This window comes from Georgenia sp. X1117 (assembly GCF_057784635.1).
On record NZ_CM173492.1, the window covers coordinates 1,883,839 to 1,995,668 of the forward strand.

Here is a 111,830-nt window from a genome sequence, read left to right on the forward strand (position 1 = left end):
CCGCAGTCGGTGGTGCGGGCCGCCCATCACGACCTGCCGCTCATGCTGGCGATCATCGGTGGGCCGGTGGCCCGGTTCGCGCCCTTCGCCGACCTCTACCGTCGCGCCCAGGACCAGTTCGAGAACGAGGAGCGCCGCGTCGGCTACCACTCCTACGGCCACGTGGCCGAGACCGACGAGCAGGCGGCCGAGGAGATCTACCCGCACTACATCGAGCAGGTCGAGCGCATCGGCCGCGAGCGCGGCTGGACCCGGCCCTCGCGCGCGGCCTTCGAGCACGAGATCGAGCACGGCTCGATGGCGGTCGGCTCGCCGGAGACGGTGGCCCGCAAGATCGCCGACGGGATCCGCTCGCTCGGCGCGAGCCGCTTCGACCTCAAGGTCAGCACGGGCCGCCTCGCCCACGAGAAGATCCTGCGCAGCATCGAGCTCTACGGCGAGAAGGTCGCCCCGCTGGTGCGGGACATGCTGGCCTGAGGGTTACTGGACGGCGTCCCCGGTCGAGGCCGGCTCGCGCGGGTCGGCGCAGTACGACAGGGCCCCGTCACCGGCGCCGTGGAAGTGGTACTCCTCGCCGTCGAGCTCGAGGACGAGTCGCGTGCCCTCGACGAGCGCCTGGGTGTAGGCCTGCCCGGGCTGCGGGCAGCCGATCGAGCCGTCGGACCAGGTGACCTCCTCGAGGGTGATCACCGAGATGTCCGCGGGGTCCGCCCCCTCGCGCTCGGCCAGGTCCGCCACTGCTGCGTCGACCGCGGCGTCCGGGTCACCGCCGCCCGGGTCCGCGCCGTCGCTGGGAGCCTCGCCGCTGCCGCTCTCCACGCCACCCTGGTCGTCGTCGCTCGGGGCCTCGTCCTCGGAGGGCGCCTCGTCGGTGGGGACCTCGATGCCGGGCCCCTCCCCGTCCGGGTCCTCGGTCGCGGGCCCCGTGGGGTCGTCCTCGCCGCACCCGGCCACGGCCACGAGCGCGACGGCGATCGTGGCGAGCATCCGCCTGGTCGTCCGTCTCATCGTCCACCTCCGTCGGCACCACGGTAGGCCCGGCCGGCCGCCGACGCACCGGTGAGGACTACCCGGGCCGCGGTCAGTCGGCGGCGGGCCGGTCGCGGGCGACGGTGAGCAGCAGCGCCGAGTCCTCGTCGGCCTCGACCGAGTGCCGCTCCGGCGGGATCTCGGCGAGCTCGCCGGCCACGAGGGTGAGCGAGCGCGACCCGGCGATGAGGCGCACCCGCCCGACGAGCACGTGCAGGGTGGCCTCCCCCGGGCTCTCGTGCTCGTCCAGCGCGGTGCCGGCCGCGAGCGCCATGAGGTGCAGGCGCAGCCGCGAGTCCCGGTCCCCGACAAGCGCGGTGGACGCGCGGCGCGACCGAGCGCCGCGGGCGAGCTCGAGCTGCTTCTCGGCCGATGCCATGAGACCGATCGATTCCATCGCTCCTCCTTGCCGGTCGTACGTCCGACGCCGGTCGCCGGACCGCGTGGTCCTTCTCGCCGGGTCTACCGTCCCCGTCTGCCCGCCCGCGGCGGCGTCGCGGCCACGAGCGCGGTGTCGGCGCCGATCCGGCCGAGGGTGTACGCGCCGCCGGGCGAGCCGACGGGCTCGTCCCGGCCGGGCAGGGTGTCGTCGAAGAAGGCGGCGTTCTCGCCCAGGAAGGGGCGCAGGTCCGCGGGCAGGTCGTCCTCGTAGTAGATCGCCAGCACCGGGCACACCGGCTCGCAGGCCCCGCAGTCGATGCACTCCTCGGGGTGGATGTAGAGCATCCGGTCGCCCTCGTAGATGCAGTCCACCGGGCACTCGTCGATGCACGACCGGTCGAGCACGTCGATGCACGGCTCCGCGATCACGTACGTCATGACGGGAGTTTAGCGGGGTGGATCCCGATAAACTCGGCTCATGTCCGACGACGGCGCCTCTCGGCCACGCGTGCTGGTCTCGACCGGTGACCTCGAGCCGCCGGTGGGCGAGCCGGGCGTGACCGGCGCGGTCTGGCGGCTCGCCGACGAGGACCGCGGGCTCGACGCCAACGTCGTCCAGCTCCCGCCCGGCGCGACGATCGAGCCCCACGAGGGACCCGCGCTCGACGTGCTGTGGCACGTCGTCGCCGGGTCGGGGGTGCTCAGCACCGACGACGGGACCGCACCGCTGACGCCGGGCGACGTCGTGCACCTGCTCCGCGGCACGGTGCGCGGGGTGCGCGCCGGCGACGAGGGGATCCGCTACCTCACGGTGCACGCCCGCAAGCCGGGCCTCGGCCTCGGCTCGACGCGGGGCTGAGCCGCCGAAGGTGACACCGCCCCTCGGTCAGGCCGGCGGGGTCCCGGGGACGTTGAACGCCCACATCACGCCGAAGCGGTCGAACATCTGGCCGTAGTGGTCGCCCCACGGCGCCGGCTCGAACGGCATCTGCACGCTGCCGCCGCCCTCCAGCATGGCGGCGCCCACGCGCTGCGCCTCCTCGACCGTGTCGAACGTCAGCAGGAACGAGTAGGCGGAGTCCCGCAGCGGGTAGTCCTTGTCGTCGACGACGTCGGCGCCCGCGATCGTGCCGCCCACGTACGCCACCCTCCGGACGCGATCGCTGCCGGCACCGACCTGGCCGCCGACCTCCCGCCCGGCCGCCGACGTCGCTAGCCTGGACGTGACGGGGGACACCGCCCGCGAGGACCCCTCGGCACGAAGGAGGGCACGAGCATGGACGTCCGATCGAACGTCGCGGCGGTCCGCGGTCCCGAGGACCGGTTCACCGGGGACGTCTGGCTGACCCCCATCACCACGGGGACGACACCCACCCACGTGCACTCCGCCGTCGTGCGGTTCGCGCCAGGCGCCCGCACCGGGTGGCACATGCACCCGGTCGGCCAGACGATCTACATCACCGAGGGCCTGTGCCTGGTGCAGGTGGCGCAGGGCCGGGTACAGGTCTTCCGCGAGGGCGACGTCATCCGGTTCCACGCCGGGCTGTGGCACTGGCACGGCGCCGGCCGCGACACCTTCATGAGCCACATCGCGATCACCGACGGCCAGGACGACGGCCCCGAGACCGTGTGGGGCGCCCTGGTCTCGGACCAGGAGTACAACCAGCACTGATCGCCGGCGGAGGGCGCGTCGGGGAGAGCCGGCCGGTCAGTCGCGGCGGACCAGCGCCCGCAGCGCGACCAGGAGCCCGACGACGCACCACGCGCCCAGCACGAGCAGGTCCCGCGCGCTCGCGTCGTAGCTGTCGGCGAGGAGGCCGGCGCGGACGAGGTCGCCGGCCGGCTGGATCGGCAGCACCTCGTGCACCCGCTGGAACCAGTCCGGCAGCCGGTCGGCGGGGAAGGTGATCGGCGAGAAGAGCAGGACGAGGAAGACGAGCACCTGGCTGATCACCTGCGCGAGCATCGGCGGCAGGACGACGGCGATCGCGTATCCCACGGCGGTCGCCGTCAGGGCCGTCAGCAGCGAGGCACCGACGAGCAACGGCCAGTCGATCGTGAACGTGAGGTCGAAGCGCAGCCCCGCCACGAGCACCGCCACCACCACGCTCGGCAGCGAGACGACGAGCCACACCAGCAGGTCCGCGACGAGCACGAGCACCCGCGGCACGGGCAGCGCCCGCTGGTAGGTGAAGGTGCCGTTGGCCCGGGCCTGCGCGACCCCCTGCGGGACGACGACCAGGCCCACCATGAGCAGCAGCACGGTGGGGGCTCCGGTGGACAGGAAGGCCGCCGCGTCACCGTCGACGTCGGGGATGAGCAGCCCGAAGCCGACGATGACCCCCGCGGCGAGCATCGCCTGGACCACCACCACGAGCGGGAGCATCGGCCCGGTCTGGGCCAGCGTCCAGCGCAGCAGGGTGACAAGGACCGTCCAGGTGCCCGCCGGCGGAGGGACCGTCGGAGCCGCGTGGGTCGGCGCGGTCCCGGTGGCGGGTGCAGCGCCGGTGGCGGGCGCGGTGCCTGTGGCCGCCTCGGTGGGGCGGGTGGCTGCGGACTCAGACATGGTGGACCTCCGTGGCGGCCTCGTCGGTGGTGGTGTCGTCGTCGGCGGGGGCTGCTTCGCCGCCGCCGGTCAGGGCGAGGTAGGCGTCCTCGAGGGTGACCGGCGCCAGGGTGTAGCCATCGATCTCGTCGCGGGCGCGCAGGGCGGTGGCCCAGGCGACGGCGCGCTCGGCGTCGGCGGCCTTGATCGTCAGCAGGACCCGGCGCCCGACGCCGACCCGGCGCTCGACGGGGACCGGGATCTCGCCCAGAGAGGGGTCCGGCCCGCCGGGGACCAGGGCGAGCTCGAGGCGCAGCCCGTCGGCGCGGGACCCGCGGATCGCGGCCGGGGTGCCGGCGGCGACCACCCGGCCGGCGTCGAGCACGACGAGCTCGTCGACCACACGCTCGGCCTCCGCGACGTTGTGGGTGACCAGCAGGACGCCCGCCCCCTCGTCGCCGAGCCGGCGCACGGTGTCCCACAGCCGGCGCCGGCGCACGGCGTCGACGTCGTTGGTGGGCTCGTCGAGGACGACCAGCGGGACCGGCGCGACGGCGGCCATGGCGAAGGCGGTCAGCCGCCGGACCCCGCCCGACAGGCCGGTGCCCTGCGTGGAGACGCGGCGGGTGTACCACTCGTGCAGGTCGAGCTCGTCGGCCAGCGCGTCGGCGGCGACGCGGGCCTGCCGTCCGCTCATCCCCCGCAGCCGGCCGGCGATCTCGATCGCCGAGCGCGGGCTGAGCCCGTCGAGCGGGGCCTGCGCCTGTCCCTGGAGCGCCACCGCCCGCCGTGCCGTCGCCGGCTGCGCGACGGCGTCGACACCGGCGACGCGGATGCTGCCCGAGTCGGGCCGCAGGAGCCCGACGACCTGCGAGACGATCGTCGTCTTGCCGGCCCCGTTGTGCCCGAGGAGCCCGACCACCTCGCCGGGACGCACGCGCAGATGGACCCCGTCGTTCGCCACCACCGCGCCGAAGCGTCGGGTGAGGGCGTCGACCTCGAGCACCGCGTCAGTCATGAGTTCCTCCGTCGTCCGCGCCGTCGCATTCAGATACCTTGAGTATGGTGATACTGAAGGTATCGGCAGACTCTCGGTACGTCAACTAGGTTGGGCGGATGACCGGACCCGACAGTCCTCGCCCGCGCGCACGGCGTTCTCGGGCCGAGCAGCAGGAGGAGACCCGGCACCACCTCGTGCTCTCGGCACTCGCCCACTTCACGCTGCACGGGTACCACGGGGCGCGGCTCGACACGATCGCCGCGGACGCCGGCTACTCCAAGGGCGCGGTCTACTCCAACTTCGCCGACAAGGCCGAGCTGTTCCTGGCGGTCCTCGACCACAACCTCACCTACGCCGACCCCGAGACCTGGGACCCGCTCACCCACGCCGGGACCCACGGCGTCGACGGCGCGCCCTCCCCCGCCGCCCCGTTCGATCCCGACGAGCCGACGACCGAGGAGGCCACCCGGGGCTTCGGGCTCGCGACCCTGGAGTTCATCGGCTCCGTCGGCCGGGACGCCGACGGGCGGGCGGCGATCGCCCAGCGGCTCGAGATCGTCGTCGACGTCTTCGCCCGGTTCGCCGCCGACCGACGCGCGGCGCAGGAGACCCTCTCCGCACGGGACGTCGGGGCGCTGCTGGCCGCGCTGGACCAGGGGGCGGCCGCGCTCGCGGTCGGCGGGATCGAGATCTCCCCCGAGGTCCTCGCGTCCGGCCTGGGCCGGATCCTCGACCCGGGCGGGGCCGCGGCGTCCGAGGAGTCCGGGGCTCCCGGTGGGCCTGCAGTCTCGCTGCACTCCCCCGAGCGGATCGAGGACCTCATCGACGAGGTCCGCCAGGTCGACGAGCGGCGCCGGCGCGGCGGCGAGGACTGAACCGGAGCCGATATCCGGGCGAGGACGACCGACGGACGCCGGTAGCGTGCGTGCCGTGACCGCACGCATGAGCGCGACGCAGGCGCGCCGGGCCCGGCTCGACGCCCACCTGCTCCGCGGCTCCGACCTCACCCCCACCCAGGTGGTCGCCCGCGCGGGCGCGATGCAGGGGCAGGACCTGGCGGGAGTCCTGCGCGCCGTCGCCGTCCGCTCCCGGAAGGGCACCACCCTCGACGACGTGCGCGCGGCCTTCGACGCCGGCGAGCTCGTGCGCTCCTGGCCGATGCGCGGCACCCTGTTCGTCACCACCCCCGCCCACCTGGCCGCGACCCTTCACGCGACCGCGGAGCGGCTCGAGCGGGCCGACGCCAGGCGCCGCGAGGCGCTCGGGCTGAGCGAGGCGGTGGTGAGCCGCGCCCGGGCGATTCTCCTGGACGCGCTCGGGGAGCGGCCCCGCACGCGCGCCGAGGTCCTCGCGGCGTGGGAGGAGGCCGGGATCGAGGCGGCTGGGGGCCGCGGGTACCACCTCATCGCCCAGCTCGCCGTCGCCGGCCTGGCCCACTGGGGCGCCTTCACCGCGGACGGCGCCGAGCAGCTGTTCACCCGCACGACGCCGCCCACCGGCTCCGACCCCGAGCGGGGTCTCGTCGAGCTCGTGCGTTCCTACGTGCGGGCCCGCGGGCCGGTGACCCTGGCGGACCTGGCGTGGTGGACCAAGCTCCCGCGCTCGGTGCTCACCCCCGCCGTCGAGCAGGTGACCGAGCTGATCGAGGTCGAGGCTGACGGCGTGCCCTCCTGGGTGCTCGACGAGCCGGTGGAGCGGCCCGCCGCCGGGGTGACCCTCGCGCCGGCGTTCGACGAGTGGATCCTCGGCTACCAGGACCGCTCGCTCGTGGCCGGGCCGCGGATGCTCGAGGCGCTGGTGCCCGGGCGCAACGGGGTGTTCCGGCCGGCGATCCTCGTCGACGGTCGCGTGGTGGGGACCTGGCGGTTCCCCCGGGGGACGCGGTCGACCGAGCCGGTCGTGGAGATGGTCGAGCCCGTCTCCGCCGCCCGGGAGAAGGCCATCGGGCGGGCGCTGGCGGCCTGGCCGTATCCGTAGGCCGCGCGCGTCGCCGGCTCAGCCCCCCGGCACGATGCGCCGCAGTGCACCGGCGACCTGCGCGGCGCTGGGCATCGGTCCGTCGTCGACCAACCACTGCAGGACCAGCCCGTTGACGATCGCGAGAGCGAGCGAGCCGAGCGGGAGCTGCTCGTCCGTCACGTCGTCGGCGTCCACCCCGAGCAGGATGCCCGCCAGGCTCCGACGCCCCTCCGCGTAGCTCTCGCCGATCTGCCGGCGCACCTCCGGGACGAACTCCGCCTCGGCGAGAGCCTGGATGCTGGCCGCGATCGTCGCGTGGTTCGACTTCGTCCCGGCCAGGAGACCCTCGAGGAAGCGCTCGAGGCGGTCGATCGGGTCCCCGTCCGTCAACCCGGTCGCCGCCTCCTCGATCGCATCGCCCCACGCGTCGAAGGACTCGAGGACCGCCGCGTTGAGCAGGGCCTCCTTCGAGCCGAAGTGGTAGCCGATCGCGGCGAGGTTGGCACCCGAGGCGGCCGTGATGTCCCGCGCCGTGGTGCGCGAGTAGCCCTTCTCCTCGATGCACCGCCGCGCCCCGGCGAGCAGGTCCTGGCGCTGTCCCATGGGTCGATCATACGAGAGAATCAGACAAACGTCTTGTACATCTGTATTAGACGTGCGTATCGTCGCGGCATGACACCACGACCCGCACCCACCGCACGGGCGACCACGCGCGACTGGCTCGCCATGGCCGTCCTCGTCCTGCCCGCCCTGCTCACCTCGATGGACCTCTCCGTCCTCTTCATGGCCTCCCCCTGGATCAGCGCCGACCTCGCCCCGACCGCCGGGCAGCACCTGTGGATCATGGACATCTACGGGTTCGTCATGGCGGGACTGCTGGTGACGATGGGCAGCATCGGGGATCGCATCGGCCGCCGCCGGCTCCTCCTCATCGGGGCGACCGCGTTCGGCGCGGCCTCGGTGCTCGCCGCGTACGCCGGCAGCGCCGAGATGCTCATCGTCGCCCGCGCCCTCCTCGGCGTCGGCGGGGCCACGCTCGCCCCCTCCACCCTCTCCCTCGTCCGCGGGATCTTCCGCGACGAGGACCAGCGACGCACCGCCGTGGGGATCTGGACCGCGGCGTTCACCGGCGGCGTCGCCGTCGGGCCGATCGTCGGAGGTTTCCTGCTCGAGCACTTCGCGTGGGGAGCCGTCTTCCTCATCAACGTCCCCGTGATGGTGCTGCTGCTCGTCGTCGTGCCGTTCGTCATCCCCGAGTCCCGCGATCCCGAGCCCGGCCGCTTCGACCTGCTGGGATCCGTGCTCTCGCTGGCGACGATCCTGCCCGTCGTCCACGGCATCAAGAAGCTCGCCGAGGACGGTGCGAGCGCCGAGCCACTGGTCACCATCCTCGTGGGGGTCATCATGGGGGCGCTCTTCGTCTCGCACCTCCGCCGTGCGCCGCACCCGATGTTCGACGTCCGGCTCTTCGCCCGGCCGGCGTTCGGGGGCGCCATCGTCGCGAACGCCGTGGTCGTGCTGGCGACCGCGGGGACCGGCCTGCTGGCCGTCACCTTCATGCAGACCGTCCTCGGGTACGGGCCGGTGTCCGCCGCGGTCTGGATGCTGCCCACCGTCGCCGGCAGCGTCGTCGGCGTCACGCTCGCCTCCTGGCTCGGCCGCTCGCTCCGGCCCGCGGTCCTGGTCCCGGCCGGGCTGCTCGTCGCCGCCGGCGGGTTCGTCGGCATCGCCCTGGTCACGCCCGACTCGCACATCGCCATGCTCATCGCCGCCTACACCGTGCTCACGCTCGGGGTCGGGCTCACAGCCACGATCGTCACCTCGCTCGTCCTGACGACGGCGCCGCCCGAGAAGGCGGGCAGCGCGTCCGCCCTGTCGGAGACGAGCAGCGAGCTCGGCGGCGCCCTCGGGATCGCCCTGCTCGGCTCCCTCGCCGGTTCGGTCTACCGCTCGTCGATGGAGGACGGCGGTGGCGTCGCCGGTGCCGGCGAGGCGGCGACGGAGACCGTGGGCGGCGCCGTCGCAGTCGCGGCGGAGCTGCCTCCGGAGGCGGCGGAACCGCTCCTGCGGCAGGCCTTCGACGCCTACGCCACGGGCCTGACGACGGCCGCCGGCGTCGGTGCCGGCGTGCTCGTGCTCGCCGCGATCGGCATCGGGATCGCGCTGCGGGGCACGCCCGCCGCACAGTCCGCGGCCGGGGACCCCGCGGCGTCCGGGCCGTCCGGGGACACGGCCGCGACGACGCACGCGTCCTGAGAGGACCGGGCCGGCACCCGGACGCGGGTGGCGGGTGGCTCGACGTCGCCCATCACCCGATCCGTCGTGCCTCTGCTGATCCGGTTCAGCGACGGCCACAGTCGTCGGGGCCCGGCCCGAGCTCGTCGAGCAGGGCGGCGAGCGGGGGCGGGACGGCGTCGAGCGGGACGGCCTCGGCGAGGAGTCGGGCGTAGCGGCGCTTGTTGCCGCTGCGTCCGGCGAGGAACCGCGTGAGGTGCTGCTCCGGCGCCCGGTCCACCTGGAAGGGCTGGCGCTGGAGCCGCCGGAAGGACGCGAGCTCACCCTGCGACTCGATGACCGCCACGACGCCGTCCGTCCCGATCGCGCGGATGAACTCACGCTCGAGGTCGGGGTCGCACACGAGCACGGTGCCCAGGACCCGTTCGACGTGTCGCCGCTCGGCCGCGTCCACGAGGCCGACCATCCTCCGTCCGGGATGCTGCTGCGCGACGCGACGGAACCCGCTGGAGCCACCGACCGGGATGACGTCCGGGAGGGACACGCCGCGACGTCGGGCGAGGACCTCCACCGCGGCGGCGTCGCTCTCCCCCTCGACCAGGACGAGTGTCACCGGCCCAGACAACCACGGACCCCGACGTCGGGCGCAGCGGATACCCGTGCGGTGGAGCCACGGGGACTCGAACCCCGAACCCCCTGCTTGCAAAGCAGGTGCGCTACCAGTTGCGCCATGGCCCCGCGCGATCGCCCGGTGCGGGCGCCGCGGCGTCGGCTCGCGCCGACGGCGAGTCAATATACGCCACCAGGGTGACGGCGAGGAGGGTCGACCGTGGTGACCTGCCGCTCAGCCGGCGCCTGCACGCCGCCGACCGGGCGCCGGGGTCAGGGCTGGACGACGGGCGCGTCGGCGGGGCTGACCTCGTCGGTCACCTCGGCCCAGATCGCGCGCTCCTCGCGGTCCTGCTGCACCTTGATCCACACCACGTAGCCGACGACGGCGGCTGCGGCGACGAGCAGGAACTTCTTCATGTGGATCCTCCGTGGTGACGTCCTCTCGGGCCATCTGCCCGGCCTCCACAGTATCGAAGCGGCTGGTCCGGGGCCTGTCGGGCCCTCGACGACAGAAGCCCGGACCCACCGTGGTGGATCCGGGCTGCGCGCTGTCTCGACAACATCGCGTGGGCCTGAATGGACTCGAACCATCGACCTCTTCCTTATCAGGGAAGCGCTCTAACCGACTGAGCTACAGGCCCGTGCCCGCCGGAGCGGGCGTGACGCGAACGACGCGCCGACGTGCGAGTTTAGCCCACCGTGCCACGGGCTCCCAATCTGCCGGAGCCTGCGGGGCCGTGAGTTCGGGCACTGCCCGCCCTCACCGCCGCCGCGCCGCGCGCGCGGGGGCGGAGGTCAGTCGTCGGTGAACGTGACGGTCAGACCGCCGACCAGGGCGGCGGCCAGGTTGTAGAGGAAGGCCCACACGGCGCCGAGCACCGTCAGCAGCAGGACGTCGAGCACCGCGACGATCGCGGCCAGCGACATCACGCGGTCGAACTCGAGGAGCTGCATGAGCTCGAGGAAGCTGGCCGAGCCGATCGTCGCCAGGAGCTCCTCGAGCTCGGCGAACACGTACATCTGGTCGAGCACGAACCACACCGTGGCCACCGCGACGACCAGCATGATGCCGGCGGCGATGGACAGCAGGAACGACAGCCGCATCGCCGACCACGGGTCGATCCGGGCCAGCGTGAGCCGCGCCGTGCGGGCGCCGGCGAAGCGACCCGACGGGCGGCTCGTCGACCGCTCGTCGGTGCGCGCGGCGCGCTGGTCGGTGCGGCCCTCGCGCGCGCGGTCGGGCGGGGGCGGCGGCGCGGTGCGCGTCCGGCCCTCGTCCCGGGTCGATGCCTCGCTCACGCGTTACCTCCGTCGTCCTCGGCGTCGGTCCCCGACACCTGCTCGCCAGACGCTACCTGCTCGTCGCCCCCCTGCGGCGCAGGGGTCGGCAGGTCGTCCTCCCCCTCGTCGGCCGCAGCAGGATAGGCGGCCTCGGCATCCGTGGAGCGGGCAGCCTCGGTACCTGCGGAGCCGGCGGCCTCGCCCTCGATCCGCTCGACCTCCTCCTCCACCTTCCGCTCGGCGTTCTTGGCGATCGCGATGATGCGGTCGCCCTCGGCCACGTTGGCGAAGCCGACGCCCTGGGTGTTGCGCCCGGTCAGCCGCACCTCGTCGACCCGGGAGCGGACGATCTTGCCGCCGGCCATGATGACGAGGACCTCGTCGTCGTCGGTGACGGTCAGGGTGCCGACGAGGTCGCCGCGCGCCTCGACGAGGTTGGCCACCTTGATGCCCAGCCCCCCGCGGCCCTGCGTCCGGTACTCCTCGACCTGGGTGCGCTTGGCGTAGCCGCCCTCGGTGACGACGAAGACCTGCTCACCGCGGTGGACGACCTCCATCGACAGCAGGTGGTCGCCCTCGCGGAACTTCATGCCTGTCACGCCCGACGTCGCGCGTCCGGTCGCACGCAGCGTCTCGTCGGTGGCGGTGAACCGCAGCGACTGGCCCTTCTTGGAGACGAGGAGGATGTCGTCGCCCTCGTTCACCAGCCGCGCGGCGATCACCCGGTCGGGCTCGCCGTCGCCGTTCTCGCGCAGGTTGATGGCGATGAGCCCGCCCTGGCGGGCGGACTCGTAGTCCGCGAGGCGGGTCTTCTTCACCAGGCCGCGCTCGGTGGCCAGGACGAGGTAGTCCGCCGCCTCGTAGTCGGCGATGTCGACCACCGAGGCGATGGTCTCCCCTGGCTGGAAGGCCAGCAGGTTGGCCACGTGCTGGCCCTTGGAGTCGCGCCCGCCCTCGGGCAGCTCGTAGCCCTTGGCCCGGTAGACCCGCCCCAGGGTCGTGAAGAACAGCTGCCAGTTGTGCGTGGAGGTCACCCCGAAGTGGGAGACGACGTCGTCCTCGCGGAGCTGGGCCCCCCGGATGCCCTTGCCGCCCCGGCGCTGGGCCCGGTAGCTGTCGGTGCGGGTGCGCTTGACGTAGCCGCCGCGGGTGATCGTCACGACGACGTCCTCGCGCGGGATGAGGTCCTCGACGGTCATCTCACCGTCGAAGGGCAGGATCGTCGTGCGCCGCTCGTCGCCGTAGCGCTCGACGATCGCGCCGAGCTCGTCGGAGACGATGGTCCGCTGCCGCTCCGGGCGGGCGATGATGTCCTCGAGGTCCTCGATCTTCGCCGCGAGGGCGGCGTGCTCGTCGAGGATCTTCTGCCGCTCGAGCGCGGCGAGGCGCCGGAGCTGCAGGGCGAGGATGGCGTCGGCCTGGTCCCCGTCGATGACGAGCAGCTCCATGAGGCCGGTGCGGGCGTCGTCGGCCGTGGGCGAGCGGCGGATGAGGGCGATGACCTCGTCCAGCGCGTCGAGCGCCCTGAGGTAGCCGGTGAGGATGTGCATCCTCTTCTGCGCCTCGCCGAGGTCGTACTCGGCCCGACGGCGCACCACCTCGAGCTGGTGGGCCACCCAGTGGCGCACGAACCCGTCGAGGGACAGGGTGCGGGGCACGCCGTCGACCAGGGCGAGCATGTTCGCCGGGAAGTTCACCTGGAGCTGGGTGTGCTTGTAGAGCGTGTTGAGCACGACCTTGGCCACGGCGTCGCGCTTGAGCACGATGACCAGGCGGGTGCCGGTGCGCGAGGAGGTCTCGTCGCGCACGTCGGCGATGCCGGCGGCCCGTCCGTCGCCGACGGCCTCGGCGATCTTCTCCAGCAGGCGGTCGGGGTTGACCTGGTACGGCAGCTCGGTGGCGACCAGGCAGGTGCGGCCGTCGAGCTCTTCGACGTTGACGACGGCGCGCTGCACGATCGAGCCGCGCCCGGTCCGGTAGGCCTCCTCGATGCCGCGGGTGCCCAGGATCGTCGCGCCCGTGGGGAAGTCGGGCCCCTTGATGCGCTGCATGAGCTCGCCGAGCAGCTGGTCCCGGGAGGCCTCGGGGTTCTCCAGGTACCACTGCACGCCCGCGGCGACCTCGCGCATGTTGTGCGGGGGGATGCGGGTGGCCATGCCGACGGCGATGCCCTCGGAACCGTTGACCAGCAGGTTGGGGTAGCGCGCCGGCAGGACGACGGGTTCGGAGTCGCGGCCGTCGTAGTTCGGCTGGAAGTCGACGGTGCCGGAGGTGATGTCGCGGACCATCTCCATGGCCAGCGGGGCCATACGGACCTCGGTGTACCGGTGGGCGGCCGCGCCCTGGTCGCCCGGCGAGCCGAAGTTGCCCTGGCCGGCGGCGAGCGGGTAGCGCATCGTCCAGTGCTGGACCAGGCGCACGAGGGTGTCATAGATGGCGCTGTCGCCGTGCGGGTGGAAGGTACCCATGACGTCGCCGACCACGCGCGTGGACTTGCTGAACGCCGACTCCGGCCGGTAGCCGCCGTTGTACATCGCGTAGATGACGCGGCGGTGGACCGGCTTGAGGCCGTCGCGCACGTCGGGCAGCGCGCGCCCCACGATGACGCTCATCGCGTAGTCGAGGTACGAGCGCTGCATCTCGTCGTGCAGGTCGACCTGCGTCACGCCGGACTGCTCGGGGGTCTCGCTCACTGGTGTCCTTCGGTCGGCTGTACTGCCTGTGTCTGGTGGGGCCGGCCCCGACGGCGGGGCCCGGCCAGGTGGGCCCCTCGCCGTGTGCCGGCCCGGGCCCGGTGGTCAGATGTCGAGGAAACGCACGTCGTGGGCGTTGCGCTGGATGAAGCCGCGCCGCTGCTCGACGTCCTCGCCCATGAGCACCGCGAAGATCTCGTCGGCGGCGGCCGCCTCGCCCAGGGTGATCTGCTTGAGCGTGCGGGTGTCGGGGTTCATCGTCGTGTCCCACAGCTCGGAGTCGTTCATCTCGCCCAGACCCTTGTAGCGCTGGATCGGGCCGTCCTTCTCCTTGGGCAGGCGCTTGCCGTTCGCCAGGCCGTCGGCCACCACGGCGTCGCGCTCCTTGTCGGAGTAGACGTACTCGTGGGGGGCGTTGGTCCACTTGATGCGGAACAGCGGCGGCTGGGCGAGGTAGATGTGGCCGCCCTCGAGCAGCGGTCGCATGTAGCGGAACACGAGGGTGAGCAGCAGCGTGGCGATGTGCTGGCCGTCGACGTCGGCGTCGGCCATGAGCACGATCTTGTGGTACCGCAGCTTGTCCAGGTCGAACTCCTCGCCGACCCCCACGCCGAAGGCGGTGATGAGGTTGCGGATGGTCTCCGAGCCCAGGGCCCGGTCCAGCCGCGCCTTCTCGACGTTGAGGATCTTGCCGCGGATCGGCATGATCGCCTGGATCCGCGGGTCGCGGCCGCCGACGGCGGAACCGCCGGCGGAGTCACCCTCGACGATGAAGATCTCGCACTCGCGCGGGTCCTTGCTCGAGCAGTCCTTGAGCTTGCCGGGCATCGAGGCCGACTCCAGGACGGTCTTGCGGCGCGTGGCTTCGCGGGCCTTGCGCGCGGCCACGCGGGCCGCGGCCGCCGACTGCGCCTTGCGCACGACGTCACGACCCTCGTTCGGGTGCTGGTCGAGCCAGTCGGTGACCTGGGCGTAGACCTGCTGCTGGACGAAGGTACGGGCCTCGGTGTTGCCGAGCTTGGTCTTGGTCTGGCCCTCGAACTGGGGCTCGCCGAGCTTGACGGAGATGACGGCGGTCAGGCCCTCGCGCACGTCGTCGCCGGTGAGGTTGTCGTCCTTGTCCTTGATGAGGCCGCGGTCTCGCGCGTACTTGTTGACCACGGAGGTCATCGCCGCGCGGAAACCCTCCTCGTGGGTGCCGCCCTCGGTGGTGTTGATCGTGTTGGCGTAGGTGTGCACCGACTCGCTGTAGCCCACCGTCCACTGCATGGCGAGCTCGAGGGAGATCTTCCGGTCGGTGTCCTCGGACTCGAAGGCGATGACGTCGGGGTGGACGACCTCGACCCGCTTGGCGGAGTTGAGGTGGTGGACGTAGTCGATGAGGCCGTCGTCGTACCGGTAGGTGACGGTGCGGAAGCCGGGGACCGGGTCGTCCGCGGTGCCCTCGTCGTCGCCCGTGACCTCGTCGCCGGAGTCGACCGCCTCGGGCCGCTCGTCGGTCAGGGTCAGCGTCAGCCCCTTGTTGAGGAAGGCGTACTGCTGCAGGCGCGAGCGCAGGGTCTCGTAGTCGTGCTCGACGGTCTCGAAGATGTCCGCGTTGGGCCAGTAGCGCACCGTGGTGCCGGTGATGTCGGTGGCCTCGCCCTTGACCAGGGGACCGGTCGGGACGCCGTCGACGAAGGACATCCGCCACACGTGGCCCTCACGCCGGACCTCGACCTCGAGCCGGTGCGAGAGGGCGTTGACGACGGAGACGCCGACGCCGTGCAGGCCGCCGGAGACCGCGTACCCGCCGCCGCCGAACTTGCCGCCGGCGTGCAGGACGGTGAGCACGACCTCGACGGCGGGCTTGCCCTCGGTGGGGTGCAGGTCGATGGGGATGCCGCGACCGTCGTCGACGACGGTGACCGACCCGTCCGCCCCGAGGGTGACCGTGATGTCCGAGGCGTGCCCGGCGAGGGCCTCGTCCACGGAGTTGTCCACGACCTCGTAGACCAGGTGGTGCAGGCCGCGCGGGCCGGTCGAGCCGATGTACATGCCCGGCCGCTTGCGCACGGCCTCGAGACCCTCGAGGACCTGGATGTTCTCCGCCCCGTAGGAGCCTTGCCGGGCCTGGCCCGACTGCTGCGGGTCCGTCGCAGGGGCGTCCGGTGCAGCGGCTCCCGTCCCGGTCGAGGGGTCCTCGGGGGTGGTTGCGCTGCTCTCTGCTGCCACGGTCGACGGTTCTCCTCGGCTCTCGTGCACCGCGCGCAGGATGTGCCTCCGCCCGGCGCCTGACGTCCGGCCCCTGGGCGTGCGCCCTGGGTGAGGCCGGACAGGTTGTCTGATTCTACCGTGCTCCCGCCGTCCGACCCAGTGATCCACAGGCTGTGTCCACAGCCTGTCCATGAGATCACCCACGTCCGTGCGGGGGGCCGCGCTCAGCCGTAGGTGTCCCGGGGTCCGCGGCCGCCGCGCACGGCGAACCGGCCGTGCTTCCAGCTCGGGCCGCCCGGTCCGAGCACGGTGATGGAGCTGACCGTTCCCTCGCCGGCCTCCTCCTCGATCCGCCGCTCGAGCTGCGGCATGAGCAGCCGCACCTGGGTGGCCCAGGCCGTCGAGGAGGCGCGGAGCACGAGCTCGCCCTCGGAGAAGGTCTCCACCGCGCAGTGGTCGGCGACCTGGTCCCCGACGATCTCGCGCCAGCGTGCGACGACGGTGGCCAGGGAGAGCTCGCGTCCCCAGCCCCGACGCCGGACGAGCTGGCGGCCGATGCGGCCGATCGGCTGCGGATCGCGGCGCGAGGGCGCCGACCCCGAGCCGGCCCACCCCAGGCCGGGGCCGGGTCGCCAGTGCCGCCCGCCGCCGTCGGGCTCCTCCTCGTCCTTCCCGACAGCGAGGTCCTCGCTGCGGTCCCAGCCCCCGGCGCGGCGCGCCGGCGTGGTCCGCAGGCCCTTGTCCCAGGCGGCCGCCCGCGCCCGGGCGAGGACCGCGTGGGCCAGGGCGTCCGGCGAGGCCGGCGGCTGCTCCTCCTCGCCCGGCTCGGTGCCCGCGGGGCGCTCGACGGGGTCCCCGGTCACGGGGCCTCCCGCAGGACCGCGGTGCCGTCGGCGACGTCGATCCGCGCCCCGCCCAGCTCGGCGGGCACGTCCTCGTCGACTGCGGCGGTGAGGAAGACCTGCTCCGCGCCGGCGACCATCTCCGCGAGCCGGCGGCGGCGCCTGGAGTCGAGCTCGGCGAAGACGTCGTCGAGGACGAGGACGGGGTCGCCGCCGTCCTCGTCGGCCTCGCGCAGCACCCGCCACGCGGCGATGCGCAGGGCGAGCGCGTAGGACCAGGACTCGCCGTGGCTGGCGTACCCGCGCGCCGGCAGCGGGCCGAGCGCGAGGGACAGGTCGTCGCGGTGCGGTCCCACCAGGCACACCCCGCGTTCGACCTCCTTGGGCCGGGCCCGCTCGAGCGCCGCGCGCAGCCGCCCGGCGACCGCCTCGGCGTCGGTGAGGGCGGTCTCCACGGCCATGGCCCGCTCCTGGGCGGCGCTCGCGACGTTCTCGTCGGTGGTCTCCGGGCCGGTGACGCCGGCGAGCAGCGCCGGGTCGGGGTCCTCCCCGCCCTCGGCGCCCACGAGCGAGTAGCGGCCGTCGATGCGCGCGGGACCCTGGCCGTCGGAGACGTCCTCGTATGCGGCGGCCACGTGCGGGCGCAGCCGGGCGATGACCTCGGCGCGGGCGGCGAGGATCTGCCCGCCGGCCTCCGCGAGCTGCTCGTCCCACACGTCCAGGCTCGACAGGTCGAAGGACCGGCCGGCACGGGCGGCCGCGCCCGCGGACTTCAGCAGGGCGACCCGTTGGCGCAGCACGCGGTCGTAGCGCTGCCGGACCTCGACCATCCTCGGGCGCAGCTGCACGAGGAGATCGTCGAGGAACCGCCGTCGGGCCGAGGGGTCCCCGCGCACGAGCTCGAGGTCCTCGGGGGCGAAGACCACGAGCCGCAGGTGGCCGAGCAGCTCGCGCGGTCGGGTGGCGTGGCGGTCGAGGCGCGCGCGGTTGGCCTTGCCGGCGATGATCTCCACCTCGAGGAGGGTGTCGCGCTCCTCGGTGCGCACCTTGGCCCGGACCACCGCACCGGGCGTGCCGCGCCGCACCAGCGCGGTGTCCGCGGCCACGCGGTGCGAGCCGAACGTGGCGAGGTAGCCGATCGCCTCGACGATGTTCGTCTTGCCCTGGCCGTTGGGCCCGACGAAGGCCGTCACCCCGGGCTCGAACGTGAGGACCAGCTCCCGGTAGGAGCGGAAGTCGTTGAGCGCGAGGTCGGTGACCCGCACCTAGGACGCGGCGGGCCCCACCGGCGGCACTCCGGCGGGGTCCTCCGCGGGCGTGGTGGCGTGGGCACCGAACTGGTTCCGCATGGCGGCGACCATCCGCATCGCGGGCGAGTCGTCCTGGCGCGAGCTGAACCGGGCGAACAGGGAGGCCGCGATCGCCGGCACCGGGACGGCGGCGTCGATGGCGGCGTCGATCGTCCAGCGCCCCTCGCCCGAGTCCTCCACGAACCCGCGGATGCGCGCCAGGTCGGGATCGTCGTCGAGGGCGCGGACCATGAGGTCGAGCAGCCAGGAGCGCACGACGGTGCCGCGGCGCCAGGCGTTGAGCACCGCGCCGGGGTCCTCGACCAGGTCGGAGTAGGCGTCGAGCAGCTCGTAGCCCTCGGCGTAGGCCTGCATGAGGCCGTACTCGATGCCGTTGTGGACCATCTTGGAGAAGTGGCCGGCGCCGACGGGGCCGGCGTGCACGAAGCCCTCCTCGCGAGGACCCTCGGGACGCAGCGCGTCGAAGACCGGCATGAGGCGGTCGATGTCGGTGCGGGCGCCGCCGACCATGAGGCCGTAGCCGACGTCCTTGCCCCACACGCCGCCGGAGACGCCGGTGTCGACGTAGCCGATGCCCTTCTCCCCCAGGCGGGCGGCGTTGGCCTGGTCGTCCTCGTAGTGGGAGTTCCCGCCCTCGACGACGAGGTCCCCCTCCTCGAGCAGCTCGGCCAGCTCGGCGAGCGTGTCCCGGGTCGGGTCGCCCGCGGGGACCATGACCCACAGGTTCCGCGGGGCGGGCAGGGCCTGGACCAGGTCCGCCAGCGAGGCGACGTCGGAGATCTCCGGGTCGCGGTCGTAGCCGGTGACGGTGATCCCGGCGGCGCGGAGCCGGTCGGCCATGTTGCCGCCCATCCGGCCCAGCCCGATCATCCCGAGGTGCATGGCGACTCCTTCGACGGGCCGGCCGATCAGCCGGCGAAACGGATCGGCATGAGCAGGTAGCGGAACTCCCCGGAGTCCTCGCCCTCGACCTCGTCCTGACCCGTGAGGGTGGCCGGCTTGGTCGGGTGCGTGAACGACAACCGGGCGTAGGGACGGGTGAGCGCCCCGAGCCCGTCGAGGAGGTAGACCGGGTTGAAGGCGGTGGTGATCGGCTCGCCGATCAGGGTCGCCTCGAGCGCCTCGGACGCCTGCGCGTCGTCGCCCTGGCCGGCCTCGAGGACGACCTGGCCCTCGGTGAAGGACAGCCGGATGGGGGTGTTGCGCTCGGCGACCAGGCTCACGCGCTTGGCGGCGGCCATGAGCTCGGCGGCGTCGATCACCGCGTGGGTGGGCGTCTCGTCGGGGAACAGGCGGCGCACCGGCGGGTAGTCGCCGTCGACGAGCAGCGAGGTGGTGCGGCGCCCGCCGGCCTCGAAGCCGATGAGCGAGGCGGCGCCCGAGGTGTCGAAGTCGACCTCGACGGCACCGGCGGAGGTCAGCGACTTCGCGACGTCGGACAGCGTGCGGGCGCGCACGAGCGCGACGGCGGAGACGTCCGGGCTCGCGGGGTGCCAGGGCAGCTCCCGCATCGCCAGGCGGTAGCGGTCGGTGGCCAGCAGCGTGATCGTCTCGCCCTCGATCTCCACGCGCACGCCCGTGAGCAGCGGCAGCGTCTCGTCGCGCGAGGCCGCGGTCGTCACCTGGGCGACGGCCTCGGCCAGCACGTCGGCGTCGATGCTGCCGGCGGTGTCGGGCATCGCCGGCAGGGCCGGGTACTCCTCGACGGGCATCGAGGTGAGCGTGAACCGCGAGGCGCCGCAGGTCAGCGACACGCGCGTGCCCTCGACCTCGACGTCGACGGGCCGGGCCGGCAGCGACCGGCAGATGTCGGCGAGCAGCCGGCCGACCACGAGGATCGTGCCCGGGGTCTCGACCTCGGCCTCGACCACCGAGCGGGCCGAGATCTCGTAGTCGAAGGTGGCGAGCGTCAGCTGCCCGTCGGCGGCCTCGATGCGGACACCGGCGAGCACCGGGACGGGCGGGCGAGCGGGGAGCGAACGCGCGGTCCAGGACACGGCCTCGGCCAGCACGTCGCGGTCAACCCTGAACTTCACGGCAGGTCACTTTCTCTGAGAGTTCTGTGCACGTCCTCGACGGGGCGCGGCGCTGAGCACACCCTACGTGGTCCGGGCCGGTCCTCGGATGCTGCTGGGGACGGCCGGTGGTCGCGGCTGTTCGGTCCGGCCCTTGCTCGAGCGGGGTCCATGGCCCAGGGGTGATGAGCCACAACATCTGTCATTCAGGGTTCGTCATCGTCATCGCACCTGTGGATCCTGGGGATGACACGCATCTGTGCAGGTCACACCGTCGACGGCCGTGTGGATCGGGCTCCGGACGAGGACGTGGACGAATGACACGCCCCGTGGATGTCATTCGTCGATCCACCGGGAGGGCTGGCTCGTCCCCACCCGGTCCACCGGTGGGAGCGCCTCCGTCCACGGGTGAATCACAACCTCGTCCACATGACGGCGGTCATGCGGCGCCGGCCGCGTCACCGCGTCCTCAGCCCTCGCGGGCGCGGGTCTTGATCCGGGCGGTGAGCTCGGAGACCTGGTTGTAGACCTGACGCTTCTCGGCCATGAGGTCCTTGATCTTGCGGTTCGCGTGCATGACCGTCGTGTGGTCGCGCCCGCCGAACAGCCGGCCGATCTTCGGCAGCGACAGCGGCGTGAGCTCGCGGCACAGGTACATGGCGATCTGCCGCGCGGTGACGAGGACGCGCGAGCGGTCCGCCGAGGTGAGGGCCTCCAGGGAGATGGAGAAGTAGTCCGCCGTCTGCGCCATGATCAGGCTCGGCGTGATCTCCTCGCTCTCGGGGTCGGTGATGATGTCCTTGAGCACCATCTCCGCCAGCGGCCGGTCGACGTGCTGGCGGTTGAGCGCCGCGAAGGCGGTGACGCGGATGAGCGCCCCCTCGAGCTCCCGGATGTTGGTCGAGATGCGCGAGGCGATGTACTCCAGCACCTCCGGGGAGGCGTCGAGGCCGTCGGACTCGGCCTTCTTGCGCAGGATGGCGATGCGCGTCTCGAGGTCGGGCGGCTGCACGTCGGTGAGCAGCCCCCACTCGAAGCGGGAGACCATGCGCTGCTCGAACCCGCTCAGCTGCTTGGGCGCGACGTCGGAGGTGATGACCACCTGCTTGGAGTCGTTGTGCAGCGTGTTGAAGGTGTGGAAGAACTCCTCGACCGTCTGCTCCTTGCCGCCGAGGAACTGGATGTCGTCGATGAGCAGGACGTCGACGTTGCGGTAGCGGCGCTGGAAGGACTCGGCCTTGTCGTCGCGGATCGAGTTGATGAAGTCGTTGGTGAACTCCTCGGAGTTCACGTAGCGCACGCGGATGCCGGGGTAGAGGTTGCGGGCGTAGTGGCCGATCGAGTGCAGCAGGTGCGTCTTGCCGAGCCCCGAGCCCCCGTAGATGAACAGCGGGTTGTAGGCCTTGGCCGGCGACTCCGCGACGGCGGTCGCCGCCGCGTGGGCGAAGCGGTTGGAGGAGCCCGAGACGAAGGTGTCGAACGTGAACTTCGGGTTGAGGCGCGAGGCCTGCTCGCCGTTGTCCTCGGCCGGTGAGGTCCCGCGCGACTGCGGGGAGCGGTCGTGGGTGGTGCGCTGCTGCTCGCGGGGGGCGTCGTGGCCAGGGTCCGCGTCGGGGTCCGACGGCGCAGGAGCCGGTCGCGGCGGGATCTCGGTCACGGTGGGGCGCGGCGGGGTCGGCTCGTCGTCGATCGAGGGGTCGACGGTGACGGCGAAGCGGAGCGTCGTGCCGTGGATCTCGGACATCGTCGCGATGATCTGCTCGCGCGCCTGCATCTCGATGTAGTCCTTGGCCAGGTCGGAGCCGACCGCCAGGAGCAGGGTGTCGTCGATGATCCCCAGCGCCCGGGCCTGCCGCACGAAGGCGAGCTGGGCGGGACGGATGTCCCCACGGTCCGAGAGACGCGAGACCGCGAGCTGCCACGACTCGGCGATGGTGTCCGCCACGCGCACTCCACTCCTTGCACCCCGATCCCCGGCGGGCGCCTGGGGGTTCCTTACTGTGTCACGGAAGTTGCGGGTCCACATACTTCTCCACAGTTGTGTGCATCGCTCGGGTGTCCGTGCGGCGCGCCATGGCGCCGATCCCGGCGGAGCGCGGTGCCCCGCGGGGGTCCATCGGTGGACAACGACGTTCCACAGGTCACTCCGTCTCCGCGTTGACCGCGCCGGACCCGCGCCCGTAACCTGGAGCGTCCGTGTCGTGCGGACACACTCATTCCTGGGCCCGAGGTCGGGCCTGCGCGCAGCCCGCGAGGGCGCGCACAGGGGTCGGATCCTCCAGGGCCAGCCAGATCGTCGAGTCAACGTCAGGGGTAGAGCCGTGAGCAAGCGGACTTTCCAGCCGAACAACCGTCGCCGTTCCAAGGTGCACGGCTTCCGTCTGCGCATGCGCACCCGCGCCGGCCGCGCCATCCTCTCGGCGCGCCGCTCCAAGGGCCGCGCCAAGCTCTCCGCCTAGGTCGTGCTCCCGGCGCACCACCGGATGCGCCGACCGGCCGACTTCACCGCCACCGTCCGGCGGGGCGTCCGGGCCGGCAGCGACCGGCTCGTCGTCCACAGGCGACCGACCACCGACGAGGGCACCGTCCTCGTCGGTTTCGTCGTTTCCAAGGGCGTGGGCAACGCCGTCGTGCGCACGCGGGTCAAGCGCCGGCTCAGGCACCTGATGTCCGACCGGGTCGGTGCGTTACCGCACGGCACGCGGGTGGTCGTGCGGGCCCAGCCCCGGGCGGCGTACTCGACCTCGGCCGAGCTCGCACGCGACCTCGACCGTGCCCTGGGCGCGACGGCCCGGAAGGTCGCGGCGCGGGAGGGGCGATGAGCGCGGACCGCGGACCGTCGGCCAGCGCCGGGCAGCCCGACGGCGGGACACGGCCCGACGGCGGGCAGCTGCCGGACAGCACTGAGCAGCCGCGCGGGACCGGGGAGCCGGGCGGGGCCGCGCAGGCGGATTCCGGGCGCCGGGTGGGGCCGGTCACCTGGCTCCTGCTCAAGCTGGTGCGCGGCTACCAGCTCATCGTCTCGCCCTGGCTCGGGCCGAGCTGCCGCTACTACCCCACCTGCTCGGCCTTCGCCGTCGGGGCCCTGCGGCGGCACGGCCTGGTCAAGGGACTGCTCCTGGCGGTGTGGCGCGTTCTGCGGTGCAACCCCTGGTCGCGCGGCGGCGTCGACCATGTCCCGGAGCGGGGACGCTGGGTGGGACGGCGCGAACCGCTCACCGACGACGAGGCTGGTGAGCAGACTCACCCGGACGGCGATGCTGCCGCGACAGGGCCCGAACCATCGGGCAACCCCCGAGCATCTACCCTCGGGGGGACAGATCGAGGGGCGGGCACCGGACCGCCGAAGGACCACGAGGAGCAACCAGGCTGATGGACACCATTCTTGCGCCGATCAGATGGGCCGTCGCCTGGGTGATGGTGCTCATCCACGACGGCGCCGTCGCCATCGGCTTTCCCGAGGGATCGGGGTGGGCGTGGATCCTGTCCATCGTCGGCCTCACGGTCGTGGTCCGCATCCTCATCATGCCGCTCTTCTTCCGGCAGATCCGCGCGTCGCGGGCGATGCAGCTGGTGCAGCCCGAGCTGAAGAAGCTGCAGGACAAGTACAAGAACAAGAAGGACCCCGCCTCCCGGCAGCGGTTCCAGGAGGAGATGCAGGCGCTCTACAAGGACGCCGGCACCTCCCCCTTCGCCTCGTGCCTCCCGCTGCTGCTGCAGATGCCGATCTTCTTCGGCCTGTTCTCGGTACTCAACTCGCTGGACAACATCGCTGCCGGTACCGCCGACGCGATCGGTCCGCTCACCCAGGACCTCGCCCGCGAGGCGGAGAACTCCCTGCTGTTCGGCGCCCCGATCTCCTCGACGTTCATGCAGACCTTCGGGGACTCCGCCGCGAGCCTGGACGCCGACCTCACCGCGGTCCGCATCGTCACCGTCATCCTCATCATCGCGATGTCGCTGTCGACCTTCCTCACGCAGCGTCAGCTGACGATGAAGAACATGCCGCCGGCGGCGCTCGAGAGCCCGATGTTCCGGCAGCAGCAGATCCTGCTGTACATCCTCCCCGTGGTCTTCGCGGTCACCGGCGTCAACTTCCCCATCGGTGTCCTCATCTACTGGTTCATCTCCAACCTGTGGTCGATGGGCCAGCAGTTCTACACGATCAAGCGGCAGCCGACCCCGGGCTCCGAGGCCTACAAGGCGATGATCGAGAAGAAGAACGCCAAGCGCGCCCGCAAGGGGCTGCCTCCGCTCGAGGAGGAGGCCCCCACCCTGCGCCGCAGCTCGAACGCCGGTGAGCGACGCCCCCAGCCGAAGAAGGGCACCCCCGCCGCGGCGGCCGGCACGGACAAGGACGAGCCCGACGAGTCGGCGGACGAGCAGGACGTCGAGGTCCGCGGCAAGGACGGCCTCACCGCCGCCGAGCGGGCCCAGAAGCGGTACGAGCGCCGGCAGGCGGAGCGCCGGCTTGCCGCGGAGAAGCGCCGCAAGCGCGAGAAGGGCAACCAGTAGCACCCAGCGCACGACCGGCCGCGAAGGAGGAACCTCCCGACGCGGCCACCGACCAGACCCAGGCCCCAGCGGCACCGAAGGAGCAGACAGTGACGAACGACCTGACCACCGAGGACAGCACCGCCGCGCCCGACGACGAGCGCACGGACGCCACGCCCACCACGGAGACGAGCGCCGCCCCGACGTCGTCGAAGGTGACCCGGCTCGAGGAGGAGGGTGACGTCGCGGCCGACTACCTCGAGGAGCTGCTCGACATCGCTGACCTCGACGGGGACATCGACATCGAGGTCGAGCACGGACGGGCCTCGGTATCGATCGTCTCCGAGGAGGATGGCGACCGGTACCTGGGCCGCCTGGTCGGCGAGGACGGCAAGACCCTCGACGCCGTGCAGGAGCTGACCCGCCTGGCCGTCCAGGCCAAGCTCGGCGACCGCTCGCGGATCATGGTCGACATCGCCGGCTACCGCGACGGGCGCCGCGTCACGCTCACCGCCCTGGCGGAGGAGGCCATCGCCACCGTGCGTTCCACCGGCGAACCGGTCGCGCTCGACCCGATGAACCCCTTCGAGCGGAAGGTCGTGCACGACGCGGTCGCCGCCGGCGGGCTCGTCTCGGACTCCGACGGCGCCGAGCCGCGTCGTCACGTGGTCGTCCGTCCCGCCTGAGCCCATGGGTGAGAACCGCACCGTCGGCTCCCCCGAGGGGCCGACGGTCGAGGAGCCAGGGCCCGGCGTGCGGGAGTACTTCGACCTGTCCTGGGCGCCGGTCCGGTACTTCGCCGAGATGCTCGTGGCCGAGGGCGAACTCCGGGGCCTCATCGGACCGCGGGAGCTCCCACGCCTGTGGTCGCGCCATCTCCTCAACTCGGCAGCGGTCGCCGAGTACGTGCGGGACGGCGACGCCGTCGTGGATGTCGGGTCGGGTGCCGGCTTCCCCGGTGTGGTCGTCGCGGCCATGCGTCCCGACGCGACGGTGCACCTCGTCGAACCGATGGAACGTCGCTGCGAGTGGTTGGCCGACGTCGTCGACGAGGTGGGGCTGGACAACGTGGAGATCCACCGGGCCCGCGCCGAGGAGATGCACGGGATCCTCAAGGCGCGCGTCGTGACCGCCCGAGCGGTGGCGGCGTTGGACAAGCTGGCGCGCTGGACCATGCCACTGGTGGCCGGCGGCGGACAGCTCGTGGCGCTCAAGGGCGAGCGTGCCCCGGCCGAGGTGGATGCCGCCAAGTACGTCCTTCGCAAGCTGGGCGCCACCTCGACCCGGATCGACACGGTGGTGCCGGTCGAGGGCATGGATCCGGCGACCGTCGTCGTCGTCGACAAGCGCTGACCGACCGGGTCTCCCCCGCGACTGAGGTGGGTCGCGGGTCGATCCTGCGTGTGAGGGGTGTCGATTCCGTAGCGAGCGACTGGTCGCCTGCTCGTTCACGCATGGATGGCGACCGGCAGGTTCGCCCGTGGAAAGGTGCCGTGCCGGCCTCGTGTAGGCGTGCGGCCCTGGGCGTCCGACGCTGATCGGTCTCCTGGCGGCTAATAGACATGACACATGACTAAATGACCTATCTTAGCCAGCTCAACGACACCTCGTCCGTCTGATAGACATGGAGCATGTCTAGAGGCCTCGACTCCGATGCGGCTCGTGCTGACGTGACGACGCCTTCCCCCAGTCTGCTCGGCGCTCCTGGTACGGCTCCGCTGCCGCTCGTGCTCGCTCGGCTCGGGTCGGTGGCCGCTCGGTTGTCGGAGCTCCAGGTCGCTTCGGTTCGTCTCAGTGCCCTGGACCAGCTCCTTCTTGTGGAGCTGTCCTCGACGCCTGGGATGGGGCAGCGTGAGTTGGCTCGTCGGGTGATGGTCGACCCTCGCAATCTCGTTGCCGTGCTCGACTCGCTGAGCAAGAGCGACCTCATCAGACGCGAGGAGGACGTGGATGATCGTCGGCGTCGGATCGTGTCACTGACGACGGCAGGGCGGTCGGCGGTCACTGAGGTCCTTGCCGCCGGCCGGCGATTGGAGCGCGACCTGCTATCAACGACGGAGGATGGTGATCGTACTGCAGTTCGCCAGACCCTCGACCTCTTGCGGGTGGCTCTCAGCGCGCTCGACTGATCGGTTGCGCCTTGGGTGCGAGTTTCACGTGGAACCTGGTCGTCCAGTGAGTTGCTGTTTCACCTGAAACGGACCGGCCTCGTGTTCGTGGGTTTCACGTGGAACCACCAGTGGCGGAGCCGGTCTCGCACCGCCTCCGGCGCTGTGACCGCACGCACGTGATCTGGTCGCACGATGCGACTTCTCAGCGAACGCGGAATGAGCGATCGTGTGCCGGCCCTCAGTTCGCTCGGGCGACCTGGTCATTGGCGCATCCCTGTACCTGTTGGGCTCCAGGATCGTGCGCGGGTGCCGGTGTCGTTCAGTGGAGGCGTCCGGGGTCCGACCGATCCCTTCAGAGACCGGTCGCTGGAGGGCGCACGCCGCGTGCTGTTCGCTGCTGCGCAGCCAGATGAATCCATGGACTCACGCGTTTCACGTGAAACGCAGTCGCCTGCAGCAGTCACAACTCGCTGCCTTCACAAGCTGCGAGTGAGCACGACGTGCGACGTCGCGGTAGCGCTAGGAGGCGGCCACCCCAGGGTCGCCCGGTCGTCGCCGTCAGGTCCAGTGTCGTAGCGGCTCGCCATTGAAGCATGCGGGATGAGCCTCCCATCGAGCGATAGGACGGCCCCGTTTCACGTGAAACGCGACTTGAGCAAAACGAATGGTGCGCCTTGAACGGCGCAGCGCATAGTCGCCGGGAGTAATCGCGCGAGCTTCCCACAGTGCTCCTCGCGTTCTTACCGACAAGTATCCGACGACCGATCACACGGCACCACGCGCGGGACAACAACCTTGATGGGGGGCTCGGTGAGCTCCATGTGCGATGATCGGCCGTTTCAGCGAGCCTTCCGGTAGCCAATCGAGTCTGTTCCACGTGAAACCAGGACGACCGACGTCCCCACCATCATGATCGGGCGGGAGACGCGTCGACGACTCGTCAACCCGATCCGAGTGGTCGTGAGCGTGTGGTGGTGACTCGCCGAAGGCGCCGGCTTGTGGATCTAGACCCGATTCCGGCCGGCGCTCGCATAGACTTCTGCGGCACACACTTCCCATCGTTGGAGAGCATCCGCATGACTGACGAGAAGTCCACAGCAGCGCCAGAAGATCCCCGACCGTTGGTCGCGGCGCCCGAGGATGACCAGTCGGACGCTCTCTCCAATCCCATCGTCGACGATGACGAGACGACACCATTGGCGCAGGACCTGGCGGAGCAGGCCGCACGACGCCGGCGACTGTTCGGTAAGGATATGCCGCATCCCACTGATATGCGGACGATAACCGTCGCTAATCAGAAGGGCGGCGTGGGGAAGACCACGACGACGGTCAATCTCGCGGCGGCGCTGGCGGAGGGTGGCCTCCGGGTGCTGGTCATCGACAACGATCCCCAGGGCAACGCCTCGACCGCGCTGGGCGCGGAACACGTGGCCGGCACACCCTCCCTCTACGACGTCCTCATGGGAGAGCTGACGCTCGCGGACGTCGTCGTGCCGGCGCAGCTGCTCCCGGGCGTGGAGGTCGTCCCCTCGACCATCGACCTGTCGGGCGCCGAGATCGAGCTGGTCGGGGAGGAGGAGCGGGAGAACCGCCTCGCCACGGCCCTCACGGATTACGTCAAGCACCGCTCTGACCAGGGACTTCCCCGGATCGACTACATCCTCGTCGACTGCCCGCCCAGCCTCGGGCTGCTGACGATCAACGCGTTCGTCGCTGCCCGGGAGGTGCTCATCCCGATCCAGTGCGAGTACTACGCGCTGGAGGGCCTCACGCAGCTCGTGCGCAGCATCGGGCTCATCACGGAACACCTCAACCCCGAGCTCGAGGTGTCGACGATCCTGCTCACCATGTACGACAAGCGGACCAACCTGTCGAGGGAGGTGGCGGAGGAGGTGCGGACGCACTTCCCCGAGCAGGTGCTGACGACCGCGGTCCCGCGTTCGGTGCGCATCTCCGAGGCGCCGAGCTTCGGGCAGACGATCATCACGTACGACCCGACGTCGTCGGGCGCGCTGAGCTACCGCGAGGCCGCACTGGAGATGGCGACGCGCGGCGCAGAGGGACAGGAGTAGGACGTGGCAGAGAAGCGACGGGGTCTCGGTCGGGGTATCGGGGCCCTCATCCCCACGGCCCCTCCTGCCGGAACGCGGACCGCACGGCCGGCCGACATCTTCTTCGACAGCTCGTCGTCGGAGAAGGATGACGCAAAGTCCGAGGTCAAAGAGCCGATTACGGATGAATCGGCTTCGGCGTCGCAGGTGAGGAAGCCCTCTGCGTCGGTCGCCGCGCATGCAGAAGTCGACACCGGTACCTCGTCGACCGTCGACGCGCCGTCGGAGGGTACGGCCGTCGATGGTTCCCAGCAGGACCAGCCGCGTACCGCGTCGACGACGCCCGTTGCGCCCGAGGTGGCTCCGGCTTCCGCGATGGATGTGCAACCGACGACGGCGGACCCCGCCGAGTCCGGCGCCAACGGCGTCGACGTCGCGCCGGGGACCTCGGGAACGACTCCCACCACTGCACCCTCCACGGATCCTTCTGCGGACATCGACGGCCTCCGCCCCGTGCCCGGCGCGACCTATGCCGAGGTGGAGATCTCGACGATCGTCGCCAACGCGAAGCAGCCCAGACAGGTGTTCGACGAGGACGAGCTGGACGAGCTGGCCGCCTCGATCCGCGAGCTCGGCGTCCTCCAGCCCGTGGTGGTCCGTCCCGTCCGCGCCGAGGACCCGCGCGTCGTCGAAGGAGCGCGGTACGAGCTCGTCATGGGCGAGCGACGCTTGCGCGCGTCGAGGCAGGCCGGCCTGGACGTCATCCCGGCGGTCGTGCGCGAGACCGAGGACACCGACCTCCTGCGGGACGCACTGCTCGAGAACCTGCATCGCGCACAGCTCAACCCGCTCGAGGAGGCGGCCGCCTACCAGCAGCTCCTCGACGACTTCGGCGGCACCCACGACGAGCTCGCCCGCCGGATCGCGCGTTCGCGCCCGCAGATCTCCAACACCCTGCGCCTGCTCAACCTCCCCGCCCTCGTCCAGCGTCGGGTCGCCGCCGGCGTGCTCTCCGCGGGGCACGCCCGTGCGCTGCTCGGCCTGGAGGACGGGGCCGCGATGGAACGACTCGCTCAGCGCATCGTCGCCGAGGGGCTCTCCGTACGGGCCACAGAGGAGGCGGTCGCGATGGGGGAGGGGCCCGGGAGACCGGAGATGCGTCGTCGTCGGGCGCCCTCGGCGCACGCCGAGCAGCTCGACCGGCTCGCCACCCGGCTCTCGGACCGCCTCGACACCCGGGTGAAGGTGGCGATGGGCCAGCGCAAGGGTCGCATCACGGTCGACTTTGCCTCCGTGGAGGACCTCGACCGGATCCTGGCCACCCTCGTCCCCGGCGAGCAGGTCGACGCCGAGTAGCGCGACGCGCCTCGCTGCCTCCGGTCGGACCGGGGCAGCGATGTGGCACAACCCTTGACACCGCCGGCCCGCGCGCGCAAGGTTAAGGAACTGCTTATGTAAGGAGATGGCGTCATGGCTGCCGACGACGACCTCAGCCGGGTGTTCGCCGCGCTGGCGGACCCCACGCGTCGGGCCATGCTCGAACAGCTCGGGCACGGAACAGCCACGGTCGGCGACCTCGCCGCCCCGCACGCCATGAGCAGGCCGGCGATCTCCCAACACCTGCGGGTACTCGAGCACGCCGGACTCATCGAACGCACGGTGCGCGCGCAGTGGCGCCTGTGCAGCCTGCGTCCCGAGGGGCTCGACGAGGCGACCGCCTGGGTCGAGCGCAACCGGGCGGTGTGGGAGGAGCGGTTCGACCGCCTCGACGACCGGCTCGCCGCCATGCGGGGTGAGCGGGACGCAGGAGACACGGACAAGGAGAGGGCACCATGACCGAACCGACCGGATACACGATCACCCGTACCGTCGAGGCGCCGATCGCCGATGTGTGGCGCGCCTGGACCGATCCCGACGTCGCGGCGACGTGGTGGCACCCCGACGGCGTCGAGACACCGCGCGAGTCCGTGAGCATCGACCTGCGCGTCGGGGGCGGGTACGCCTACACGATGCGCCTCGAGGGCGTCGGCGAGTGGCCGACCGCGGGGACCTACCTGGAGGTGCGTGAACCCGAGCGACTGAGGTTCACCTGGGGCGAGCCGGACGACCCCCGGGGCGACGACGTGCCGGTGGCGACCGTCGACCTGCGCGAGCTGCCCGGCGGGCGCACCGAGATGACCTTCCGCATGGAACGCCTGCCCGACGACCGGGGCACCGACGAGTCGACCCACGACGGCTGGGCCTCCGCGTTCGACGTCCTCGAGCGCACGCTCGCCGGCTGAAAGCACCGACGTCGGGGTCGGCACGTCCAGGTCAGTACGGCACTAGTCAGCCCTAGGACCAGGGACGACGCCGGAAAGAGGTGCGTCGTTCCCCAGCCAACAAGGACCGGTCGGGAGGCCGCGCACGCGCGTGGTCTCCCGCCCCGTCGGGCTCAGACGAGCGCGACCGCCCCGCGGTCCTTGGCCCGCCGGGCGAGGGCGATGTAGAGCTGCTCGGCCGTCATCGGGCCCTGGGCGGCAGCCTGCGGGAGCAGAGAGGTCTCGGTCATCCCCGGGGCGACGTTGATGTCGAGCACCCACGGCCGCCCGTCGGTGTCGACGATGAGGTCCACGCGCGAGAGGTCGCGCAGGCCGAGGGCCCGGTGCACGGTCGTGGCCACCTGGGCGGCCGCGGCACCGACCTCGCCCGTCAGACGCGCCGGGGTGAAGAACTGCGCGCGCCCCGGGTTGTACCGGGCGTCGAAGTCGTAGGGCCCCTCGGTCTCGATCTCCACCGCCGGCAGCGCCACCGGACCGTCGCCGAGGTCGACCACCGAGACGGCGACCTCGACACCGGCCACGGCGCGCTCGATGAGCGCGCGCGGCTCGTAGGCGAAGCAGGCCACCATCGCCGACGGCAGCGCGGCCCGGTCCTCGACGATGGTCACCCCGAGCGCGGAGCCGCCGCTGGCCGGCTTGACGGCCAGCGGCAGCCCCAGCCGCTCGACGACCGCGTCGAGGACCTTCCGCGACCCGACCTCACGGAACAACGACTGCGGCAGCGCGACGCCGGCCGGGGTGTCGACCCCCGCGTGCTCGAGCACCGCCTTGGACACCGGCTTGTCCGAGGCCAGCCGGGCACCGGCGGCCGTCGAGCCCACGAACGGTAGCCCCAGCACGGCCAGCAGGTCCTGCAGCGAGCCGTCCTCACCCTCGGCGCCGTGCACGAGGGGCCAGACGACGTCGGGGGAGATCTCGGTGAGCCGGTCGATGAGCCCGGAGTCCAGGTCGAGGATCTCCACCCGGGCGCCGCCCGAGCGCAGCGCCCCGCCCACGCGCCGGCCGGAGCGGATCGAGACGTCTCGCTCGTGGGTGAGACCGCCGCTGACGACGGCGACCGTCAGTTCCTCGGTGTCGGCCATCTGGTGCTCCTCGTTCCTCGCGGTCACGTGGACCGGCGTCGCTTCCGGTGGGGCGGTGGATCTCCCGGGCGCTGCCCGGGCTGGTCAGCTGGCGTCGGGGCCGGGGGAGTCGATGCCCCCGGCGCGGCGGGTGTGATCGGGTACGGCCGTCGAGGTCCCGAACATCTCCACCAGCTCGGCCTCCGCTCGGACCACGTCCGCGAGGCGGCGCACGCCCTCACGGATGCGCGTCGGCGTCGGGAAGCAGAAGGAGAGCCGGACGTGGTCCTGACCCGTGCCGTCGGCGAAGAAGGCGGTGCCCGAGGTGTACGCGACCCGGTTGGTCACCGCCCGCGGCAGCATGGCCTTCGCGTCGAGGCCCGGCGGCAGCGTCAACCAGGTGAAGAACCCGCCCGAGGGCACCGTCCAGCTCAGGTCCGGCAGGTGCTCGCCGAGCGCGGCGAGCATCGCGTCGCGCCGCTCGAGGTACATCGAGCGGAACTCCTTGACCTGCCCGTACCAGCCGAACTCCTGCAGGTAGCGGGTGACGATCATCTGGTTGATGACCGACGGCGAGAGGATCGCCGACTCGGCCGCCAGGACGAGCTTCTCGCGCACGGCCAGCGGCGCGTAGGCCCAGCCCACGCGCAGGCCGGGCGCGAAGGTCTTGGAGAAGGAACCGAGGTAGACCACGCCGTCGGGGTCGAAGGACTTCAGGCTCGGCAGCGGGTCGCCGTCGAAGCCGAGCAAGCCGTAGGGGTTGTCCTCGAGGACGAGCACCCCGTGGCGCCGGGCGATCTCCACGATCCGCGGCCGCCGCTCGAGGGCGATCGTCACCCCGCCGGGGTTCTGGTAGTTCGGGACCGTGTAGAGCAGCTTGACTCGCCGGCCCGTGCGCCCCAGGTCGGTGAGGACCCGCTCGAGCTCCTCGGGCACGAGGCCGTGCTCGTCGATCGGGACCTGGACGATGTCGGCCTGATAGCTGCGGAACACCCCCAGGGCGCCCACGTAGCTCGGCGCCTCGGCCACCACGACGTCCCCGGGATCGACGAAGATCCCGGTGACCAGGTCGAGGGCCTGCTGCGAGCCGGTGGTGACGACGACGTCGTCGGGGTGGGCGTGGAGGTGCTCGAGGCGCATGACCTCGACGATCTGCTCGCGCAGCTCCTCCTCGCCCTGGCCGCCGCCGTACTGCAGCGCACGGGTGCCCGTCTCGGAGACGATGCGGCCGATCATCTCGCCGAGGCGGCCCAGCGGGAGGTCCTCGATGTTGGGCATCCCGCCGGCGAGGGAGACCACCTCTGGGCGGTTGGCGACGGCGAACAGCGAGCGGACCTCGGAGGCGCGCAGGTGGTGGGCGCGGCCGGCGTAGCTGCCGATCCACGGGTCGAGCCGGGTGCCGGCGGCGGCAGCGGTGGCGGCGGCCGCGGGGCGCCCCTGCTGCTCGACCTGGCCGTCCTGGCTTCCCGTGGTGCTCATCGCCTGCTCCTCGTCGTGGGTGCGCTGGTGCGCGGAGAGGCCAGTGTGCCACCGCGGGCGGCCGCGCCCGCGCAGGGATCGCGGTCCGGCGGACCGGTGCCGGACCGACGGCGATCGGCGGGCCGGGCGTGTCGGTACGTCCGTGCGCGGCCGTCCGGACAGCACGGGGCCGGTCAGACGGCGCTGGGCCGGTCAGCCGACGTCGGCCGCGAGCGCCTCGTCGACGGCGGCCAGCATGTCCGGCTTGGTCTGCGCGCCCACGAGGGTGCGCGCGCCGGTGCCGTCGACGACCAGGTGGTAGCTCGGGACCGTGGCCACGTCCCAGGCACGGGCCAGCTCCGGGTGCTCCTCGACGTCGACGGACACGACCCGCACCTGGCGTCGCGCGGCGGCGATCTCCTCGAGGACCGGTGCCATGAGGCGGCACTGGCCCGACCACGGCGCGAGGAAGTCGACGAGCACGACGCCGCCCCCGGTCAGGGCGTCGTCGAGCCCGTCGGCGTCGACGACCTCGACGTGCACGGGATCAGGCGGTGACCGGCGTCGGGGACCCGACCGCCTGGGCGGCGGGGGAGGCGTCGGTGACGGCCTCGGCCTCGGCCTCGCTGGCCCCGGCGGACACGGTCCCGTCGGCGAGGTCGGCGAGGTAGCGCTCGGCGTCCAGGGCCGCGGAGCAGCCGGTGCCGGCGGCGGTGATGGCCTGGCGGTAGATGTGGTCGACGGCGTCGCCGCACGCGAACACGCCCGGCAGGTTGGTCTGCGTGGTGGGGTGCTGGACCACGATGTAGCCGTCCGCGTCGAGGTCGACCTGACCCTTGACGACGTCGGTGCGCGGCAGGTGCCCGATGGCGACGAACATGCCGGTCACCGGCAGGTCGCGGGTGGTGCCGTCGACGGAGTCGCGCACGGTGAGCGACTCCAGCTTCTGCTCGCCGTTGATCTCGGCGACCTCGCTGTTCCAGGCCATCTGGATCTTGGGGTGGGCCAGGACGCGGTCGGCCATGACCTTCGAGGCGCGCAGCTCGTCACGGCGGTGGATCATCGTCACCTTGTCGGCGAACTTGGTGAGGAACAGGGCCTCGGTCGCGGCCGAGTCGCCACCGCCGACGACGGCGATGTGCTGCTCCTTGAAGAAGAAGCCGTCGCAGGTGGCGCAGTAGGAGACGCCGCGACCGGAGAACGCGTCCTCCTTCTCCAGGCCGATGTGCTTGTAGGCGCTGCCCAGGGCGAGGATGACCGAGCGGGCGCGGTAGGTGGCGTCGTCGGTGGTGAGGGTCTTGACGTCACCGGTCAGGTCGGCGGCGACGACGTCCTCGTAGAGAACCTCGGCGCCGAAGCGCTCGGCCTGCGCCTGCATCTTCGCCATGAGGTCGGGACCCATGACGCCCTCGGGGAACCCGGGGAAGTTCTCGACCTCGGTGGTCGTCATCAGGGCGCCGCCCGCGTCGATCTGGCCGGCGATGACCAGCGGTGCGAGGTCGGCGCGCGCCGCGTAGATCGCGGCGGTCCAGCCGGCGGGGCCGGAGCCCACCACCACGACGTCGTGGATCCTGTCGGCGGCGCTGGCGGTCATGACTCTCCTCGGGACGGTGGTGGGTGCGGTCGGGTGAACACCGGTCGTGCCCGGGATGTTCCGTGCCCGGGCTGGGCCCGGTGCTACTGGACGGTGATCTCCGCGATCTCCGCGCGGTTGGCGCCGTCGCTGCCGGCGGTGGGCAGCTCGGTGATCCAGACGATGAGGTGGGCGGTGGAGACCGGCTCCTCCCAGGTGAACTCGGTCGGCCCCTCCTCGAAGGGGCCCTCGGCCAGGAGCTCGCCCTCGCCGGGGGTGGCCGGGTCGGAGACGCGGATCTCGACGTGGCCGCCCGCGCCGTCGGCGAAGGTGTCGAGCGTGATGCCGCTGACCGCGCTGATCTCGGTGAGCCACACGAGCAGGCCGGTGCCGGACTTCACCCCGAAGTCGGGCGCCTGGTAGGACAGCGTGCGCCAGTAGGTGTCGACGTCGCCGTCGGCGGCCAGCGGGGCGGTGTCGGCGTTGTCCGTGCCGCCGCCCTCGGGGTCGACGAGCTCGGTGCGGTCGAGCGTGGGCGCCGGGAGCTCGTCGTCCGCCGGGGCCGCGGTGGTGGTCTCCTCGGTGTCGTCGGGTGCCGCCGCCGGTGGCGGGGGCGACTCGCTCGGGAGCTCGACGGCGGTCGTGGGCGTGAACAGCGTGCTCGCCGCCCACCAGCCGCCGAGCAGCAGGAGGATGGTGAACAGGACGACCACCCAGGGCATGGGGTCGACCGTGCCGGGCCCGACCTCCCGGCCCGGGACGCGGTCGTCCATCAGGGGACCGCGGTCCTCCTCGAGGCTGCCGGTCGGGCGGTAGGCGGCCGTCGCCCCCGTCGTGCGGCCCCGGTCCGACGACGACGCCGCGCCGCCTGCGGTGCCGCCGGCGTCCTGGGCGGCGTAGGGCACGTCGAGCGGCTGCTCGGCGGCCTCCTCCTCGCTCAGCCGTCCGGGGTTGCCGAGGCGCTCGCCGATCGAGGAGCGCGCCCGGCGCGCGGACCGGCTGATCGAGGAGCCGGCGCTGCCGATCCCGGCGGCCGCGGCTGCGGCGGCCGCGGAGACCTTGGCGCCGGCGCCGGAGCCGGCACCTGCGCCGGCACCGGATCCGGCGCCCGCGCCGGCTGTGCGACCGGCGGTTGCGCCCGTGCCCGCGGCGTCACCGGCGGTCGTGCCTGCGTCTGCGCCCTCGCCGGCTGTTGTGCCCGCGCCTGCGCCGGTACCGCGACCGGCGTCCGGACCGCGCCCTGCACCTGCGGCGACGCCGGCTCCGGCAGCCGCACCGGTGCCCCCCGCCGACGGCGCGGCGGGAGCGTCGGGATCGGGCAGCGGCAGGTGGGCCGGGGCCACGCGCGCGCGGCGCACGGGCGGGCGGGCGCCACCGACGACGCGGCGCCGCAGGGCGTCCAGCCGCGCCGAGGTCTGGTTCGGGAGCACGTGGGCCAGGGGGTCCTCGGCCGGCGCGTCCTGGTGGTCGGGCGCGTGGCCCGGTCCGGGGGTGCGGTCGCCGGGGTGGGTCGGACCGCCGCCGTCGGGGTGGCCGGCCTCGTGGGGGCCGCCGGCTCCTGCCGGACGCCCGGCCCCGGCGGCCATCGCTGCGGCGCCGCCGGCGGCGCCCGCCGCGACGGCTCCGGCCGCAGCCGCGGCGCCCGAGGGGGAGGTGTCGGGCGACGCGGTCCCCGACGGCGCGGTGTCCGACGGCGCGGTGTCCGACGCCGGGACGTCTGATGCCGGGGCGTCTGATGCCGGGGTGCCCGGCGACGTGGTGTCCGACGGCGGGGCGGATGACGGGTCTGGTCCGGCGGCGCCGGAGGTCGTGGTCGCGGGCGCCGAGGAGGAGGTCGCGGCGTCGTCCGAGGAAGTGGGTGCGGAGGCGTCGGTCCCGGCGCCGGTGGGCGCGGACGAGTCGGCCCCGGCGTCGGTCGGCGGGATCATGGGCGGGACCGGTCGACGACGCAGCCGCCCACCCAGCGTTGACGGGCGCTGCCCGTCGCCCTGTCCGGCCTGCGCGGTCGGGGTGGCGGGCTCGTCACGGACGGCCGAGATCTCCTCGGTCTCGTCCGAGAGCGGCGGGGGAGGGGCGGAGGACGCCGAGGGCGTCGACGGTCCGGCGGGGCGGATCCCGGGCGCGCCGGTCCCTGCCGGGCCGCCCGCACCACCTGGGGCGGCGGCACCCGCCGACGCACCTGCGCCGGCCACCACGCCCGCACCGGCCGCCAGGACGGGGCCGGACGGAGTGCCACCGCGAGGCCCTGCCTCGCGGGTCGCGCGCCTCCCACGACGCGGGGTCGCGCGACGACCGGTGGCGGCCGCGGGAGCCGCCACCGCGCCGTCGGACGTCGTGCCGTCGCCCGCGGTGCCGGGACCCGATGGAGCGTCGCCAGCACCAGCACCAGCACCAGCACCAGCACCAGCACCAGCACCGGCGTCACCCGGACCGGGAGCCGGGGGCGGCGGCGGGGGAGCGCCCTGGGGCGTGCCCGTCCGGCGGCCGGTGCGCGGCGGGGGCTCGATGTCCCCCCACGGGGCGAGGGTGTGGAACAGGTCGCCGGCGCTCGAGGGGCCGATGCCCTCGTCGAGCGTGCGCACGCACAGGTCGTCGAGGTCGTGCGGGATCCGCTCGGCCACCGCGCTCGGCGGGGGCGGCGGCGCCCCGTCCTTGTTGCCCGCCGCCCGTCCGGTCAGGGCCAGGTAGAGCAGCTCGACGAGGTCGCCGGCGTCCTTGCGGGACGCGCGGGCCGGGGTGAGCACGAGGTTCGCCCCCAGGGCGTTCGCGATGCCCGTGCCGGTGACCATGACCTCGCCGTCGTCGGTGACGCGCACCGACCGGGCGTCGAGCGCGAGGTGCCGCACGCCGTGCCGACGCGCGGCCTCCAGCGCGGCGGCCGCCTCGCCGATGATGGCGCGGGCCTGCTCGGGCTCGACCGGGCCGCGGCCGGCGTAGTCCGCCAGCGTCGTCCCCCCGGCGGGCTCCCCGACGACGAAGGCCGTGCCGCCGTCGGAGGCCACCTCGTAGATGCGGCGCAGGCGGTGGTCGTCGACGAGGGAGGCGCGGCGCGCGGCGTCGAGGGCCTCCTCCGTGGTGGGCAGGGCGGGGTCGAGCAGCAGCACCTCGACGGGACGCTCGAGCACGGTGTCCTGCGCGGCGTAGCGCGTGGCACCGGGACCCGCGTCGCCCAGGGCATGACCCAGCGCGTACCGACCCGCTAGCAGCGGGCCCGGCGCGGTGCCCTGGTTCCTGTCCAGGTCTCCCCCTCGGTCGGTGCGCTCGGCGCACGGTTCACGATCGTGCGCGAGTCTAGTTGCCGCAGGGTCCCACACCGGTTCGGCTCACCGGTGCGGCGGACCGGGTGGCTCTGCGGGTCCGGGCGGGCCGGCGTCCCCATCCGGCCGCGGCCCGGGCTCCTCAGGCTTGCGCACGTGCCGCGGGGTGTGCCGGCGCTGCGGGTCGCGCACCGGTCGCACCACCGTGTCGTCGGGCCCGACGCCGAGGTCGTCGACGGGCAGCTCGGCGAGGTCACCGGGCGTCGGGGCCGGCGCCGGGGGCACCGGCCGGGGCGTGTCGTCCGCACCGGCGGGGCTACCGGCGCCCGTTCCGTCGGCGGGGCGACCGGCGCCCCGTGCCTCGGCGTCGTCCGCCGCGCGACGGGTCCGGCGGCCGGGGTTCCACACGGGCTCCCAGGCGGCCTCGATGTGCGGCGCCCAGGGCAGGTCCCGCGAGGCGTCGACGGCGTCGTCGGCCGGGTGCGCGCCGGGGGCGGGGCGCGCCCACAGCGGCTCCGCCTCGGAATCGTTCCCGGGGTCCGCCGGCCCGGCCGGGTGCTGCCCCGCGGACCGGTGCCCGGGCGTCGGGCCCGCCGCGCCGGCACCGCCGGACGGGGCGTGGGGTGCGCCGTCGGGCCGCTCCATGGTGCCGACGCCGCCCGCGCCCGGCCCACCCGCCCCCGGACCACCGGCCGAGCTGAGGCGGGGGTTGAGCACCCGCGCCGCCCACATCCCCGCCGCGCGCAGCGGACCGGGCAGCCGACGCGCCACCGAGGCGGTCATGTTCCCCATCGGGACCGCGACGACCTCCAGCTCGGGCACCCGCAGCGCCCGCAGCACGACGAAGTAGCCGAGCACCATGCCGAGCCCGACCACGAGGAGCCGCACGAGCGCACCGAGCACGGTCAGGTCGGCCTCGTCGGTACCCAGCAGCGTGAGCAGGCCCCAGCCGGCGAGGATCGGGACCGCGGCGGCCACGGAGATCCGCACGTGCGCGCGGACCACCCGCCCGCCGTCGGTCGAGCCGAGGCGGGGACGCAGACCGAGGAACGCCAGGGCGGCGCCGACGACGTTGCCCGCGGCCATCGCCACGCACGCGCCGACGAGCACCCACCGCGGTGGGAGCAGCGTGGAGGCCAGCGCCCCCACCACGACGATCGCCGTGAGCGGGAGCTGGAGGAAGAACAGCCGCCGGGCGTCCTCGAAGGCGTAGTAGACGCGCTGGATCACGGTGAAGGCGCCCACGCCGACCAGGCCGAGCAGCATCGCCACCAGCACCATCGCGATCGAGCGGACCTCGACGAAGGCGGCCGCCGGGGTGATGACCCGGACGATCGGCAGGGCGAGCACCATGAGGCCGCCGGCGCAGAAGACGGTGAACAGGCCGACCACCCGCAGCCCGAGCGAGAGGTCGGCGCGCACGGCGTCGAGGTCGTGGGTGGTCGCGTTGGTCGCCATCCGGGTGAACAGGGCGGTGATGAGCGAGACGACGATGAGCGAGGTGGGCAGCGAGTAGAGGAAGTAGGCGTTGGTGTAGGCGGCGTTGCCGGGCACGTCGATGGCGTAGTCGCCGGCCGCCGAGGCGGCGGCGGCCACGTTGGAGATCGCCAGGGTGGCCGCCTGACCGACGACCAGGGCGGCGAAGACCCACATCGCCGTCGAGGTGGCCGAGCCGAGGCCGCGCCCGCGGAAGCCGAACCGGGGCCGCAGCCGCACGCCGGCCCGGCGCAGCGGCCACAGCAGCACGAGCGCCTGGGCGGCCACCCCCGCCGTCGCGGTGCCGGCCAGCAGCACCGTCCGGTCCTGGGTCCAGTCCGCGGCCTCGGCGGCGCTGAGGTCGGCGACCGAGCCGTGCAGCCCGAGGAAGACCACGAGGCCGATGATCGCCACGATGTTGTTGACGACCGGTGCCCAGGTGTAGGGCCCGAAGATGCCGCGCGCGTTGAGGACCTGCCCCAGCAGCGTGTACATCCCGTAGAAGAACAGCTGGGGGATGCACCAGTAGGCGAAGGTGACCGACATCGTGTACCAGGGGTCGGCCATCCCGAACGCGAAGAGCCGCACGAGCAGCGGCGCCGCCAGGGTGAGCACCGCCGTCAGTCCCGCCAGCCCCAGGGTGATGGCGGTGAGCAGCCGCGAGACGTAGTCGTCGCCACCGTCCTCGTCCTTGGTCATCGCGCGGACGATCTGGGGCACGAGCACGGCGTTGAGCACGCCGCCGGCCACCAGCAGGTAGATGAGGTTGGGCAGCCGGTTCGCCACGTCGAAGGCGTTCGAGGCGCCGGTGTTGGCCCCCAGGACGGCGACCAGCAGGACCGGGCCCTTGACGAGGCCGAGCACGCGCGAGACGAGGGTGCCCGCGAACATCGTCACCGACGAGCCGGCCAGGCCGCGACGTCCGCTCATCGTGGGTCCTCCTCGGTCCCGGTCCCCGGGGGCCCTCCCCGGTCGGCCCCACCCCGGGGTGCGGCCGGACCATCGTCGGTGACGGCCGACTCCTCGGAGGTGACGTGGACCGTCGGCGCGCCGGGGTCGCCGGCGATGACCGGGGTCGCGTCCCCGGTGGGCACGCGCACGCCGCGCCGGATCCGGCGCACGAGCCCGACGACGACGAGCAGGGCCAGCGCCCCGCCGGCGATCGAGACACCGAGGCCCTCCCAGCCCGCGCGCACGCGCACGACGATGGTGGCCGAGGCGCCGATCTGCCGTCCCTGGGGCGACTCGAGGCGGACCTCGACGGGCAGGTCCCCCGAGCCGATCGCCGAGACCGCGACCTGCGCGGTGGCCTCCCCGCCCGCGGGGACGACGAGCTCGACCGGCTCGGGAGCCCGCAGCCGCGGGTCGTCGGGATCGACGACGACGCTCACCCGCGCGTCGAACTCGCCGTCGTTCGTCACCCGCACGGGCAGGTCCGCCGAGGAGGCGATGAGGTTGATGGGGGAGGTCGGGGTCGGGCGCACCGCGTCGGTGGCGGCGGTGAGCCTGCTGCTCCAGCCGGTGACGAGGGCCGTGCGTCCGGCGGGGTCCTCGCGCCAGCCCGCGGCCACCGAGGTGCGCACCGCGAGTGCCGCGCCGTGGACGAGCGGGGGAGGGGTGGGGGTCATCGTCGCCACCGTCTCGGCCAGCTGCTCGGTCTCCTCCGCCCGGGCGAGGTCCGCGGCGGTGACCTCCCCCGGCTCGACCACGCGCCGGTCCAGGTCCGCCGGCTCCAGCGAGTCGACCGGCCCGGCGGCGAGGTCCGCGGGCGGGACGAGGTCGACCCAGGGCGCCTCGGCGAGGGCCTCGGCGAGCTCGGCGACGGCGTCCGGGTCGACGTCGGTGAACCGGTCGTAGGACAGCACGAGGGGCCGGGGGTCGCTGGGGCGCTCGCGGAAGACGACGGCGAGGTCGGCCAGCAGCATCTGCCGGGCCTGGAGGTCGGTGAGGGCGGATTCCTCGCCGGCGCCCCAGGCGGTGAGGGTGGAGTCGAGCAGGGCGCTCGCCCGCTCCTCGGTGAGCAGGACCTGGGTGTCGGCGGTACCGGGCAGGGCGATCTCCGCGCGCCCGGCGGTGGTGTAGGTCAGGCCGTCCTCGGCCGGCACGGCCTCGCCCGGCAGCAGGGTGAGGTCGGTGCCGACGTCGGCGGCGAGCGCCACGGTGTCGGTGTCCGGCTCCTCGGCGGCGGGCCAGGCCAGGACCGGGACGTCAGTGCCGCTCAGGGTGGAGGTGCGCGCGGCGGCGTCCTCGGTGAGGCGGCGGGCCAGGTCCTCGCGGCCGAGGTGGGCGAGCGCGGCGAGGTCGGCGTCGCCGCTGGGCAGGGCCAGGAGGCGGTCCTCGTCGGCGAGCGCGGGCAGCTCGGTCGCCCCGACGTCGGCGGTGCCGTCGAGGAGGAGGGGATCGAGGACGAGGGTGGCGCCGGTGCCGGCCACCGCCTCGGCGAGCGCCGCGACCGCGGCGCCGTCCGGGTCGGCGGCCGCGTCGAGGAGGTCGGTCTCGTCCGTGGGGGCGGACCCCTCGCCGTCGGTGGGGGTCTCGGGTCCGGCGGAGGGCGGCTCCGCCGGCGTGCCGGTGCCGTCGTCGGCGTCGTCCCCGCCGCCGGTGGTGTCCGGCTGCGTCGCGCCGGCCGGTGCGCCGTCGGGCTGCTCCGCGTGCGGACCCAGGCCCGGGACGAGCCCGGGCAGGTCGATCGACGTCGCGGTGGCGGGCACGAGCAGGGAGACGGGCAGCGGTTCGAGGGACTCCGCGGGGGCGTCCCAGACCACGACCGTCCGGGTGGTGCCGAGGACCTCGCCGTCGTCGCGGAGGAGGACCTCGATCCCGCGCGGTCCCCACTCCGCACCGGCCAGCCGGAGCTCCTCGGCGGTGACCTCGACCTCGAGGGTGCGGCTCTCGCCCGCCGCGAGGTCCTCGACCGGCTCCGTGACGATCTCGGGCAGTCCGGCCGGGTCGGTGCCGGACTGCCAGGCCGCGAGCACCGAGCGGGAGATGGGGATGGCGGGGTTCATCGCCACCGCGACGGTGCCCTCGTCGATCGCCTCGTCCGCGTGGACGGTGACGGTGAGCGTGAGGTCGTCCTCGCCGGCCAGGACGGCGGGGGCGACGTCCTCGACGTCGACCGGGGGCGGGTCGCCCTCCTCCTCGGTGCGCAGGGTGGAGGTGACGGCGTCGGTGGCGGGGGCCGCGGCCGCCGGGAGCGCCACGAGCGCACACGCGACCAGGGCCGTCGCGACGCGTCCACGCGGCGCGGTGAAGGTCATGCCCGGCCGGCCAGCACGTCCCGCGCTGTGGCGACCACGCGTCGCTCGTTGGGGTAGGCGAGCCGCGACGCGACCTTGTCCAGACGCACCCACGCCACCTGCTCCGCCTCCTGGTCGGGGTCGTTCTCGATGGTCAGCGAGCCGCCCGTCGCCTCGAGGAGGTAGTGGTGCACCACCTTGTGGACGCGTCGGTCGGTCCCGGCGAACCAGTAGTCGATGGTGCCCAGGTGGAGGAGGATCCGGCCGTCGATGCCGGTCTCCTCGGCGATCTCACGGACGGCGGCCTGCTCGGCGGTCTCCGCGCCCTCGAGGTGCCCCTTGGGCAGGCACCACTCGAGGCGGCCGCCCCGGTTGCGGCGGGCGATGACCGCGACGTAGGCCACGCCGTCGGCGACCTTGACCACGACGCCGCCCGCCGAGGTCTCGTCGACCACGGGCAGGCGCGAGGTGCGTGAGCCGGGCGCCCGCACCCGCAACGGGCGTGGCGCCCGTGGCTGGGGGATCGGGGCCGCAGGCATGCGGTCCACTCTAAGAGACTCCGGCGCGGCCGGGCCGGAGGGCGGGCCGCCGAGGGGGCGGGAGCGGGGCGTCGTGGCACCCTTGGTCGGTGCCTGACGACCTCCCTGCCGACCTCGCGCTCCAGGTGCGGGCGATGAAGGTGCTCGCCGACCTCCCGCGACCCGTGCTCGACCTGGCCGACCGCTTCGTCGCGGCCGGCGAGGAGATCTCGCTGGTCGGCGGGCCCGTGCGCGACGCCTTCCTCGCGCTCGCGCCCAAGGACATCGACCTGGCCACCTCCGCCCGCCCCGAGGTCACGGAGGCGATCCTGCGCGACTGGGGGGCGCGGACCTGGGACATGGGCCGCGAGTTCGGCACCATCGGCGGCGTCCGGGACGGGCTCGACGTCGAGGTGACGACCTACCGCACCGACGAGTACGAGGTGGGCTCGCGTAAGCCCGTCGTCGCCTTCGGCGACACCCTCGAGGGCGACCTCTCCCGGCGCGACTTCACCGTCAACGCCATGGCCGTCCGGCTGCCCGACCTCGCGCTCGTCGACCCGCACGACGGGCTCGGCGACCTCGTCCGCGGTCTGCTGCGCACGCCGGTCACCGCCGAGCAGTCCTTCGACGACGACCCGCTGCGGATCATGCGCGCCGCCCGGTTCGTGTCCCAGCTCGGGCTCGCCGTCGACGACGACGTGCGGGCGGCGATGACCGCGCAGGCCGCGCGCCTGGAGATCGTCTCCGCCGAGCGGGTGCGCGCCGAGCTCGAGCGGCTGATCGTGGGGGACCACCCGCGCGAGGGCCTGCGCCTCATGGTCGAGACCGGGGTCGCCGACGTCGTGCTGCCCGAGCTCGCCCTCCTGCGCGAGACCGTCGACGAGCACGGCCGGCACAAGGACGTCTACGAGCACACGCTCACCGTCCTCGACCAGGCGATCGACCTGGAGACCGGCCCGGACGGGCCCGTGCCCGGCCCGGACCTCGTGCTGCGGCTGGCCGCCGTCATGCACGACGTCGGCAAGCCCGCCACCCGCCGCTTCGAGCCGGGCGGGGGCGTGAGCTTCCACCACCACGAGCTCGTCGGGGCCAAGCTGACGGCGAGGCGGATGCGCGCCCTGACCTTCGACAAGCAGACGACCAAGGACGTCGCGCGGCTCGTCGAGCTCCACCTGCGCTTCCACGGCTACGGGGACGGGGCGTGGACCGACTCCGCGGTGCGCCGCTACGTCACCGACGCCGGTCCGCTGCTCGAGCGCCTGCACCGGCTCACCCGGGCCGACTCCACCACCCGCAACCGGCGCAAGGCCGCGCGGCTCAGCCACGCCTACGACGACCTCGAGCGCCGCATCGCCGAGCTCGCCGAGGCCGAGGAGCTGGCCGCCATCCGGCCCGACCTCGACGGCGGGAGGATCATGGAGCTGCTCGGCATCACGCCGGGCCCGCTGGTGGGCCGGGCCTATCAGCACATGCTCGGCCTGCGCATGGACCACGGCCCGATGGAGCCCGAGGCCGCCGAGGCCGCCCTGCTGGCGTGGTGGGCCGAGCAGCCCGAGAGCCAGGACGCCGGCGACTGACCACCGGCGGGCAGCCCACGACGACGGCCACGGCCGGATGTGTCGTTGCCCACCTTCTGGGACCTAGGTCGTACGACGGATCGGGCAGATCCGTCAGGAAACGAGGACAATGGAGCCATGAGCGAGCCCGTCCCGTCAGGTCAGTCCGCAGGCCCAGCGACGCGCACGAGGGCGACGGGCGACGCACCCGGCGAGGGCGCGACGCCGCTCCCGGCCACCCCCTGGTCGCGGCAGCCGGGCGAGGTCGCCGCCGAGCTCGACGTCGACCCCGAGGTCGGGCTCAGCGGTGCCGAGGCCGCACGGCGCCTCGCCGCCGACGGCCCCAACGAGCTGCGCGGCTCCCCGCCCGTGCCGTGGTGGCGCAAGCTGCTCGGCCAGTTCCAGGACCCGCTCATCTACCTGCTCTTCGTCGCCATCGCCATCTCGCTGGTCGCCTGGGCCGTCGAGGGGGCCTCCGGCGTCCCGGTCGACGCCGTCGTCATCGCCCTCATCGTCGTGCTCAACGCGATCCTCGGCTACAGCCAGGAGGCCCGGGCGGAGAGCGCGGTCGCGGCGCTCGCGGAGATGACCGCCGCGACCTCGACGGTCCTGCGCGACGGCAGTCTCATGACGGTCCCCTCGGCCGAGCTCGTCCGGGGCGACGTGCTCGCCCTGTCCGAGGGCGACGCCGTCGGGGCCGACGCCCGCCTGCTCACCGCCACGGCGCTGCGCGTCCAGGAGGCCTCGCTGACCGGCGAGTCCGAGGCGGCCGAGAAGGGCTCGGGCGCCGTCGAGCCCGACGCCGGCATCGGCGACCGCTCCGCCATGGTCCACAAGGGCACCGCGGTCGCGCAGGGCGTGGGCCGCGCCGTCGTCACCGGTACCGGGATGAGCACCGAGATGGGCGCGATCGCCCACATGCTCGACTCCACCGAGTCCGACCCCAGCCCGCTGACCGTCGAGATCGACCGGGTCTCGAAGATGCTGGGCATCATCGTCGTCGTCATCGCCATGGTCGTCATGGGCACGATGCTCCTCGCCTACGGGGTCGAGACCGCCGACGACCTCGTCCAGACCCTCCTGCTCGTCGTCTCCCTCGCCGTGGCCGCCGTCCCCGAGGGCCTGCCGGCGATCCTGTCCGTCGTCCTGGCCATCGGCGTGCGGCGGATGGCCGCCCGCAAGGCCGTGGTCAAAAAGCTGCACGCCGTCGAGACCCTCGGCTCGGCGTCGATCATCTGCTCGGACAAGACCGGCACGCTCACCCGCAACGAGATGACCATCGAGCAGGTCGTCACCGCCTCGGGCCGGGTCACCGTCACCGGCGTCGGCTACGCGCCGACCGGGGAGGCCCTCCTGACGGGCGTGGACGAGCGGGCAGTGACCGAGGCCCGCTACGTGCTCGCCGGCGGCTCGCTGGCGAACAACGCCCAGCTGCGCGAGGTCGAGGGCGAGTGGGAGATCCAGGGCGACCCGACGGAGGCCGCCTTCCTCGTGGCGGCCCGCAAGCTGCCCGGGACCGAGGAGGAGATCGGCGCCTTCGAACGCGACGGCGAGATCCCCTTCACCTCCGAGCGCAAGAAGATGTCCTCCCTCGAGGTCCACGCGACCCGCCCACCCGTGCTCATGAGCAAGGGCGCCCCCGACGTCCTGCTCGCCGACTGCACGGCCGTCCAGGTCGGCGACGAGACCGTCCCCCTCGACGACGAGCGGCGGGCCCGGGTGCTCGGCGAGGTCGAGGCGCTCTCCGCGGCGGCCTACCGCACGCTCGCCGTGGCCTACCGGGTGGCCGACGAGGACGCCCCCGACCTGCTCGACGGCATCGACGGCGACGAGGAGCACGACCTGGTGCTGCTCGGCGTCGTCGGCATCATCGACCCGCCGCGCGCCGAGGCCGCGACGGCGGTCGAGGAGGCGCACCGCGCCGGGGTGGCCGTCACGATGATCACCGGGGACCACCCGGTCACCGCGGTGCGCATCGCCGCCGACCTCGGCATCGTCGAGCCCGGCGCGCGTGCCGTCACCGGTGCCGAGCTGGCGAGGATGGACGAGGCCGAGCTGGCCGAAGTCGTCGAGGACGTCCGCGTCTTCGCCCGGGTCGCCCCCGAGCACAAGCTGCGCATCGTCGACGCCCTCCAGACGCGCGGGCACGTGGTGGCGATGACCGGCGACGGCGTCAACGACGCCCCCGCCCTCAAGTCCGCCGACATCGGCGTGGCGATGGGCGTCACCGGCACGGAGGTGACCAAGGAGTCGGCCCGGATGATCCTCGGCGACGACAACTTCGCCACCATCGTCGCCGCCGTGCGGCAGGGCCGGGTCATCTTCGACAACATCAAGAAGTTCCTGCGCTTCCTGCTCTCCTCGAACCTCGGCGAGGTGCTCACCGTCTTCCTCGGCGTCGTCCTGGCCGGGGTCATCGGGCTCAGCGACACCGGCGACGGCGGCATGGTGCTGCCCCTGCTCGCCACGCAGATCCTGTGGATCAACCTCGTCACCGACTCCGCGCCAGCCCTCGCGCTGGGCATGGACCCCGAGATCGACGACGTGATGACCCGGCGCCCCCGCCGGCCCGAGGAGCGGATCATCGACCGGGCGATGTGGGGCGGCATCCTCTTCGTCGGCGCGGTGATGGCGGTCGTCATGCTGCTGACGATCGACATCTTCCTGCCGGGCGGGCTCGTCGAGGGCGGCGACTCCCTTGAGGTGGCGCGGACGGCCGGCTTCACCACGCTCGTGCTCGCCCAGCTGTTCAACGTGCTCAACTCGCGCTCCGAGACCACGTCGGCGTTCCACCGGCTGTTCGTCAACCCCTGGCTGTGGGGGTCCTTCGCGCTGGTGGTGGTGCTCCAGGTCCTCGTCGTCGAGGTGCCGCTGCTCCAGACCGCCTTCGGGACGGCGTCGATGGACCTCACGCACTGGGCGGTGTGCTTCGGGATGGCCTCGCTCGTGCTGTGGGCGGACGAGCTGCGGAAGATCGTGCTGCGGGCTACCGCTCGGTCCCGCCCGCGATGAACGCTTCGACGTCGGCGCGGGCCCGGCGGTCCTCGCGCTGCTCGGGCGGCGACTTCATCAGGGCGGCGCTCGCCGAGAGCAGCGGCCCGCCCAGGCCCCGCTCGAGCGCGAGCTTCGCGAGCCGGACGGCGTCGATGATGATCCCCGCCGAGTTGGGGGAGTCCCACACCTCGAGCTTGTACTCCAGGGACATCGGGGCGTCGCCGAAGCCGCGACCCTCGAGGCGCACGTAGGCCCACTTGCGGTCGTCGAGCCAGGCGACGTGGTCCGAGGGGCCGACGTGGACGTCCGACTCGGGCAGCGTCGCGGTGATGTTCGAGGTCACGGCCTGGGTCTTGGAGATCTTCTTCGAGACGAGCCGCTCCCGCTCGAGCATGTTCTTGAAGTCCATGTTCCCGCCGATGTTGAGCTGGAAGGTGCGGTCGAGGTGGATGCCGCGCTCCTCCATCAGCCGGGCGAGCACCCGGTGCGTGATCGTGGCCCCGACCTGCGACTTCACATCGTCCCCGACGATCGGCAGCCCGGCGTCGGTGAACTTCCTCGCCCAGGCGGGGTCGGAGGCGATGAACACGGGCAGGGCGTTGACGAAGGCGCAGCCGGCGTCGATGGCGGCCTGGGCGTAGTGCAGGGCCGCCTCCTGGGAACCGACGGGCAGGTAGCAGACCACGACATCGGCGCGGGCGTCCCGCAGCGCGGCCGCGACGTCGACCGGCTCGGCCGTCGACTCCTCGATCGTCTCCCGGTAGTACTTCCCCAGGCCGTCCAGCGTCGGCCCGCGCCGGACCGGCACGCCGGTCGTGGGCACGTCGGTCAGCCGCAGCGTGTTGTTCTCCGACGCGTGGATCGCCTCGGCGAGGTCGGTGCCCACCTTCGCGGCGTCGACGTCGAAGGCGGCGACGATCTCGACGTCGCGCACGTGGATCCCGCCGAGGTCGACGTGCATGAGACCGGGGACGACGTCGTCCGGGTCGGCGTCGGCGTAGTACCGGATTCCCTGGACGAGCGCGGACGCGCAGTTCCCTACCCCGACGACGGCGACCCTGACCATGACTGTCCTCCAGCGAGTTGAGAGTGACGAACACCGTAACCGGCGCGAGGGCGCCGATCGAGGGATATCCGACCCGACCGGCCCGTCGGGCCCGGCGTGTGATCGCGCACAGCCCCGGGCAGCGGGCACGCCTCCAGCTCCATACTGTGGAGCTCACGTCAGGACGAAAGGTTGACGCGGATGGCCAAGGAACCCACCGGAGCCGCACGCCGGTCCACCGGCGCCCGGACGGGCGGTCGCGCCCGGGGCGGCGCAGCCGGAGCCGCCGGCGCCCCGCAGGCGGTCGCCCCACGCATCCCGATCTGGCGACGGGTGCTGTTCTGGTTCTTCGGGCTGTTCATCGCGGGCCTGGCGGGTGCGGCCGGCCTGTTCGTCGCGGCCTACGCCTCCATCGACGTGCCCGCCCCGGACGACTTCGCCCTCGCCGAGGGCACGACCGTCTACTACGCCGACGGCGAGACCGTCATGGGCCGCTTCGCCGAGTACGACCGCAGCTCGATCTCCCTGGACGACATCCCCGACCACGTCAGCCAGGCCGTCATCGCCTCCGAGGACCGCCGCTTCTACGAGAACCCCGGCGTCGACTGGCGCGGGATCGCGCGCGCCCTGTGGAACAACATCCAGGGCGAGTCGCGCCAGGGTGGCTCCTCCCTCACCCAGCAGTACGTCGAGCGGTACTACACGGGGACGACGACGTCCTACGTGGGCAAGTTCCGGGAGACCATCCTCGCCCTGCGCATCGACCAGGAGCAGGAGAAGGAGGAGATCCTCGAGAACTACATGAACACCATCTACTTCGGGCGCGGCACGTACGGCATCCAGGAGGCGTCGATGGCGTACTTCGGCCACGGCGCCTCGGAGATGACGATCGCGGAGTCGGCGCTGCTGGCCGGCATCATCCCCAGCCCCTCGGCCTGGGACCCGGGCGTCGACCCCGAGCAGGCCGAGCAGCGCTTCGAACGGGTGCTCGACCTCATGGTCGAGGACGGGTGGATCACGGCCGAGGAACGGGCCGACGCCGAGTTCCCGGAGGTGATCGAGCCCGAGACCAACGAGATGTACGCCGGGCCGGACGGCTACCTGCTGGCGATGGTCCGCGAGGAGCTCGTCGCCGAGGCCGACCTCACGCTCGAGGAGGTCGACACCGGTGGCTTCGACATCGTCACCACCATCGACCAGCGCAGCCAGCAGGCCGCCGTCGACGCCGTGGCCAACCTCCCCGAGGACCGGCCGGAGAACAACCACGTCGGCCTCGTCTCGGTACGGCCCGAGTCAGGGGCGATCGTGGCGCTGTACGGCGGGCCCGACTACCTCACCGACTCACGCAACTCCGCGACCCAGGACCGGGCGCAGGCCGGGTCGACGGCCAAGCCGTTCACCCTGGTGGCCGCCATCGAGGCCGGGATCCGGATGGAGGAGACCTTCCCCTCCTACAGCCCGATGGAGATCGAGGGCTACGACTTCCCGGTGGGAAACTACGACACCTACGACCGCGGGTTCATCACGCTGCGGCAGGCCACCGCGCAGTCCGTCAACACCACCTACGCGCTCGTCAACCAGCAGGTCGGGGCGGACTCGATGGTCGACGTCGCCACGCGGGCCGGCTGGCCGACCGAGACCCCGGGGCTCATCTCCTCGCCGTCGAACGTGCTGGGGCCGGCCTCTCCGACGGCGCTGGACACCGCCCGCGCGTACAACACCTTCGCGGCGCAGGGCGTGCGGCACGAGCCCCACATCGTGGCCGAGGTGCGCGACCGCGAGGACAACCGGTTCTACACCGGTGGCGACGAGGGGGTGCAGGCCTTCGACGCGGCGGTGATCAACGAGGCCTCCTACGCGATGGAGTCGGTCCTCGAGCCGGGGGGCACCGGGGAGACCGCCGGTGAGATCGGGCGCCCGGCGGCCGGCAAGACCGGTTCGTCCAACGCCTACCGCTCGGCCTGGTTCGCGGGGTGGATCCCGCAGCTGACGACGGTGGTCAACATGTACCAGGTCGGCGAGGACGGCACCGAGGAGGAGCTGACCGGCTTCGGCGGAGTCGACCTCGTGGCCGGCGGGACCTTCCCGGCCCAGGTCTGGCGCGACTACATGCAGGTGGCCACCGAGGGGATGCCCGTCGAGCAGCTGCCCGAGCGGCCCGACCCCTCCGAGCTGCCCGGCCGTGCGGTGCCCGAGATCCCGACGCAGGAGCCCCCGACGACCGAGGAGCCCACCACCGAGGAGGAGACCACGGAGGAGGAGAGCACCACCGAGGAGGAGACCACGGAGGAGGAGACCACCGAGGAGCCGACGACGGAGGACCCGACGACGGAGGAGCCCACCACGGAGGAGGAGCCCACCACGGAGCCGACGACGCCGCCGGAGCCGACCGAGCTGCCCTCCACGGAACCCTCCACGCCCGCACCCGGCACGGGTGGCGGCGGACAGGGAGGCGGCGGCCAGGGCGGTGGTGCGGGCGGCAACGGGGCCGGCACCGGCACCGGCCGGGGGGCCGGCGGGGGCTGAGCGCACCGCAGGCCGGGGGGCCGGCGGGGGCTGAGCGCACCGCCGGGCGGGGGACCGGCGGGTGTTGAGCGCGCCGCCGGCCGGCCCGGCTCCGCCGTCGGGCGGGACGAACGTGACCGGCCGCACGGGGGACGACCTGCCGCCGCGGGCCCGGACCCGGTACCGTTGACGGCTGGCCCCGGTGTGTCCGGGGCTGCACGCATGACCCTCCTGTCACGGAGAGACCGTGACCGCCCAGTCCGAAGGAGGTGGGGATACCCGTGCGGCAGTACGAACTGATGATCATCCTCGAGCCGGAGGTCGACGAGCGCACCGTCGCCCCGTCGCTCGACAAGCTGCTCTCGGTCGTCACGACCGGTGGTGGCACCGTGGACAAGATCGACATCTGGGGCAAGCGCCGGCTCGCCTACGAGATCGCCAAGCGTTCCGAGGGGATCTACGCCGTGGTCGACATGACCACGACGCCCGAGGTCGCCAAGGAGCTCGACCGTCAGCTCGGCCTCAACGAGGCCGTCCTGCGCACCAAGCTCCTGCGCCCGGACGCCGGCTGACACCGACCGACACCGACCGTCAGGAGCCCTCATGGCAGGCGACACCATCATCACCGTTGTCGGCAACCTCACCGCCGACCCCGAGCTGCGCTTCACGCCCTCGGGAGCGCCCGTCGCGAACTTCACCGTCGCGTCGACCCCGCGGATGTTCGACCGTCAGGCGAACGAGTGGAAGGACGGCGAGACGCTGTTCATGCGCTGCTCGGTGTGGCGTGACGCGGCGGAGAACGTGGCGGAGTCGCTGACCAAGGGCATGCGCGTCATCGTCCAGGGGCGTCTCCAGCAGCGTTCCTACGAGACCCAGCAGGGCGAGAAGCGCACCGTCGTCGAGATGCAGGCCGACGAGGTCGCCCCCTCGCTGCGCTACGCGACCGCGAAGGTCACCCGCACCCCGCGCGGTGGCGGCGGTTTCGGCGGCGGCCAGGGCGGCCAGGGTGGCGGCTTCGGCGGCAACCAGGGCGGCGGTGGCTACGGCAACCAGGGCGGCGGCTACGGCGGCGGCCAGGGTGGCTACAACGGCCCGTCCGGCGGCAGCGCCGACGACCCGTGGGCCACGCAGGGCGGCGCGACCGCGTTCCCGAACGACCCGCCGTTCTGACCGGCGGACCCCACACATTCCACGTAGGGCCCCGCGCGTGAGCACGCGGGGCCGGCACTGATCCAAGGAGAACCCCATGGCGAAGCCCGTACTTCGCAAGCCCAAGAAGAAGGTCGGCCCGGTCAAGGCCGTCAAGGTCGGCACCATCGACTACAAGGACACCGCGACCCTGCGGAAGTTCATCTCCGACCGCGGCAAGATCCGTTCGCGCCGCGTGACCGGGGTGTCCGTCCAGGAGCAGCGCCTCATCGCGAAGGCCGTGAAGAACGCCCGCGAGATGGCTCTGCTGCCCTACACCGGCGCCGGTCGCTGAGGAAGGGGATCGAGATGGCAAAGCTGATCCTCACCCACGAGGTCACCGGTCTCGGTGCCGCGGGCGACGTCGTCGAGGTCAAGGACGGGTACGCCCGCAACTACCTCGTCCCGCGCGGTCTGGCGACCCGCTGGACCAAGGGCGGCCAGAAGCAGGTCGACCAGATGTCCTCCGCGCGGCGCTCGCGTGCGATCGCCACCGTCGAGGAGGCGCAGGCCACGCGTGACCGCCTGCAGTCCGGCCCCGTCACCGTGTCGGTCAAGGCCGGCGACTCCGGCCGTCTGTTCGGCGCCGTGTCCAGCGTGGACATCGCCGAGGCCGTTGCCGCCGACGGCGGTCCGCAGCTCGACCGTCGCACGATCGAGATCCCGGCGCCGATCAAGTCCCTCGGCGAGCACCGGGTGCAGGTCCGCCTGCACGCGGACGTCTCGGCGACCCTCGTCGTCGAGGTCGTGCCCCAGGCCTGATGCACGTCTGAGCGGGTCCTGACCCGCATCGAACGGCCCGGCCCCCTGACTGGGGGCCGGGCCGTCGGCGTTGTGCCGGCGGCGGCTCGGGCGTAGTCGCCGCAGGGCCGGGCCGTCGGCGTTGTGCGGGCGCTGGAGCTCCCGCGCTCCCTCTCTGCGCTGAGACATCGGGTTGTGTCTCGAGGCAATGGGCTGGGGGCATTGTCTGGCTACACAACCCATGGGCTCGATGAAGGGCAGGCGGCCGGGCGCCCAGATGTTGCGCCAGTGCTGGGCCTCCCGTGCCCCTTCTTGCGCCGTTGCTGCACCCCCGCGCCCCCTCTTCGCGTCGAGACATCGGGTTGTGTCTCGAGGCAATGGACTGGGGGCATCGTTTCGATACACAACCCATTGGCTCGATGAACGGCAGGCGGCCGAGAGCGGGCGAGCTGGATGGTGGCCGGGCCGGGGTCAGACGACGGCGATGCGGGCCGCCAGCGCGGCGGCGAGGCCGAGCGCGACGTCGAAGGTGATGTTCCAGGCGAGGCTCACCTGCTCCGCACGCAGCGGTGTGTGCGCGCGGCGCATCATCAGGGTCAGCGCCGCGGTCTGCACCGCACCCGAGGCGGCTCCGACGAGCGTGGCCGCGACGACGAAGCGCAGCGGGTCGGGGTCCGCGACGGCCCACGCCAGCGCGACGGCCACGCCGGCAAGACCGACGAGCAGGGTGCCCATCCCGGACCACCGGTCGCTCGTCCATCCCGCCACCGGTCGGCCCACGGCGACGGCTCCCTGGATGCCGAAGGCTGCCACGACGGCGAGGGTCCCCGAGGCGGCGTCGGACAGCGCCCCTGCCGACGAGAGCACGAAGCCGTAGGCGATGACGGCCAGGGCGTGCACCGCCACGGTCGGCAGCACGAGCGCGAGGACCGCCGTCCGGCCGGCCCGTGCGCGTGGTCCCTGCGTGTCCGAGCCCTGCGCACCTGGCCCCTGCGCGCCTGGTGACTGCGGGGCCTGCGCGCCTGTGCGCTGAGCGCTTGGTGCCTGCGCGGATGGATGAGGCGCGGTCTCTGCACGGGGCAGCTCCGCTGCGGCGGGGCTGACCAGGGCCGAGTCATCCGGGGAAGGGTGGTCCAGGGCGGAGCCGTCCCGGGCCGAGCCGACCCGGGCTGAGTCGTCCTGGGCCGGGCCGTCCAGCGCAGAGCCGACCCGGGCAGAACCGTCCTGGGTTGGATCGCTCACGCCGTGGGGCTCGTGGTCGGTCTCGGCGTCGAGGACCTGGGCGTTGTCCGAGCGCGGCAGGGTGGGGACATGGTCGGTGGGCGCATCGGTCAGGCCGGGCCGGCCGTGCTCGCCGACGCGCCGCGCCGCGAGGACGGGCACGACGCCGAGGGCCGTGAGCCCCGCGCCGCCGGCCGCCACGCCGAGCACGCCGGCCGCCTCGGTCAGCGCGAGCGCGGCGGGCGCGGCGACCGTCCCGCCCATCGCCGAGGCCAGGCCGTACAGCCCCAGCGCACGACCGGCGGTGCCGGCGTCGGCGAGCTCGCGGACCCAGGCCGCACTCGTGACGACGAAGACGCCGAAACCGACGCCGACGAGGACCAGTCCCGGCCACCCACCGGCCAGGGGGAGCGCGGCGAACCCCAGGGCCATGGCGCCCAGGCCACCGCCGACCGCCCGGGAGCGCACCCGCAGCCACCGGCCGGCCAGGGGCACGAGGGGCTGGACGGCGATGACGCAGGCCATGAACACCGCCGTGCGCGTCCCGGCCGAGACGCCGCCGCCCACCAGTGCGACCGGAGCGGAGGTGTACAGGCCGTAGAAGGCGCCGAAGCCGCATCCCGACGCGATCGCGACGAACAGGACCGCGCGCAGGTCGGGGCGCTCGATACGGGGGCTGGTCATCGCCTCGATCCTCGGACCCGGACGCGGGTCGGGCAAGTTCAGGACCCCTCCCCGAGCACCATCCACCGGGTGCCACGGGTGCGCACGTAGGTCGTCACCGCGCGCGCCCCCATGAACACGCCGGCGAAGGCCACCCAGAGCCACACGAGCCCCCACGTGCCGCCCGGACCCAGCTCGACGACGGCCCAGGCCGCCGGCAGGTAGGCCACCAGGGTGAGGATCCCGGCCACGGCGAGGAACGGCCCGTCGCCGGCCCCCATGAGGATCCCGTCGAGCACGTAGACGAGCCCCGCCAGTGCCATGAGCGCCCCGACGACGACCAGGCACCACACGGCGGCGGCGCGCACGTCCGGGTCGGTGGTGAAGATCCGCACGGTCAACGGCCCGGTCGCCGCGACCACGACGCCGATCGCGCCACCGGCGACGACCCCCCACCAGAGGCAGCGGCGCACGAGACGACGCACGGCGTCGGCGTCACCGCGGCCGAGCCCCTGACCGACCAGCGCCTGGGCGGCGATCGCGACGGCGTCGAGGGCGAAGGCGCACAGCGACCAGATCGAGGTGGTCACCTGGTGGGCCGCGAGCCGAGAGGGGCCCATGGTCGTGGCGACCGCGACGGTCACGAGGATCGCCCCGCGCAGCGTGAGGGTGCGGACGAACAGCGGGAGCCCGGCCCGTGCGGAGGCCAGCACGCCCAGGCCCGAGGGGGCCAGCGACACCCCCTCGCGGCGGGCGCCACGCACGACGACCCGGGCCATGACCGCGCCCATCCCCACCTGGGCGATCGCGGTCCCCACGCCGGAGCCGAGGATGCCCAGCCCGAGCCCGTAGATGAGCACGGCGTTGAGGGCGGCGTTGGCGATCGCCCCGCCGACGGCGACGTACAGCGGCGTGCGGGTGTCGAGCAGGCCCCGCAGGGTGCCCGTGGCCGCCAGCACCACGAGCATGCCCGGCAGGCCGAGGGCCGAGCCGCGCAGGTACGTCACCGCCTCGCTCGCCACCTCACCGGTGCCGCCGAGCACGCCGACCAGGGCCGGTCCGCCGACGACGAGCCCGGCCGCCAGCACCAGGCCGAGGCCCACCGCCAGCCACATACCGTCGATGCCGGCGCGGATGCCGCGGTCCCGCCGCCCGGCGCCGACGAGCCGGGCGGTGGCGGCGGTCGTGGCGTAGGCGAGGAACACGCACACCCCCACGAGTGTGGAGAGCACGGCCTGGGCGATGGCCAGGCCCGCCAGCGAGCTCGTCCCGAGGTGACCGACCATCGCCGAGTCGATGATGAGCAGCAGCGGCTCGGCGACCAGCGCGCCCAGCGCGGGCAGCGCGAGGCGGAAGATCTGCCGGTCCGTCTCGCGGCGCTCGTCGCCCCGCCCGCCGGCGCCCTCGGCGCCGAGGTCGGCTCGGCCTGGGCCGTGCATGGGACCTCCTCGGGCTCGGCGTGCGGGCGGCGGCCACAGCGTAGGCCGGTCCGACGAGGTGGGGTCGGGCCGTGTCGTCCACAGATGTGGGGACGGATCCTGCGTCCACACCCTGTGCGGGACCTGGTGGGACTGCGGCCGGCGTCCGAGGCGGCGCCGGGCCTCGCGCGGCAGCGCCCGCCGACGCGCCCTGTCGGGTGAGCGCCGGACCCGGTCCGGGAGCACCCGACGGGACGGGCCGACCGGCGACCTCGTGCGGATGAACCCACAACCTTCTCCACAGGTGTGCACAGCCTCACGGTGTTCGTCCACACCCCGTCCACGGCCGTCGCCGCACTCGTGCACAGTGAGGGTTTGGCCGTGGCGGCGTCGGGTCGTACGGTCACGTGGGCCCGCGCGCGCGGGCCCGGACGAGGAGTGGGCGTGGCAGAGGACCCGGGCGCGGGCAGGGGCGACTTCGACCGGACGCCGCCGCAGGACGTCCCTGCGGAGCAGTCGGTGCTCGGCGGGATGCTGCTGAGCAAGGACGCGATCGCCGACGTCGTCGAGGAGCTGCGCGGCGTCGACTTCTACAAGCCCGCCCATGAGCTCGTGTTCGAGGCGATCCTCGACCTGTTCGGCCGGGGTGAGCCGGCGGACCCGGTCACCGTCGCGGCGGAGCTGACCCGGCGTGGCGAGATGGCCCGCGTCGGCGGCGCCCCCTACCTGCACACGCTCGTCTCCTCGGTGCCCACCGCCGCCAACGCGGGCTACTACGCGCGGATCGTGCGCGAGCAGTCCGTGCTGCGCCGCCTCGTCCAGGCCGGCACGCGCATCGTCCAGCTCGGCTACGCGACCGACGGCGGCGACGTCGAGGAGATCGTCAACACCGCCCAGGCGGAGGTCTACGCGGTCGCCGACCAGCGCAGCTCGGAGGACTACCTGCCGCTCAAGGAGCTGGTCGCCCCGACGATCGACGAGCTGCAGCGCATCGAGTCCCGCACCGGCGACGACGGCGCCGTCCCCACCGGCTTCACCGACCTCGACGCGCTGACCAACGGCCTGCACCCGGGGCAGATGGTCATCATCGCCGCCCGCCCGGCCATCGGTAAGTCGACGATCGCGCTCGACATCTGCCGCCACGCCTCGATCCGCAACAACATGGCCTCGGTGATCTTCAGCCTCGAGATGGGGCGCACCGAGATCACCATGCGCATGCTGTCGGCGGAGGCCGGCGTCTCGCTCAAGCACATGCGCGAGGGCTCCCTGCGCGACGACGAGTGGTCCCGTATCGCCGGGGCCTCCGGGCGGGCCTCGGACGCGCCGCTGTTCATCGACGACAGCCCGAACATGTCCCTCATGGAGATCCGGGCCAAGGCGCGCCGGCTCAAGCAGAACCACGACCTCAAGCTCATCGCCGTCGACTACCTCCAGCTGATGAGCTCGGGCAAGCGCGTGGAGTCCCGTCAGCAGGAGGTCTCCGAGTTCTCGCGCGCCCTCAAGCTCCTGGCGAAGGAGCTCGAGGTGCCGGTCATCGCCGTCGCGCAGCTCAACCGTGGACCCGAGCAGCGGGGCGACAAGAAGCCGATGATGTCCGACCTGCGCGAGTCCGGCTCGCTCGAGCAGGACGCCGACGTCGTCATGCTCCTGCACCGTGAGGACGCCTACGAGAAGGAGCACCCGCGCGCGGGCGAGGCCGACATCATCGTCGCCAAGCAGCGCTCCGGCCCGACCGGCACGGTCACGGTCGCCTTCCAGGGCCACTACTCGCGCTTCGTCGACATGGGGCACTGAGCGGCTGGTCGTCTCCCACGACGGCGGGGCGAGCGTCCCGTGGTCAGGTCGAGCCGTCGAGCTCCGTCCTCGTGCCGACCGGGCCGAGACAGGTGGCCGATCTCGGTCAGACGCCGAGGACGACGAGCTCGTTCCCGCTCGCGTCGGCCAGCCGCCACCGGCACGCATCCTCCTCGAGCAGCCGGCCCCCCGCGGCGGTCGCGGCTGCCACCCGGGTAGGCGCGACCGCGTCCGGCACCGCAAGCTCGAGGTGGAGTCGGTTGCGTTGCGCCAGTCGGTCGGACTCGGAGGTGTCGACCTGCTGGAAGACCAGCGGGGGACCGAGCCTGCGCGGATCGACGATGTCCGTGACGTCCGGACGCCTGTCGGCGAAGTAGCCGAGGGCGGCGCACCAGAACCGCCGTGCCGCCTCGACGTCCGCGGCGTCGAGGAACACCTGGACGAAGCGTGGCAACGCGGGATCGGGGGTCGCGCCGAGCTCCCGGGCGGCGCGCTGGATCCGTGCGGCGAGGTCGGCGACGTCGAGATCACGCCCGTGCGCGTCGGCGTCCCACATGTCCTTGCCGGTGTCGAGGACGACCAGGCCGGGTCTGAGGTCGACCAGGAGCGGGAACTCAGCGTCGTCGGCGATGTGCGCGGCGGCGGCCGCGAGGTCGAGCTGCTGCTCGACGTCGTCGGTGCGGTAGCACGCGACGGCACCGAAGACGGCGTGCCAGTCCTCGGTCGCCGGGGTCGACCCGAGCGGACCGCCGGGCACGAGGTCGACCTCGTTGCCGTCCGCGTCACTGTGCCGCACCCCGAAGGGGCCGCCGGGCTCGCCGAGGGCCGCTCGCGCGATCCGAGACGCGGGTCGGACGACGTCGATGTGGATCCGGTTGCGCAGCGGACGGTGATCGGTCGACGCGCGCAGGACCAGGTCGGGATCCCGCACCAGGGGGTCGGTCAGCCGTGTCTCGGCCCCGTCCCCGGGGGCGTCCGCGCGGTCCGTGCCGTCCCAGGGCGTTCGGTCGAGCGCCCGTTGCCAGAACGGGAGCAGGGCGGCCGGATCAGGCGACTCGACGATCACGGCGAGCTCGTCGAGCGAGCGCGGTCCCCCGTCCAGGTCGAGCTCCGGTGCGTCCGTCCCGGCCACCATGCGGATGCGTACCCCGGTCGCGCGCACGTCCACCGCCCGCCAACCCTCGCGGGCGAGGATCGGGTGCGCGAGCCCCACGCCCGCGCTGAGCGAGTCGGCGTCGACCCACGTGGTGTCCGCGCCGTCGATCGTCCACCACTGTGTGTCCGACATGGCGACGACGCTAGATCCGCCGTCAACCACGGCTGTCGGCTCAGTGGCACGTAGATGACGGACGTGCCACGATGGTCACATGCGTGCCACGGTCGTCCTCGGTCAGCAGGGTCGCCTGGTCGTGCCCGCCGACGTCCGTGCGGCGCTCGACCTCTCCCCGGGCGACCGGTTGGAGCTGACCGTGACGGGCCGGCGGGTGGTCCTCGAACGACCGCAGGACGCGGCCCGCGAGCTGAGGGGGCTCGCCTCTGCCGTGCCGGACTCGCGCTCGCTCGTCGAGGAGCTGCTCGTGGAGCGTCGCCGTGCGGCGGAGGCCGGCGAGTGACGGTGCTCGACGCCTCGGCCGTGCTCGCCCTCGTGCACGACGAGCCGGGTGCCGACGTCGTGGCGGCCAACCTCGAGGGCGCGCTGCTCGGAGCGGTGAACCTCGCCGAGGTGGTGGGCAAACTGATCGATGCCGGGGCGGACGTCTCGCGGCTGCGGGAGCTGCTGGTGACCGCGGGCGTGCAGATCGAGCCCGTGCTCGCCGACGACGGCGAGATGGCCGGCGCGTTGCGCGCCGTCGACGGGGGAGAGCGGCTCTCGCTCGGGGACCGGTGCTGCCTGGCGCTGACGCTGCGCGCGTCGTCGGCGACGGTCCTCACGGCCGACCGCGCGTGGGCCGACCTCGACCTGCCGGTGTCGGTCCGCCTCATCAGGTGACCCGGCTGACCGACGACGCCCTGCCGTCCCCCCGGCCCGGGGGCGAACCCCGCTGAACGCCGCATGTCTCACACCCGTGACGGCCGTCCGATCATCGCGCGCACGTCCGAGCGTTGAGACCATGAACAGGGGCATCCCGCGGGCCCGCGACCCGGCCCGCAACAGTCGGAGAACGGAGGGACCGACCCGTGACAGACATACCCGCTCGGGCCAGCTCGATCGGCGAGTGGTTCTCCGCGCGCAGCGGTGAGATGGTCGCCAGCCTCATCAACGTCGTCATCATCCTCGTGGTGGCGATCGTCGCGCGCGCCGTCCTCGGACGCCTCATCGTCCGGCTCGCCGAGAGGATCGTCGAGTCGCGGCAACGCATCGACCGGGCGGCGTCGAACGCCCGGCGCAAGGGCTCCGAGGCGAGCCTGGACGCGAACGGGCGCCAACGGCGACAGGCGCAGCGTGCCCGGACCATCGCCTCCGTGCTGCGCAGCATCGCCTCGTTCGTCATCTTCGGCGTGGCCTTCATGATGATCCTCGGCGAGGTCGGGATCAATCTCGGCCCGATCCTGGCCAGCGCCGGCGTCGTCGGGCTCGCGATCGGCTTCGGCGCGCAGAGCCTCGTCCAGGACTTCCTCTCCGGGCTGTTCATGATGGTCGAGGACCAGATCGGCGTCGGTGACGTGGTCGACGTCGGCGACGCGGTCGGCACGGTCGAGGAGATGACGATGCGGATCACGAAGATCCGCGACCTCGACGGCAACCTCTGGTACGTGCGCAACGGCGAGATCCGGCGGGTCGCCAACATGAACCAGGACTGGGCCAACGCGGTGATCGAGATCCCGCTCGACTACTCGGTCGACCTGCCCGCCGCGAAGCAGGTGATCGAGGCCAGCCTGGCGGAGTTCTCCGCGGACCCGGAGTTCGCGTCCGAGATCCTCGACAAGCCCGAGGTGAGCGGCGTGACCAGCATCGGGAACGGCGCCGTCACGGTGCGCATGATCCTGCGGACGCGGCCCGGTTCGCAGTGGGCGATCGGCCGCGCCGCACGTGCCCACCTCAAGAGCCGGTTCGACCGGGAGGGGATCAAGGTCGCGGTGCCGATCTTCCCGCAGAACGCCGCCGGGGCGACCAAGCAGGGCTGATCGCTACCTGCCACGTCAGGCCGGCGCGCCGGGGTCGGGGCCACCGACGTCGTCGGCCGGTCCCCCGACGAGCGGGGCTCCCGGCCGCCCCGTGCCGGGACGGCGACGGTGCTCAGTCCGTGCCCTCGCCCTGGCCCTTCTCGTAGGGGGCGAGCAGCTCCGCCGGCACCTTCGAGGCGCCGACGACGCCGCTGAGCAGGAGCGGGTCCACCGGTTCGCCGCGGTGCAGCACGCTGATGGCCCCGGTCGGCTCGAACGTCACGGCCGCCACCTGGCCGTAGTGGTTGATGCCGGCGAGCCGGAGCCGGGTCTGGAGCTCCCCGGGCAGGACGTGGCACGCCTTCATGTGCTCGTCGATCACCTGCGAGCCCGCCATGAGCAGCACGGGTCGGGCGACCAGCGCCCGGTTGCCGCCGCGGACGTGGCGCACGAGGCCGACGAGCGCCTGCATCGTCAGCAGGGTGACGAGCGCGACGAGACCGCCGGCCAGCACCGGCGCCTCGCCCAGTGCGGCACGGCCGATGACGGACCCGAACGCGATGACGGCCACGAGGTCGAAGCTCGACATGCTCGACAGGACCCGCTGCCCGAGCACCCGCACGAGCAGGACCATCGCGAGGTACATCCCCGCGGTGGCCGTGACCACCGCGAGCGCCTCCGTCGGGGTGATGAACAACAGGTCGCGCACGGGTCCTCCGTCGGTCGTCCGGGGCCGGGGCCCGCGCCGACGTCGGTTCCGGCGTGGCGCCCCGGCCTCCCTTCCTGCCCGACATCATCCGCCCATGGCGGCACCGCCGTCGTCGGTCCGCCGTCGCCCGCCGGCTACCGGCCGAGGTTGCGGAACTCCCGCACCGCGAGCGGGACGAAGATCGCCATGATGACGACCGGCCACAGGATCGCCGCGCCGAGTGCGTGCCCGTCGATCCAGTAGCTCGCCTCACCGGTGCCTGCGCCGGGTGTCGCGAACAGCTCGCGGATCGCGCTCGCCGTCGAGGAGACCGGGTTCCACGCCGCGACCGCACCGAGCCAGCCCGGCATCATCTCCGGCGGGGTGAACACCGAGGAGATGAACCCGACCGGGAAGGCGACGACGAACAGCGATCCGGCCACCTCGGTGTTCTTGACCCGCAGCCCCAGGTAGATGCCGACGAAGATGAGGGCGAGCCGCAGCCAGAGCAGCAGCACGAACGCGAACAGTGCCTCGCCCACGGTCCCGCCGGCGCGCCAGCCGATGACCAGCGCCAGGACCGCGATGGTGACAAGGTCGACGGCCGCCTGGATGAGGTCGGAGACCCCGCGCCCGGTCACCACCGCGGACGGGGACATCGGCATGGACCGGAAGCGGTCCATGAACCCCTTCTCCTTGTTGAGCGTGACGGCGAAGGCCGTGTTCATGAATCCGAAGGCCATGGTCATCGCGAACATCCCGGGCATGGCGTAGTCGATGTAGCCCTCGCCGGCGCCCTGCCCAGTGACGTCCATGGCCGAGCCGAAGACGTAGACGAACATCAGCACCATCACCACGGGCATGCCGAGCTGCCAGGCGAAGGTGGACGGCTGGCGCACCAGGTGGGTGAGCTCCTGGACGACGATCGTCCAGCAGTCCTTGAGCGCCCACCTCAGCCGGGTCAGGGGGTCGGTCGCGTGGACCGGTGCGGTGGGGACGGCCGGGCCGGGCGTCCGCTGGTCGGCGGTGGTCATCAGGCGGCCTCCGAGGTGGTGCGGGCGGTCAGGTGCAGGAAGGCCTCGTCGAGCGTGGGTCGGCGCAGGCCGATGTCGTCGATCTCCAGGCCGAGCCGGTCGACCTCGGCCGCCACCGCGGTGAGGGCGTGGACGCCCGCCGCGACGGGGGCGCTGACGCTGCCGTCGGCGACCGTCACCTCGACGTCGGTGATCCGGCGGACGATCTCGGCGACGCGCGACAGGGTCCGGGGGTCGGCCGCGGCGACCTCGAGCCGCTCGTCGCCCATGCGCCGCTTGAGCCCGGCGGGGGTGTCGTCGACGAAGTTCCGTCCCTGGTCGATGACGCTGATCCGGTCGCAGAGCTTGTCGGCCTCGTCGAGGTAGTGGGTCGTCAGCAGCACCGTCGTGCCCTGGGAGGCGAGGTCGCGCACCGCCTGCCAGACCTCGCGCCGCCCGGCCGGGTCCAGGCCGGTCGTCGGCTCGTCGAGGAAGAGCACCTGGGGGGCGAGGATCATGCTGGCGGCCAGGTCCAGCCGTCGCCGCATGCCGCCCGAGAAGGTCTTGGGCGACCTCGTCGCGGCGTCCTGCAGTCCGAAGAGCTCCAGCAGCTCGTCCGCCCGACGGCGGGCGTCCGCCTTCTCCAGCCTGAACAGCCTGCCGAAGATGGTGAGGTTCTGGCGGGCGCTGAGGATGTCGTCGACGGCGGTCTGCTGCCCGACCAGCCCGATGCTCGCGCGAACCTCGCGCGGGCGGCTGCGCACGTCGTACCCGGCCACGGTCGCCTGGCCGGCGTCGGCCCGTGTGAGCGTGGCGAGGATGCGCACCGTCGTCGTCTTGCCCGCACCGTTCGGGCCGAGCAGGCCGTGGACGGAGCCGCGCACCACGGCGAGATCCACGTCGTCCAGCGCGACCTTCTGTCCGTAGCGCTTGCCGAGGCCCGCGGTGCGGACCGCGAATCCTGACTGGTTCATCGTCGCCTCCCAGGCGTTCTGAGTACACTGCACGCAGCACAGTAGCGTACGCTGTCCGCAGAACGCAACCGTTTCGGGACAAGGGGTGGAGATGTCCGAGGAGAACCCGCTCGCGCGCAGTCACCAGCTGCTCTGGGAGGGTCTGCCGTCCACCGGCAAAGGGCCGCGGCCGACACTGACCCTCGACCAGATCGTCGGCGCGGGCATCGAGATCGCCGACTCGGAGGGCATCGATGCGCTCTCCATGCGCAGGCTCGCCACGGAGCTCGGGATGGGCACGATGTCGCTGTACCGGTACGTGCCGAACAAGGGCGAGCTGCTCAACCTCATGCTCGACCACGTCAGTGGCGCCCAGCACGGCCGCGTCGACCCGGACGGTGACTGGCGCGCGACGCTGAGCGCGGTCGCGCGACGCAGCAGGGAGATGTATCTGAGCCACCGCTGGCTCCTGCAGGTCAACTGGTCACGCCCGGTGCTCGGCCCCGGCAGCGTCTCCCAGATGGAGGAGACGGTGGCGGGCCTGGCTGATCTGCCCTTCGGCGACCAGAAGAAGATGATGGTGATCTCCCAGCTCGACGCCTACGTCGTCGGCTCGGTCCGCGAGGAGATCCTCTACGAGCGGGCCGCCGAGGAGAGCGGCATGACCGAGGACGAGTTCTGGAACAACCAGCTCCCGGTGCTCGTCAAGGAGATGGAGTCCGGGAGGTTCCCGGCCATGGCGGCGTTAGACGCGGACGTCTTCGACGCCGACTGGACCGACTCCTTCGAGCTCGGGCTGCGTTTCCTCCTGGACGGGATCGACGCCGAGGTCACCCGCAGCCGGGCGGCTCGCTGACGCCGGACGCCAGCTGCCTGACGGCTCGCGAGCCGGCCGGCAGACCGCGAATCTCGGGTGACCGGTTCCCGGGTGCCCGCTACGTTCTCGTCCATGACGACGACGTTCCTCCCCGACGGCTTCGAGCCCCCGCGGGAGCTGGCCACGGACGACTTCCGGCTCGAGCCGCTGGGCCCGCAGCACAACGCCGCCGACCTCGCCGCCTGGTCCTCGAGCGTCGAGCACATCCGCGCCACGCACGGCTACCCCGACGGGTCCTGGCCGCCGCCGGAGGGCATGAGCCTCGAGCGCAACCTCGCCGACCTCACCCGGCACGCGGACGATTTCGCCTCCGGCAAGGGCTTCACCTTCACCGTCCTCGACCCTGCCGACGGCGACGTCATCGGCTGCGTCTACCTCTACCCCGACCCCGCGCCGGAGCACGACGTCAGCGTCCAGTCCTGGGTGCGCGCCACCCACGCCCACCTCGACGCCCCGCTGGCCGACGCCGTCGCCGCCTGGATCGAATCCGACTGGCCCTGGGAACGGCCCAACCGGTACGGGCGCTGAGGTGCCGCGCCTACGCGCTGCGGCGACTCGCCCCGGCTATCCGCCCCGGAAGACGTCGACGTGCACGTGGTCGAGGTGGCGCAGGATCTCGTCCGCCGGGGCGGGCGCGTCGTAGCGCTGCCACGCGCCGCGCCGCGTGCGCGCGCTCCACACGCGGTCGTCGAAGATGACGTACTGGACGTCGAGGCGATCGGCGTGAGCGACCAGCCAGTGCGCGAGGTGCCAGCCACGCCGCCGGTTCTCCTCGGTCACGGGCTGGAAGAACACGTCGACGGCGCGGCCCTCGTTGTGCGTGGACTCGCCCGCCCGCTGCACGCCACCGGGGGCGAACCCGCCGAGGCTCAGGTCGCCGAACACCTCCGCCATCTCCGCCCGGACCCGGTCGGCCCGCGGGGTCAGGCCCGTGTCGGTCAGCCCCTCGACGGCCAGGTCGTCGGGGACGGCGCCGCGGCAGGACAGGCTGGGTCCGGCGTCGTCTGGGGGACCCTCGGTCAGGCGGGCGAGCACCGCGTCGTCGATGTCCGCCACGTCCGGGCCCGGCTCGCCGCGCGCGGTGAGGGCGACCGACGTCGTCGCCCGGCGCGCCTGGTCGCGGTCGATCCCGACCTCGCCGTCGGCGGTGGTGACCGTGCACTCCTGCCCGCCCACCCCGGGCAGGTCCACGGCCCCCGGCAGACGCAGCGCCACCACGGCCACGACGAGCGCCGCGAGGAGGACGAGGACGAGCAGTGCGCTGCCGGTCCGGGACCTGCCGCCGGACGCCATGGGAGAACGGTCGCACGCCGCGGCGACCGGCGGGTGCCGCGCCCACCCGCGCCGGGCGTCCACCTGGTGGGCGAGGAAGCAGATCCGGTTGGTCGGTCGCGGCGGCCCGGTAGCGTGCCGACGGCCCAGCGCGCACCGCTGCCGGCACGCCGCCCACGGGCGCGACGGGCCCATCTCCACCATCGACGACGGGAAGAATCAGCATGGCTCAGAACGTGATGTTCTCCGGCGGGATCCCCGCCGACGGCGCCAAGGGGGTCTTCACCCTGCTCGCGGAGACCGTCGGGGACCGGGCGCTGAGCTGGCCCGACGGCGAGACCACCCCCGAGCGACGGGGCTGGATCGGGGCCGTCAACAACGAGGTCCTCGCGCCGGCGCCCTGCTTCGAGCCGGTCGAGACCACCCTCAGCCTGCCCGAGGACCACCCGTACCACGCGTTCAAGACGCTGCGGATCCGCCCCGGCGCCACCGTCGACCTGCGCGGGCGGCTGCCGTACGCGAAGGACGCGATCGACTCCTACCGCGTCTTCACCGAGCTCCGCGCGCAGGGCCGGATCCCCGCCGGCGTCCGCTTCCAGGTCTCCGTGCCCGGCGCCCACGACGTCATCTCGGTGACCTTCCCCGACGCCGCCGAGTGGCCCGTCGTCATCGAGGCCTGGCAGGAGGCCCTCCAGGAGGAGTACCGCCGCATCCTCGAGGTCGTCCCGGCCGAGGACCTGTGCCTCCAGGTCGACTACTGCACCGAGATGATCCACATCGGCGGCACCTGGGCCCGGCTGTTCGACTGGGTGCCCGAGGCGCCGGCCGAGGAGCTGTTCTCGACCTACACCTCCGAGGAGTACGTGCGCGGCCACCTGGCCGGCCTGCCGGAGGAGGTGCGCATCGGCTACCACATCTGTTGCGGCACCTCGCCGAGCTTCCCGGTCCAGCCGCTGGCCGATGTCTCCCTGCCGGTGCGCCTGTCCAACGCTCTCCAGGAGGCCTCGGGCGGGGTCGTCAACTTCTTCCACCTGCCGGCGCTGCCGGACTCGGGTGACGCCTACTTCGCGCCGCTGGCTGACCTAGCGGTCGGCGACGCCACCATCTACCTCGGTCTCGAGTGCAACGACGGCATCGAGGAGATGGACCGGCGCATGACGGCGGCCCGGACCTACCTGCCGGATTTCGGGGTGGCGCACTACTGCGGCTACTTCTGGAACCAGGCGATCATGCGTGATCTGCTCACCACGCTCGCCGAGGGCGCTGACCGGCAGGCCGCCACCCTCTGACGCACGCGCACGCGCACGCGCCGTCCCGCGGTGCCCTGCGCAGTCCCGCGCCGAGGTGGACCCTTCTTGTCCGAGGCAGACGTCGCAGAGGTCTGTCCGGGTCGAGTTCGGTCCACCTCGGCGGGAGGGGCGGTGCGGGCGCTGACGCAGGGCGGTGCGGGAGGGGCGGTACAGGCGGGCTGCTGAGGGGTCAGTCGCCGGCGACCCAGGCGCGGACGGCCTCGGCGAGGACCGCGTCGTCGACGCCGTGCCACTCCCCGGGCACGACCTGCACCGTGGCGGCGGCGACGGTCTGGCCCAGCTGCTCGACGCCGGCCAGCATGCCCGGGTCCGTCGCGTTCGAGGCGATGACGAGCGTGGGGGTGCTGATCCCCGCGAAGCGCTCCGCCGAGGTGCCGGGCAGGAACGTCAGCTCGTGGACGATGGTGCGCGTGTTCTCCAGCTCCTCGTGAGAGGGCGGCGGCATCTCGTCGAGGATCTCGGCCGGGACCCCCACGACGTCGACGTTGAACCAGCGCCGGGCCTCGTCCAGGTCGGCCTCGATGAGGCGCTCGGCCTCGGCGCGGGCAGCAAGCTCCGGGTCCTCGGGCATGAGCGGGGGCTCGAGCAGCGCGAGGCGTGCGGCCGAGGTGCCGGCCTCGGCGGCGATGAGCAGCAGGGTCGCGCCCGAGGAGAAGCCGTAGGCGGTGACCGGGCGACCCTCGGCCAGGGAGATGACCGCCTCGAGGTCCTCGAGCTCCCGCTCGACGGCGTAGGGCGCGGTGGTCCCGCTCTCGCCCGTGCCGCGCCGGTCATAGGTCCAGACCGTGAAGTGCTGCGCGAGCGCGGCCGGCAGGCCCGGCTGCGGGGTCGTCGTCCGTGAGGTGGCGACGCAGTGGACCATGACGAGGTCCGGGCCGGAGCCCGTGCGGCTCCAGGCCAGCTCGGTGCCGTCGGAGGAGGTGACGGTGCCGTGCTCGGTGGCGGGCGCGGTGCTCCGCCCGGTGGCGGTGGTCGTGGCTGACTGGTCGGTGGTGGTCACGTCGTGCTCCTGGTTCGTCGTCGGGATCTCTCGTGCGTTACGCGGTCCATCGGTCGTGCGGTCGTTCGATCTGTCGTTCGGTCGGAGGGTGGACGGTGGTCGGTCGGTCGGCGTGCTGTCGGCGGTGGTCCGTCGTCGGGGATCGAGGAGGACGGGACTCAGCCCGGCACGGGGGCGTCGGTGCGCAACCACTGGGCGACCGGGCGGCCGTCGCGCCGCCACCAGCGGCTCGACGGCGTCTGCGGCCACCCCTTGGGGGAGTCCTCCCACACCTCCTGGCGGCCCAGCGGCGTCCTGTCGAGCAGCCCGTAGGCCATGTCGAGCACCTCCGTCCCGCGTGCCGTGATCTCCCAGGCGAGGTAGACGTCCTCGTCCTCGCGAAGGTAGGAGCGCAGCATCCCACCGTGGGCGAGGGCCGGGTTGTCCCGGACGCCGGCGGTGGAGTACCAGGGCATCGTCCAGCCCATGAAGTCGCGGTAGGCGGAGATCTCCGGCCACGACCCCTCGCACACGACGGCGAAGGTGGTGCCCCGTTCGGCGAGGTAGGCGCGCATCGCGTCGGTCACCTGGCTCATCGAGAACGTGCAGCCCTCGCACTGGGCGTGGTGGTCCTGCCCGGCGTGCCACATGAAGGAGTAGGTGAGGAGCTGCCGACGCCCCTCGAACAGGTCGACGAGAGCGACCTCCCCCTGCTCGCCGACGAGCACGGCCGGGTCGACCCGCGTCAGCGGCAGGCGCCTCCGGGCGGCGGCGAGCGCGTCGCCGGCCCGCGTGTGCGCCTTCTCGGCACGGAGATGGTCGGCCTGGGCGCGCTCCCAGGTGGCTCGGTCCACGGTTCGCCCGGCGGTGAACATGACGCTATGTTTAACAGAGCACGCACTATGTTGTCCATACTGAATGTGCGAGGATGGGGGCATGCCGATCAAGCGCTCCTACGCCGACCAGGGCGACGGGTGTGCCACCGCGCACGCGATGGAGCTGCTCGGGGACCGCTGGACCTACCCCGTGCTGCGCGAGCTCATGCTCGGCCCCAAGCGTTTCGGCGAGCTCGCGGACGGCCTGCTCGGCATCACGCCCGCGGTGCTCACGGCGCGGCTGCGGACGATGACCGAGGCCGGGCTCGTCGAGCGGGTGGACCTGCCCGGCGCCTCGCCGTCGGCCGGGTACCGGATCTCGTCGTGGGGACGCGAGCTGCTGCCCGTGTTCAACGCCCTCGGGCGCTGGGCGATGTACTCCCCGGTGCGCGTCGAGGGTGGGGGACTGACCCCCGACGGCGCCGTGCAGTCGATGCTGACCATGGCCCCCGCGGTCGCCCCGGCGCGGCCGATCGAGCTCGAGCTGCGGCTGTTCGACGGCCGCCGCACGCCCGTGCGGACCTACACCTATCGGCTGACCTGGGCCGACACGCTGGACATCGTCCGGGAGCCCGCGCCGGACGCGCGCGCCGTCGTCACCGGGGACTCCTCGACCTGGGCCGGCGTGCTGCACGACGGCGCGCCCCTGGACGGGGTGGAGGTCACCGGCGACCTCGAGGAGGTCCGACGCCTGGTCGCGACCTTCACGGGGGTCGTGGCGGCCTGACCCGGACCCCGGGGAACAGGACTCAGGCGCGGACGAGGTCCGGGGACGGCGTGTCCGCCACCATCCCCGCCGATCGGTAGGCGGCGATCGCGGCCGCGTTGTGCCCCTCGGTCTTGACCAGGACGCTCGAGGCGCCCATCTCCCGCAGGTGGCTCGCGGCGGCGAGGGTGATCGCCCGTCCGAACCCTCGCCCGCGGTGGTCGCGGTGCGCGCCGAGCGGCTCGATGAGGCCGGGTCGGCCCCGGCCGGAGGACCAGACCGTCGTCGCCGCGACCGCCGCGCCGTCGTCGTCCAGGGCGAGCAGGCAGCGCGCGTGGGCGTACGACGGCGACGCGGCCATCGCCTGCCACTGCTCCACGGTGAAGCGTGAGACGCCGAAGGAGGCGTGGTGCACCGCCACCCGGTCGGCGGCCAGCTCGGGCCCGACGACCTCGACCCGCACGCCCGGCCCCGGCACCGGCGCGGTGAGGTCCATGCGCAGCGGCGCCCACTCCTCGCCCGTGCCCCAGCCCGCGGCCAGCAGGTGGTCGGCGAGCGCGGTGCCCGCCACGATCTCGACCGCAGCAGCGCCGGCGTCCAGGACGCCCCGGCCGGGCTCGTCGAGGTCGGCCACGATCGTCGCCGCGAGCTCGGCGTCCCCGGCCGCGGCCGGGTCGATCCCGAAGCGCACGAGCCGTTCGCCGTCGAGGAACCCGACGGCGAGCAGCTCGCCGCCCCGGTGCCAGGTGCGCAACGCGCGGGCGGTGACCTCCGGGCCGTGCCGCAGGTACCAGGCGACGTCGCCGGGGTGGAGCTGGATCGGCGCGCCGTCCACCTGCCAGGGCCGCAGTCCGTCGACGACGGCGGTGACCCCGGTCGGGCGCGGCGTGCTCAGCGTGATCGCCATGCCCCGATGACAGCGCAGACCGGCGTCCGGGGCGAGCCAATAACGGGGCCGGCCGGTGACCGGCCGGCCGGCTGCGTCGCGCGGGCTACCGTCGGAGACACCATGGCTCCGCAGTCACCGCCCGCTCCCACGCGGCTCCCGGTCCCCGTCTCCCTGCTCGACCGTTCCCGCACCCGCGAGGGCGAGCCCGCCGGTGACGCCCTGACCACCACCGTCGAGCGCGCCGAGCGCGCCGAACGGCTCGGCCTGCACCGCGTCTGGGTCGCCGAGCACCACGCCGTCCCCGGGATCGCCTCGGGCGCGCCACCGCTGCTCATGGCGGCCATCGCCGCCCGCACCCGGCGCATCCGCGTGGGCTCGGCGGGCGTCATGCTGCCGAACCACCGTCCGCTCGTCGTCGCCGAGCAGGCGCGGATGCTCACCGCCCTTCACCCGGACCGCATCGACCTGGGGATCGGCCGGTCCCTCGGGTTCACCGCGCCGGTGCGCGAGGCTCTCGGGGTCACCGGCTACGGCCTGTCCGACCTCGGCCGCGACCTCGACGCGCTCACCGCGTTCCTGCACGACGCCGGACCCGTCACCGCGATGCCCCGCGACACCCCGGCCCCGCCGGTGTACGTCCTGGCCACCGGCTCCGGGCTGCCGGTGGCGGCCGAGCGGGGGCTGCCCGTCGTCGTCGGGGGACCGCTCCTGACCGGCGACCTCGCCCCTCTCGAGGACTACCGCCGCGACTTCCGGCCGAGCGCGACCGAGCCCGAGCCGCGGGTCCTCGTCAGCATCGACGTGCTCGTGGCCGACACCGAGGCGCGTGCGCGCGAGCTCGCGCTGCCCGAGGCGTGGGCGATGGTCGAGTCCACCGCCCGCGGCGCCTTCCCGCCGCTGCGCACCGCCCCGCACGCCCGGCTCACCGAGAAGCAGGAGGCCGCCGTCGAACGGCACCTGTCCACCGGCGTGCACGGCACGTCCGAGCAGGTCGCCGCCCGGCTGGCGGCACTCGTGGCGCGGACCGGGGCGAGCGAGATCGTCGCCTTCTCCTCGACGCACGACCGGGCGGCGCTCGCGGCCTCGGACGAGGCGCTCGCCGCCCTGTCCGGCCCGGCGTCGTCGTGATGCGTCGGGCGGGCGGTCCCGGCGAGGATGGGGTGGTGAGCGACGCGCCCCGGCCACCCCTCCCGCCCGACGCCGCACCTACCCACGACGACCGACCCACCGACGACGCCGCACCCACCCACGACGGCGCCACCGCCCCCGGCGCACCGCCGGCGGTGCGCTTCGCCGCCGTCGGGGACAGCTTCACCGAGGGCGTCGGCGACCCCCTGCCCGGCGGCGGCGTGCGCGGCTGGGCCGACCTCGTCGCCGAGGGGCTGGCCGCCCGGCACGGCCGCATCGGCTATGCCAACGTGGCGATCCGCGGACGCCTGCTCGGCCCGATCGTCGACGAGCTGCTCCCCACCGCGCTCGACCTCGACCCCCGGCCCACGATCCTCACCCTCAACGGTGGCGGCAACGACATGATCCGGCCCCGCTGCGACGTCGATGCCCTGGCGGCACGCACCGAGAGGGCCGTGGACCGGGCGCTCGCCGCCGGGGTGGAGGTCGTCGTCGTCGCCGGCGCGGACCCCTCCGACGGGCTGCCCTTCGCCCGCAGCATCCGCGAGCGGGGGAGGGCCCTGACCCGCGCCGTCGAGCAGGTCGCCGCCGCGCGCGGGCTCACCTTCGTCAACGCCTTCGCCGAGACCGAGCTGCGCCGCGCCGAGCACTGGAGCGAGGACCGCCTGCACCTCAATCCGCACGGCCACAGCCGGGTGGCGGACCTCGTGCTGACGGCGCTGGGCGTCGATCCCGGGGTCGCCCGCGAGCGCCCGGCCCCCGTGCGGCGCACCCGCCGCGACGACGCGGTCTTCGTCGGCCGCCACGTCCTGCCCTGGGTGGGCCGGCGGCTGCGCCGCACCTCCTCGGGTGCGCGGCGCACGGGCAAGCACGCCGACTGGGTCGAGCTCAGCGCGTCGTAGGCGCCCGCTACCTGCGGATTCCGACAATCACCGCGTTTCGGACTCAACCGGTGCGCATTGCGACATTTTCTAGTAGTTTTCCCTCATCAATCCCGGTCTGAGCGGGGGTGGTCAGGTCCGGGCCCAGGTGGTGACGACTGGAGTGACCAGATGGACGACCCGAACTTTCCCCTGTGGCTGCGCGCGACGCACCTCATCAACTTCGTCCTCATCGGGATCCTCCTGCGCAGCGGGTGGGAGATGCTCTCGTCGCTGCCCCGGCTGTGGTGGCGCAACGACAGCAAGCCGGGCACCGAGTGGCTGCGCTTCACGCGGCAGAGGCTCCCGCAGGAGGAGGGGGTCTACACCTCGCTCATGGACGAGCGGAGCCTCAGCCCCCTCATCGGGCTCCCGGGACGGAAGAACATCGGGCTCGGCCGGCACTTCCACGGCCTCGGCGTCACGCTCTGGCTGATCAACGGCATCGCCTACGTGGCCCTGCTCCTCGGTACCGGGCTGTGGCGACGCATCATCCCCACCGACTGGTCCGTCTTCCCCGAGGCGTGGGAGTCGTTGAAGATCTACCTGGGGCTCGGCGTGCCCGGCATCGAGCACTTCCAGCCCTACGACGCCCTGCAGATGCTCGGGTACACCGCCGTCATCTTCGGCCTGGCTCCGCTGCTCATCCTCACCGGGCTGGCGATGTCGCCGGCCATCCGCTCGCGGTTCCCGCGGTACGTCAAGCTGCTCGGCGGCCACCAGGGCGCCCGGTCGCTGCACTTCATCGCCATGGTGCTGATGACCCTGTTCATCGTCATGCACGTGGGCCTGGTCTTCCTCGTGCACCCGGAGTACAACCTGCCGCACATGGTGTTCGGCGTGACGGACACCTCGCGCTACGCCCAGGCCTTCACCACCGTGATCCTCACGATCGTCGCCGTGTTCGCGTTCTGGATCGCGCTGAGCTACGTCTCGCTCATCAACCGCCCGCTCACCCAGAAGGTGCTCGTCACGCTCACCGAACCCGTCCGCCGGATCGGGCTCAACTGGATGCGTCCGCGGATGCAGCGCCAGGACGTCTACACCGACGCGGACATCTCCGAGTTCCACTGGACCAACGGGCTGCCGCCCACTCAGGACGAGTCCACCGAGTGGCTCCACCACCGCGACACCGGCTGGCGCGACTGGCGCCTCGAGGTCGGCAGCACCCTCGACGGCACCCGGACCGAGCTGAGCCTCGACGACCTCAGGGCCATGCCGAGGACGGAGTACGTCGCGGTCCACACCTGCATGCAGGGCTGGTCCGCGACGTCGAGGTGGGCCGGCGTCAGGCTGACCGAGGTCCTCGACCGGCTCGGGCCCCGGCCCGAGGGCGCGAACTACGTGATGGTCACCTCCCACGGGCTCGCCCAGGAGATGTGGGACCACCGCCCGCGCGAGCCGTTCTACAGCGTGCTCGACATGAAGATGGTCGAGGAGGACGACACGATCCTCGCCTACGAGCGCAACGGGCACCCCCTCGACATCCATCTCGGCGCGCCCCTGCGGCTGCGCGTCGAGTCCAACCACGGGTACAAGATGGTCAAGTGGGTGCGGAGCGTGGAGTGGATCCGCGACTACGCCGAGTACGGCGACGGACGTGGCGGCACCCGCGAGGACGGCGCCATGCAGGCGTTCAACGGAGTGATCTAGACCTTGGGGGAAGAGTTGATCAGCACGATCTTCGACGTCGACGGGATGACGACCAACGGTGACGTGCTCGCGATCCGCGCTGCGATGTACCGGGTCGAGGGCGTCGGCGGGTTCTCCTCGGAGATCGAGCCGAGCGGCTCGCGCATCATCCTCAAGCACCGCGACGACGTCGCGCTGGACCCCGCCGTGATCGAGCGCGCCCTGCGGTCGGCGGGCAGGTACTCCCTCGTCTGACAGCGTCGGCGACGACGGGCGCGACGAGATCCTCAACCGTCCGTGCGACCCCGACCCCGGGTGCGGCGCTCGACGAGCACGACGACGGCGAGCGCCGCCGCGAGGAGCACGGAGCTCTGGACGGCCTTCGACACCGCGGTGACCCCCTCGGGCAGCGGTGCGAGGAAGCCGACCAGCACCCCGCCGACGACGAGGGCGGCCCCCGTCAGGGCCACCTGGCGCACGCGCCAGCGCCCGCGCGCCGTGACCCGGCGCAACCACAGCGCCCACACGAGGGCGACCACCAGCGCGAACGTCAGGCCGCCCCAGGTCGGCGGGACCAGGTCGAGGACGACCTTCCCGCCCACCCCCACCAGCAGCACGACGGGCAGGGCGACCGGACGCGGGTCGGGCGAGGCCGGGTGGACACGCACGGGCCGGCCGAGCGGTGACAGCGCGAGCGCCATGAGCGCGACGATGCCGACGAGCACCCCCGCGACCTGCCCGAGGCTCGGTACGTAGCCGTAGATGTCGCGGCCGTCGGCATGGATCGCCACGGCGACCACCGCCAGGAGGACGACGGCGACGACGGTGCCCACGCGCCCGAGCAGGGGTCGGCCGGCGTGCCGGGACGCCAGACCTGAGTGGATCGCCAGCGGGGCGCCGACGCTCATCATCACGTGGCCGAGCACCCAGGCGACGGTCGCGTAGGCGCTGAACCCGGCCGCCCCGACCAGGGTCGGCTCGCGCAGCTCGGCCCAGGAGGCGACGTCGTCGCGGTGCTCGCCGAACATCGACAGGTCGATGATCCCGGTCATCGCCAGGCCGAAGGCCGCGGCGAGCAGCAGGACGCCCGGCCAGCCCCGCCCGGTGCGCACCGCCAGGTCGCGGATGAGCAGGGCGGCACCCCCGTAGAGCGGGGCGAGGAAGAGCGCGGTCCCGGCCATGAGGGCCAGGTCCCCGGTGCCGGCGAGGTAGGCCTGGAGCATCTCCGCGCAGACGGGGGCGGCCAGGGCGAGCAGGAGGATCGACACGACTCGCTGCCGCAGCGGGAGCATGGCCGCACGTTAACAGAGTGCCCACTCCATTAACTAGGGTGGCGGCATGGCACGCCCCGTGGACCCGGCCCTGCGCGCCGCGCGACGCCTGCAGCTCATCGACGCGGGGCTCACCGTCCTCGCCGAGCGCGGCGCCGCGGCGACGACGGCGGAGATCTGCCGCGCGGCGGGGGTCGGTTCCGGGACCTTCTTCCACCACTTCCCCACCAAGGACGCCCTCGTGGTGGCGATCGTCGAGCACGGCACCCAGGAGACCCGCGACCTCTTCGCCGCGCAGGACCCGGACCGCCCGCCGCGCGAGGTGATCCACGGCTACGTCGCCGCCGCGGTCGCCGACCTGGCCGACCCCCGGGCCGCCGGCTTCGTCCGTGCCGTCGGCGCGATGACGCACCGCCCCGCCATCGCAGTGGCGCTCGCGGACGACGAGCGGGCGGTCGCCGGTCCGCTGACGGAGTGGGTGGACGCGGCCCAGCGCGCCGGCCAGGCGCGGACGGACCTCGACGCCGGCCGGCTCACCGCATGGGTCCTGCTGCTGGTCGACGGCGTGGCCTCGGCAGCGGCCGGTGGGGGGTTCGACGTCGCCCGGGAACGGCAGGTGCTCGACGAGCAGCTCGACGCGCTCCTCGACGGACCCGCGCGCTGACGCCTCCCGTGCGGACCGCCCCACCCTGCGGGCGCCGGAACGCCGTCGGGCGGGCTCTGTCAGGATGAGCGCGATGCGATCCTCACGTGCCCGGACGACCGTGACCCTGGCGGCGGCGCTCGCCCTCGTGCTGACCTCCTGCGGCGGTGGGGACGACGGCGCCGACCCGGATGAGACCGGACCCGCCGAGACCAGCAGCGCCGCGGCCGACGAGAGCCCCACCGGTGCGGACGCGGGGGAGTCCCCCTCGGGCGCCGAGTCTCCCTCCGAGGGCTCGGCCGACGCCGTCGACCCGGCCGACCACATCACCGACCCCGTCCTGCTCGAGCACGTCGAGTGGGCGCTCGCCCACCTCGAGCCGGACGCGCAGGACCCGGACGTCGCCGACGTCGAGGAGCGGCTCTCGCAGGAGATGCTCGCCCAGCTGCCGGCCGACCAGTTCGCCGCGGTCTTCACCCAGCTCCGCGCCGGCGCCCCCTACACCGTGACCGCGGCGACCGAGAGCCGCGAGTCGCCGCCGACCGCCACCCTCGCCCTGGACTCCGCCACGGGTCCGCTCGTCATGACGGCCGTCGTCGACGACGACGGCCACCTCGCCGGGCTCCAGTTCGTCCCCGATACGTCCGGGGACGCCCCCGAGATCGGTGCCTGGTCCGAGCTCGACGAGGCGCTGACCGAGCTCGGCGGCCAGACCCAGACCTTCGTCGGCACGGTCGAGGACGGGGTGTGCGCTCCCGTGCACACCACCGAGGGGGTGCCCGACGGCGGTGAGCCGGCGCCCAGCGGCTCGGTGTTCAAGCTCCTCGTCCTCGGGGCGGTGGCCGACGCCGTCGCAGCCGGCGACCTCGCCTGGACCGACGAGCTGACGATCACCGACGAGCTGCGCAGCCTCCCCTCGGGGATCCTCCAGGAGCGGGAGGCCGGCTCGACCGTCACGGTCGAGGAGGCCGCCGAGCTGATGATCTCCATCAGTGACAACACCGCGACCGACCTGCTCATCGACGCCGTCGGCCAGGACGCCCTCGCCGCCGTCGCCGAGGAGGCCGGCCTCGACACCGACCGGGTCCTCCCGGTCGCCACCACGCGCCAGTTCTTCCAGCTCGGCTGGCAGGTCGAGGACGACCTGCGCGAGCGGTGGAGCGCGGCGAGCACCCCCGAGGAGCGCGCGGCCGTCCTCGACCAGCTGCCCGCCGAGGTCGACATCGACCCCGCCGCGGTCACGCAGCCGCGCTGGCCCGACGGCGTGGACTGGCGGCTGACGGGCCAGGAGATCTGCTCGATCTTCGCCCTCCTCCAGGACCGGGCGGCCACGGAGGGCGGGGAGCCCGTGCGGGAGGTCCTGTCCGCCAACCCGGGCGTGCCGGTGCCCGAGGGCGCGACCCACCAGGAGTTCAAGGGCGGCTCGGCGCCGGGGGTGCTCGCCTTCGCGTTCTACGTCGAGACCGCCGACGACGAGCAGGGCCAGGGCCAGGTGCTCGTCGTGCAGACCGCCTCGGAGCAGCCGATCGACCAGCTGCGGGCCACCACGCTCGCCGGCGCCGGGGTCGGCTTCCTCGCCGAGCAGTGACGACCACCGGGTGTCGGGCGTCGTCGGGAGCGATGACCGGTCCACCGCGGCCGGGGGCACCCCGGTAGCGTGACCATGGTGAGCGGCGTCACCGACCGGGGGCGTCGGAGGGCTGAGACGCAGGAGGACGACATGGCGGACCGGACGTTCACGGAGCGCATCGAGGTCGCGGGCAAGGACCTGGTCGACCGGATCAAGGAGCTGGGCACCGACGCGCACGCCAAGCGCGTGGTCATCCGCGACCAGGAGGAGAAGGAGCTCCTCTCGGTGCCCCTGACCTGGGGCTTCGCCGGTGGTGCGGTGGCCGTCATCGGGGCGCCCGTGCTCGCCGCGGTCGCCGCCGTCGGCGGGCTCGCGGCCAAGTTCACGCTCGACGTCGTGCGGACCGACGACCCCGAGGCCGAGGACGCCGACGGCGCGGCGACCGGCGCTGCGACGCCCCAGATCGAGGCGCCCACCGACGACGGTGAATAGACGATTGGCGATGCTGGTGAGCTGAAGAAGTCCATCCGTCGGAACCGGGGGGCGGCACTTCGACCTAACGCCGACCTGTTGAATCAACAACGCATGGTGCCCCCAGGCGATCAACCGCCAGTCTCGCGCGCCCTGGTCGGATAGGCTGTGGGCGTGGAGATTGGTGAGCGCCTCGCGTCGCTGGCAACGAAGCTGCATCAGCAGAAGGACTCGATCGAGACTGAAGAGGCGACGAAGAATGCCTTCATCATGCCCTTCATCTCACTCGTGCTCGGTTACGATGTCTTCAATCCTACCGAGGTGGTGCCGGAGTTCACGGCTGACGTGGGCACCAAGAAGGGCGAGAAGATCGACTACGCCATCGTGAAGGACGGCCAGCTGCAGATCCTCATCGAGGCCAAGACGGTGGGATCGCCCCTCAGTGTCAACCATGCTTCTCAGCTCTTTCGATACTTCGCTACGACGAATGCGCGGATCGCGATCCTGACCAACGGTCAGCACTATCACTTCTTCACAGATCTCGACAAGCCCAACCGAATGGACGAGAAGCCGTTCCTCCAGCTCGACCTGCTGGACCTCGATGAAACCTTGATCCCTGAGGTCCAGAAGCTGACGAAGGAGTCCTTCGATCTCGATTCTGTCGTCAACGCGGCGGAGGAGCTGAAGTACATCGGTTCGCTCAAGCGTGCTCTCGCTTCGCAGCTTCGTGAACCTGACGACGAGTGGGTCAAGGCTCTCACCTCGCGGGTGTACGACGGTTCGTTCACTCAACGCGTGAAGGAACAGTTTCGCGGACTCGTGGTCAAGGCGACGAAGCAGTTTCTGGCGGACCAGGTGAACGATCGTCTGAAGGCCGCACTGGGTGGGCAGTCGTATCCCGACGTCGCGACAGCGCCAATGACTGGAGCTGAAGCAGCCGAAGAGAGTGTCTCGGATGCGGAGGAGTCCGACGACCGCGGGATCGAGACCACCCTCGAGGAGCTTGAGGGCTACCAGATCGTGCGGGCGATCGCGTGCAGCGAGGTCGCACCGCCCAGGATCGTTCATCGCGACACCAAGAGCTATATGGGCGTGCTGCTCGACGACAACAACCGAAAGCCGATCGTGCGCCTGAGGTTCAACACGTCGCAGAAGTATCTCGGAGTCTTCGACAGCGAGAAGGTGGAGACGCGACACCCGATCGATTCGCTCGATGAGATCTACGGGTACGCAGATCAGATCCGGCAGACGGTCAAGGGGTACCTGTGACGTCGTGCGCCGGTCGGTCGGACTGGAGCGCCCGTTCGGTCGTCTGACGTGTGACGCCCTCTGTCGGTGAGACGGTTCCTGGCGCGTTGGTCGGGGTAGACGTCTACCCAAGCGTCAAGGGTAGAATCTACCCATGGGGCTCAACATCAAGAACGAGCGCGTCCATGCCCTCGCGCGGGAGGCCGCCAGGGTGACGGGCAGGTCCCAGACGAGCGTCATCGAGGAGGCGCTCCGGCGACTCCTCGACGAGTACGGCGCGAACCCACGGTTGGTGCAGGCCGAGGAGCGACGGAAGGGCGTCACGGCGATCGTCCGCGCCTACGCGCAGCTGCCCCGGACCGCGGCAGGAACGGACGACGTCGTCGAGATCGAGGATCTCTATGACGACGAGACCGGACTCCCGAGGTGATCGTCGACTCGTCCGCACTCATCGCGATCCTGCGTGCGGAACCCGGGTGGGAGCGCCTCGCGGATGCGGCTCTCGTCGGTTCCTGCAAGATGTCCACGGCCACCTGGGTCGAGGCGTCGATCGTCGCCGAGCAGCGCGCGGGCGGCGGCGAGCGCCTGGACGAGCTGGTGGCCGCGCTCGAGATCGAGCTCGTCCCGGTCTCGGTGCGTGATGCGACGGTCGCCAGGCTCGCGCATCGCCGATTCGGGAGAGGCTCGGGCTCGCGGGCCCGACTGAATCTCGGTGACTGCTTCTCCTACGCGCTCGCCGTCACTGCGGGTGAGCCCCTCCTCTACGTCGGGGAGGACTTCGCCCTGACCGACATCGCCTCTGCGCTCTCCTAGGCGCGCGGCGCAGGACCTCGGCGGGCCTACCATCGGCGTCGTGGACAACGATCGCGACCTTCCCGGCACGCGGCCCGTCCCCCGGCGCCACGGCGGCGCTCGATGAGCCGCCGGCTGCCGGTCGACCTGCGTAGCCTGGTCACGATCGCCCCGAGCCCGCCGCGCCTGGCCGTGGGCCTCCGGGCGGCGGCCACCATCGGGCTCCCGCTCGTCGTCGCCACCGCCCTGGGCCACGGCTCGACCGGGTTCCTCACGAGCCTGGGCGGCTTCTCCATCCTCTACGGCGCGGGCGCGCCCGGCCGCCGCCGGGCCCGCGTCATCGCGGGCGTGGGCGTCGGCATGCTGCTGTGCTCCATGGCCGGGGTGCTCTCCGCCGGGAACGTGTGGGCGTCGCTCGTCACGCTGGTCGTGGTGAGCACGGTCGTGGCCTTCGTGGCCCACGCCCTGCGGCTCGGACCGCCCGGCGTCTTCTTCTTCGCCCTCGGCACGGGCGTGTCCAACCTGGCCGCCACCGGCGGCACGAGCCCGGTACTCATCCTCGGGATGGCCGCCGTCGGCGCCGTGTCGGCCCTGGTCGTCGGCACGTCCGACCTCTGGCTCGGCCGCCGCACCGTCGAGGAGGGGGCTGTGCGCGGCGCGGAGGCCGCCGTCGGGCGCTTCGAGGAAGCAGTACGCCCGTCCGCCGCCGGCCCGGACGGACAGGACGCGGTCGACGAGCTCGAACGGCGCCGCACGGAGGCCTCCACCGCCCTGCACGCGGCGTGGACCGCCGTGACCGACGGCGGCGACCCGGCCGACTACCGGGACCGGCTGCACCGCGTCCACGACCGCTACACCGCCGCGACCGCGCACGTGACGGGACTCCGCCTCGGCGCCGACCCGCAGCCGTGGGAGAGCATCGTCGACCGCTCGGACGAGCCCGCCCGCGACACGGTGGAGGAGGAGTCGGCCGCCCTCGGCCGCTCGGGGGACGACGAGCGTCGCGTCGAGCGCACCCAGGTCCGCTACACCTCGCTCGGCCGGCCCGACGCCGGCTACCTCCTGCGCCAGGCGGCGTGGTGGCCCTCGGAGAGCATCCTCGTCGCCGCCCGGGTGCTCGTCGCCACCACGGTGGCCGGCACGATCGCCACCCTCATCGACAACGCCCACGTCTACTGGGCGGTCGTCTTCGCCGCCCTCATCGTCCAGGCCGGCGGCACGCGCTACGCCCAGTCCACCAAGGCCCTCCAGCGCATCCTGGGCACGCTCCTGGGACTGGGCGTGTTCGCGCTCGTCCTGGCAGTGGACCCGGTCGGCTGGTGGCTCGTCGGCCTCGTCGTGCTCCTGCAGGGCACGATCGAGCTCGTCGTCACGCGCAACTACGTCCTCGCGGTCACCCTCATCACGCCTCTCGCGATGACGATCTCCGTCGCGGTGACCGGCATGGACACCGACACCGTCGTCCTCGACCGGCTCATCGACACGGTCATCGGCGTGGGCACCGCGGTGGTCGTGCTCGTGCTCAGCGGGATCCCCCTCAAGGAGACCGTCCTGCGCGCCGACGCCCGGCGGGTGGCGCTCGCGCTGGACGCCGTGCTCGTCGACCTCGGCGCCGGCGAGCACGAGACCGAGCCTGCGGTGCGCCGCCGCCAGCACCTGTACGTCGAGCTGCTCGAGTCGGACACCGTGGCCCGCCGCGCGCTGGCGGACGCCCCGGAGCAGGTCGGCCCGTTCCGGGAGGTCGAGCGGATCCTGTCCGACGTCGGCTACCTCGTCCTGGGTGCCGCCTGGCACCAGCACCTGTGGGGCCGTCGGGAGCGGTTCGCCCGCGCCCGCGAGGCGCTCGCCGTCGTCATCTCCCGACCCGTGACGGTCCGCCGCCCGGCCGCCGAGCTCGCCGGCGAGCTGCGCGCCGTCGAGGACGCCCTCACCGGGCGCGCACCCGACGGCCGGTCCGGCGACGGGTCCGGACCCGCTGCCCCCCAGGGCCGCTGACCCCGGTCCGGCGTCGGGAAATCCCTGGCGGGCCCGCCGCCCGCGGCGGCAGGATCAGCGCCATGTCGACGCTGCTGTCGGACCTCGGTGCGGTCGAGCACGTGCTGTGCGCGACGTGCGGGGTCGAGCAGGGGCCGGGCGGGCCGCCCGGGCGCTGCCCGATCTGCGACGACGAGCGCCAGTGGGTGCCGCCCGGCGGGCAGGTGTGGACCACCCTCGGCGAGCTTGCCGACGCCGGCCGCACCACCGCCGTCGCCGAGCTCGAGCCCGGGCTGATCGGCCTCACCTCCGACGTCGGCATCGGGCAGACCGGCAAGCTCGTCGTCACGCCGGCGGGCAACGTCCTGTTCGACGTGCCCGGCCTCATCGACGCCGCGGCGGTCCGGGCGATCACCGAGGCCGGCGGCCTGGCCGCCGTCGTCGCCAGCCACCCCCACATGTACGGCGTCCAGTCCCTCTACAGCCGGGTGTTCGACGACGCGCCGATCCTCGTGGCCCGCCCCGACGCCGACTTCCTCGGCCTGCGGACCTCGGCGGTGCGCGAGTGGGACGAGCCGCACGAGGTCGTGCCCGGCGTCCACCTCGAGCAGGTCGGCGGCCACTTCCCCGGCAGCACGATCGCCCACCTCACGGGAGCCGACGGCGCCGGCGTGCTGCTCGCGGGCGACGCCGTCTTCCCCGGGCCCGGCGGACGCACGGTGAGCTTCATGCGCTCGTACCCGAACCTCGTCCCGCTCTCGGCGTCCGTGGTCCGCCGCGTCGCCGACCGAGTCACCCGGCACTCCTTCGACCGCCTCTACAACAACTTCCTCCGGGTCGTCCCGCACGACGCCCGCGCCGTCGTGGCCGCCTCGGCCCGCCGGTACGCCGACTGGGTGGAGGGCCGCTACGACCACCTCACGTAGCCGCACCCGGGGATGACCGGGGACGGACCCTTGACAACGTACAACCGATCGGTTGTACGTTGTGGGTGTGGACGAGACGCGGGACGAGGACGCGGCGGACGCCCTGTTCCACGCCCTGGCGGACCGGACCCGACGCGACATCCTGCGCCGCGTCCTGGCCGGCGAGCACTCCGTCTCGGCGCTCGCGGCGAGCTACGACATGAGTTTCGCCGCGGTACAGAAGCACGTGCGCGTCCTCCAGGACGCGGGACTGCTCGTCAAGCGGCGCAAGGGCCGCGAGCAGCTCGCGAGCGGGGACGTCTCGGCGGTCCGGTCGGTCACCTCCCTGCTCGGGGAGCTCGAGGCGATCTGGCGTGGCCGCATCGAACGGATCGATGCGCTGCTGGCGCACGAGCTCGACACCGAGGAGAACTGACATGCCCGTCATCGACTTCAGCACCGACGTCCCCAACCGCACCATCACCATCACCGCCCGCTTCGCCGCGCCCGTGGCGCGCGTGTGGGAGCTCTACACCGACCCGCGCCAGATCGAGCAGATCTGGGGGCCGCGGGAGTTCCCGGCCACCTTCGTCGAGCACGACATCCGGCTCGGGGGGCGCAGCTCGTACTACATGACCGGCCCCGACGGCGCCCGCTACGGCGGCTGGTGGCAGATCACGGGCGTCGAGGCGCCCCACCGCCTCGAGTTCGACGACGGGTTCGCCGACGAGGACCTCAGACCCCTCGCGGACATGCCCGTCTCGAGCAACGTCTACACCTTCGAGCCCGACGGCGAGGGCACGCGCCTGGTCACCACAACCACCTACGCGACGGCCGAGGGGATCGAGAAGGTCATCGAGATGGGCGTCGAGGAGGGCACCCGCTCGGCGATGTCCCAGATCGACGACTTCCTGGCCACGCACTGACACCGCTCCCCGACGGCGGAGAACCGTCGTCGGGGGCGGGTCCGGCCCGGGTGCGCGATCTGTGCCGCCGGGCCTCGCGTGCCAGCATGGAGGCGTGACGGTGACGACCCGGGCGGCCTCCGCCATCGGTTGCGCGCTCGTCCTCATGGGGACGGGCGCGTGCTCGACGGGCGACCGCTCCGTCCCCACCATGGTCGTGGCCTGGCCGCCCGACGAGGCGGTGGCCGGCGAGCTGCTCGGCGACCCGGGCGCCGACGCCACGGCCGAGCCCGAGCGGGCCGCCGCGGGGGAGGGCTCCCCGCTGGACGCGGTCGATGTCGAGGCACTGGACCGCGCGCGCACCGGATCGGTCGAGGACCTCGAGGCCGTCCGCGACCTGATCGAGGCCGCCGGCCTGTCCGCGACCGGTGAGCTCACCGCCGAGGTCCAGGACGACGACGGCACGGTCACCCTCGTGCTGGACTGGAGCCGGGTGGACCCGGCGGTGGAGCAGGGCTGGCCGCACGTCGTCGAGGACTGCGGGGCGCTGCTCCTGGCCACCATCGACGACCTCGACGAGATCCAGTTCCACCGCAGCGACGCCGACGCGGCCGACGGCTACCTCGACCGGCCCATCGCCGACGTGCTCGCCGGGGGGCCGGTCGAGGAGATCGGCGCCACCCGCGCCGGTCTCGAGGATCTCCTCGACCGCCTCGAGCCCTGACCGCAGCGTCCATCGGGGCGCGACCGCTCGGCGGTCACAGGAGAAAACTCATCGCCGGTGTCGGTGGTCGCAGGCAGGCTGAGGAGATGACGCGCACCGTCTTCTACACGGCCACCACGCTCGACGGCTACATCGCAGACTCCGAGGACTCGCTCGCCTGGCTCTTCGCCCAGCGCTCGGGCCCGGCGGTCACCGCCGACTACGAGGACTTCGAGGCGCGCGTGGGGGCGCTGCTCATGGGACGCACCACCTACGAATGGGTGCTCACCGAGCTCGGCGAGGGCGCCGCGTGGCCCTACGCGAAGCCCACCTTCGTCGCCACCCACGCCGAGCCGCCGGTGCCGGAGGGCGCCGACGTCCGGCTCGTCCAGGGGGAGGCCCGCGAGATCCACGCCCGGGTCGCCGCCGCGGCCGGGGAGAAGGACGTCTGGGTCGTCGGCGGTGGTGACCTCGCCGGCCAGCTCGCCGACGTCGGGCTGCTCGACGAGCTGCGCCTGTCGATCGCGGCGGCCACGCTCGGCGCCGGACGCCCGTTGCTGCCCCGGCGCCTTGCGCTGCGGCTGCGCGAGACCGGGCGGGCCGGCGACTTCATCACCGCGGTCTACGACGTCGAGGGGCCAGGCGATCCCGTGTGGGCGGACGCGACCACCCCGGACGGCCCCGCGCCGTAGCCGGGCGGCGTCGTCACTCCTGGCCGCCGACCGGCGGCGTCGACCGCCCACCGCAACCCGCGGCGTCGTACCCCAGCGGTAGCCCGGCGTCGTCGGCCGGGGGTCACCCCTCGTCCGCGGGCCTCTCGTCCTCCTCGGCCGAGGGATCTTCGGTCGCGCGGGAGCCGTCGCCGAGCCCGGCGAGCAGCCGCGCCAGCAGCGCGGCCAGCTGCTCCACCTCGTCGGCGCTGAGGGCGCCGAGCAGCGCACCCTCGGCCGCGGCGTGCAGCGGGGCGACCTCGTCGATGACCGCCCGCCCATGGTCGGTGAGCTCGACGAGGACGCTGCGCCGGTTGTCCGGGTCGGTGCGCCGCACCACCAGGCCCTTGTCCTCCAGGCGGGAGAGCCGGTTGGTCATGGCGGCCGCGGTGACCATGACCGAGTCGGTGAGCGCCCCGGGCGTGAGCGTGAAGGGGGCGCCCGCGCGGCGCAGCGCGGCGAGCACGTCGTACTCGCCGGGCTGGAGGTCGTGCTCGGCGAAGAACCCGCGCATCGCCTGAGCGAGGAGGTCCGAGGCGCGCGAGAGCCGCCCCGTCACGCTCATCGGCGCCAGCTCCAGGTCGGGACGCTCGCGCCGCCACTGGTCCAGGTAGTCGCTCACTCGGTCAGGCATTCGTCAAGGATAGTTCAAGATCGAAATGTTTGACGGGTGAGCGTCGCGGGGCTAAACTCTTTCACGTTGAAGCGTTCGGCGTTGAATGGAACCGGTGGTCCGTTCGTCGTCGAGGACGGCCCCGGGACCGCACCACGCCCCCAGGCCGCCCCGACCACGACCGCACGGCGCGCGCAGCGCCGAGAAGAGAGACCGCCATGACCGCCCTCGCCCCCTCCACCGACCACCGCGCCCGTACCGCCGGCCGCGACGCCGCCCCCGCCGGCATCGACACCCGCACCGAGATGGACGCCCGGATCGCCCGGCACGCCATCGCCCCGGGGCGGGTCGCCGTCCTCGACCTCGTCCAGAACCAGGGCGGCAGCGAGCTGACCGGCACCGACCGCGCCGTGGCCCTGGGCGCCGTGCTCACCGGCGTCGCCGCCGCCATCGGCCTGGCCGTCGGGCTCGCCTGACCGTCACCCGGCCGACAGCCTCACCCGAGGAGCCCCCGGGAATCCCCGGGACCCCGAGGGCGTTCAACGGGCACACACCCATCTCCCAAGGAGCGTCGTGAGCGCGTCCCCCATCGCCGTCGACATCTGGTCCGACATCGCCTGCCCCTGGTGCTACATCGGCAAGCGCAAGTTCGAGGCCGGCCTGGCCGCCTTCCGCGAGCAGCACCCCGAGGCGCCCGCGGTGCGGGTGACGTACCACTCCTTCGAGCTCTCGCCCGACACCCCGGTCGACTTCGTCGGCTCGACGGTGGAGTTCCTCGCCGAGCGCAAGGGGATGCCCACCGCCCAGGTCGAGGAGATGCTCGAGCGGGTCACCCAGGTCGCCGCCACCGTGGGGCTCGAGTACGACTTCGACTCCGTGCGGCACATCAACACCCTGCGTGCCCACCAGGTCATCCACCACGCCAAGGACCACGGCGTGCAGGACGCGGCCAAGGAGCGCCTGCTGCGTGCGTACTTCGTCGAGGGTGAGAACCTCTCCGACGTCGAGGTGCTCACCCGCCTGGCCGCCGAGATCGGTCTGGACGCGGACGAGGTCCGCGAGGCCCTGCGCACCGACGCCCACGCCGACGACGTGCAGGCCGACATCGCGCAGGCCCGCGCCTACGGCATCCAGGGCGTCCCCTTCTTCGTGCTCGACGCGCGCTACGGCATCTCCGGTGCGCAGGACCCGGCCGCCTTCACCCAGGCGCTCGGTCAGGTGCTCGCCGAGCGCGACCCGCAGACCGCGGGGGAGCAGGCGTGAGCGCCGCGACGCCCGGGACCCGGACCGGGCGGCCGACGGAGGTCCCGGACGGAGCTGACCGGGCCGGAACTGACCGGGCCGGAGCTCTCCCGGCCGGAGCCGAGCAGGCGGGAGCCGAAGGGGCGTCGGCCGCGCCGGCGCTCGTCTCGCTGCCAGGGCTGGCGAGCCTGGACCTGCCGGGCGTCGACCTCGACGACGCCGTGGCCTGCGGCCCGGACGACTGCTGAGCCACGCCTGCCGGAGCCCGGTCGGCCGAGGCCCGCTCGCTGAGCCCCTCCTGCCGCGGCCCACGCGGCGGCTCCTGCCCGGCTGCGGATCCGCGACCGAGCCTCAGGCGGAGTCCCGGGCGCGGGCGACGAGCTCGCGCACCGGTGCGGACAACGCCTCGTCGCCGCTGGCGAGCAGCACCGCCACCTTGCCGGCGTCCAGCGGGATCCCTGGATTGTCGGCGAGGTCGGCGCCGGGGCCGCTGTACTCGGTCCCGGAGTACTGCCAGTCGCCGTCCGCGCCGATCGTGCGTCGCTCGTGCTCGAGCCACCCCACCTCACCGAGCGCCGTGCGGCCCGGATCCCCGAGGCGCAGCGGCGAGATCTCGGGGGTGCGGTCGATGTGGAAGTCGGGGCGCATGTAGGCCACCGCAAAGGCGCCACGGTCGACCACGACGACCCGGAACCGCGCATCGCCGGTCCCCAGGTCCGAGGAGTCGATGTCGGCCAGCAGCCGCTGGGTCATCGAGTCGATGGGCGGACGGGGGGAGCGGGGGTCCTTCGGCGGCCGCGCCGCACGCCGCAGGTACATGTGCAGCCGCGCCGAGCGCAGGATCCCCACCGCGGCCGCCACCAGGACCAGGGCGCCGACGCCCAGGCCGGCCCACAGCGCGACGGCGGGGGTGTCGTCGAGGTCGATCGAGAAGCTGCGGCGCACCGCCATCGAGACCGAGACGGCGACCAGCAGCACCAGCAGCATGGCGACGAGCGTCGCCGCCAGCAGCTGACGCAGCGCCGCCGCGTACGGATGGGGTACCGCGCGCCGGGGGCGCGACTCCTTCGACCTCGCCATGGCTGAATCCTTCCAGGTCCGGGCGCCGTGCCTGACGCCTCCGAGGCGGACCGGTGCCCGTCAGGGCAGGAGCCAGGGGTTGGGCTCGACCCGCTCGCGGGGGATGATGTCGATGCCGCCGGGCTCGCCGCGCACGCCGCGGCGCTCGACCTCGGCCCGCTCACGGTCGTGCAGCGGCTTCGACCGGGCCGTGCCGACGGCCACGACGACGGCCAGCACCGCGAGCCCGACGCCGGCCGCGAGCAGCACCCACCGGTTGTCCGGGTCCTGCGTGGCCGCCACGAGGAGGAAGGCCGCGGCGCCGCCCTCGACGACGACCTGGAGCGACCCGCCGATCCGGTAGTGGCGGGCCGCACGCGAGGTCGCCTCGACGAGTCCCCGGTAGGGTCGCGTGAGCTGCGCCCGTGCGAGCTGCCGCCACGCCGAGCGCTGACGCACCCACAGCAGGACCGCGGTCAGCAGCACGGCGACGGCCAGCGCAAGGGCGAGGGCCCCGGTCGCGGCGGTGCCCGACCCGGTGAACATCATCCCCACCAGCAGCCCGACGGCCACCACCCCGGTGAGCCCGGGCAGCCAGTCCAGCGTGCGCAGGCCGCGCAGCCGCGACCCGCCACCACCGCGTCCCCTGCTGTCCCGGTCCCGGTCGCGGCCGCCCGCGGCGGTTCCGGCCGGGGGACGTGCGGCGGCCTCGGCCCGCGCCCGGGCGGCGGCGGCCGCCTCGCGGCGCGCGACGTCGTCGAGGAGGACCCGCACGGGGACGGAGATCTCGCCCGGGGCGTCGAGCAGGCGCCGCAGGCCGTCGGCGGTGACCGACAGGCCCCGCCGCCCCAGCTGCTCGGTCCCGCGGTCGGGGTCGTAGCCGACGCCCGCCAACGCATCCTGGCCGGCGGTCGGCAGGGCGCGCGGGTCGATGGGTGGCGTGCCGGTGTGCTCGGTACCCAGGCGCCAGGTCAGGCGCAGTGCCTCGCCGTCGGGGACGATCCGCATGCGGTCGGCGGCCGCCAGGGCGGCGTCGTACGGACCGGGGCGCAGGGGGTCGGCCATGCCGAGGAGGCTACGAGCCCTCGGCCTGGCGGACTGCGGGTCCGGTCCCCATCCGGGCGGCGAGCACGTAGAGCACCGCGGACCAGACGTGCATCGCCGCCCCGAGCCAGACCAGACCCCTGCCGACCGGGAGGGCCTCGGGCCACACGGAGATGCCGAGCACGATGGCGCAGATGCCGAGGAACAGCACCGCGGTGCGGGCCTTGCCCACGTAGGTCACCCGCATGCGCCCCTGCTGGGCGGCCCGGCCGGCCAGCGCGAGCACGAGGAGGTCGACGAGGACGATGATGCCCACGGCCGCCCAGCTCAGGGCGTCGGCGATGCCGAGCGAGATGACCACCAGGGAGATGCCCACGCGGTCGGCGATCGGGTCGAGGACCTCGCCGGTGCGCGAGACCTGGCCCAGGGCGCGGGCGAGCATGCCGTCGACCCAGTCGGTCACCGCCCACACACCCACGAGCACCGGCGGCACCCAGCTTCCCTCAGGGTCGTCGACGATGACCCAGCACGCAGGGCCGAGCAGGAGGAAGCGCAGCAGGGTGACGAGGTTCGGGACGGTAGCCCAGTCCGGTCGGCCGGACACCTGTCGATCGCGGCCGTCCGCCGTCGGATCGGTTGGCATGGGCCGAGCCTACGCGGGCGGGGCACGCGAGCGGACCCGGATTTCACGTGGACGAGGGGGCCGGGCGGTTCCTAGCCTGACGCGGTGCCGACACCGCCGACGCTGGCCACCGACCGACTGACCCTGCGGGCCTGGACGGCGGCGGACGCCCCCAGCATCCTCGACATCTACTCCCGCCCGGAGGTGGTGCGCTGGTCCGGCGGGCCCGGCACCGAGCTGACCAGCCTGGCGGACGCGGTGGAGCGCCTCGCCCGCTGGGAGACGCGCGCCGCCGGCGGCCCGCCCCGCGGCATCTGGGCGATCACCACGACCGGCGACGCCGGGGTCACGGGCGACGCCGGGGCTGGTAGCGCGCCGGGAGCGAGCGGCGCGGGGCTCGCGGGCGACGGGGACGGCCCGGCGGGGACGATCGTCGGCGCCGTGCTGCTCGTGGACCTGCCGGCCAGCTCGCCCGACCGGTCCCGCCCGCCCTCGGGCGACCTCGAGATCGGCTGGCACCTGCACCCGGACCACTGGGGGCGCGGCTACGCCACCGAGGCGGCCGCCGCGGTCCTCGCGCATGCCTGGGCGGCGGACGTGCGCCGGGTCCTGGCCGTCACCCACCCCGACAACCACCCCTCCCAGGCGGTGGCCCGGCGCATCGGTCTGCAGGGCCGCGGCCGCACCCACGACTACTACGACACCGAGTCCGAGCTCTTCGGCCTCGACGCGCCCGCGCGGGAGTAGTCGCGGTCGAAGCCGCCGACGACGCCCCACCGTGCGTCGTCGTCCGACCTGTGCCGCCGCCCTCCTCAGCGGCTCCGTGCGCCGAGGACCCGGCGGTGACGGACCGGCACGGTTGCTCCGGCCCGCCGCCCCGTCCACGATGGAGACCTGCGGCGGCCGCGCCGCGGAGCGACGCCGACGAAGGGCCGTACGTGAGCAACCTCGAGACCCGGCCGCCGGAGATGATGCTGTCCTGCCCGGACGTCGACCCGCCCGGCATCGAGGTGGTCACCTCCCGGGAGGTCCCGCTCGGCGGTCCCCGGGCCATGCCCGTGCGCCGCACCCTGCCCAGCCGGGAACGGTCCTTCGTGGGTGCCTGGTGCTTCGTCGACCACTACGGCCCCGACGACGTCGCCACCACCGGCGGGATGGACGTCGCCCCGCACCCGCACACCGGCCTGCAGACGGTGAGCTGGCTGTTCGCCGGCGAGATCGAGCACCGCGACTCCGGCGGCGTGCACGCCGACGTGCGGCCCGGCGAGCTCAACCTCATGTCCTCCGGCGCCGGCATCTGCCACTCCGAGGTGTCGACGCCCGGCACCACGGTCCTGCACGGCGTCCAGCTGTGGGTGGTGCTGCCGCGCGAGGCCCGCGGCGGTGTGCGCGACTTCCAGCACCACGCCCCGACGCCGGTGGCCCTGCCGGGCGGGGCCGGCACCGCCTCGGTGTTCATCGGCTCCCTGCTCGGGCAGACCTCGCCGGTGACGACCGCGACGCCGCTGCTCGGCGCGGAGCTGAGCATCGAGGCCGGGCAGGTGGTCGACCTACCGGTACGGGTCGACTTCGAGCACGGCGTGCTGCTCGACACCGGCGCCGTCGAGGTCGATGACGTGCCCGTGGGGCGGGCCGAGCTCGCCTTCCGGGCCCCGGGCGAGGACACCCTGCGGCTGGCGAGCACGGGGGAGGGCCCGGCCCGGGTCATCCTGCTCGGCGGGGCGCCCTTCCGCGAGGAGATCGTCATGTGGTGGAACTTCATCGGCTCCGACCACGACGAGGTGGTCGCCGCCCGTGAGGAGTGGAACGCCGGCGGCGCACCGGACCGCTACGCGGGCAGCGCCCGGTTCGGCCGGGTCGAGGGGTACACCGGCGAGCGGGCCTGGCTCCCGGCCCCCGACCTGCCCGGCGTGCGGCTGCGACCGCGCACGAACCCCAACGCCGGCACGGCGGACCAGGCGGGCGAGCGCGCATGAGCGACGTGCCCGTGCCGGTCGACTGTTGCGCCCCGGGTTCAGTGGAGGCTCGGAACTGACGCTTCGACGGTAGTCGGAGCGGTGTTGTGACGGTAGTAGGTGTCCTCGAGCTCGGCGGGCGGGACCATGCCGATCTCGCCGTGCAAGCGTCGATGGTTGAACCAGTCGATGTACTCCGCGGTGGCGATCTCGAGGTCGTCGATCGTCTTCCAGGGCCCCTTGTTGCGCACGAGCTCGGCCTTGAACAACGAGTTGAACGCCTCAGCGGCGGCATTGTCATACGAGTCGCCCGTCGAGCCAACCGAGGCGACCGCGCCGGCCTCGGCCAGACGTTGCGTGTAGCGAATAGCGACATATTGGACTCCCTTGTCGCTGTGGTGCGTCAGCCCGGTGACGTCGTGCCCGTCGCGGGTGCGGGTCCAGATCGCCATCTCCAGGGCGTCCAGTGCCAGGTCGGTGCGCAGCGACTTCGACAGCTGCCAGCCGACCACCCGGCGGGAGTAGACGTCGGTGACGAAGGCGGCATACGCCCAGCCGGAGAACGTGCGGCAGTAGGTGATGTCGCAGACCCACAGCCGGTTCGGGGCGGTGGCGGTGAAGTCGCGCTCGACAAGGTCCGGGCGGGTCTCGGGCCCGCTGCCCGAGATCGTGGTGCGTGGCCCCTTGGCGCGGCTGATGCCGCGCAGCCCGGCGGTTCGCATGAGGCGTTCGACCGTGCAGCGCGCCACCGGCTGCCCGCGCCGGCGCAGTTCGGCATGGACCTTGCGGGCACCGTAGACGCCGTAGTTCTCCGCGTGCACCTGCTCGATCAGGGTCGTCGTGGCCGCGTCGGTGACCGACCTGCGCGACGGCGTCCGCGTCTTGGCCGCGTAGTACGTGCTCGGAGCGACCTGCATCCCTGCACCGGCAAGGACCCTGCAGATCGGCTCGACTCCGAACGCCTCGCGGTGCTGATCGATGTAGTCGACCAGCACCGCGGTACTCACTTGATCTTGCGGTCGAGCTCCGCCGCGGCGAAAAACGCTGACGCGGTCCGCAAGATCTCGTTCGCCCGCCGCAACTCGCGAACCTCACGCTCGAGCTCGGTGATCCGCGTCTGCTCCGCCGTCGTGGTTCCGGGCCGATCGCCGGCATCGACCTCGGCCTGGGTGACCCAGTTGCGCAGGGTCTCGGGGTTGATCCCGAGCTGGTCAGCGACCCGACGCAGCGCGCCGGTCTTGGCGGCCGGATCACGCCTTAGGTCGACAGCCATCCGGATCGCGCGCTCACGCAGCTCGTCCGGGTACTTCCTCGGTGCAGCCATGACTCTCATCCTTCCGTGGAATGAGAGCCTCCATCAGACCCGGGGCGCAACACTCGGCGGTCAACGCTGTTCAGGCGCAGCAGCTGGTGGGCATGGTCGAACGGAACAGGCCGGCCGCTATGCGGAGGGCTTCGCTCATCGTGAGGTAGGGCGCCCAGGTGTCCGCCAGGTCCTCGACGGTCAGCCCGAACTTGATGGCGTACGTCGCGGCGAGCATGAGCTCTCCGGCGCCGTCAAGTGCAGCGTGCACACCCAGGACCTTGCGGGTCTGGGCGTCGATGACGAGTTTGAGGACCCCCCGAGTGTCCTGGTTGACCAGTGCGCGCGGGATGTCCTGCGCCCCCAGGATTCGGCAGTCGCAGTCGTGGCCGAGCTCGAGGGCGCGGGCTTCGGTCAGTCCGGCGCTGGCGATCTGCGGAGTCGTGAAGGTGACCCCGGGCAGGCCGCGGTAGTCCACCGTGGAGGGCTCACCCAGCGCACCGGCGGCGGCGACCCGGCCAGTCTTCGCGGCGACGTAAACGTACTGCGGGGCACCGGAGACATCCCCGGCGGCGTGCACGCGGTGGTTGGTCGTGCGCAGGTTCTCATCCACGCGGATGAATCCGCGGGCGTCGGTGCCGATTCCGGCGGCGTCCAGCCGAAGACCGCTGGTGCTGGCGCGGCGACCGGTGGCGATCAACAACCGCTGGCCATGGACGTGAACGCCGCTGTCGGTGGTGACGATGGCCCCTCCGGCGTGAGGCGCTACTTCCCGCCCGTGTTCCTCGATCACCGCGATGCCCTCCTCCTGGAAGGCGGTGCGGAGCACGTCAGCGACCTCGGGTTCAGCGTAGGGGGCGACTCGGCCCACGAGGGTGACGTTCACGCCCAGCTGGGCCCACAGCTGGGCCTGCTCCAAGCCGACGTACCCACCACCGAGCACGACCAGGGAGGTGGGCAGGTTCTGTTGCTCCATGGCGGTGGTCGAGGTCAGGTAGTCGACCGCACCGATACCGGGCAGGTCGGGGATGTGCGGGGTTGCTCCGGTTGCGATGACGTATGCCCCAGCGTGCAACGTCCGGTTCCCGACCTGGATGCTCTGCTCGTCGAGGAACTGCGCGTGCCCGTACATGATGGGAAACCCGTGGGCCTCGGCGACGTCGGCGTACTTCGCCTGGCGCAGGTCCTCGATGAGTCCCTGCTTCTGGGTCATCAGTTCGCCCACCACCGCGCCCTCAGCGCTGGTGGGCACACCACGAAACGGGCTGGCCAAGGCGCGGTGGCGCTGACCGGCGGCGGCTAGCAGGTTCTTGCTCGGGATGCAGCCCACGTTCAGGCAGGTACCGCCGAGCGGACCGTGCTCGATGAGCAGCACGCTCTTGCCCCGGGAGCGCGCCTCGATCCCGGCGGCCATGGCCCCACCTCCGGTGCCGATGACGATCAAGTCGTACTCCATGGACTATCTCTCCTTCGGTCCGCACCCGGTCGCTTCGACCGTAAACCTTCCAGCACACTGGAAGGTCAAGGGCGTACGGTCGAGGCATGCGTATCGGAGAGCTGGCCGCGCAGACCGGTGTGCGTCCCAAGACCATCCGGTTCTACGAGACGGCCGGTGTATTGCCGGCGCCCGCTCGGACCACATCGGGCTACCGGGTCTATGACTCCAGTGCGGTCGACCGTCTCGCGTTCGTCAAGGCAGCCCAGGCCGCCGGTCTGACCCTCGCTCAGGTCCGCGATGTCATCTCGGCGCGGGAGGCGAGCGGAGCACCCTGCCAGCACGTCGCTGCCATGCTGGAGAACCACGCCACCGCCCTCCAAGCGCGCATCACCGCCCTCAGTGACCTGCTCGAGCATGTGCGCCGGCTCAGCCAGCGGGCGACCACACTGGATCCCGGCCAGTGCCTCCCCCAGCACGTCTGCCACGCCATCCCGACCAGCCAACTGACCGACCGCTCCTCCAGCAGCTGAACACCTAAATCCGGTGTCGATCCGCGGATTACTCCGCGCAGGGTCTACCCCAACAAGACGAAGGTAGGCGGCTGCGGTGGGGCTACTAGTTGTGCTGCTCGGGGACGTTGATCAATCGCGTGAAGGGCGGCTTCCGCACGCCGAGCGCGGTCGGTGCTGGTTGTGGTGGTCCAGCCATGCCTCGAGGGCATCACGCCTGAGTGCACCCCGCTGAGCGCCCTTCGCGTCCTACCCATGACTGCCTCCTCAGGACTTCACGAGGCGAGTGATGGCCGCGGAGGCTTCCTTGATCTTCTCGTCGGCTTCGGAGCCACCGGTCCTGGCGGCATCCACCACGCAGTGCTTGAGGTGGTCGTCCAAGAGGGCCAGAGCGACGTTCTCCAACGCCGAGGTGACGGCGCTGATCTGAGTGAGGATGTCGATGCAATAGGTGTCCTCATCGATCATGCGGTGGATACCGCGAGCTTGTCCCTCGATGCGCTTGAGACGGGCAAGGTAGCGGTCCTTGTCACTGATGTAGCCATGGCCGACTTCGGCTGATGGCGTGGTGATGGTGCCCATCGTGTCCTCTCCTGAGGTGTGCGGTACCCGATCCGGCACCGCCGGGGCGATCACTTGGACGTGTCCTGGTCAAGGATCTTGGCCGCGCTGGCCTCGGGCGTGAGGTCGAGGCGGCGGAGCAGCTGAGCGTTGAGCGCGACGACGACGGTCGAGACCGACATCAGGATCGCGCCGATGCTCATCGGCAGCACGAACCCGATCGGTGCGAGCACGCCAGCGGCCAGGGGCACCGAGATCAGGTTGTAGCCGGCGGCCCACCACAGGTTCTGCTTCATCTTCCGGTAGCTGGCGCGGGAGAGCTCGATGACGGAGAGCACCGAGCGCGGGTCGGAGGAAGCCAGGATGACCCCGGCGGAACCGATCGCGACATCGGTGCCGGCACCAATGGCGATACCGACATCGGCCTGGGCCAGAGCAGGGGCGTCGTTGACGCCGTCGCCCACCATGGCGACCTTCCTGCCTTCGTCCTGGAGCTCGGCGACCTTGGCAGCCTTGTCCCCGGGCCGCACTCCGGCGAAGACCCGGTCAATGCCCAGCTCCTTCGCGACGGTGTCGGCAACGGCCTGCGCGTCACCGGTGATCATTACCACCTGGGCGCCGGCAGCGTGCAGGGCGTCGACGGCCTCACGGGATTCGGAGCGGATCTCATCGGCCAGCCGCAGCGCCCCAATGACCTCACCGTCAGCCAGGACGTGGAGGATGATCGCGCCCTCGTCCCGCCACTCGTCGGCGACCGACAGTTCCTCCAATCCGTGCTGGTCGAGCAGATACGGGCCGCCGACCTCGATCACGGAGCTGTCCACTGTTGCCTTGACCCCGACTGCCGGGGAGGAGGAGAAGTCCCGCGCCTTCGCGACTGGAAGCTCGCGGGCACCGGCTGCGCCGATGATGGCCTTGGCCAGGGGGTGCTCGCTGTCGGATTCCGCCGCCGCGGCCAGTGCCAGTACCTCCTCGGCGCTGCGGTTCCCGACCGGTTCGATGGCGGTGACGGTGGGCTCACCCTTGGTCAGCGTGCCGGTCTTGTCGAACAGCACGGCATCCACGGTGCGCATCGATTCCAGGGCGAGCCGGTCCTTGATCAGCACGCCGCCGCGGGCAGCACGCTCGGTGGCGATGGACACCACGAGCGGGATTGCCAGTCCCAGCGCGTGAGGGCAGGCGATCACGAGCACGGTGACGGTGCGCACGACCGCGGATTCCGGCAGGCCGATAAGACTCCAGACGACTGCGGTGATCAATGCGGCGCCGAGGGCGAACCAGAACAACCAGGCAGCGGCGGTGTCGGCGATCCGCTGCGCGCGCGAGGACGAGGCCTGCGCGTCGGCGACGAGCTTCTGGATGCCCGCCAGGGCGGTGTCGTCACCGGTGGCAGTGACCTCGACCCGCAGCCCGGAGTCGGTGGCGACAGTGCCAGCGACGACCTGCTCACCGGTCTCGCGACGTACCGTCTTCGACTCTCCGGTGACCATCGACTCGTCCATGCTCGCCGAGCCGTCGACGATCTTTCCATCGGCAGGCACCGAAGAGCCAGGACGGACGATGACCACGTCGCCGACCCTGAGGTCGGCGGGGGCAACCTTCACGACCTGATCGCCGTCGACCTTCTCGGCCTCATCCGGGAGCAGCGCTGCCAGGGAGTCGAGGGCGGACGTGGTCTGGGCCAGGGACCGCATTTCGATCCAGTGGCCGAGCAGCATGATGACCACCAGCAGGGCCAGTTCCCACCAGAAGTTCAGCTCATGGTCCAGGATGCGCAGGCTCGCGCCCCAGGACGCGATGAACGCCACCGTGATGGCCAGGCCGATGAGCAGCATCATGCCGGGCTTGCGGGAGCGGATCTCCGAGATCGCGCCGGTCAGGAACGGCCAGCCGCCCCAGAAGTACATGACCGTGCCCAGGATCGGCGAGACCCACCAGACCCATTCGGCCTCGGGCAGCTGGTAGCCGATGAGGTCGGCGAACATGTCGTTGAACCCAACGACGGGCACGGCGAGGACGAGCATGATCCAGAACAGGCGCCGGAACTGACCGACGTGGTCTCCGTGCCCGGCATGCCCGGCGTGACCCCCGGGGGCTTCGTGATCCGCGTGGTCGTGGTGACCTGCATGACTGTCATGCGTGCCCTGGTCGTGTGCATCGTGCGTGCTGTGGTCGTGCGCCTGGCCGTCGTGCGTCGCGGTCTGTGACGCTGTCGGGTGGTCCTGGCTCATGCTGGTTTCTCCTTCCTGCGCCCCTGACCGTTCCTGGTTCTCCGGGGCGGCGGTCCCGCTCACCCCAGACTGGGGTCGGGGCGAGCGGGACCGGTCGAATGTGCTTATGCGGCGACGTAGCGTTCGGGGGCGGCGTCGAAGAGCGGCCCGCAGGAGGCGCAGCACAGCCAGTACCGCTGCCCGTTGTAGTCGCGGGCGAGTCCGGCTTCCTCGGCCTCGGACTTGATCACCGCGGTGCCGACCATCACGGGGCACTCGGTGATCTCGTCGGCCCCGACGCTGGCCAGGCTCTCCGTCGTGGGCTGGTGGCTGTGGCAGCCTCCGCCCTGCGGTGCTTCGTGGTGGTTGTGGTGCTCATGTGCGGTCATCGTGTGTTCCTTTCCTGTGGTGTTGATGCCGGTGTCAGACGTGGACGGGTTCACGCTCAGCCGGTGCTCGTGTGGGAGCTGGCGCACTGTCATCGGCCTGGGCGGTGAAGGTCCGCAGGCGCAGGCTGTTGCTGACGACGAACACGCTGGACAGGGCCATGGCCGCCCCGGCGAGCATCGGGTTGAGCAGTCCGAAGGCCGCGAGCGGGATGGCAGCAGTGTTGTAGGCGAAGGCCCAGAACAGGTTGGTCTTGATCGTGCGCAGCGTGCGCCGGGAAAGGCGGATCGCGTCCGCCGCGGCTCGGAGGTCGCCGCGGACGAGGGTGATGTCGGCGGCCTCGATCGCGACGTCGGTGCCGGTGCCCATCGCCAGGCCGAGGTCGGCCTGGGCCAGGGCGGGGGCGTCGTTGACGCCGTCGCCGACCATCGCGACGACCTTGCCCTCGTCTTGGAGGCGGGACACGACATCGACCTTGTCCTTGGGTAGGACTTCGGCGATGACCGACTCGATGCCGACCTCCGAGGCGACCTGTTCGGCCACGCTCTGGTTGTCACCGGTGAGCAGCACCGGCGTGAGACCGAGTTCTTTGAACTGGGCGATCGCTTCGGCGCTGGTGGGCTTGACCTGATCGGCCACGACCAGCACGCCGCGTGCCCGACCATCCCAGCCGACCGCGATCGCGGTCTTGCCCTGCGCCTCGGCGGCCTGCTTGGCCGACCGCAGATTTTCGTCGAGGTGCTGTGACCAGTCGCGCAGCAAGACCTCGCGGCCGGCGAGGACGGTGTGTCCGTCGACGACACCCTGGACACCGAGGCCCTCGACGTTCTCGAAGGACTCCGGCGTGGGCAGGTCGCCGACCTCGGCGGTAGCTCCAGCGGCGATCGCCTGAGCGATGGGATGCTCGGAGGCATCCTCCAGGCCGCCGGCCAGTCGCAACAGCTCGGTACGATCCACTCCCTCGGCGACGATCACGTCGTCCAGGGTCATCTTGCCGGTGGTGACGGTGCCGGTCTTGTCCAGCACGATCGTGTCGACCCGGCGCGTGGACTCCAGAGTCTCGGGACCTTTGATCAGCACGCCCATCTGCGCCCCCCGCCCGGTGCCGACCAGCAGGGCGGTCGGGGTGGCCAGCCCCAGGGCGCAGGGGCAGGCGATGATCAGCACCGCCACCGCGGCGGTGAAGCCCGCACTGACGGGGAATCCGGCGCCGATCCAGGCTCCGAGCGTGGCGATGGCGATCGCGATCGCGATCGGGACGAACACGCCGGAGACCCGATCGGCCAGCCGCTGGATCTCGGCTTTGCCGGACTGGGCGTCCTCGACCATCTTGGCCATCTGCGCCAGCTGGGTATCGGAGCCGACACGGGTTGTCCGCACGACCAGTCGGCCCCCGGCGTTGACCGTCGCACCGGTGACCGGATCGCCCTCGGTCACTTCGACCGGTACGGATTCTCCGGTGAGCATGGAGGCATCGATGGCGCTGTTGCCCGAGGCGATGACCCCGTCGGTGGCGATCTTCTCCCCTGGGCGGACGATGAACTCGTCACCGACGGAGAGCTCCTCGATTGGCACCCGCTGTTCCCGGCCGTCGCGCAGGACCGAGACCTCCTTCGCGCCGAGTTCCAGCAGCGCCCGCAGGGCGGCACCGGCTCGGCGCTTGGAGCGCTTCTCGAAGTAGCGCCCCAGCAGGATGAAGGTGATCACCCCGGCTGCGACCTCCAGGTAGATGTGCCCGAGACCATCACCGCGGGAGATGGTGAACTCGAACGGGTGGACCACCCCGGGTTGGCCTGCGGTGCCGAAGAACAGCGCGATGATCGACCACACCAGGGCTGCGGTGGTGCCCACCGAGATCAGGGTGTCCATCGTCGCCGCACCATGGCGCAGGTTGGTCCAGGCTGCCTTGTGGAAGGGCCAGCCGGCCCACACCACCACCGGGGCGGCCAGCACGAGCGAGGCGAAGCCCCAGTAGTCGAACTGGAGTGCCGGGATCATCGCCATCGCGATCACCGGGACAGCCAGGACCGCCGAACCGATGAGCCGTTGGCGCAGCGAGCGCAGTTCGGCGTCCTCGGCCGATTCGGCCTCGCTGCCCGGTGCGTCACCGGCCCTTTTCGTGGGGGTGGGGAGGGCGGCGGTGTAGCCGGTCTTCTCCACCTCGGCGATCAGCGTCTGCGGGTCCAGGCCCTCCGGCCCGGTCACGCTGGCCTTCTCGGTGGCGTAGTTGACGCTGGCGGTGATCCCGTCGAGCTTGTTGAGTTTCTTCTCGATCCGGTTCGCACACGAGGCGCAGGTCATGCCACCGATCTGCAGTTCGACGCTGCTGGCGCCGGTGGTGTTCTCAGTCGTGGTCATGGCCGCCTCCCTCCTCGTGCTCATCGGTGTTGTCCGACTGTTCGGCCTCGCCGTGGTCTGTCCCGGCGTCGCCGGTGGTATCCAGCACCAGCGGTGCGGTGTGGACCTGTCCGGCGACCTGGAAGTCGAGGTAGAGCAGGTACCGTCCCGGGGTCGGTGCGGTGGCCTCGAACACGATCTCCGGTCCCGATGTCTGGCCCGGCTGGGGCTCATCGCCGTGCGGGTGGACGTGCAGGTAGGCCAGATCGCCCTCACGCAGCGCCACCAGGTGCCCGAAGGCCCCCAGGTACGGCTCCAGCTCGGTGACCGGCTGCCCGTCACGGGTGATGGTCATCGTCAGCTCGGTCGATGTGCCTGCCACCAGGTCGCCGGTCACGCTGACCTCGTAGCCATCCACCGTGGTCGTGGTGGCAGGCTCGGCCGGTGCTGGGGCGTAGTTGCCGGCGACCTGGACCGAGGTCGACAGGGTGATGCCCTCGCCGGCCTCGGCGGGCACGAAGTCGGCAAACACGCGGTAGGAGCCGGCTGCATCCCACTGCCAGGGGATCGACCAGGTGCCATCCGCGTTCATCTCGGGGTGGACGTGGTGGAAGTGCTGCCCATCAGCGCGGACCGCGATCAGGTGCAACTCCCTCTCGTGCTCCAGCTCGAAGTCGGTGACCGGGTCCCCGGCGGGTCCCGTGACGATCAGTGACAGGTCGCCGTCGGTGCCGGTCTCCGCGGGAGCGGTGACCCCGGTGAGCCGGTAGCCGTCCTGCGCGACGCCGAGACCCAGTGAGGACGCATCGTCGGTGTGTGTCTCGTGGCCGCCGGTGCCCATGTCTTGTTCCCCTGCGTGATCGGTTTGTTCCGTCTCTTCTGTCCAGCTCTGCACGGTCTGCTCGGGGATGACCGCGCCCGCCGTGACGAATGCCACGGCGAACACGGACACGAGGAGCAGCCCGTACAAACCGAGCCGTGCCGGGGCTCGCATATCAGCTGGGGGTGGCCTGGTAGCCGGCCTCGTCGACCGCGGCGATCACTGCGGCATCGTCCGCCGGGTCGTTCGTTGTGACGGCTAAGCGGCCCGTGGCCGCGCTGACCTCGATGTCCTGGACTCCGGCGATCTGCGATACCTCGGCGCGGATCGCGCCCTCGCAGTGGCCGCAGCTCATGCCGGTCACGGTGTATGTGGACGTAGTGGTCATGTCCTTCTCCTTCAGAGATACCTCAGGGAGGGTATCACTACTTATACCGGGTAGGGGTATCTGATGCAAGTGGTGAGCCCACAGACAGGGGCGAGGCTCGCGGCTTAGGTTCGAGCGGGTTGTCGCGGAATCGCGATCGTTGAGATCACGGCGGCAACCACTGCGGCGATGGCGGCGGCCGTGAAGGCCTGTTGGAAGCCTGCGGTGCCACCGTCGGTGGCGAGGCTGAGGGCTGCGATGCTGGAGACTGTGGCGACGCCGACCGAGGCGCCGAATTCGTGGAAGGTGCTCAGCAGGCCCGAGGCGATGCCGGCCTCCTCCGGGCCGATCTGTCCCAGCGCCGTGGCCGCGGCGACGACGAACAGTGCGCCGATACCGAAGGCTCCGAAGCTGATGCCGATCGTGGTCGCCACGGTTGTGGGCCACAAGGCGGGCACCATCAGGCCGATGGCTGCGATGAGCATGCCGACAGCTCCCAGGGAGCGCGCTCCCAGGCGGGCGATAAGGCGTCCGCCGAGATTGGCACCTGTCATCGTGGCCAGTGCGATCGGCAGGAACAGCAAGCCGGTTGCGAGAGGGCCATGTCCGGCGAACTGCTGGAAGTAGAAGGTGCCCAGGAAGAACACCGCGACCATCAGCGCGGTGGCGATCAGGATCACGAAAACCCCGGCACCCACAGATCGTCGGCCCAGCAGGCTGAGATTCATCAGCGGGGATGCAGCGGTCTTCTGTCGCCACCCGAACAGCAGATAGAGCACAACGGCCGCCCCCGCAGCGATAAGAGTCTGTGGACTGGTCCAACCGAGCTCACCAGCCACGGTCAGGGCGTAGATCGCCGATCCGGTGGCGGCGGTGACCAGTAGCGCGCCGAGTATGTCGAGTGATGGCCGCGGGCCGGCGCCAGGTGGCAGTGGTGGGAGCACCCACAGCAGGCCTGCCAGCACGATGAGGCCGACGGGGATGTTGATGAAGAACACCCATGGCCAGCCCGGCCCCGCGGTGATCAGGCCGCCGAGCAACACGCCGACCGCCGCGCCGCCACCGCCGAGGGCGGACCAGATGCCCAGGGCGCGGTTGCGCTCGTCGCCGGTGAACAGCCGCACCACCACGGACAGGGCGGCGGGTGAGAGCAGCGCTGCACCCAGGCCCTGCGCGACTCGGCCGCCGAGCAGGACGCCGCCGCTCTCGGACAGTCCGGCCAGCAGCGACCCGGCGGTGAAGATGAACAGCCCGGTATAGACGATCGGTTTGGAGCCGAACAGATCGGCGCTGCGCCCACCCAGGAGCATCAGACTGCCGAAGGTCACTGTGTACGCGGCCACCACCCAGGTCATCGCCTCGCGTGACAGGTTCAGGTCCAGTCCCATCTGCGGCAGGGCGATCGCCACGACCGTGACGTCGAGGATCAACATGAATTGGGCCGTGCCCAACAGGCCCAGCGCCAGCCAGCGCTTGGGGTGGGCCCCTTCGCCTACTTGCTCGTGTTGTGTCGCAGTCATCATCGATCTCCTTCTACTCGACGGTGCCCATGGGTTCTGCGCTTCGCCCACGCAACTCAATCATGTGTGTACGAGATGCAGCGGTTAGACTATCTCATACATTCCCGTACGAGTACTGAGGTGGAGCATGGCGGCCAAGAAGCCCCTGACGAACGACGGGCCCCAGCAAGCGCCCGCAGCAGGTGACCGCCGCGCGGCCAACCAGCGGGCCGACGCGCAACGCAACCGAGCGAAGATCCTGGCGGCGGTCGTCACTGCGATCCGCGAGCACCCCGACGCCTCGGTGGCCGACATCGCTGCCGAGGCGGGGGTGGGCCGCATGACGCTGTACGGGCACTTCGCGACCCGTACCGAACTCATCGAGGCTGCACTCATCGACAGCCTCGAACGCGGTGAGGAGGTCCTGCGCGCGGTGTCACTGGACGGTGACGCCCGTAAGGCGTTCCAGCGGCTCGTCGCCTCCAGCTGGGTGCTCGTGGACCAGGCGAGGGCCGTGCTGGCTGCGGCGCAGAAGGAACTGCCTGCAGCCCGCATCCGCGAACACCACGAGAAGGCCGAAGCCCGCATGCGCGACCTGCTCGAGCGTGGTCAGCACGAAGGCGCCTTTCGCGCTGACCTTCCGGTCAGCTGGCTCCTGGCCACTACCCACGTCGTGATCAACGGGGCGGCCGAGGAAGTGCGAGCCGGGCGGCTCAACGCCGAGGACGCCCCCTGGTTCATCGACGCCATCCTGCTGCCGGCTTTTGCGAACGCTGCGCAGCCCGGAAGCACATGATGAACGCTCACGGGTGGGCATCATCGGCGCGGGCGCGGGCGCGGGCGCGGGCTTCTCGACGAAGTCACTGAGCAGCACCGCTGATCCCAGCGAACGAAGATCAACGTCCCACAGTCGTACGTATCCGGCCCGACCGGACGATGAGTTGCCCTCTGTACCGCTCAGTGCCGCGCACTGTCGAGCCGTCTGAACGTTTCCCACTGTGCCCTACGCGGGCTGAGGGTGGTTCATAGGCAGGTCGATGGTGAACAGGGCGCCCGGGCCGGGGTTGGTCGCGGTCACGGTGCCGCTGTGGGCTTCGACGATGGATCGGACGATGGCGAGCCCGATCCCTGATCCGCCGTGTGCGCGGTCGCGGGCGGCGTCGGCCCGGTAGAAGCGTTCGAAGATGTGCGGCAGGTGCTCAGCGGTGATTCCGTCGCCGTTGTCCTTGACCCACAACCGGAGGACGGGCACGTCGCGTTGGACGCCCAGCTCCACCCGCCCGTGACCGGGTGTGTGGCGTAGCGCGTTGTCGAGGAGGTTCGTCAGCACCTGTCCGAGCCGGTCACGGTCGGCCACGATGGTGGTGCGTCGGTCGCTGTCGGTGCCGCTGAGGTGCAGGTGGACACCTTTGTCCGCATACCCTGCCCGCGCCTGGGCCCAGGCATCGTCGAGGAGGTCCCCGACGACCAGTGGTTCCTGTCGCATGCTCAACCGTCCCTCGCCGGCCGCGGTGACCAGGGTGATGTCATGTGCCAGGCGGGAGAGCCGACCGGCCTGCTCGCGCAGCATGCCCAAGGTCGGTTCGTCCACCTGGACAACGCCGTCGATCATGCCCTCGAGATAGCCGTCTAGCGTTGCCACAGGGGTGCGCATCTCGTGGGCCAGATCCCCGAGCATCCGCGTGCGTGTCTGTTCGATCTGCCCCAGATCGGTGGCCATGGTGTTGAAAGCCGCCGCGAGATCGTCGAACTCGGACCCCATGTGCACCTCGGGGACACGGGCCTCGTAGTCCCCGTTCGCTACCTTGGCTGCCGCGTGCCGCACCCGTTCCAACGACCTGGCGATCCGCCGGGTGACGAGGACGCTCACCACGACCGATGTCAGGAGGCCGGCGAGCAGAGCAAGGGAGAGGGCCAGCGTCGACGCAGTGGTGAAGGCCTGCTCGGCGTGGGCGACGACATCCGATTCCGCCGGCTCGGCCATGAGCATGTGGTCGTGGAAGATCACCGGCCCGATGGCCGCGGCGACAACCCACGCAGTGCCCGCTGCCACGAGGATGACCGCCACGATCGCCGCAAGCAGCCGAGCACCCAACCCCCATGACCTCGGCCGGCCGCTGCTCACCATCCCGGCCCCATCCGGTAACCGATCCCACGAACTGTCCGGATGAACTTCGGCGCGGACGCCTTGTCACCGAGCTTCTGCCGGAGATGTCCGACATGTACGTCGACGAGGTGCTCGTCGCCGCCCCAGCCCGGCCCCCACACCGCCTCGATCAGTTCGCGCCGGGAAAAAGCCATGTGTGGGCGTGTCGCGAGCGCGGACAGGACGTCGAACTCCGTGCGGGTCAGTTCCACCGGATGCTCGGCGAGGAACACCTCCCGGCCTACGACGTCCACCGTCAGCGGCCCGAACGACGCCGAGCGACGGGTGTCGCCCGAGTCTAGGCGCGGGCGGCGCAGCATCGCCCGCACCCGGGCGACGAGCTCCCGCGGGCTGAACGGCTTGGTCATGTAGTCATCGGCCCCCACCGACAGACCGAGGAGCTTGTCGATCTCTTCCACGCGGGCGGTGAGCATGATGATGTAACAGTCGGAGAAGGTGCGCACGATCCCGCAGATCTCGATGCCGTCGATGCCCGGGAGGCCCAGGTCGAGGACGATCACGCCGGGGTGCCATCGCCGCGCGAGCTCGACCGCGTCGTTCCCGTCGCCGGTGACCTCGACCTCGAAGCCGTCACGTTCCAGGTAGCTCGCTACCAGTCGCGCCAATGGCGCCTCGTCGTCCACGACGAGAACTCGCGGCAGATTCGCGTCAGGGGAAGCGTGCGGAGCCACGGCGTCATCGTGAAGCAAGAGCATCGCCTCCCGGTGGCTCACCCGTCCGCGATCGTGCGAATCGCCGGGTAGCACCCCGTCGATCAGATCGACCGACGTCGTTCACGCGGCTGGCTGGTCCGGGCCGGACGGCGACGGGGTCACCGGTCCAGGGTGGGACCGGTGACCCCGTCGGGTCGTGCTGATGCAGCCGGGGGGGCCGGGTCAGCGGGTCTGCTCGATGCGGACGACGCCGAGGCTGTCCGAACCGTCGCCGTCGAAGTCGCCGAAGACGGCGGTGTCGCCGTCGCGGCCGTACCGGGTCTCCTCGACCTCGGCGCCGTCCGCGTTCTCGTTGCTGACGAAGAAGTCGGCGCCGCGCTGGAGGGCGAGGCTGTCCGCGCCGTCACCGTCCCAGTCGCCCACGAGGACGAGGTCGGTCGCCTCGCCGAGGGAGAACTCGCCGTCGACGCTCGCGCCGGTCGGGTCGTTCGTGTAGACGACGTCGGTGCCTCGGCGGACGCCGAACGTGTCGGTGCCGTCGCCGTCCCAGTCGCCGACGAGGAGCGTGTCGCCGTCGGCGCCGAAGGCGGCCAGCTCGATCTCGCCCGGGTTGTCGAGGTCGTTGATGATGTGCAGGACGTTGCCGTGACGCACCGCGAACGTGTCGGTGCCGTCGCCGTCGAAATCGCCCTGAACGATCTCGTGGCCGTCGCCAGCCCCGAGCTCGACGACGCGCTCCGCCGGGCCGGTACCCAGGGTGTCGGTGATGTGCAGCTCGTTGCCGCGGCGCACCGTGATCGTGTCGGTGCCGTCGCCGTCGTAGTCGCCGACGAAGATCTCGTCGCCCTCGACGCCGTAGAGGAAGTTGTGCACGGCGTCGCCGGCGAGCTCGTCCGACAGCAGGAAGCGCGGGGTCCCGGGCGGGCGGACCGGCTCGGGCTCCGGCTCCGTGCGGGCGGTGTCGCGCGAGGCTGCGTCGTCGGTCCGTGCGGCCTGGGCCTCGGCCTGCGCCTGGGCCTCGGCCTGTGCATCCGGCTGCGGCTCGGCCTGCGGCTCCGGCTCCGGCTCGGGAGCGGGCTCGGCGGGAGCGGGCTCGGCGGGAGCGGGCTCGGCGGGAGCGGGCGTGGAGCCGCCCGGGCCGCCGCCCGGGTAGGTCGCGAAGTTCTGCGTCGCGAAGACGCGACCGTCGGCCGAGACGGCCACGCCGACGCCGAAGTGCGTGTACGAACCGGTGAGCAGGATGCTGTTGTGCACCGGGGAGTTGCGCCACTGGCTCATGAAGTAGTCGGCCTGGTGGTTGGGGTAGATGCCCCAGGACAGGATCTCCATGGTGCCGGTGGAGCCGCCGGGGACGGCCGAGGCTCCGTAGTCGCCGCGGTGGACCATCGAGCCGATGCTGGCCTGGTGGTTGGACCAGGACTGGGCGACGGAGTCGATGGAGCCGGAGCGCACGAGCTGCGACAGGCCGTTGGCGGCCCGGTACGCGTTCGTCTGGGCGGCGATCGCGTTGGCGACCTGGTTCTGCCAGCCGACGTCGGTGCGGATGCTCGGGGTGACGGTGCGGACTCCACCGGTGGTGTCGGCGGCCTGGGCGGACGTCGCGAAGGACGTCGCCGCGGCGACCGTCAGGAGCGCGGTGGCGACCCGGGGGGCAAGGGTGCGGTGCCGTGCGTGGCGGCCGCGCGGGGGTGCAAACACGTCGTGTGGTCTCCTCGTTATCGGAACGTAACCTGAGCGATAGTAAAGCGTGACCTTCTAGGGGTCGAGGACATGTGCGCAGGCTCACGTCCCGCGGTTGACATCCGGCGCACTGCAGAACTTCCCCTGACGCCGCGAGGCGGCCCCCGTACCGGGTGGGGGAATCGTGTGGCGGGGCTCTCGGCGCGTGGCCGTGCGGCTGGGTCTCAGCCTCGAGCGAGCCCTCATGAGTGCTGCCCCGGGTCCGTTGGGCATCAACGACTCTCGAGCATGTCTTCCATCTCGGTGATCTCCGCTTGCTGGTCGTCGATCATCGTCTGGGCGAGGGCGAGCGCTTCGGGGTTCTCTCCGTCGTCCAGTTCGGTCTCGGCCATGTCCACCGCGCCGCGATGGTGCGCGATCATCAGTTCCAGGAAGCGGAGTTCGAACTCGGCGTCTGGCAGCGACTCCAGCTCGACCATGGCTTCCTCCTGGGTCATTCCCTCCATCTCCATGCCGCCGTGGTCCATGCCGCCGTCACCGGCCGGAGAGGTCTCCTGTCCCCAGGTCTCCAGCCAGGAGGTCATCTGTGTGATCTCGGGCCCCTGGGCTGCGGCGATCCCTTCAGCGAGGGTGCGCACCTCCTGACTACTGGCACGTTCCACCGCTACGTCAGCCATCTCGATGGCGCCCTCGTGATGGACGATCATCATCTGGGCAAAGTTCACGTCGGCTTCGTTGTGCATGTCGGATACCTCCGGCTGCAGCGTGCTCTCTGTTGTCGTCTCCGAGCTCTCCTCCGCGGCCGGAGCGGAAGTCGCTGCATTTTGGTCACCGCTGCCGCATGCGGCAAGCGTCAATGCCAGAACGGTTCCGCCCGCAACTGCCGTAAACCGAGTCCTCAATTTCATGGTTCCTTTTTCTCCAGATCATTCGAGTTGGGGCGCCGGGCTAGCAGGACGGGCGGCAAGAAAAGCATCATCGGCCGGCCCGCTCATTAGGTTTGCTGTCAGAGTTGCCCACCCGCGTGCTCGGCGCCGCGTCGACGCTAGCCGCGGACGACCAGTGGGGAGGGTTCGATGCCAGTGTTTGCGGCGAATCTTCATCAACTCTTCATGGAGTCTCACCGGGCGGTCGGTGCAGGTCACCAACGTTTGGACCGGGCTTATGGTGTGGCGTTGGAAGCGCGGGTCCAATTGGCAACTTTCGCGCACACCGGATGGGATTCAGCCCCCATCGGCATCCATGCGCGAAAAAGACTTCTGAGTAGCACACGTAGGAGAAGTTGTAGAACTGTGGGGTCGGACGGTCTGACGACCGGCCCCGTGTAGGCAGCGGCACGTGAGCCCCCAAGGGCTCTTGTAGGGTGAAAGGCGTGAAGTCCAACAACAGGCGTCGAGGCTCGGTGGATCGGTGGTTTGTTGCGGCTAGCGTGGCATCGGTGATGGCACTGGCAGGCTGCGCCTCGGCACCCGGTGCCAACTCAGACCTCAGCATTGATACGGGTTACGTCTCGGGTGACGGGTCTCTGGAGCTGTGGGAGGCCGAGCAGCGTCAGGCTCCCATCGACCTGGTCGGGGTGACGTACGACGGTGCTGAGGTCGACGTGAACGACATGCGCGGTGAGGTGGTGGTGGTGAATTTCTGGTATGCGGCCTGCCCGCCGTGCCGGGCTGAAGCCGACGATCTGGCGGCGATCCACCAGGACTATGCCCCCCAGGGTGTAGAGATGCTGGGAGTCAATCCGCGCGACGACGTCGCGACCGCTCAAGCCTTTGAGCGGACCTTCGAGGTCCCCTACCCCTCTGTGCACGACAGCGGAGCTGCCGCAGTCGCCGCCTTCCAGGGGCTTGTGCCGCTCCAGGCCATGCCCACCACCGTGGTCCTGGACCGGCAGGGGCGGGTGGCCGCGCGCGTCATGGGACAGATCGATCCGACCGTTCTGCGCGGCCTCATCGACGACACCCTCGCCGAGGAGGCCTGACAGCGATGCTCTGGGACCAGCTCGGGTCTACCTTTGCCAGCACGGTTCTCACCGGGCCGATGCTCGCCGCACTCCCGGTCGCGCTGATCGCCGGCTTCATCTCCTTCGCCTCTCCCTGCGTGCTGCCCCTCCTGCCTGGCTACGTCGGCTATCTCAGCGGAATGGCCGGAGCGACGGCGCCTGGCGGGCACGGCGGAGGGACGCAACGCACGAAGGTGCGCGACGGGCGGCTGCTCGCCGGTGCGCTGCTGTTCGTTGCCGGCTTCACCGCTGTGTTCGTGCTGCTCGGCGTGGTGTTCGCCTGGCTCGGGATCCTGCTGGCCCCGTGGGTGGAGACGATCACGCGAATCCTTGGCGCGCTCGTCGTGCTCATGGGGCTGGCATTCATGGGGTACATCCCCATGCTGCAGAGCGACCGACGCTTGCGCCTGGCCCCGCGTCAAGGGATCTGGGGAGCCCCACTGCTCGGCGTCGTCTTCGGGCTGGGATGGGCGCCGTGCATGGGACCGACCTTGGCCGCCGTCCTGAGCCTGGCGTTCAGCGAAGCCGACCCCGCCCGCGGCGGCGTCCTCGTGCTGGCCTACAGCCTCGGCCTCGGTATCCCGTTCGTCGCTGGGGCGATGCTGCTGTCCCGCTCGCGCCGGGCGCTGGATCTCCTGCGCCGCCACCGTCTCCTCTTCCAACGACTTGGCGGAGGCTTGCTCGTGCTCCTCGGACTCGCCATGGTCACCGGGGTGTGGAGCTGGCTCTCGGGGTACCTCCAGGGCCTGGTCGCCAACTTTCAGACCCTGGTATGACCGGGCACCGCTTGTGCTGACGCAGATCCTTCGGCACTCCCGGATGAGACATGCTCGAGCCCGGGACGAAATACCCAGATCCACCTGGGCAACGGTTGCCTACCATGTGCCGGCCCCCCAGGACATGAAGCCGTCCGGTCCTGGCAGCCAGCACCGTCGGACAGGAGAAGAAGCGTGAAGAGACTTGCCGCAACGATCCCGGCGTTGGTACTGATCCTGGCTGGCTGCTCGACCGCAGACACCAGCGACGAGCAGTCCGTGG

General features: G+C 72.3%; 111 protein-coding genes, 2 tRNA genes and 1 other annotated feature (2 of these 114 only partly in view). Of the genes, 57 read left to right on the forward strand and 56 right to left on the reverse strand.

Translation table 11 applies throughout. The features are described 5' to 3' along the window. On the forward strand, positions 1–477 hold the 3' portion of the coding sequence (locus tag AC3D3D_RS08640; protein WP_463662810.1) for an LLM class flavin-dependent oxidoreductase. The gene continues 549 nt to the left of window position 1, outside the view; only the last 477 of its 1,026 coding nucleotides appear in the window; its start codon lies beyond the left edge, outside the window; the stop codon is at positions 475–477. 3 nt (positions 478–480) lie between these two features. Here AC3D3D_RS08640 and AC3D3D_RS08645 read toward each other — a convergent pair whose 3' ends face one another. The 3 genes from AC3D3D_RS08645 to fdxA form a co-directional block, all read right to left on the reverse strand. After that, complete coding sequence (locus AC3D3D_RS08645; protein WP_463662811.1) at positions 481–1,008, reverse strand: hypothetical protein; 528 nt, start codon at positions 1,006–1,008, stop codon at positions 481–483. Positions 1,009–1,081: 73 nt separating this feature from the next. Continuing rightward, positions 1,082–1,426: a cupin domain-containing protein gene (locus tag AC3D3D_RS08650; RefSeq protein WP_463662812.1), complete on the reverse strand. Its 345-nt coding sequence runs from the start codon at positions 1,424–1,426 to the stop codon at positions 1,082–1,084. Between the two features lie 65 nt (positions 1,427–1,491). After that, positions 1,492–1,848, reverse strand: a complete 357-nt coding sequence (gene fdxA, locus AC3D3D_RS08655; protein WP_463662813.1) for a ferredoxin — start codon at positions 1,846–1,848, stop codon at positions 1,492–1,494. Between the two features lie 40 nt (positions 1,849–1,888). Between fdxA and AC3D3D_RS08660 the strand changes: the two genes are divergently transcribed. After that, positions 1,889–2,269, forward strand: a complete 381-nt coding sequence (locus AC3D3D_RS08660) for a cupin domain-containing protein (protein ID WP_463662814.1) — start codon at positions 1,889–1,891, stop codon at positions 2,267–2,269. Positions 2,270–2,296: 27 nt separating this feature from the next. Here the strand turns inward: AC3D3D_RS08660 and AC3D3D_RS08665 are convergent, their stop codons facing one another. Continuing rightward, positions 2,297–2,548 (reverse strand): VOC family protein, encoded by a 252-nt coding sequence (locus AC3D3D_RS08665; protein WP_463662815.1) that lies wholly within the window; start codon positions 2,546–2,548, stop codon positions 2,297–2,299. Positions 2,549–2,686: 138 nt separating this feature from the next. Here AC3D3D_RS08665 and AC3D3D_RS08670 point away from each other — a divergent pair, with 138 nt between their 5' ends. Next, the gene (locus tag AC3D3D_RS08670) at positions 2,687–3,082 is read left to right on the forward strand and encodes a (R)-mandelonitrile lyase (protein WP_463662816.1); all 396 of its coding nucleotides are present in this window, start codon (positions 2,687–2,689) and stop codon (positions 3,080–3,082) included. A 36-nt stretch (positions 3,083–3,118) separates the two neighbouring features. Here AC3D3D_RS08670 and AC3D3D_RS08675 read toward each other — a convergent pair whose 3' ends face one another. Together AC3D3D_RS08675 and AC3D3D_RS08680 are read right to left on the reverse strand one after the other, a co-directional pair. Next, complete coding sequence (locus AC3D3D_RS08675) at positions 3,119–3,976, reverse strand: ABC transporter permease (protein WP_463662817.1); 858 nt, start codon at positions 3,974–3,976, stop codon at positions 3,119–3,121. Continuing rightward, on the reverse strand, positions 3,969–4,973 hold the full coding sequence (locus AC3D3D_RS08680) for an ABC transporter ATP-binding protein (RefSeq protein WP_463662818.1): 1,005 nt from the start codon (positions 4,971–4,973) through the stop codon (positions 3,969–3,971). Before AC3D3D_RS08680 ends, AC3D3D_RS08675 begins: the two co-directional genes overlap by 8 nt. Positions 4,974–5,071: 98 nt before the next feature. Here AC3D3D_RS08680 and AC3D3D_RS08685 point away from each other — a divergent pair, with 98 nt between their 5' ends. Together AC3D3D_RS08685 and AC3D3D_RS08690 are read left to right on the forward strand one after the other, a co-directional pair. After that, a complete protein-coding gene (locus AC3D3D_RS08685; RefSeq protein ID WP_463662819.1) occupies positions 5,072–5,830 on the forward strand; it encodes a TetR/AcrR family transcriptional regulator in 759 nt (252 codons plus the stop codon). 55 nt (positions 5,831–5,885) lie between these two features. Then, positions 5,886–6,932 (forward strand): winged helix DNA-binding domain-containing protein, encoded by a 1,047-nt coding sequence (locus AC3D3D_RS08690; protein ID WP_463662820.1) that lies wholly within the window; start codon positions 5,886–5,888, stop codon positions 6,930–6,932. An 18-nt stretch (positions 6,933–6,950) separates the two neighbouring features. Here AC3D3D_RS08690 and AC3D3D_RS08695 read toward each other — a convergent pair whose 3' ends face one another. After that, positions 6,951–7,517, reverse strand: coding sequence for a TetR/AcrR family transcriptional regulator (locus tag AC3D3D_RS08695; RefSeq protein ID WP_463662821.1), 567 nt, complete (start codon positions 7,515–7,517; stop codon positions 6,951–6,953). 69 nt (positions 7,518–7,586) lie between these two features. On the opposite strand from AC3D3D_RS08695, the gene AC3D3D_RS08700 reads away from it, so the two are divergent. After that, a complete protein-coding gene (locus AC3D3D_RS08700) occupies positions 7,587–9,170 on the forward strand; it encodes an MFS transporter (protein ID WP_463662822.1) in 1,584 nt (527 codons plus the stop codon). Positions 9,171–9,255: 85 nt separating this feature from the next. Here AC3D3D_RS08700 and AC3D3D_RS08705 read toward each other — a convergent pair whose 3' ends face one another. From AC3D3D_RS08705 to dnaA, 12 genes are all read right to left on the reverse strand, one after another. Further along, the gene (locus tag AC3D3D_RS08705; protein ID WP_463662823.1) at positions 9,256–9,762 is read right to left on the reverse strand and encodes an ATP-dependent endonuclease; all 507 of its coding nucleotides are present in this window, start codon (positions 9,760–9,762) and stop codon (positions 9,256–9,258) included. A 52-nt stretch (positions 9,763–9,814) separates the two neighbouring features. Next, positions 9,815–9,887: transfer RNA gene (locus AC3D3D_RS08710), tRNA-Ala, on the reverse strand. 144 nt (positions 9,888–10,031) lie between these two features. Then, positions 10,032–10,178, reverse strand: a complete 147-nt coding sequence (locus AC3D3D_RS08715; RefSeq protein WP_463662824.1) for a DLW-39 family protein — start codon at positions 10,176–10,178, stop codon at positions 10,032–10,034. Between the two features lie 150 nt (positions 10,179–10,328). Next, positions 10,329–10,402: transfer RNA gene (locus tag AC3D3D_RS08720), tRNA-Ile, on the reverse strand. Between the two features lie 154 nt (positions 10,403–10,556). After that, the gene (locus AC3D3D_RS08725) at positions 10,557–11,060 is read right to left on the reverse strand and encodes a DUF3566 domain-containing protein (RefSeq protein ID WP_463662825.1); all 504 of its coding nucleotides are present in this window, start codon (positions 11,058–11,060) and stop codon (positions 10,557–10,559) included. After that, positions 11,057–13,681: a DNA gyrase subunit A gene (gyrA, locus tag AC3D3D_RS08730; RefSeq protein WP_463662895.1), complete on the reverse strand. Its 2,625-nt coding sequence runs from the start codon at positions 13,679–13,681 to the stop codon at positions 11,057–11,059. The genes AC3D3D_RS08725 and gyrA overlap by 4 nt, the downstream gene beginning before the upstream one ends. A 159-nt stretch (positions 13,682–13,840) precedes the next feature. Further along, positions 13,841–15,949: a DNA topoisomerase (ATP-hydrolyzing) subunit B gene (gyrB, locus tag AC3D3D_RS08735; protein WP_463662826.1), complete on the reverse strand. Its 2,109-nt coding sequence runs from the start codon at positions 15,947–15,949 to the stop codon at positions 13,841–13,843. A gap of 206 nt (positions 15,950–16,155) precedes the next feature. Next, complete coding sequence (locus AC3D3D_RS08740) at positions 16,156–16,794, reverse strand: DciA family protein (RefSeq protein WP_463662827.1); 639 nt, start codon at positions 16,792–16,794, stop codon at positions 16,156–16,158. Then, positions 16,791–18,038, reverse strand: a complete 1,248-nt coding sequence (gene recF / locus AC3D3D_RS08745) for a DNA replication/repair protein RecF (RefSeq protein ID WP_463662828.1) — start codon at positions 18,036–18,038, stop codon at positions 16,791–16,793. The genes AC3D3D_RS08740 and recF overlap by 4 nt, the downstream gene beginning before the upstream one ends. Next, positions 18,039–18,965 (reverse strand): phosphogluconate dehydrogenase (NAD(+)-dependent, decarboxylating), encoded by a 927-nt coding sequence (gene gnd, locus AC3D3D_RS08750; RefSeq protein ID WP_463662829.1) that lies wholly within the window; start codon positions 18,963–18,965, stop codon positions 18,039–18,041. Positions 18,966–18,991: 26 nt separating this feature from the next. Next, positions 18,992–20,119 (reverse strand): DNA polymerase III subunit beta, encoded by a 1,128-nt coding sequence (gene dnaN / locus AC3D3D_RS08755; protein ID WP_463662830.1) that lies wholly within the window; start codon positions 20,117–20,119, stop codon positions 18,992–18,994. Between the two features lie 448 nt (positions 20,120–20,567). Further along, positions 20,568–22,124 carry a chromosomal replication initiator protein DnaA gene (dnaA, locus tag AC3D3D_RS08760; RefSeq protein WP_463662831.1) on the reverse strand — a complete coding sequence of 519 codons (1,557 nt, stop codon included), beginning with the start codon at positions 22,122–22,124 and terminating at the stop codon, positions 20,568–20,570. Positions 22,125–22,419: 295 nt separating this feature from the next. Between dnaA and rpmH the strand changes: the two genes are divergently transcribed. From rpmH to AC3D3D_RS08815, 11 genes are all read left to right on the forward strand, one after another. Continuing rightward, complete coding sequence (gene rpmH / locus AC3D3D_RS08765) at positions 22,420–22,557, forward strand: 50S ribosomal protein L34 (protein ID WP_425707255.1); 138 nt, start codon at positions 22,420–22,422, stop codon at positions 22,555–22,557. 3 nt (positions 22,558–22,560) lie between these two features. Beyond that, positions 22,561–22,920, forward strand: a complete 360-nt coding sequence (rnpA, locus tag AC3D3D_RS08770; protein ID WP_463662832.1) for a ribonuclease P protein component — start codon at positions 22,561–22,563, stop codon at positions 22,918–22,920. Positions 22,921–23,084: 164 nt separating this feature from the next. Further along, the gene (gene yidD / locus AC3D3D_RS08775) at positions 23,085–23,471 is read left to right on the forward strand and encodes a membrane protein insertion efficiency factor YidD (RefSeq protein WP_463662896.1); all 387 of its coding nucleotides are present in this window, start codon (positions 23,085–23,087) and stop codon (positions 23,469–23,471) included. Beyond that, a complete protein-coding gene (gene yidC / locus AC3D3D_RS08780; protein ID WP_463662833.1) occupies positions 23,471–24,613 on the forward strand; it encodes a membrane protein insertase YidC in 1,143 nt (380 codons plus the stop codon). The genes yidD and yidC overlap by 1 nt, the downstream gene beginning before the upstream one ends. Positions 24,614–24,714: 101 nt before the next feature. Beyond that, positions 24,715–25,278: a Jag family protein gene (locus AC3D3D_RS08785; protein WP_463662897.1), complete on the forward strand. Its 564-nt coding sequence runs from the start codon at positions 24,715–24,717 to the stop codon at positions 25,276–25,278. A gap of 4 nt (positions 25,279–25,282) precedes the next feature. Further along, entirely contained in the window at positions 25,283–25,945 is a 663-nt protein-coding gene (rsmG, locus tag AC3D3D_RS08790) for a 16S rRNA (guanine(527)-N(7))-methyltransferase RsmG (protein WP_463662834.1), read from the forward strand. A 317-nt stretch (positions 25,946–26,262) separates the two neighbouring features. Further along, positions 26,263–26,721, forward strand: coding sequence for a MarR family winged helix-turn-helix transcriptional regulator (locus AC3D3D_RS08795; RefSeq protein WP_463662835.1), 459 nt, complete (start codon positions 26,263–26,265; stop codon positions 26,719–26,721). Between the two features lie 1,058 nt (positions 26,722–27,779). Further along, complete coding sequence (locus AC3D3D_RS08800; protein WP_488511880.1) at positions 27,780–28,775, forward strand: ParA family protein; 996 nt, start codon at positions 27,780–27,782, stop codon at positions 28,773–28,775. Positions 28,776–29,129: 354 nt separating this feature from the next. After that, the gene (locus tag AC3D3D_RS08805) at positions 29,130–30,110 is read left to right on the forward strand and encodes a ParB/RepB/Spo0J family partition protein (RefSeq protein ID WP_463662836.1); all 981 of its coding nucleotides are present in this window, start codon (positions 29,130–29,132) and stop codon (positions 30,108–30,110) included. A gap of 114 nt (positions 30,111–30,224) precedes the next feature. Next, positions 30,225–30,590: an ArsR/SmtB family transcription factor gene (locus AC3D3D_RS08810; RefSeq protein WP_463662837.1), complete on the forward strand. Its 366-nt coding sequence runs from the start codon at positions 30,225–30,227 to the stop codon at positions 30,588–30,590. Continuing rightward, positions 30,587–31,036 carry an SRPBCC family protein gene (locus AC3D3D_RS08815; RefSeq protein ID WP_463662838.1) on the forward strand — a complete coding sequence of 150 codons (450 nt, stop codon included), beginning with the start codon at positions 30,587–30,589 and terminating at the stop codon, positions 31,034–31,036. Before AC3D3D_RS08810 ends, AC3D3D_RS08815 begins: the two co-directional genes overlap by 4 nt. Positions 31,037–31,188: 152 nt before the next feature. Here the strand turns inward: AC3D3D_RS08815 and AC3D3D_RS08820 are convergent, their stop codons facing one another. The 8 genes from AC3D3D_RS08820 to AC3D3D_RS08855 form a co-directional block, all read right to left on the reverse strand. After that, positions 31,189–32,157 (reverse strand): D-alanine--D-alanine ligase family protein, encoded by a 969-nt coding sequence (locus tag AC3D3D_RS08820; protein ID WP_463662839.1) that lies wholly within the window; start codon positions 32,155–32,157, stop codon positions 31,189–31,191. An 84-nt stretch (positions 32,158–32,241) separates the two neighbouring features. Next, positions 32,242–33,615 carry an aminotransferase-like domain-containing protein gene (locus AC3D3D_RS08825; protein WP_463662840.1) on the reverse strand — a complete coding sequence of 458 codons (1,374 nt, stop codon included), beginning with the start codon at positions 33,613–33,615 and terminating at the stop codon, positions 32,242–32,244. 192 nt (positions 33,616–33,807) lie between these two features. After that, positions 33,808–34,137 (reverse strand): thioredoxin family protein, encoded by a 330-nt coding sequence (locus AC3D3D_RS08830; protein ID WP_463662841.1) that lies wholly within the window; start codon positions 34,135–34,137, stop codon positions 33,808–33,810. Positions 34,138–34,141: 4 nt separating this feature from the next. After that, complete coding sequence (trxB, locus tag AC3D3D_RS08835) at positions 34,142–35,188, reverse strand: thioredoxin-disulfide reductase (protein ID WP_463662842.1); 1,047 nt, start codon at positions 35,186–35,188, stop codon at positions 34,142–34,144. 83 nt (positions 35,189–35,271) lie between these two features. Beyond that, positions 35,272–38,292 carry a protein kinase family protein gene (locus AC3D3D_RS08840; protein WP_463662843.1) on the reverse strand — a complete coding sequence of 1,007 codons (3,021 nt, stop codon included), beginning with the start codon at positions 38,290–38,292 and terminating at the stop codon, positions 35,272–35,274. A gap of 198 nt (positions 38,293–38,490) precedes the next feature. Next, positions 38,491–40,830, reverse strand: coding sequence for a murein biosynthesis integral membrane protein MurJ (murJ, locus tag AC3D3D_RS08845; RefSeq protein ID WP_463662844.1), 2,340 nt, complete (start codon positions 40,828–40,830; stop codon positions 38,491–38,493). Further along, positions 40,827–43,160 (reverse strand): DUF6049 family protein, encoded by a 2,334-nt coding sequence (locus tag AC3D3D_RS08850; RefSeq protein WP_463662845.1) that lies wholly within the window; start codon positions 43,158–43,160, stop codon positions 40,827–40,829. The genes murJ and AC3D3D_RS08850 overlap by 4 nt, the downstream gene beginning before the upstream one ends. After that, entirely contained in the window at positions 43,157–43,663 is a 507-nt protein-coding gene (locus AC3D3D_RS08855; protein ID WP_463662899.1) for an NUDIX hydrolase, read from the reverse strand. Before AC3D3D_RS08855 ends, AC3D3D_RS08850 begins: the two co-directional genes overlap by 4 nt. Before the next feature lie 149 nt (positions 43,664–43,812). Here AC3D3D_RS08855 and AC3D3D_RS08860 point away from each other — a divergent pair, with 149 nt between their 5' ends. After that, positions 43,813–45,237, forward strand: a complete 1,425-nt coding sequence (locus AC3D3D_RS08860) for a CCA tRNA nucleotidyltransferase (RefSeq protein ID WP_463662900.1) — start codon at positions 43,813–43,815, stop codon at positions 45,235–45,237. A 117-nt stretch (positions 45,238–45,354) separates the two neighbouring features. Beyond that, positions 45,355–48,228: a cation-translocating P-type ATPase gene (locus AC3D3D_RS08865; RefSeq protein WP_463662846.1), complete on the forward strand. Its 2,874-nt coding sequence runs from the start codon at positions 45,355–45,357 to the stop codon at positions 48,226–48,228. On the opposite strand, the gene AC3D3D_RS08870 is transcribed toward AC3D3D_RS08865, so the two are convergent. Continuing rightward, positions 48,203–49,276: an inositol-3-phosphate synthase gene (locus AC3D3D_RS08870; RefSeq protein WP_463662847.1), complete on the reverse strand. Its 1,074-nt coding sequence runs from the start codon at positions 49,274–49,276 to the stop codon at positions 48,203–48,205. The two genes, AC3D3D_RS08865 and AC3D3D_RS08870, sit on opposite strands and share 26 nt — an antisense overlap. A 180-nt stretch (positions 49,277–49,456) precedes the next feature. On the opposite strand from AC3D3D_RS08870, the gene AC3D3D_RS08875 reads away from it, so the two are divergent. The 5 genes from AC3D3D_RS08875 to rplI all read left to right on the forward strand — a co-directional run bounded on the left by AC3D3D_RS08875 (position 49,457) and on the right by rplI (position 53,710). Further along, positions 49,457–51,781: a transglycosylase domain-containing protein gene (locus AC3D3D_RS08875; RefSeq protein ID WP_463662848.1), complete on the forward strand. Its 2,325-nt coding sequence runs from the start codon at positions 49,457–49,459 to the stop codon at positions 51,779–51,781. Positions 51,782–52,041: 260 nt separating this feature from the next. Further along, on the forward strand, positions 52,042–52,332 hold the full coding sequence (rpsF, locus tag AC3D3D_RS08880) for a 30S ribosomal protein S6 (RefSeq protein ID WP_463662849.1): 291 nt from the start codon (positions 52,042–52,044) through the stop codon (positions 52,330–52,332). 31 nt (positions 52,333–52,363) lie between these two features. Further along, positions 52,364–52,930, forward strand: a complete 567-nt coding sequence (locus tag AC3D3D_RS08885; RefSeq protein WP_463662850.1) for a single-stranded DNA-binding protein — start codon at positions 52,364–52,366, stop codon at positions 52,928–52,930. Positions 52,931–53,006: 76 nt separating this feature from the next. Then, positions 53,007–53,243: a 30S ribosomal protein S18 gene (gene rpsR, locus AC3D3D_RS08890; protein ID WP_425707274.1), complete on the forward strand. Its 237-nt coding sequence runs from the start codon at positions 53,007–53,009 to the stop codon at positions 53,241–53,243. Between the two features lie 14 nt (positions 53,244–53,257). Next, a complete protein-coding gene (gene rplI, locus AC3D3D_RS08895) occupies positions 53,258–53,710 on the forward strand; it encodes a 50S ribosomal protein L9 (protein ID WP_463662851.1) in 453 nt (150 codons plus the stop codon). Positions 53,711–54,160: 450 nt separating this feature from the next. On the opposite strand, the gene AC3D3D_RS08900 is transcribed toward rplI, so the two are convergent. Both AC3D3D_RS08900 and AC3D3D_RS08905 read right to left on the reverse strand, forming a co-directional pair. Continuing rightward, positions 54,161–55,594, reverse strand: coding sequence for an MFS transporter (locus AC3D3D_RS08900; protein ID WP_463662852.1), 1,434 nt, complete (start codon positions 55,592–55,594; stop codon positions 54,161–54,163). A 38-nt stretch (positions 55,595–55,632) separates the two neighbouring features. After that, a complete protein-coding gene (locus AC3D3D_RS08905) occupies positions 55,633–57,012 on the reverse strand; it encodes an MATE family efflux transporter (RefSeq protein ID WP_463662853.1) in 1,380 nt (459 codons plus the stop codon). A 417-nt stretch (positions 57,013–57,429) separates the two neighbouring features. Between AC3D3D_RS08905 and dnaB the strand changes: the two genes are divergently transcribed. Beyond that, complete coding sequence (gene dnaB, locus AC3D3D_RS08910) at positions 57,430–58,785, forward strand: replicative DNA helicase (RefSeq protein WP_463662854.1); 1,356 nt, start codon at positions 57,430–57,432, stop codon at positions 58,783–58,785. 106 nt (positions 58,786–58,891) lie between these two features. Here the strand turns inward: dnaB and AC3D3D_RS08915 are convergent, their stop codons facing one another. After that, a complete protein-coding gene (locus tag AC3D3D_RS08915) occupies positions 58,892–60,073 on the reverse strand; it encodes a VOC family protein (RefSeq protein ID WP_463662855.1) in 1,182 nt (393 codons plus the stop codon). 79 nt (positions 60,074–60,152) lie between these two features. Here AC3D3D_RS08915 and AC3D3D_RS08920 point away from each other — a divergent pair, with 79 nt between their 5' ends. The 3 genes from AC3D3D_RS08920 to AC3D3D_RS08930 all read left to right on the forward strand — a co-directional run bounded on the left by AC3D3D_RS08920 (position 60,153) and on the right by AC3D3D_RS08930 (position 61,911). Next, positions 60,153–60,398: an AbrB/MazE/SpoVT family DNA-binding domain-containing protein gene (locus AC3D3D_RS08920; protein WP_463662856.1), complete on the forward strand. Its 246-nt coding sequence runs from the start codon at positions 60,153–60,155 to the stop codon at positions 60,396–60,398. Next, positions 60,395–60,775, forward strand: coding sequence for a type II toxin-antitoxin system VapC family toxin (locus tag AC3D3D_RS08925; RefSeq protein WP_463662857.1), 381 nt, complete (start codon positions 60,395–60,397; stop codon positions 60,773–60,775). The genes AC3D3D_RS08920 and AC3D3D_RS08925 overlap by 4 nt, the downstream gene beginning before the upstream one ends. Before the next feature lie 188 nt (positions 60,776–60,963). Then, positions 60,964–61,911 carry a mechanosensitive ion channel family protein gene (locus AC3D3D_RS08930; protein ID WP_463662858.1) on the forward strand — a complete coding sequence of 316 codons (948 nt, stop codon included), beginning with the start codon at positions 60,964–60,966 and terminating at the stop codon, positions 61,909–61,911. 112 nt (positions 61,912–62,023) lie between these two features. Here AC3D3D_RS08930 and AC3D3D_RS08935 read toward each other — a convergent pair whose 3' ends face one another. From AC3D3D_RS08935 to AC3D3D_RS08945, 3 genes are all read right to left on the reverse strand, one after another. Next, positions 62,024–62,599, reverse strand: a complete 576-nt coding sequence (locus AC3D3D_RS08935) for a DUF421 domain-containing protein (RefSeq protein ID WP_463662859.1) — start codon at positions 62,597–62,599, stop codon at positions 62,024–62,026. A gap of 134 nt (positions 62,600–62,733) precedes the next feature. Beyond that, positions 62,734–63,612 carry an ABC transporter permease gene (locus tag AC3D3D_RS08940; RefSeq protein WP_463662860.1) on the reverse strand — a complete coding sequence of 293 codons (879 nt, stop codon included), beginning with the start codon at positions 63,610–63,612 and terminating at the stop codon, positions 62,734–62,736. After that, the gene (locus tag AC3D3D_RS08945) at positions 63,612–64,565 is read right to left on the reverse strand and encodes an ATP-binding cassette domain-containing protein (protein ID WP_463662861.1); all 954 of its coding nucleotides are present in this window, start codon (positions 64,563–64,565) and stop codon (positions 63,612–63,614) included. Before AC3D3D_RS08945 ends, AC3D3D_RS08940 begins: the two co-directional genes overlap by 1 nt. Positions 64,566–64,656: 91 nt before the next feature. Here AC3D3D_RS08945 and AC3D3D_RS08950 point away from each other — a divergent pair, with 91 nt between their 5' ends. Continuing rightward, entirely contained in the window at positions 64,657–65,400 is a 744-nt protein-coding gene (locus tag AC3D3D_RS08950; RefSeq protein ID WP_463662862.1) for a TetR/AcrR family transcriptional regulator, read from the forward strand. A gap of 93 nt (positions 65,401–65,493) precedes the next feature. Then, positions 65,494–65,949 carry a GNAT family N-acetyltransferase gene (locus AC3D3D_RS08955; protein WP_463662863.1) on the forward strand — a complete coding sequence of 152 codons (456 nt, stop codon included), beginning with the start codon at positions 65,494–65,496 and terminating at the stop codon, positions 65,947–65,949. Positions 65,950–65,985: 36 nt separating this feature from the next. Here the strand turns inward: AC3D3D_RS08955 and AC3D3D_RS08960 are convergent, their stop codons facing one another. Continuing rightward, entirely contained in the window at positions 65,986–66,714 is a 729-nt protein-coding gene (locus AC3D3D_RS08960; protein WP_463662864.1) for a VldE C-terminal domain-containing protein, read from the reverse strand. A gap of 203 nt (positions 66,715–66,917) precedes the next feature. Between AC3D3D_RS08960 and AC3D3D_RS08965 the strand changes: the two genes are divergently transcribed. Further along, entirely contained in the window at positions 66,918–67,982 is a 1,065-nt protein-coding gene (locus AC3D3D_RS08965; RefSeq protein ID WP_463662865.1) for a hypothetical protein, read from the forward strand. Between the two features lie 190 nt (positions 67,983–68,172). On the opposite strand, the gene AC3D3D_RS08970 is transcribed toward AC3D3D_RS08965, so the two are convergent. Together AC3D3D_RS08970 and AC3D3D_RS08975 are read right to left on the reverse strand one after the other, a co-directional pair. Then, positions 68,173–69,003 (reverse strand): alpha/beta fold hydrolase, encoded by an 831-nt coding sequence (locus AC3D3D_RS08970; RefSeq protein ID WP_463662866.1) that lies wholly within the window; start codon positions 69,001–69,003, stop codon positions 68,173–68,175. A 158-nt stretch (positions 69,004–69,161) separates the two neighbouring features. Continuing rightward, positions 69,162–69,857, reverse strand: a complete 696-nt coding sequence (locus AC3D3D_RS08975) for a DUF899 family protein (RefSeq protein WP_463662867.1) — start codon at positions 69,855–69,857, stop codon at positions 69,162–69,164. A 61-nt stretch (positions 69,858–69,918) separates the two neighbouring features. On the opposite strand from AC3D3D_RS08975, the gene AC3D3D_RS08980 reads away from it, so the two are divergent. Continuing rightward, a complete protein-coding gene (locus AC3D3D_RS08980) occupies positions 69,919–70,584 on the forward strand; it encodes a winged helix-turn-helix transcriptional regulator (RefSeq protein WP_463662868.1) in 666 nt (221 codons plus the stop codon). A 22-nt stretch (positions 70,585–70,606) separates the two neighbouring features. Here AC3D3D_RS08980 and AC3D3D_RS08985 read toward each other — a convergent pair whose 3' ends face one another. Then, positions 70,607–71,470 (reverse strand): GNAT family N-acetyltransferase, encoded by an 864-nt coding sequence (locus AC3D3D_RS08985; RefSeq protein WP_463662869.1) that lies wholly within the window; start codon positions 71,468–71,470, stop codon positions 70,607–70,609. Between the two features lie 102 nt (positions 71,471–71,572). Here AC3D3D_RS08985 and AC3D3D_RS08990 point away from each other — a divergent pair, with 102 nt between their 5' ends. From AC3D3D_RS08990 to AC3D3D_RS09005, 4 genes are all read left to right on the forward strand, one after another. After that, positions 71,573–72,580: an MsnO8 family LLM class oxidoreductase gene (locus tag AC3D3D_RS08990; protein ID WP_463662870.1), complete on the forward strand. Its 1,008-nt coding sequence runs from the start codon at positions 71,573–71,575 to the stop codon at positions 72,578–72,580. 35 nt (positions 72,581–72,615) lie between these two features. Next, complete coding sequence (locus AC3D3D_RS08995; protein WP_463662871.1) at positions 72,616–73,482, forward strand: SGNH/GDSL hydrolase family protein; 867 nt, start codon at positions 72,616–72,618, stop codon at positions 73,480–73,482. Positions 73,483–73,632: 150 nt separating this feature from the next. Next, a complete protein-coding gene (locus AC3D3D_RS09000) occupies positions 73,633–75,153 on the forward strand; it encodes a molybdopterin-dependent oxidoreductase (RefSeq protein WP_463662872.1) in 1,521 nt (506 codons plus the stop codon). 15 nt (positions 75,154–75,168) lie between these two features. After that, positions 75,169–75,387 carry a hypothetical protein gene (locus AC3D3D_RS09005; RefSeq protein WP_463662873.1) on the forward strand — a complete coding sequence of 73 codons (219 nt, stop codon included), beginning with the start codon at positions 75,169–75,171 and terminating at the stop codon, positions 75,385–75,387. A 32-nt stretch (positions 75,388–75,419) separates the two neighbouring features. Here AC3D3D_RS09005 and AC3D3D_RS09010 read toward each other — a convergent pair whose 3' ends face one another. Beyond that, on the reverse strand, positions 75,420–76,424 hold the full coding sequence (locus AC3D3D_RS09010) for a hypothetical protein (protein ID WP_463662874.1): 1,005 nt from the start codon (positions 76,422–76,424) through the stop codon (positions 75,420–75,422). 46 nt (positions 76,425–76,470) lie between these two features. Here AC3D3D_RS09010 and AC3D3D_RS09015 point away from each other — a divergent pair, with 46 nt between their 5' ends. The 12 genes from AC3D3D_RS09015 (at position 76,471) to AC3D3D_RS09070 (ending at position 86,306) form a co-directional block, all read left to right on the forward strand. Next, entirely contained in the window at positions 76,471–77,067 is a 597-nt protein-coding gene (locus AC3D3D_RS09015; protein WP_463662875.1) for a TetR/AcrR family transcriptional regulator, read from the forward strand. A 73-nt stretch (positions 77,068–77,140) separates the two neighbouring features. Then, positions 77,141–78,634, forward strand: a complete 1,494-nt coding sequence (locus AC3D3D_RS09020) for a serine hydrolase (RefSeq protein WP_463662876.1) — start codon at positions 77,141–77,143, stop codon at positions 78,632–78,634. A gap of 132 nt (positions 78,635–78,766) precedes the next feature. Further along, the gene (locus AC3D3D_RS09025; RefSeq protein ID WP_463662877.1) at positions 78,767–79,108 is read left to right on the forward strand and encodes a DUF4342 domain-containing protein; all 342 of its coding nucleotides are present in this window, start codon (positions 78,767–78,769) and stop codon (positions 79,106–79,108) included. A gap of 153 nt (positions 79,109–79,261) precedes the next feature. Next, entirely contained in the window at positions 79,262–80,356 is a 1,095-nt protein-coding gene (locus tag AC3D3D_RS09030) for a type I restriction endonuclease (protein ID WP_463662878.1), read from the forward strand. A gap of 133 nt (positions 80,357–80,489) precedes the next feature. After that, a complete protein-coding gene (locus tag AC3D3D_RS09035; RefSeq protein ID WP_463662879.1) occupies positions 80,490–80,765 on the forward strand; it encodes a type II toxin-antitoxin system VapB family antitoxin in 276 nt (91 codons plus the stop codon). Next, a complete protein-coding gene (locus AC3D3D_RS09040) occupies positions 80,762–81,148 on the forward strand; it encodes a type II toxin-antitoxin system VapC family toxin (protein ID WP_463662880.1) in 387 nt (128 codons plus the stop codon). Before AC3D3D_RS09035 ends, AC3D3D_RS09040 begins: the two co-directional genes overlap by 4 nt. A gap of 102 nt (positions 81,149–81,250) precedes the next feature. Next, positions 81,251–83,122 (forward strand): FUSC family protein, encoded by a 1,872-nt coding sequence (locus tag AC3D3D_RS09045; RefSeq protein WP_463662881.1) that lies wholly within the window; start codon positions 81,251–81,253, stop codon positions 83,120–83,122. A 62-nt stretch (positions 83,123–83,184) separates the two neighbouring features. Further along, positions 83,185–84,027 (forward strand): MBL fold metallo-hydrolase, encoded by an 843-nt coding sequence (locus AC3D3D_RS09050; protein ID WP_463662882.1) that lies wholly within the window; start codon positions 83,185–83,187, stop codon positions 84,025–84,027. Between the two features lie 67 nt (positions 84,028–84,094). After that, on the forward strand, positions 84,095–84,442 hold the full coding sequence (locus AC3D3D_RS09055; RefSeq protein ID WP_463662883.1) for an ArsR/SmtB family transcription factor: 348 nt from the start codon (positions 84,095–84,097) through the stop codon (positions 84,440–84,442). A gap of 1 nt (position 84,443) precedes the next feature. Beyond that, positions 84,444–84,932 carry an SRPBCC family protein gene (locus tag AC3D3D_RS09060; protein WP_463662884.1) on the forward strand — a complete coding sequence of 163 codons (489 nt, stop codon included), beginning with the start codon at positions 84,444–84,446 and terminating at the stop codon, positions 84,930–84,932. 94 nt (positions 84,933–85,026) lie between these two features. Further along, positions 85,027–85,635 carry a hypothetical protein gene (locus AC3D3D_RS09065; protein ID WP_463662885.1) on the forward strand — a complete coding sequence of 203 codons (609 nt, stop codon included), beginning with the start codon at positions 85,027–85,029 and terminating at the stop codon, positions 85,633–85,635. 86 nt (positions 85,636–85,721) lie between these two features. Beyond that, positions 85,722–86,306 carry a dihydrofolate reductase family protein gene (locus tag AC3D3D_RS09070; RefSeq protein ID WP_463662886.1) on the forward strand — a complete coding sequence of 195 codons (585 nt, stop codon included), beginning with the start codon at positions 85,722–85,724 and terminating at the stop codon, positions 86,304–86,306. Between the two features lie 103 nt (positions 86,307–86,409). Here AC3D3D_RS09070 and AC3D3D_RS09075 read toward each other — a convergent pair whose 3' ends face one another. Continuing rightward, the gene (locus AC3D3D_RS09075) at positions 86,410–86,958 is read right to left on the reverse strand and encodes a MarR family winged helix-turn-helix transcriptional regulator (protein WP_463662887.1); all 549 of its coding nucleotides are present in this window, start codon (positions 86,956–86,958) and stop codon (positions 86,410–86,412) included. A gap of 197 nt (positions 86,959–87,155) precedes the next feature. Here AC3D3D_RS09075 and AC3D3D_RS09080 point away from each other — a divergent pair, with 197 nt between their 5' ends. Both AC3D3D_RS09080 and AC3D3D_RS09085 read left to right on the forward strand, forming a co-directional pair. After that, entirely contained in the window at positions 87,156–87,413 is a 258-nt protein-coding gene (locus tag AC3D3D_RS09080) for a hypothetical protein (protein WP_463662888.1), read from the forward strand. Positions 87,414–87,510: 97 nt separating this feature from the next. Continuing rightward, the gene (locus tag AC3D3D_RS09085) at positions 87,511–88,200 is read left to right on the forward strand and encodes a DsbA family oxidoreductase (protein ID WP_463662889.1); all 690 of its coding nucleotides are present in this window, start codon (positions 87,511–87,513) and stop codon (positions 88,198–88,200) included. A 330-nt stretch (positions 88,201–88,530) separates the two neighbouring features. On the opposite strand, the gene AC3D3D_RS09090 is transcribed toward AC3D3D_RS09085, so the two are convergent. Genes AC3D3D_RS09090 through AC3D3D_RS09100 form a run of 3 tightly spaced genes read right to left on the reverse strand, consistent with a single transcriptional unit; the run spans position 88,531 to position 90,925 of the window. After that, positions 88,531–89,259 (reverse strand): hypothetical protein, encoded by a 729-nt coding sequence (locus AC3D3D_RS09090; RefSeq protein WP_463662890.1) that lies wholly within the window; start codon positions 89,257–89,259, stop codon positions 88,531–88,533. 60 nt (positions 89,260–89,319) lie between these two features. After that, positions 89,320–90,303: a hypothetical protein gene (locus tag AC3D3D_RS09095; RefSeq protein ID WP_463662891.1), complete on the reverse strand. Its 984-nt coding sequence runs from the start codon at positions 90,301–90,303 to the stop codon at positions 89,320–89,322. Positions 90,304–90,313: 10 nt separating this feature from the next. Then, positions 90,314–90,925 carry a CDP-alcohol phosphatidyltransferase family protein gene (locus AC3D3D_RS09100; protein ID WP_463662892.1) on the reverse strand — a complete coding sequence of 204 codons (612 nt, stop codon included), beginning with the start codon at positions 90,923–90,925 and terminating at the stop codon, positions 90,314–90,316. A gap of 84 nt (positions 90,926–91,009) precedes the next feature. On the opposite strand from AC3D3D_RS09100, the gene AC3D3D_RS09105 reads away from it, so the two are divergent. Together AC3D3D_RS09105 and AC3D3D_RS09110 are read left to right on the forward strand one after the other, a co-directional pair. Continuing rightward, a complete protein-coding gene (locus AC3D3D_RS09105) occupies positions 91,010–91,651 on the forward strand; it encodes a GNAT family N-acetyltransferase (RefSeq protein WP_463662893.1) in 642 nt (213 codons plus the stop codon). A 191-nt stretch (positions 91,652–91,842) separates the two neighbouring features. Beyond that, a complete protein-coding gene (locus AC3D3D_RS09110) occupies positions 91,843–92,880 on the forward strand; it encodes a pirin family protein (protein ID WP_463662894.1) in 1,038 nt (345 codons plus the stop codon). Between the two features lie 38 nt (positions 92,881–92,918). On the opposite strand, the gene AC3D3D_RS09115 is transcribed toward AC3D3D_RS09110, so the two are convergent. After that, a protein-coding gene (locus AC3D3D_RS09115; protein ID WP_463662667.1) for an IS3 family transposase occupies positions 92,919–94,183 on the reverse strand; the annotation gives its coding sequence in 2 pieces (ribosomal slippage) (positions 92,919–93,892 and positions 93,892–94,183; 1,266 coding nt in all). After that, positions 93,762–93,905, reverse strand: a sequence feature (AL1L pseudoknot). It overlaps the preceding gene by 144 nt. A gap of 70 nt (positions 94,184–94,253) precedes the next feature. Beyond that, the gene (merA, locus tag AC3D3D_RS09120) at positions 94,254–95,618 is read right to left on the reverse strand and encodes a mercury(II) reductase (RefSeq protein WP_425710209.1); all 1,365 of its coding nucleotides are present in this window, start codon (positions 95,616–95,618) and stop codon (positions 94,254–94,256) included. Positions 95,619–95,704: 86 nt separating this feature from the next. Here merA and AC3D3D_RS09125 point away from each other — a divergent pair, with 86 nt between their 5' ends. Beyond that, positions 95,705–96,130 carry a heavy metal-responsive transcriptional regulator gene (locus tag AC3D3D_RS09125; protein ID WP_425710210.1) on the forward strand — a complete coding sequence of 142 codons (426 nt, stop codon included), beginning with the start codon at positions 95,705–95,707 and terminating at the stop codon, positions 96,128–96,130. 246 nt (positions 96,131–96,376) lie between these two features. On the opposite strand, the gene AC3D3D_RS09130 is transcribed toward AC3D3D_RS09125, so the two are convergent. The 7 genes from AC3D3D_RS09130 to AC3D3D_RS09160 form a co-directional block, all read right to left on the reverse strand. Further along, positions 96,377–96,691 (reverse strand): metal-sensitive transcriptional regulator, encoded by a 315-nt coding sequence (locus AC3D3D_RS09130; protein WP_463663599.1) that lies wholly within the window; start codon positions 96,689–96,691, stop codon positions 96,377–96,379. A gap of 50 nt (positions 96,692–96,741) precedes the next feature. Beyond that, positions 96,742–98,901 (reverse strand): heavy metal translocating P-type ATPase, encoded by a 2,160-nt coding sequence (locus AC3D3D_RS09135; protein ID WP_463663600.1) that lies wholly within the window; start codon positions 98,899–98,901, stop codon positions 96,742–96,744. A 104-nt stretch (positions 98,902–99,005) separates the two neighbouring features. Next, entirely contained in the window at positions 99,006–99,269 is a 264-nt protein-coding gene (locus AC3D3D_RS09140; protein ID WP_463654356.1) for a hypothetical protein, read from the reverse strand. Positions 99,270–99,303: 34 nt separating this feature from the next. Beyond that, positions 99,304–101,625 (reverse strand): heavy metal translocating P-type ATPase, encoded by a 2,322-nt coding sequence (locus AC3D3D_RS09145; protein ID WP_463663601.1) that lies wholly within the window; start codon positions 101,623–101,625, stop codon positions 99,304–99,306. Next, the gene (locus AC3D3D_RS09150) at positions 101,612–102,598 is read right to left on the reverse strand and encodes a heavy-metal-associated domain-containing protein (protein WP_463663602.1); all 987 of its coding nucleotides are present in this window, start codon (positions 102,596–102,598) and stop codon (positions 101,612–101,614) included. Before AC3D3D_RS09150 ends, AC3D3D_RS09145 begins: the two co-directional genes overlap by 14 nt. A gap of 1 nt (position 102,599) precedes the next feature. After that, positions 102,600–102,812, reverse strand: coding sequence for a heavy-metal-associated domain-containing protein (locus tag AC3D3D_RS09155; RefSeq protein WP_425710216.1), 213 nt, complete (start codon positions 102,810–102,812; stop codon positions 102,600–102,602). 104 nt (positions 102,813–102,916) lie between these two features. After that, entirely contained in the window at positions 102,917–104,311 is a 1,395-nt protein-coding gene (locus tag AC3D3D_RS09160; protein WP_463663603.1) for an MFS transporter, read from the reverse strand. Positions 104,312–104,438: 127 nt separating this feature from the next. On the opposite strand from AC3D3D_RS09160, the gene AC3D3D_RS09165 reads away from it, so the two are divergent. Beyond that, on the forward strand, positions 104,439–105,086 hold the full coding sequence (locus tag AC3D3D_RS09165; RefSeq protein ID WP_425713419.1) for a TetR/AcrR family transcriptional regulator: 648 nt from the start codon (positions 104,439–104,441) through the stop codon (positions 105,084–105,086). Between the two features lie 207 nt (positions 105,087–105,293). Here the strand turns inward: AC3D3D_RS09165 and AC3D3D_RS09170 are convergent, their stop codons facing one another. The 4 genes from AC3D3D_RS09170 to AC3D3D_RS09185 form a co-directional block, all read right to left on the reverse strand. Continuing rightward, entirely contained in the window at positions 105,294–106,358 is a 1,065-nt protein-coding gene (locus AC3D3D_RS09170; RefSeq protein ID WP_488511897.1) for a HAMP domain-containing sensor histidine kinase, read from the reverse strand. Positions 106,359–106,411: 53 nt separating this feature from the next. Next, positions 106,412–107,152: a response regulator gene (locus tag AC3D3D_RS09175; RefSeq protein WP_425710224.1), complete on the reverse strand. Its 741-nt coding sequence runs from the start codon at positions 107,150–107,152 to the stop codon at positions 106,412–106,414. Between the two features lie 180 nt (positions 107,153–107,332). After that, a complete protein-coding gene (locus tag AC3D3D_RS09180; protein ID WP_463663605.1) occupies positions 107,333–108,808 on the reverse strand; it encodes a CAP domain-containing protein in 1,476 nt (491 codons plus the stop codon). Between the two features lie 254 nt (positions 108,809–109,062). Next, entirely contained in the window at positions 109,063–109,533 is a 471-nt protein-coding gene (locus AC3D3D_RS09185; protein ID WP_463663606.1) for a DUF305 domain-containing protein, read from the reverse strand. Between the two features lie 629 nt (positions 109,534–110,162). Here AC3D3D_RS09185 and AC3D3D_RS09190 point away from each other — a divergent pair. From AC3D3D_RS09190 to AC3D3D_RS09200, 3 genes are all read left to right on the forward strand, one after another. Next, the gene (locus AC3D3D_RS09190; RefSeq protein ID WP_463663607.1) at positions 110,163–110,771 is read left to right on the forward strand and encodes a TlpA family protein disulfide reductase; all 609 of its coding nucleotides are present in this window, start codon (positions 110,163–110,165) and stop codon (positions 110,769–110,771) included. 5 nt (positions 110,772–110,776) lie between these two features. Next, on the forward strand, positions 110,777–111,568 hold the full coding sequence (locus tag AC3D3D_RS09195; protein WP_425710223.1) for a cytochrome c biogenesis CcdA family protein: 792 nt from the start codon (positions 110,777–110,779) through the stop codon (positions 111,566–111,568). 174 nt (positions 111,569–111,742) lie between these two features. Next, positions 111,743–111,830 carry the beginning of a CueP family metal-binding protein gene (locus AC3D3D_RS09200; RefSeq protein WP_463663608.1) on the forward strand. Its footprint extends 488 nt past the window's final position, so the window shows 88 of its 576 coding nt (coding positions 1–88); its start codon is at positions 111,743–111,745; its stop codon lies beyond the right edge, outside the window.

Bases quoted from the DNA above. Each gene is read 5' to 3' on its own strand.
- gnd (WP_463662829.1), bottom strand. From the start codon at position 18,965: ATGCACCTCGGGATGATCGGGCTGGGCCGGATGGGCGGCAACATGGCC.
- AC3D3D_RS09070 (WP_463662886.1), top strand. From the start codon at position 85,722: ATGACGCGCACCGTCTTCTACACGGCCACCACGCTCGACGGCTACATC.
- AC3D3D_RS08965 (WP_463662865.1), top strand. From the start codon at position 66,918: ATGGCTCAGAACGTGATGTTCTCCGGCGGGATCCCCGCCGACGGCGCC.
- AC3D3D_RS08885 (WP_463662850.1), top strand. From the start codon at position 52,364: ATGGCAGGCGACACCATCATCACCGTTGTCGGCAACCTCACCGCCGAC.
- AC3D3D_RS09025 (WP_463662877.1), top strand. From the start codon at position 78,767: ATGGCGGACCGGACGTTCACGGAGCGCATCGAGGTCGCGGGCAAGGAC.
- AC3D3D_RS08980 (WP_463662868.1), top strand. From the start codon at position 69,919: ATGCCGATCAAGCGCTCCTACGCCGACCAGGGCGACGGGTGTGCCACC.
- AC3D3D_RS09090 (WP_463662890.1), bottom strand. From the start codon at position 89,259: ATGGCGAGGTCGAAGGAGTCGCGCCCCCGGCGCGCGGTACCCCATCCG.
- merA (WP_425710209.1), bottom strand. From the start codon at position 95,618: ATGGAGTACGACTTGATCGTCATCGGCACCGGAGGTGGGGCCATGGCC.
- AC3D3D_RS08825 (WP_463662840.1), bottom strand. From the start codon at position 33,615: ATGAGCACCACGGGAAGCCAGGACGGCCAGGTCGAGCAGCAGGGGCGC.
- AC3D3D_RS08695 (WP_463662821.1), bottom strand. From the start codon at position 7,517: ATGGGACAGCGCCAGGACCTGCTCGCCGGGGCGCGGCGGTGCATCGAG.
- AC3D3D_RS08905 (WP_463662853.1), bottom strand. From the start codon at position 57,012: ATGCACGGCCCAGGCCGAGCCGACCTCGGCGCCGAGGGCGCCGGCGGG.
- AC3D3D_RS08660 (WP_463662814.1), top strand. From the start codon at position 1,889: ATGTCCGACGACGGCGCCTCTCGGCCACGCGTGCTGGTCTCGACCGGT.
- AC3D3D_RS09130 (WP_463663599.1), bottom strand. From the start codon at position 96,691: ATGGGCACCATCACCACGCCATCAGCCGAAGTCGGCCATGGCTACATC.
- AC3D3D_RS08715 (WP_463662824.1), bottom strand. From the start codon at position 10,178: ATGAAGAAGTTCCTGCTCGTCGCCGCAGCCGCCGTCGTCGGCTACGTG.
- AC3D3D_RS08820 (WP_463662839.1), bottom strand. From the start codon at position 32,157: ATGGCCGACACCGAGGAACTGACGGTCGCCGTCGTCAGCGGCGGTCTC.
- AC3D3D_RS09145 (WP_463663601.1), bottom strand. From the start codon at position 101,625: ATGACCACGACTGAGAACACCACCGGCGCCAGCAGCGTCGAACTGCAG.
- AC3D3D_RS08805 (WP_463662836.1), top strand. From the start codon at position 29,130: ATGGATGTGCAACCGACGACGGCGGACCCCGCCGAGTCCGGCGCCAAC.
- AC3D3D_RS09185 (WP_463663606.1), bottom strand. From the start codon at position 109,533: ATGCACAACGAAGCCGACGTGAACTTTGCCCAGATGATGATCGTCCAT.
- AC3D3D_RS09050 (WP_463662882.1), top strand. From the start codon at position 83,185: ATGTCGACGCTGCTGTCGGACCTCGGTGCGGTCGAGCACGTGCTGTGC.
- AC3D3D_RS09140 (WP_463654356.1), bottom strand. From the start codon at position 99,269: ATGACCGCACATGAGCACCACAACCACCACGAAGCACCGCAGGGCGGA.
- AC3D3D_RS08940 (WP_463662860.1), bottom strand. From the start codon at position 63,612: ATGACCACCGCCGACCAGCGGACGCCCGGCCCGGCCGTCCCCACCGCA.
- AC3D3D_RS09100 (WP_463662892.1), bottom strand. From the start codon at position 90,925: ATGCCAACCGATCCGACGGCGGACGGCCGCGATCGACAGGTGTCCGGC.
- AC3D3D_RS09080 (WP_463662888.1), top strand. From the start codon at position 87,156: ATGACCGCCCTCGCCCCCTCCACCGACCACCGCGCCCGTACCGCCGGC.
- gyrA (WP_463662895.1), bottom strand. From the start codon at position 13,681: ATGCAGCGCTCGTACCTCGACTACGCGATGAGCGTCATCGTGGGGCGC.
- AC3D3D_RS09035 (WP_463662879.1), top strand. From the start codon at position 80,490: ATGGGGCTCAACATCAAGAACGAGCGCGTCCATGCCCTCGCGCGGGAG.
- AC3D3D_RS08685 (WP_463662819.1), top strand. From the start codon at position 5,072: ATGACCGGACCCGACAGTCCTCGCCCGCGCGCACGGCGTTCTCGGGCC.
- AC3D3D_RS08945 (WP_463662861.1), bottom strand. From the start codon at position 64,565: ATGAACCAGTCAGGATTCGCGGTCCGCACCGCGGGCCTCGGCAAGCGC.
- AC3D3D_RS08850 (WP_463662845.1), bottom strand. From the start codon at position 43,160: ATGACCTTCACCGCGCCGCGTGGACGCGTCGCGACGGCCCTGGTCGCG.
- AC3D3D_RS08870 (WP_463662847.1), bottom strand. From the start codon at position 49,276: ATGGTCAGGGTCGCCGTCGTCGGGGTAGGGAACTGCGCGTCCGCGCTC.
- AC3D3D_RS08950 (WP_463662862.1), top strand. From the start codon at position 64,657: ATGTCCGAGGAGAACCCGCTCGCGCGCAGTCACCAGCTGCTCTGGGAG.
- AC3D3D_RS08975 (WP_463662867.1), bottom strand. From the start codon at position 69,857: ATGTTCACCGCCGGGCGAACCGTGGACCGAGCCACCTGGGAGCGCGCC.
- AC3D3D_RS08645 (WP_463662811.1), bottom strand. From the start codon at position 1,008: ATGAGACGGACGACCAGGCGGATGCTCGCCACGATCGCCGTCGCGCTC.
- AC3D3D_RS08800 (WP_488511880.1), top strand. From the start codon at position 27,780: ATGACTGACGAGAAGTCCACAGCAGCGCCAGAAGATCCCCGACCGTTG.
- AC3D3D_RS09155 (WP_425710216.1), bottom strand. From the start codon at position 102,812: ATGACCACTACGTCCACATACACCGTGACCGGCATGAGCTGCGGCCAC.
- AC3D3D_RS08865 (WP_463662846.1), top strand. From the start codon at position 45,355: ATGAGCGAGCCCGTCCCGTCAGGTCAGTCCGCAGGCCCAGCGACGCGC.
- AC3D3D_RS09175 (WP_425710224.1), bottom strand. From the start codon at position 107,152: ATGCTCTTGCTTCACGATGACGCCGTGGCTCCGCACGCTTCCCCTGAC.
- AC3D3D_RS09000 (WP_463662872.1), top strand. From the start codon at position 73,633: ATGGACGACCCGAACTTTCCCCTGTGGCTGCGCGCGACGCACCTCATC.
- AC3D3D_RS08875 (WP_463662848.1), top strand. From the start codon at position 49,457: ATGGCCAAGGAACCCACCGGAGCCGCACGCCGGTCCACCGGCGCCCGG.
- murJ (WP_463662844.1), bottom strand. From the start codon at position 40,830: ATGAGCGGACGTCGCGGCCTGGCCGGCTCGTCGGTGACGATGTTCGCG.
- AC3D3D_RS08815 (WP_463662838.1), top strand. From the start codon at position 30,587: ATGACCGAACCGACCGGATACACGATCACCCGTACCGTCGAGGCGCCG.
- AC3D3D_RS08915 (WP_463662855.1), bottom strand. From the start codon at position 60,073: ATGTCGGACACACAGTGGTGGACGATCGACGGCGCGGACACCACGTGG.
- fdxA (WP_463662813.1), bottom strand. From the start codon at position 1,848: ATGACGTACGTGATCGCGGAGCCGTGCATCGACGTGCTCGACCGGTCG.
- AC3D3D_RS09045 (WP_463662881.1), top strand. From the start codon at position 81,251: ATGAGCCGCCGGCTGCCGGTCGACCTGCGTAGCCTGGTCACGATCGCC.
- AC3D3D_RS08990 (WP_463662870.1), top strand. From the start codon at position 71,573: ATGGCTCCGCAGTCACCGCCCGCTCCCACGCGGCTCCCGGTCCCCGTC.
- AC3D3D_RS08680 (WP_463662818.1), bottom strand. From the start codon at position 4,973: ATGACTGACGCGGTGCTCGAGGTCGACGCCCTCACCCGACGCTTCGGC.
- AC3D3D_RS09095 (WP_463662891.1), bottom strand. From the start codon at position 90,303: ATGGCCGACCCCCTGCGCCCCGGTCCGTACGACGCCGCCCTGGCGGCC.
- AC3D3D_RS08960 (WP_463662864.1), bottom strand. From the start codon at position 66,714: ATGGCGTCCGGCGGCAGGTCCCGGACCGGCAGCGCACTGCTCGTCCTC.
- rpsR (WP_425707274.1), top strand. From the start codon at position 53,007: ATGGCGAAGCCCGTACTTCGCAAGCCCAAGAAGAAGGTCGGCCCGGTC.
- AC3D3D_RS09010 (WP_463662874.1), bottom strand. From the start codon at position 76,424: ATGCTCCCGCTGCGGCAGCGAGTCGTGTCGATCCTCCTGCTCGCCCTG.
- AC3D3D_RS08810 (WP_463662837.1), top strand. From the start codon at position 30,225: ATGGCTGCCGACGACGACCTCAGCCGGGTGTTCGCCGCGCTGGCGGAC.
- AC3D3D_RS08985 (WP_463662869.1), bottom strand. From the start codon at position 71,470: ATGGCGATCACGCTGAGCACGCCGCGCCCGACCGGGGTCACCGCCGTC.
- AC3D3D_RS09015 (WP_463662875.1), top strand. From the start codon at position 76,471: ATGGCACGCCCCGTGGACCCGGCCCTGCGCGCCGCGCGACGCCTGCAG.
- AC3D3D_RS08955 (WP_463662863.1), top strand. From the start codon at position 65,494: ATGACGACGACGTTCCTCCCCGACGGCTTCGAGCCCCCGCGGGAGCTG.
- AC3D3D_RS09075 (WP_463662887.1), bottom strand. From the start codon at position 86,958: ATGCCTGACCGAGTGAGCGACTACCTGGACCAGTGGCGGCGCGAGCGT.
- AC3D3D_RS09135 (WP_463663600.1), bottom strand. From the start codon at position 98,901: ATGAGCCAGGACCACCCGACAGCGTCACAGACCGCGACGCACGACGGC.
- AC3D3D_RS08670 (WP_463662816.1), top strand. From the start codon at position 2,687: ATGGACGTCCGATCGAACGTCGCGGCGGTCCGCGGTCCCGAGGACCGG.
- AC3D3D_RS09060 (WP_463662884.1), top strand. From the start codon at position 84,444: ATGCCCGTCATCGACTTCAGCACCGACGTCCCCAACCGCACCATCACC.
- AC3D3D_RS08700 (WP_463662822.1), top strand. From the start codon at position 7,587: ATGACACCACGACCCGCACCCACCGCACGGGCGACCACGCGCGACTGG.
- rplI (WP_463662851.1), top strand. From the start codon at position 53,258: ATGGCAAAGCTGATCCTCACCCACGAGGTCACCGGTCTCGGTGCCGCG.
- AC3D3D_RS09125 (WP_425710210.1), top strand. From the start codon at position 95,705: ATGCGTATCGGAGAGCTGGCCGCGCAGACCGGTGTGCGTCCCAAGACC.
- trxB (WP_463662842.1), bottom strand. From the start codon at position 35,188: ATGACCGCCAGCGCCGCCGACAGGATCCACGACGTCGTGGTGGTGGGC.
- AC3D3D_RS08920 (WP_463662856.1), top strand. From the start codon at position 60,153: ATGCGTGCCACGGTCGTCCTCGGTCAGCAGGGTCGCCTGGTCGTGCCC.
- AC3D3D_RS09020 (WP_463662876.1), top strand. From the start codon at position 77,141: ATGCGATCCTCACGTGCCCGGACGACCGTGACCCTGGCGGCGGCGCTC.
- AC3D3D_RS08900 (WP_463662852.1), bottom strand. From the start codon at position 55,594: ATGACCAGCCCCCGTATCGAGCGCCCCGACCTGCGCGCGGTCCTGTTC.
- AC3D3D_RS09165 (WP_425713419.1), top strand. From the start codon at position 104,439: ATGGCGGCCAAGAAGCCCCTGACGAACGACGGGCCCCAGCAAGCGCCC.
- AC3D3D_RS09160 (WP_463663603.1), bottom strand. From the start codon at position 104,311: ATGACTGCGACACAACACGAGCAAGTAGGCGAAGGGGCCCACCCCAAG.
- AC3D3D_RS08650 (WP_463662812.1), bottom strand. From the start codon at position 1,426: ATGGAATCGATCGGTCTCATGGCATCGGCCGAGAAGCAGCTCGAGCTC.
- rsmG (WP_463662834.1), top strand. From the start codon at position 25,283: ATGGGTGAGAACCGCACCGTCGGCTCCCCCGAGGGGCCGACGGTCGAG.
- AC3D3D_RS09195 (WP_425710223.1), top strand. From the start codon at position 110,777: ATGCTCTGGGACCAGCTCGGGTCTACCTTTGCCAGCACGGTTCTCACC.
- AC3D3D_RS09150 (WP_463663602.1), bottom strand. From the start codon at position 102,598: ATGCGAGCCCCGGCACGGCTCGGTTTGTACGGGCTGCTCCTCGTGTCC.
- yidC (WP_463662833.1), top strand. From the start codon at position 23,471: ATGGACACCATTCTTGCGCCGATCAGATGGGCCGTCGCCTGGGTGATG.
- dnaA (WP_463662831.1), bottom strand. From the start codon at position 22,124: ATGTGGACCCGCAACTTCCGTGACACAGTAAGGAACCCCCAGGCGCCC.
- AC3D3D_RS08860 (WP_463662900.1), top strand. From the start codon at position 43,813: ATGAAGGTGCTCGCCGACCTCCCGCGACCCGTGCTCGACCTGGCCGAC.
- AC3D3D_RS08675 (WP_463662817.1), bottom strand. From the start codon at position 3,976: ATGTCTGAGTCCGCAGCCACCCGCCCCACCGAGGCGGCCACAGGCACC.